The organism is Teredinibacter franksiae (genome assembly GCF_014218805.1).
GTDB classification, from domain to species: Bacteria; Pseudomonadota; Gammaproteobacteria; order Pseudomonadales; family Cellvibrionaceae; genus Teredinibacter; species Teredinibacter franksiae.
Genome location: NZ_JACJUV010000001.1, coordinates 1620172 through 1735514, shown reverse-complemented (window position 1 = coordinate 1735514; position 115343 = coordinate 1620172). Strand labels below are relative to the sequence as shown.

Below are 115343 nucleotides of genomic sequence, written 5' to 3'. Positions count from 1 at the left end.
CATGTGACATTTAGCCTTTTCTCGTTGTGTGATTTAAGGCCTGACCCCATGATTCGCTATTTCGATGTTTAAACGACTGACTGCGCTAATGCTTTCTCGATTATTCTTACATCGTCTAGGGCCCTATGTGCTCTGTATTTCCCACTTAGGCTGAGATCGTTCTTTATTATATGGAATTTAGCCTTCTGCTCATCCGACAATAGGTCGAATATTGAGGAAATCTTAGCAGGAGATTTTCTCCGGCAAGCATAAAATAATGTGGACAGCCAGTCTTCATCCCAGCGGTTAGCGTCGCTATAAATGACGCCGGAGGCATTGTTTAGTATCTCGCTGATCTCTTCAGCAACAACTGAAACCGACTGGCCTTCCTTAAAAAGAAGTGATCTTGAGATTCCGTGCACAGCTTCGGCTTTTTCGCACCAGTTGCTCCAATTTTCTTCTGGTTTGATTAGCCATGAGTGATACGTCCCGCCCACCAAGATAGCAATTTCGATTGGATAAGAGTCAAAATGAAGACCGCTCGCTTCAATATCTATGATATCAATGTTGCCTCGATGTTCGGAATTACTCAAATGCATCGGCCCATGTTCGGTCAAAACGTTTTTTATATGTATTGTCGTCGGTGTGAGGGGAAAAGTTTTTGTAGCGGATAGACTCTTTGAGTGCTTTTTCTTTGTCTTTATTTCCTATCTGACGAACGATATGGACAGCATCATTGAAATCGGCGTCGCGCCTCCAGGCACCGCTGAGTTTCATTCCAAGAAGCTCATACCAACTGGCAGTGAAGACAACAAGATTTGGGTGGTCAAAAACCTTCTTGTTGCTTCGTGTTTTTAAACCAAAAAATGATACCCCGTCATTTAGCCATGCATGATGGCCACTTGGTAAGCCTTGTTCTTTTGCCACAGTCTCAACAAGGTTGGCTATCAGAGCCTTATCTTTTTGGGGGATGATCACATCGATGTCACGTGTCATTTGGCGGCTTCCAAAAAGCATAACGCTAATAACGCCACCTGCTGCAACAAGTTCAACTCGCTTGTTTTGTTCGCTCAAAAGTTGAGCTAAACGCTTAAGCGCCTTTTCGATAACGAGACGGGAAAGCGATCCGTTGCCAATGTCGTAGTATTTTTTCATATTAAATCCCTTTAATGGTTAGATAAAAAACATAAAATTTTTCGCAACGAGAAAGCCTCTTTTCTCAAATGCTTTGCAGTAGTCTTCGTCTTCAAGCAAGCGATCACTCTGAAGCTTAAATGTCTCGTCAACGCCGAGAATAGAATTCGTCCAGCTTGGAGTCGACTGGTTGGCGTTGTGTGGCGGCATACCAAGCACTTCAACGAGTCGCTCTACAATACTGGCTTTAAGGGCCAGCTTTCTCGGGTCTGTATCCTTAGGTTTTGAAATTAAATTGCACTCGAATTCGGCTCTGTGCCAGTCTAGCACTAGGTCTGAAAATGCTATTTCATCGCGAGCTAGTAATAAGTTGGCCATCTCATCAAGTATTTCGCTCATTGCTTCTTTTGTCGTCTGAAGACTTTCGAAGCTTTCTTTGATGATTTCAGGATGTTTAATGGCTATTCGGATAAGTGCTTTCGCTGAACCTGAAGGCGAGCGTCGGCCTTGCTCCCATTCTTGGAGGGTTCTAGGGGATATCTGTAGTGCTTGAGCAAATTCGGTCTGGGACAATCCTGTCTCAGTCCGAGCCCTTAAAATCAGATTGTTCATTTGGCTTTTGTCCACCATACGTCATTGACGTATGGTATCAAAGAGAGTGGAGAATTGGAATCAAGAGTTTGTGTCTGACGTCAACTATCCTGTCCGGTCATCCTAATTGTCGCCGAACAGACTTAGCCACGCAATTGTTGGAGCATGAAGATGCGCAAACGAATACCAGCCAATCTGCTTAATCGCGTTGATAAATTAGAAGAGCAGCGCCGCACAGAAAAAGTCAGGCCAGTGATGATGGTTCCGCGACTTGTTCATGTTGATCAGTGGGGCGAGCTTGCGGCAAATATGCAAGCTATCTTGAAGGATAATGTGGTTAAAGGTTCCGCTCCAGATTATGGAGACTTGTCGAAGCTGGAGCTTGTGGCGACTCGATAACCTACCCCCCCCCTAGGGTGAGGCAGTGCTACAGGAAACCGACTCACATTAAACCATCGGGACCAGTTAGAGCGGGCTGTCCCTACTTTTCCAGCTCGTGATCTAACCCTAAACGCCTAGCTCACGCTAGGCGTTTTTGTTTGTGCTGTGCGGCGATAGCGGGCAGCATAGGCGACGATCGTAAACTCACTAATGTAAATGGTTGCTCGGTTCACACAGCTGCCAAGCTCGGCAATTTATCAGACTGCCTCAAAAGTTTACTATCTGGAACCGATGGGCCAAATAATAATTGGCAAAGCTCATCTACTGGTAGGCGCAATTCCTTTGAGAGGTGGTTGAGTGTTTTTCTCTCCTCTCTAAGAGAGTTTAATACAATTTCTAAAATTTTAGATTTTTCTCGCTCTGACATAGGGTCAGGTTCAACTTTGAAATACCCTCTCATCCCCATTTGCCTACTGAAATCGTGATAGTGCCAATCAGAAATTTTATTTAAATCGAAAAGCCGCCTAACCAATGCTGCGAGCGATACCTTCCAGTTGTGCTTAAACTGGATTAAATTTGGTAAATTGGTATTTCTAAAAGAATACTGATTTATAGAGTCCTCTGGCATCAGCAAAGCGGAAGCAAATCTATTAGCTTCCATTTCAGCCTCTCTGCCGCGAGGAGTCCCATCGCAATGCATTACAAGGTGCCCAAGTTCGTGGCAAGCATCAAAACGTTGGCATTCAGCAGATTTCTTGTTGTTGAGAAAAACAAACGGTACCCCATCCTTCCAGAAAGAATAGGCGTTAACGTTTAAATTGTTCTCCGACAGAGAAAACACGCGCACTCCGTTCTTCTCTAGAAGGTGAATAACATTAGAGATGCTTTTGTTGCCAATCGCCCAAACGCTTCTAACCACTGTAGCGGCTTTCTCGGCATCTTGAGAATTCTGAAGACCCAGTTGAGGAACATTTATCTTAGGAAGACTAAATTTATTTTCCATCCACTTGTTGAATTCATACGCGAGAGTTCCTGCTGCAATGGCGCTAAGCTTCTGGCTTGCTTTGGTGGATGAAAGCGAGCGAAAGCTGACGGACTCGAAATCAATAGGTTCGAGATCATCTCCGTAGAAGAATGCCAGCGGGTAATCCAATGCTTTGGCAAATTTCGAAAGTTCGTCTATAGATAGATTTTCAAAGCCATCCTTTTCATATTTTCTGAGGGTTCTATCTGCGATTCCCGAAATTTCTGCGAAAGCTTTTTTGGATAGCTGTCTTCTTAGTCTGGCAACTTCTAATCTCTGAGGATTAAATACCTGTTCCATAAAATCTCTATTTAAGACGTCTTTCTCGTTATATCAAAGTCGGAATCTTCGGTGAAGTCAGCCGTCGGTAAATCTGGCTCTCCGCCAACGGTACCGATAATAATCCGCTGCTCCCATTCGGAAACGTACTGCTTTTCTTTATTTGCAATTTTATCTTTGTCAGAGGGGCTGGGCAAAGACAGTTCACAGCGAGTTTCTTTCTTCGATTGATCATAATAGTAAAGAAGAACGTATGTGGGGCATTCACCAGCAGTCTTTTGCATTAGACTTTCAAGTGGAGCTTCCTTGTCGAATAGATCACGGGTATTGCCGCCAAAAAGCGATGAAAATTTAACCCCTTTCTTCTGAAGTGTTGATGGACTCATGCTCTCAAGCGCTGTCCCTGTCGCCATATCTCCACTAGATACAACGATTTGAAAAGCGCCGTTTGGATGCCGGAGTATCGGTATATTATCTACAACATCTCTTGACCAGCCCTCATCTATTAATCGCCGACTTAACCCGTAATTGGTATCTGACCAAGCATTGAAGCCAGGGGTCGTAGGAGGATGCAATTCATTGGCGTTGGATCTTGAGCCATGCCCGACTTTAACCGCCTCAAGCAAGACATCAATACTGAGGTTCATTTGGGATAGGTGGTCGGACGCCTCAGCGATTTTGATTAAGGCTTTAGTTAAAGTGTTCTGGGGCATTAGATTCTCCATGCCGGTTTTTAGATCTCATTTTAGGACTAAAAAGCGGCACGGTCAAGCGTGGCGGATCTATATGCCTGTAACACCCGTGTACTCACGTGTAATTGTAATTTCAAATATCGTTTGGATAAATAAAAAGCCCCGAAAACCTTATGGCTCGGGGCTTTGAGATGGTGGACCTTCCTTGAGTTGTCTCGCGCCGTCCCTAGCGCTCGGTCTTCGACCGCCGTCGCTTCGCTCTGGCGACCAAAATTGCTCCCGGCAATTTTGTGAACTGGCCAGAGCGAACAAGTCTGGCAAAACCCTCCGCGCATAAAAAAGGCCGCCAAATGGCGACCTTTTATATACGTGGTGGGCCTTCCCAGACTTGAACTGGGGGCCTGCCCATTCTCTGAGGTGGAGAGCGAGTCGGATAGTATCCGACGTATATTTCAGAGAACAATTTTATGTGGTGGGCCTTCCCAGACTTGAACTGGGGACCTGCCGATTATGAGTCGGATGCTCTAACCAACTGAGCTAAAGGCCCACAATGAAGGGCCGGTATTCTCTTAGAAAAGCGTTCTAATCTCAAGGGTTACAGTAATAATTTGAGCGTGTTTCTTGTTCTCGCTTGTAATTGTTCAGTTTAGAGCCAAATAGAGTAGTCAAACACACAAAATTTGACCGTGGGGGCGCTTGGTGACATTGGTTCAGCAGTGGTTTTCGTTTATTGGGGCAGGGCTGTTGGTTGCGCTGTTGGTATGGGGTTTTCGTCGTTGGCGATTTAATCGGGCGGTGAATCGGCCGTTTCCGGCTAATTGGAGCGAAATTCTGCAACGCAGGTTGGTGGTTTACGGCAAATTACCGATGCCACTGAGGCTGGAGTGGGAGAAGTTGATCTTACATTTTCTGCATACCAAGCATTTTGAAGGTTGTGGAGGCCTTGCGCTGACCGATGAAGTTCGTGTGGTTATTGCGGCCGAAGCCTGCCTGTTGATTCTAAACCGCCCCAGTACGCGGTATGCCGGTTTGCGTTGGATTTACGTGTACCCCTCCACCTTTATTGCCAAGCGTGAGCGGCAAGATGAATACGGGGTGGTATCGGGTGGCAAGACGCATCTTCTTGGCGAGTCTTGGAGTAGTGGTCGGGTAATTTTGGCGTGGGATAGTGTCGAGGAGGGGCACAGTGACTATACCGATGGCCGCAATGTGGTGCTGCACGAGTTTGCCCACCAGCTAGACCAAGAAGACGGTAGTGCCGATGGCGCGCCTTTACTGTACACGCGAGACAGCTATACGGTGTGGTCGAAGGTGTTTAGTGAAGAGTTTGAGGATTTACACCGCGACTTGGCCGAAGGGCGCCGCACGTTAATCGATAGCTATGGCGCCACTAACCCGGCCGAGTTTTTTGCCGTGGTTACGGAGGTGTTCTTTGAGCGGCCCCAAATCATGAAGCAAAAGCACCCAGAGCTTTACGAACAGATGCTCGATTATTATCGGCTGGACCCAATGCTTTGGGCCGTGAAATAGCACTGTGTGTGCTTTTGATCGCTTAACGGTATACCTCAGTGAGGTGAGATAGCGGACCTCCATTGCACCGCAACCCGACTGCAGTGCTCTAGTGGCTTGCCACTGGTTTGGCGCAGGCCCTATTCGCCGGAAACTTCGTTTGTTGTTAAAGCAGTTTCGGCTTTAAACCCGTGTTACACAGTATGTACTGGGTGGCTCCCCTGTCTCTTTTTCTATTGTTTGGGCTTGTGTCAGGTAAATTTTTCATTTCTCTCCATTTGATCGCTTTGTCTAGTATTTCTTCACATGTTTACATCTACCAATGATTTACTTTTGTGAGCTACGTCACTAAGATTTCACGTGTTTTATTGCATGTCACTTTAATAGAAAGGAAAGGACGTATTGAACATGAATTATTCAGGACACATTGGAAGGCTTAAATTGGGGGTTTTGGCGATTTTCTTTATTGGGCTGAGCGGTTGTTTAGAGGTTCAGGAGGATAATGCAGAGATCGTAGCGGAAATGCAGGAGCAAAACCGTTTGCTGTCGGAACGAAGCGTGCAGGAGCGTGAAATTTCGGAGATTGTTCTTTACGGACGAGTCACGGATCATCACACCGGTGTCGGTGTAGAAAACTTTACGGTACGTGTAAAGTTGGGGCCAGACTGGCAGGATACTCAATCGTTTACTGGCGGAGAATTCAGAATTGAAGGCATGGCTCCATCGTCAGATTTCGAGCTGCTTATTTCCAGCGCGTCGGGTGCTTTTATGGATCGTGTGGTCTACGGAGGAACGCGTTTTACTTTGAATAATGAAAGCTTCCAGGACCTGGGTGAAATTGAAGTTGCTGCGCCGGTTGAGCAAGTTGTCAGTATCAAAAATGTGGATACGGTTGAGCCTGTGACAGGGTTGGAGCTGGTTGCCTATTCCCATGTAGGGGCAGGGTCCACCGAAGAAGCATATGCGCATAGGGCTGTTTATGATGCGCAAGCCGGTGTTTATCGTATCGATATTCCTGCGGGTCTAGTTTCAGCACTCTTGCTAAATTTGGATTCTGATGGAGATGGTATTAGTGATTATGTTGTGGGCGATGAACAGCCGGGCTACGAGGAGTGGAACGACTATTTGTATGTTTTACCCATGCAGCAACGTTACGACAATATTGAATTGGAAATTAGCGGGCCGAGCGAGAGCGTGCAGGATGTTGTTGTAAATCTTACCATCCTTGATGGGCAGGGTGCGCTTGTGTCTGATGCGGAGCCGGTCATCGAGTTGGTAGGAGGTACGGATGTCGTTGGCGTTTTTTCCGCGGAAACAGAGCAATATACCTTTAGTGTAGCTATAGCTGGGGACATGAATATCATGGTACCAGCTTATTTTTCTGAGGATGCTCGTTATTTCGACAGCCGATATGTTTCAATAAGTTCTACTGGTGAATCGGGTCGTTTTTATATCGGTGGCAATTCATCCCTTACCAACTCTCGCTATTACGCCTATGCACAGGATGCGACTCTTGACCTAGTTATGCAGTTAAATGAAGAGAACGCATCGAGTGAGCTGGAGCTGGTTTTAAATACAATAAGAACTGATCGGGGACCTTTATCTGTAGATTTTTTCTATTCAGGTGGGATCGCGCTTAATGATGATTCGGTAAAGTTGTATCGTGAAGATGTTCTGCAAATTGTGAGAGGCAACGATTCGACGGATGATCTCGTCCTTCCAGGGGTAACCTATCTTGCATCGACGGACGTGGAGGAGGACGCGACGGCTTCACTGAGCTTGAATAATACACTGCTGTCAATCGTACCGAGTCAATCACTTGCTCCCGGTTATGAGTATCGTATCGAGATCGATACAATAACGGATATTCATTCGGCGTTGGATGTTAATTTGAGTGGTGACGAGAGTAATTTCAACAAGAGCTCGGTAGCTAATTTCAATATTGATAGCGTTGTTCTCGACAATAATAATTATTGGACGAATGGCCAGCGTATACGCGCTACGACCACTGCCGGTATTGCTTCGACTCGCTCTCAGTCAAGCAGTTCCTGCTATGTATTTCTCCCTGTTTCGATCGAGACTTTGGAAAACTTCACCCTGAATAAAAAAGTCGTGACTTCAAACGGAGTGTTAAGTAACGATTTTCGAAGTTTTACGCTGGTGGATGCGGGTAATGTTTCTCCATCGCTGTCTTATATGGTGAGTACCGCCTATGAGGAAGTTATAGAAACAGGTCGGAGGTCAATTGGGAGCTATCGTGGTACCACTCTGGCAGATGGTAGACAGTATGCCCTAAATGTCAGTGAGTATTTATCCGACACCACGGACGAGAGTGTTAACTCAATTTTATTTGAGTATGTTTACGAAACAACGGCTGGCGAGTTGTTTACTGGCGAAATTGAATTGTTTGTTCGGTAGTGCTTAATTACTTTAAGTAATGCCTGGCTCCAATGGGTCGGGCTTTTTTATTTTGCTATTGAGTTTTTTGCGGTTGTTACCAGGTGTTCTTCGAACGGCCCCAAATCATGAAGCAAAAGCACCCAGAGCTGTACGAACAGATGCTCGATTATTATCGGCTGGACCCAATGCTTTGGGCGCAATAGGGTTGGGGTGATGAACTAAAAAAGGCGTACCGAAGTACGCCTTTTTTAACAGCTAAAAATGTAACCGCTGTTTCTACTCGTCCAAAAATCCACGTAGGTGGTCTGAACGGCTGGGGTGGCGCAATTTGCGCAGCGCTTTGGCTTCGATCTGTCGAATACGCTCACGGGTAACATCGAACTGCTTACCCACTTCTTCCAGTGTGTGGTCGGTATTCATTTCAATACCGAAGCGCATACGTAGCACCTTGGCTTCTCTGGCGGTAAGGCCAGCGAGTACAGACTTGGTGGCTTCTTGCAGGCCTTGGCCGGTAGCGGCTTCTACTGGAGAGGTTATGGATATATCCTCAATAAAATCACCTAGGTGCGAATCTTCATCGTCGCCAATGGGCGTTTCCATGGAGATTGGCTCTTTGGCAATTTTCAGTACTTTACGCACTTTCTCTTCTGGCATTTCCATGCGTTCGCCCAGTTCTTCTGGGGTGGGTTCGCGGCCCATTTCCTGAAGCATTTGGCGGGAAATACGATTGAGCTTGTTGATGGTTTCTATCATATGCACCGGAATTCGAATGGTGCGAGCCTGGTCCGCAATGGAGCGGGTAATGGCCTGACGGATCCACCAGGTGGCGTAGGTAGAAAATTTGTAACCGCGACGGTATTCAAACTTGTCTACCGCTTTCATCAGGCCGATGTTGCCTTCCTGAATCAAGTCGAGGAACTGTAAACCGCGGTTGGTGTACTTTTTGGCAATAGAGATAACCAAACGGAGGTTGGCTTCTACCATTTCTTTTTTAGCGCGGCGGGCTCGGGCCTCGCCAATGCTCATGCGGCGGTTAATTTCTTTAATGGTAGCGAGGTCGAGACCGGACTCTACTTCCGTTTGCTTCAGCTTGCGCTGGGAGCGTTGAATATCGCTTTGAACCGGGCGCAGGCTTTCGGAGTAGTCGCGTTTTTTCCCAATGACGTCAGTAATCCATTCTTCGAAGATTTCGTTACCGGGAAACTCTTTAATGAAGGTTTTGCGTGGCATGCCAGCGTGGCGTACGCACAGGCGCATAACTTCGCGCTCTTCGGTGCGCACGCGCATAAGCATATCGCGCACGGTGTTGTATATGGGGTCGAACTGGCGTGGCGGTAGCTTGAAGAATTTGAAAACTTCGCCCAGGGCGTCTAGCTCTTTGCCGCCCTGTTTGCTCTCTCTGCCATGCTTTTCGATGGTTTTGTTGGTTTTTTCCAGTTGAGCTCGCAGCTCATCAAAACGCTCTTTGGCGTATTCTGGATCGATACCGGTATTCGCTTCTTCCTCATCGTCGTCGTCTTTCTTTTCTTTGGCGGCGTTGGGGTCGACGGGTGTGGCGGCGGTTACCTGGTCTGCTGGGTCTAGCCAGCCACTGATAACGTCACTTAAGCGGCGCTCTTCCTTGGCTACCATATCGTATTCGTCCATCAACCGCTGAACAGAATTGGGCCAGTAAGCGAGGGCGTGCATCAGTTCGCGCAGGCCTTCTTCTATGCGTTTGGCAATGACGATTTCGCCTTCGCGGGTGAGTAGCTCAACGGTACCCATTTCACGCATATACATGCGCACAGGGTCGGTTGTACGACCGGCTTCGGTTTCAACCGCTGCCAGTGCCGCCGCTGCCTCTGCTGCTGCAATGTCGTCTGGCGAGGCTTCGCCATCGGTCATTAATAGCTCGTCGGCGTCTGGTGCGACTTCGTATACGCGGATACCCATGTCATTGATCATCTGGATGATGTCTTCAACCTGATCGGGGTCGGAGATATCATCGGGCAGGTGATCATTAACTTCGTCGTAGGTTAGGTAGCCTTGCTCTCGGCCTCGGGTAATCAAATCTTTGATACGAGACTGCTTTTGGGCCTGTTCGCTCATTAAGGTTCCTGCGGTATATAACTAGAAATTTGGAGGGTCGCGATTATAGCGGTATATGGGGTTGCTAGCTAGAAAATCAACAGCAGGGAGTCTTATTACTCTTGATTTGGGCTAATCCCCTTCGGTTCTTCCAGCATAGTTCAGTTTGCCGGGGCTAGTTATTGTTTGATCAACTCCCGGAAGCGGTTTTTTTCGTCATCACTAAGATTGGATAAGCCCTTTGCTTTGAGTTCGGTCAATTCTCGGTCTCGCTCGGTGATCAGGAATTGTTTGCGGATCTTGTCGAAAGCATGTCGCAGTACTCGATGCGGCTGGTGGCTAGAGAGCGATACGTCGCTCGTTAATTCGTGTGTAGCCAGCATTTTTGCCAGCTCCTGTTGTGAGTCGATACCGTAGGCGCCGCCCCAAAAGCCCAGCAGCGTACTGAAGTTGGCTGTTGGCCGCTTTTTCAGGTAGTCGAGTAGGTTGAATAGGCGCAGTAGGGCAGGGTCCTTGGTGTCTTGTTGTTCAAGAATGCTGTCTGCGGACAGTTTTTGCAGCACCTGAGGGTTATCTAGCAGCAGCAGTGTGGCCGCTGTAATGGGGTTGAGCGTAACGCTAGAGCGTCGACGAGCCTCGGGAGCCGATGTTGGAGGCGCTATTTCTCCCTGAAATAGGCTGCCGTATTCGGCTTCGTAGTCAGGGGTGGGTTGCTCATCGGCGGTATCCATCACGTGTGGTGCGGCGTTAGCCGAGGGGTCGTAATGGTATTCGGAGGGTGGCGCTTCTGAAGGTGTAGGTTCAACTACAGGTTCTTCCTTCAGGTCGCTTAGCTCGGCTTTGGCGGCCGTTAGTTCCATAATGGCAGAGCTACTTAGGCCTGTGCGTTTTGCTAAGTTGGTGAACATTAACTCACGGTACACCCCTTTGGGTATCTGGTTTAGCAGCGGCGCGGCAATTTTACTGAACCTGGCGCGGCCATCCATAGTGTGAATATCTATGCCCTCGGCAGCTACATCGAAGAGGAAGTCTTCCAGTGGGATGCCCGCCTGTACCTGCTGTAGAAAACGTTCGTCGCCAATCTGGCGCACGAGGGAGTCGGGGTCTTGGCCTTCGGCTAAAAAGAGGAATTTGATCTGGCGGCCGTCTTCCATGGCCGGCAGCGAATTCAGCAGCGCGCGTTTGGCGGCTTTGCGACCGGCGTTATCACCATCGAAACAAAACACCACTTCCTGCACGTAACGAAAGGCTAATCGTAGGTGGTCTTCGCCACAGGCGGTGCCGAGTGTGGCGACAGCGTTACTAATACCGTATTGGGCCAGGGCAATCACGTCCATGTAGCCTTCCACTACCAGCAGCTGTTCTAAGTTGCGATTGGCCTGACGGGCTTCGTATAGGCCGTAAAGCTCGCGGCCTTTGTGAAACACATCGGTTTCGGGCGAGTTGAGGTATTTGGGTTTGCTGTCGTCCAGCACGCGTCCGCCAAACCCGATGGCGCGCCCACGGGTGTCGCGAATGGGGAACACAATACGGTGGCGGAAGCGGTCGTAGAGTTTGTTGTTGTCGTCGCGGCGAATCACGAGGCCGCTGTCTACCAGGAGGGCAATATCTTCTTCGGTTAGACCGTATTTAATTAGCAGGTTATCCCAGCCCGGCGGTGCGTAACCCATACCAAATTGTTTGGCTATGTGGCCGCTTAGCCCGCGGTTCTGTAAATAGCGTATGGCCTGGTCGCGCTTGGGGTTATCCTTGAGTTGTTGCTGGTAGTAAGTACTCGCTTTTTCGAGGGTGTCGAAGAGGTTTTTCTGGCGAAAATGCTGTTCCCGGTTTTCTTTTGTTTGTTCCTTTGGAACTTCTACTCCGGCGGTTTTGGCCAGGCTTTCTACCGCGTCGACAAAGCCCTGGCGCTCGTATTCCATTAAAAAGCCGACGGCATTACCCGAGGCGCCACAGCCAAAGCAGTAATAGAACTGTTTGTCGGGGCTTACCGAAAACGATGGCGTTTTTTCATCGTGAAAGGGGCAGCAGGCGCTGTAATTCTTACCGGTTTTTCTCAGCTTTACGCGGTGGTCTATCACCTCAACAATGTCGAGGCGATTGAGTAAGTCGTCAATAAAACCTTGGGGAATACGATTCATAGGCGAAGAGGTGGCGGGCCTTTTTTAGGTTTAAATCAGCTGTCTTTGGGCGCAGTGGCCAATACCCAGGGTTCTTCTTTGATGCTGGCGTACCAAGCGGCCAGTTCTGCGTTAAGGCTGCGCCAGTCGAAGTGCTTGGCGAGGCGAAAATCCAGATACCCTAGTGCGGCAACCATACTGATGGTGGCGATATTAACGTCTTCTGAGTTGCCCAGTACTTCAAGGTCTGTATGGGTTACAGCGGCCTCAAGTGCGGTTTTCCAGCGCCCAAGCCAATATGGGGAGTGTTCAGTTTCGCGTTTTAATTCAAATACGCTGTTTACCGCAGCGTCCAGTATGCCATTCGCTAGCGCATGGGCAGATTGCACTCTGTAGTAGTCTCCACGGCCGCAGTGAAACACACTGAGCTTTCCAGACTCCTCGAATTTTTCGTCGAGGTATTCACATATAAGGGGGCTATCGAACAGGCGTGTTTGCCCTGCTACCAGTGCTGGAATTTTACCGAGAGGGTTAAGCTCACGCAGCTCTTCGCTTTCGAAATTTGTCAGTACTAGCTCCGTTTGGTCAATTAGCCCAGTGTAGTTCAAAAGCATATTGACCTTACGGGCAAAAGGCGAGGTTGTGCTGTAAAACAATTTCATGCGCTGATTCCTGAGTGCTGGAAGACAATAGCCAAACGGGTGTGGATATTAGGGCCTGTGAACACTAATTTAAAGCGCCGTGTTTGGCGTGATGGGCCGCTTGCTTGCAGTTGGAGTGGTGTTGGCCGGGCCACCGGGTTGTTTTTAGGCGGCTAATTTGTCTTTAAGCTGAGTAAGTTGTGCAAGGGGTAGGTGCCTTAGTTGTCGAAACGGGTTGTTGACAATACTGTTTGCTGCACGGAAAAGCCGAGCCCCACCCGCCTAACATGGCTAGGTGGGAGTGGGTTCTATAGTTTTAGATAGGCTTCCATTTCAGGGTCTATGGGAATTTCTTCCAGCATTTGTTCTTTTTTGTGGGTATTGGGGCTTTCGCGATTGTAGTGGCTTACTTTTTCTTGGATGTGGCTTTGTACGAGCTGATCGCGGGCCTCTTTTTCGGGCGCCTCTAGCGAGCAGAGGCTGACTAGAGGTTCTGCGAGCTCCTGTTGTAGCCGCTCTTTAACGCTGGGTTCTAGCTCTAAGTCCACTAGCATTTCATCTATTTCGTCTATTGATTCGGTAGACGTGTTTTGAGTCGGTTCTTCTTCATCGGCCCATTGCGCCTGTTTGCCTGGGCGGCTGTGGGTATAGTCGTGAGTTGAGGACTGGCTGCACGGTCTTGGTTGGGCATAGTGCAAGCGGCTAGTATTTTTGCTGCGTAAGGAGCGGGTTAGTGAAAAGGCCAACAGCAGAGCCAGAGCGCTACCACTGAAAACCAAAGCCCCAAATTTCTCGTTAAGCTGGGGGTTATTCACGGGTGGCCGCAATGATTTTGCGGTCGCAAATAATGTGCTCGCCATCGCCTCGGAATGCGAGCTTCTATCAGCCGTCAGCAGCGCAGAAGCCCTAGCATTAATCTGAACTATAGCGGTTGACGGCTCAGTAACCTGCCCATGGTTTTGCGCAAGCTGGTTATGTCGTTGCTGTATAAGAGCCGTGTGTTGCTGGAGCAGGAGTTCAAGGCTTTGCAGTTGTAAAACTCGCTCGCGCAGCTGGTTGTTTTCGTCTATTAGCGCAGCTAGGTGCTGTTGTTTGGATGTTATCTGACGGGTAACTGATAGTGCGCGCTCAGGCGATTTGGCTGCATTCGCCCGCTTACCGGCGAGGGCTGCTGGGTCTAAAAAGAGGGTGTACTCTCGGTAGAGCTTGCCCTGCGGCCATATAACTTCAACTAAAAAGTTAATGTAGGGCTCACGGATGGGCTTGCGCGAATTGACCTGTACTTGGTACTGACTACTTTCGGGGTTGAAACTGAAATCTATTTGTTGCCAGTTGGCAATAATATCGACACCCAGGGTTTTGGCTTCTTCGCTGTGTAATTGCCGAATAAAAAGGCTGTCGGCGTCGAGGTGTGGGGGTAAGTTAACCAGATTAATCTGAGCTACCAGCGGCTCGCCGAGGTAACTTGATGTGCGTATTTCACCAAGACCCAGTGCAAACACTAGGCTGGGCAGCATGCACAGTGCGAGGGTGGTTAGGCTTAGGCGATTTTTGCTAAGCCTTTGAATTTTTTGGTATTGCTGGCGGTAGGGTGTAACTTTCAGCATATTTATTTACCTCGTTGCCAGGCGTGTGGCGGTAATTACTGAATGTGGCAATTATCCAGCTGAACGCTGGTGTTTAGAGGCTGTATGGCGGCACCTTTTTGATACGTTGTTGTGTTTTTTGGCGGTGGTATCTAGGGCTACTCATTTCAGCATAAACGTAAAAACTTAAGCCACATTGACATTACAGTGGAACTGGTTTGAATGACGCAAGATTGGCGCCAGCTAGTGCTCTTTATTCTTTTTTGCCTAAGAATTTTGTCCGTTCAATGTGAAGTGTATAAGCCGATTAGGCAACGGGGTGTGCAAGTACCACGGGCGAATAGGCTTTGCGTATACCGATTCAAATGCAGTGGTGGTTGAGTGGAGTTGCTTGAGTGGCAGCGAGCTGGGAATCACTTTGTGCTAAAATTCGGCGCCTTTAGGGGCTTCGAGCTATTGTTGTTGATTAAGGGGTTTATTAAACCCTATTCGGGAGTTTTTGTGCTGCGTTTGTCACCACTGTTTTTTGCTATCTGTTGCTGTGTGCTGGCGGGCTTGAGCCATGGCGCGCCGTTAGTGTCCACCGAGGAATTTCTTGCCAGTGCCTTTACTGAGGGCGCTCTAAGCAGCAGTGGTAACGCACCCAGTTTGAGTACGCTGTGGCTAACTGCCGACATTAAAACCAACGTGCAGCAGCAATTCGATTACACCTTACCGCAGCTGCGGCTACGCTATTGGCACCTGGGTAATCGCACTGCCTGGGTGCTCGATGAAATCGGTAAAGAGCGGCCCATTACTATCGGTGTAGTGGTGGCCAGCGGTGCAATAGCGCAGGTCGATATTCTGGAGTACCGAGAAACCCGTGGCGGCGAGGTACAACAGGCTTTTTTTACTGAGCAATTTGACAATGCGCAGCTACAGCGCAAGCGTGGAAAGCCGGTGTTGGATCGTCACATTAATGGCATTACTGGCGCAACGCTTTCGGTGCGGGCGGTTAAGAAGGTGGCGGCTGTTGCGTTGTTTTTGGATGGGCATATTCAGCAAAAAATAGCGGCATCTCAACCTGTAGCACATTAATGTATGGGCGAATTCAGCTCGAAGTGCACCACTTGGTCAGCGATGCTGTGTGTGAATAGGTGCGTTTTATGCAGCCGAAAGATTTACACCAAGCGTGCATAAACCAATAACATCTAAACCAAAAAAAGCCCGCATTTGCGGGCTTTTTTATTGGGTGCTTAGTAAGTTGTTAAGCATTGTACGTGGACGAAGCGGTATCGCCGCCTCGGCCAGTCCAGTTGGTGTGGAAAAATTCACCGCGTGGTTTATCTATACGTTCGTAGGTGTGTGCGCCGAAAAAGTCGCGCTGCGCTTGTAGAAGGTTTGCTGGCAGGCGAGCTGTGCGATAACCGTCAAAGTAGGATAGCGCCGAAGTTAGCGCGGGTGCAGGTATGCCATTTAGAGTGGCCGTGGCCACTACGTTACGCCAGCCCTGCTGAGCCGCTTCTACACGTTGCTGGAAGTACGGGTCGAGCAGTAGATTCGACAGTTCTGCGTTGTTGTCGAAGGCTTCTTTGATGTTGCCGAGGAAGGCCGAGCGAATAATACAGCCACCACGCCACATAAGAGCGATGCCACCGTTGTTTAGTTTCCATCCGTATTCTGCTGCGGCTTCGCGCATTAATACATAGCCCTGTGCGTAGGACACAATCTTGGATGCAAGCAAGGCGTTGCGCAGGTCTTCAATAAAGGCTTTTTTATCACCGTCAAATTGGGGTGTTGGGCCTGAAATAACTTTGGCCGCTTCCACGCGCTCTTCTTTTTGAGCCGACAGACAGCGGGCAAATACCGCTTCGCCAATAAGGGTGAGAGGTACGCCCATTTCCAATGCGGCAACACCCGTCCATTTGCCGGTACCTTTTTGGCCTGCCGTATCGAGAATTTTATCGATCAGCGGTGCGCCGTCTTCGTCTTTAACTTTGAGAATGTCGCGGGTAATTTCGGTGAGGTAGCTGTCTAGTTCGCCTTTGTTCCATTCGGCAAATACTGCGTGCATGTCGTCTGCGCTCATGCCGAGCAGGTCTTTCATGATTTGGTAGGCTTCACAGATTAACTGCATGTCGCCGTACTCAATACCGTTGTGTACCATTTTTACAAAGTGGCCGGCGCCGTTGTCGCCTACCCAGTCACAGCAGGGGGTGCCGTCGTCCACTTTGGCACAGATACTCTGAAAAATCGGTTTTACGGATTCCCAGGCGGCTTTGGCGCCGCCGGGCATAATGGAGGGGCCGGTTAAGGCGCCTTCTTCACCGCCGGATACACCGGCACCAACAAACAGAATGCCCTTGCTTGCACAGTACTCCACGCGGCGATTGGTGTCGGGGAAGTGGGTGTTGCCACCATCGATAATAATGTCGCCTTCTTCAAGGTGAGGCAGTATCTGCTCGATGAAAGCATCCACGGGCGGGCCCGCTTTTACCATGAGCATTACCTTGCGAGGGCGTTCCAGTGACTGCACCAACTCTTCTACGGAATGGGCACCCCGAATACTCTTGCCTGCAGCACGGTCAGCAAGAAAGGCATCAACTTTATGGGTTGTGCGGTTATAGGCGGTAACAGTGAAGCCTTTATTGGCCATGTTGAGAATCAGGTTTTCACCCATAACGGCGAGGCCAACCAGGCCAATGTCTGAGAGTTCTTTCATAGGTAGCGTCTGTATTGTTGCAGGTTGTGCGAAAGTGGCTTGGCAGCCGCCGTCATTCTAAACCACTGATTTCATAATGGGTTTGTTGTGTTTGTATCGGCGAACACCAACAAAATCGGGGTGTAACTTTACCATCCGGCCGGTGATTTTGCCATCACAGCGGGGCGAGCGGGTTAGCGGTATAGGGTGTCTACTCCCCAGCGTATTTCCATGGCCGTTCGGTCATTTTTTTTGAGGCCTTTTACGACCAATGTGTAGGAGTGGTCGATCATGCGTTCGATTTCGCCCTGTGGTACGGAGCCGTCCAATATCACTGAATTCCAGTGTTTTTTGTTCATGTGGTAGCCGGGTAGTACAGATGGAAAAATGTCGCGTAGCATTAGTGCTTGCTGGGGTTCACATTTGAGGTTTAGGCGGGCTATTGCAGCCTTTCCTTGCCATTCGCAGTGGGAGATCAGCCCAAACATTTTGTCGCGTACTTTAAATACTCGCGCCTCGGGGCCAAACGGAAAATCTTCCGTGGCCTCGGGCTTTAGAAGCGCATATTTAAGGGTAGCTTTTTCGTCCATGGTGATAGTCTCGGTTGGTTCGAGGATTTTCTAGCGGTCGGGTAATCTCAGCGGTATGGCATCCAGTGCCGCAAACTGTTCGCGCAACTCCAGAATATGTTCCGCCCAGTATCTTTCGCTGTTGAACCACGTAAAAGCCTGAGGAAAAGCCGGGTCGTGCCAGCGGCGCGCTAGCCAGGCGGCGTAGTGCATAAGCCTAAGGGTACGCAAGGTTTCAATTAAGGGTATTTCTCGGCGCTCGAATTCGCAAAATTCTTCGTAACCTTCAACCACTTCAGCTAACTGAATACATTGCTGCGAGTAATCCCCGGAGAGCAACATCCACAAGTCCTGTATGGCCGGGCCATTGCGTGCATCGTCTAGGTCTACCAGCCAGAGTGAATCCGGTCGCAGTAATATATTACCCGGATGGCAGTCGCCATGCAGTCGCTGCGGTTTGAAGGGGGTTGTCTCCAAAATGGTGGTCATTTTTTCAATCAGGTGCTGGCTAAGGGTGGTGTAAGCATCCAGCAGGCTGGGGGGAATAAAGTCGTTTTCTATCAAAAAGGTACGGCTATTAATGGCAAAGCTTTGCAGGCTGAGGGTTGGCCTATGGTCGAAGGTTTTGAGCTTGCCAATCGCGTGCAGGCGACCGAGTTGTTGACCGAGCCGGTAAAGGGTTTCGAGGTCGCTTAGGTCTGGAGCGTGGCCGCCGCGCCTTGGGTAAAGCGAAAAACGGTGTTCACCAAAGCTAAAAAGACTTTCTCCATCGCGTTGTAGGGGCGCAACGATAGGGATTTCCGCTTCTTCTAGCGCGAGCGAAAAACTGTGTTCTTCTCGAATTTGAGCCTCGCTCCAGCGCTGTGGGCGGTAGAACTTGGCGATGATGGGGTCGCCGCCTTCAATACCAAACTGGTAAACGCGGTTCTCATAGCTGTTGAGTGGAAATACGCGTAAATCGGAGAGGTAGCCTAGGCTTTCTATGGCGTCGATGACTCTGTCGGGGTTGAGATTTTCAAATGGCGTTTGTGTCAAGGTAGGTTCACTGAGAGGTGTGTGTAGCGTGAGACAATAGCAAATCTCGGCTCAGGAAAAAATGGTCACCTTGTCTTTACAAATTTCTCGGCTTTCGTGCACGGATTCCGATAGCTGCTGGATGGTCTGTTTGAGGTCGAAACCAACCTCGTTGGTCACAATCACCCCAATTGAACAAGTAACGTAAACATTTCGGCCTTCCATTTTAGTGGGTGATACTTTTACCGAGGTGCGCATGCGCTCTGCCATCAGCTCGGCTTCAGCGGGCGGGGTGTTGGCAGACACCATTACAAACTCGTCTGCTTGGTAGCGAAAAAGTTTATCGGTGGTGCGGAGGCGATGTTTCAGTGTGGTAGTGATTGTTTGTAACACTCGGTCGCCGAAGTCGCGAGAGTGACGTTTATTAATGAGCTTGAAGCTGTCGAGGTCGATAACCATCAGGCAGGTATAGCTGTCATCTTTGCGTGGTGTTTGGCTGGCAAACTTTTGGCTATAGCGTTCAAACTCTTCGTTGTTGGGCAGGCCGGTGAGTTTGTCTATGTGCTGGTGGCGTTTGAGTTCGGCCATTTCTGTTTCTAGGCCCCCGAGTTCACGGAATATGGCAACGGCAAACAGTTCTGTTGCTTTTTCTTGTTTGTGGTTTTTTTCGGTTTCGGTTTGGAATTGCTCTTGGGGTTGAGCGTGTAGCTCGATAATGTCGCCAGAGGCGGATATCTTTCTGCACTTGTGAAGTGAAATGGATAAGTGTTTTTCGTAACCCTGCCGAGTTAAACCGAGGGTTTTACCTTGGTCGTCGAAGCAGCGAGTGCGATCGTTAGACAGCAAAAAGTCGTGAAACATGCCAATGTCTTTTTTTCGGTAGCGCTCTGGCATCAGGGTTTCTAGCGGTTTGCCTAGTAGGTCTTCTAGCTGCCAGCCAAAGATACTACCGGCGCCTTCATTTACACGCATGATGCGTCTTCGTTCATCGACCAGAATGATGCCGTCGTCGCTGGCGGAAAAGATATCCAGTAATGCGTGTTCGTCGTTGTTTAAGCGGGCACTGCTGACTTTCTCCAGTGATATTTGTAGCTCCATCGCGCTCAGGTGTAAAAAGCCTAGTCCGAAAATGAAAAGTAATGAGAGCACAATAGTGGAGTGGAGAAATGCTGTCGCAACAAGCTGATGGTCTATTTGGTCTTGTATCAGCCAGTCGGTTATACCACCCAGCGCAATGGACATCAGAATGATGGTGAAGAATGTCCAGCGAAACATCCGGGCAATTTTCGATGTTCCGTTGAGCAGACCCAAGGCTCCATGCTGAGAGGCGCCAATTATGCCGACGAAGAACAGACTGAAGGCGACTGTAGTGGGTAGGCTGAAGGTGCTGAACAATGTTGATCTTGATAGCAATTCTATATCGGAAATATACGCGTTAATTATGACGAGTGGCTGTAGGGCAAATAAAAACAGCAGCAAGTTGTATAGGTGCGGGTGCCTAACCGATAAGTTGCCATGGGTGAGCAGCAGCGTAGCGGCAAACCCGAAGCTGATGGCAGTGGCAAGCGACATGCGCCCTGGCGCAGCTACTGACCAGTTGTCGTCGATAAACAAGTCGTTTACCCCCAGTACAATGCCGAAACGGTGCTCCACCAGTGCGCAGCCGGAAATCAGCAATACCGTAATGGCTGACAAAGCTATGGGTTGGCGATAGTTACGACCTAGGGCGAACAGGCCCATACCCAGCATAAGAAAACCGATGGCCGTGTTTACTTTCATTGTGGGCAGGGAGGAATCGATGGAGAACGATGTTAGCGGCTGAAACCCGCTAAGCCAGCCAGCGAGTACCAGTAGGCTAATAAAAACAAGGAAGGCTCCACAGACGTCAGTGAGTTCGGCCTCTTTTATAAAAGAGGGTAAGTTAGGGCGTTCGCTCATCAAGAGGCCTAGACGCAAGGTGGTTTCCTGAATTATTGACGTTAGTTAACGGATACGCAATTTGATTCGTTAAGTGATGCATAAAATAGTGGTTTTAACTGCCTGAAGTCAAACTTGGGAGCGCGTGTTCTGCTTTGGATGAATGATATTACGGCTTAGGTGTACGTGCTAAGGCATATACGCTTACTTTTTGTACACCGTTGCGTTTGAATATCGCGCTAAGTGTTTCCGCTGTGGCCCCGGTTGTCATTACATCATCCACAATGGCCAAATGGCTGTAGTCAACGGTATGCCTGAGGTTAAAGGCGTGTTGGTTGTTAACCATTCTTTGGCGACGGTTTAACTGCTGCTGATGGCGAGTGGCGGCAACTTTTCGGAGGGGGTGTATGAGCGGTATGTCCAGCCGTTTTGCCAGATACTTGGCAATAACCTCTGCTTGGTTGAAGCCACGCATTAGCTGATGTCGCCAATGCAGGGGTACGGCCACCAGCGCGTCGGGGCGATCTGCAGCGTGTATGCAGGTTTGCAGTAAATACTCGGACAATTGTTTTCCCGTTTGGATGTGTCCCCGGTGTTTAAAGCGGTTGATTAAGGTGGGCACCTGTCCGCTGTAGTTTAGAGGGCTATATACACGGTCAAAAGTAGGGTTTTTTTTCAGGCATTCGCCACACAGGTATTCGCTGCTGGCTACCATGGGTAACGCGCAGACCTTACAGGCGATGCCGATAGTCGGGAGCTCCTCGCTGCAGTCTTTACATAGGGGGAGGGAGCTGGGGTGGTCACATAAATAGCAATGGTTTGGCAGTAGCGTATCAAGCAGCCGGGTTAGCCGGGGTGAAGCGGTTGTTTTTTGATCCATCTGCTGGCCCTTTTTGTTTGTAAACTTTAAAATCGGTTTTAAGTTGACAACTATTGGTTGTCGTCTTTATTGTCCGCTCTTCTAAAACAACCTTCCATTCGTTGAGGATCGCCATGAACGCCGCTGTTGAGCCCATTCGACACAACTGGACCCGCGCTGAAGTACAGCAATTGTTTGACCTGCCATTTAACGATTTGTTGTTTCAAGCACAGTGGATGCATCGCCAGCATTTTAATCCCAACGAAGTGCAAGTGAGTACCCTGTGCTCGATTAAAACCGGTGCTTGCCCCGAAGATTGCGCCTACTGCCCCCAGAGCGCGCGCTACGATACGGGCCTGGAGCGCGAGAAGTTGATGGCGGTGGAAAAGGTTATAGAAGAAGCTAAAGCGGCGAAAGCCAGTGGAGCTACCCGTTTTTGTATGGGGGCTGCTTGGCGCTCGCCTAAAGCCAAAGACATGCAGTATGTGAAGTCGATGGTTGAAGGGGTAAAATCCATGGGCATGGAAACCTGTATGACGCTGGGTATGCTCAGTGTAGAGCAGGCTATAGAGTTGAAAGACGCTGGCCTAGACTATTACAACCACAACCTCGATACCTCGCCTGAATACTATAAGTGTATTGTTTCCACCCGCACTTACGAAGACCGCTTAAGCACCCTAGATAATGTTCGCTCTGCGGGGATGAAGGTGTGTTGCGGTGGTATTTTGGGTATGGGCGAAACCGAGAATGACCGCATTGGTTTATTGCTGCAATTGGCGAACCTGAACGATCACCCGGAATCGGTGCCGATCAATATGTTAGTGAAAGTGGCCGGTACGCCTTTGGCAGAGCAGGAAGATTTGGACCCCTTCGATTTTATTCGCTCTGTGGCTGTAGCGCGGATCATGATGCCTAAGTCCCATGTTCGGCTGTCGGCTGGTCGTGAAGATATGAACGACCAGATGCAGGCCATGGCGTTTTTTGCCGGTGCGAATTCAATTTTCTACGGTGAAAAACTGCTCACTACGCCAAACCCGAAAGCCAACAAAGATATGCAGTTGTTTCAGCGGTTGGGTATTAAGCCAGAGGCGCGTGAGGAGCGGGAAACAGACCTGGAGCAGTCTAAGGCCATTTCCGAGCAAGTGGCTAAGGCTGAGATGGACAAGTTTTTTTACGACGCGGCGAATTAATTGGGGTGCCCCTAAGCTTATCGGTCATTCCTGCCAGCATGAATACCTGGGGTAGCGTTTGAGCCTCATTACTACCCAACCGCTTGTCACTGGGGTGGTCGTTTCAAAAGTACATGAATACTCCCTGAGGTGCCTTTAATTCATCTGTGAATTAAAGGTTTTGAAACAACCACTCCAGCATCAAGCTCTTTCCCTGCCACTCTTCGGGCTTCCTAAGGTAGCATTTTGAGTTTTGAACAGTCGTTAAAATCACAGCTACACGAACGCCTTTCTAAGCATCGGTATCGGGTACGTAAAATCGTAGAATCCCCCCAATCGGTGATCATGCGCGAAGGTGGTCGTGATCTGGTTAATTTCTGCAGTAACGACTATTTGGGGCTCGCTAACCACCCGGATGTTATTTCTGCACTACAAGAGGGCGCGAGTCGCTTTGGAGTGGGCAGTGGTGCGTCACATTTGGTTAATGGACACTCGGCCGAACACCACAAACTGGAAGAAGAGCTTGCTGAATTTACCGGCCGCGAGCGCGCACTGCTGTTTTCTACCGGGTATATGGCCAACATGGGCGTAATTAATATGCTGGTTGGGAAGGGTGACTTGGTTTTGCAAGACAAAATCAATCACGCCTCGTTAATCGATGGTGCTTTACTATCGAATGCCGATTTTCAGCGTTATCGGCACAGCGATATGGCCCACCTAGAAAAACGCCTGCAGGCCAGTAACCACGGGCGTAAGCTGCTAGTGACTGACGGCGTTTTTAGCATGGATGGCGACCTCGCAAAACTCTCAGAAATGGCCGAGCTTGCCGAAACACATAGTGCATGGACAATGGTTGACGACGCTCATGGATTTGGCTGTCTTGGCGTCGGAGGCCGCGGAGTTGTCGACCTATTTGGGCTGAATCAACAACAAGTACCGGTATTGATTGGTACGCTCGGCAAGGCTTTTGGCACCTTTGGTGCTTTTGTAGCCGGAAGTGAGGTGTTCATCGAAAGCCTGATCCAGTTCTCACGTCCCTATATTTACACCACGGCTTTACCACCGGCGGTTGCTGCCGCCACCCGTGCCAGCCTTAAATTGCTGGTCGCCGCAGACGAAGGTCGCGAACATCTGCAGCAGTTAATAACGCAGTTTCGGGAAGGTTGTGTCGCCCAAGGGCTGGCACTGATGGAGTCGTCTTCACCGATACAGCCGGTGGTTGTGGGTTCGGATGCAGCGGCGCTGGCACTGTCGCAAGCGTTAGCCGAGCAGGGATTCTGGGTCAGTGCTATTCGGCCTCCAACAGTGCCGGAAGGTACCGCCCGTTTGCGGGTTACTCTGACTGCGCAGCATACGCAAACCCAGGTAGCCGAGCTTCTACAGGCGTTATCTTCTGCCAATACTCAGGGAGACACATAATTATGAGCCCAGCAGATGCAGCGATAGCCGTTCCATCCCAAAAAGGCCAGACGCTTAACAATAAGGTAAGTAATAAATTGCTAACTAAAAAAGAAGTGCACCCATCGAACCCTGTGGCCGATCGCTCAACATTGGTGTTTCTCCACGGTTGGGGCTGCGACAGCCGTATGTGGGACAATTTTTTGCCCACACTGTTAGAAGCCATTGGTGACGAGCGAGAAATGGTCTTTATTGACCTGCCCGGCTTTGGGTTTAACGCCGACGCGGGAATAGACGACCTAGAAACCTTGATTCTACAGGTCTCTCGTCAGTTGCCCGCCAACACGACCTTAATTGGATGGTCGCTTGGCGGTATGGTTGCTACCCAGTTAGCCAGTCGTCACCCAGAAAAAGTAGGGCGTTTGATCACCATTGCCAGCAACCCACTGTTTGTAAAAGAAGAGCTGGATATCAGCAGCTCGAAGAAGCCCTGGAAGTACGCCATGGAGCGTAGTGTGTTTGAGGACTTCCAGCAAAGCTTTAACGCCGATAGCGAAGCCACCATGCAAAAATTTATTGCGCTGCAAACTATGGGTGACAGTGAGCGCAAGCGGGTTACCGATGCGCTAAAGGAATACGGTGTAGACGGGCCAGTAGACAGCTGGTCGAAAGCGCTTGGCTACCTTGAACAACTGGATAACCGCATGCCACTGCGCAATCTTACACAGCCGGGGCTACACATATTTGGCCGCGGTGATGCATTAGTACCGGCGGGTGCCGCACGTATGGTTCAGCGTTTGGCGTCAAGCCACTGGGTAGAAGTCATCAACAGCGCCGGTCACGCTCCGCATATTAGCCACTCTATCCAGACGGCCGCTGCGATTAACTCTTTTTTACAGCACCAGCCTTCACGTTTGAGCCAGCGTAAAAAGCGCATTGCTAACTCCTTTAGCAGCGCGGCGAAAAATTACGACACACTCGCGCGCTTACAAAAGCGGGTGGTAGATTCACTGGTAGAGTTCAGTGTGGGTACCGATGATTCGGTAGGCCAGACGCTGCTCGATCTGGGGTGTGGAACAGGCTATTGCATCGAGCGTTTAGTGAAACAATTTCCTTCCATTACTCAGCCAGAGGGGCGTTTACACGCACTCGATATTGCTGAAGGTATGCTCGAAGAAGCCCAGCAGAAATTTGAAGAAATTGGTGTGGCCGAAGAAATTCAGTGGCACCTAGGGGATATGGAGTCGCTGCCGTTTGTAGACGAGAGTTTTGATGGTTGTGTGTCCAGCCTGACCGTGCAGTGGAGCGAAAATCCGCAGCAATTGTTTTCCGAAATGCACAGAGCTTTGAAGCCCGGTGGCTGGTTTGCGTTTACCACCTTAGGCCCAGAAACCCTGTTTGAGTTGCGATCAGCCTGGCAGCAGGTGGATGAATTTGCCCATGTGAACCAATTTATGCCGCTGGATGTAATTAAAACCATTGCCGAAGAAGCGGGTTTTACCATCATGGCGTACAAGTCTGAAACACCGGTACTTTACTATCACGATGTGATTCATCTGATGCGCGAACTGAAGGGCATAGGAGCACACACCATCAATGAAGGGCGACAACAGGGGTTAATGGGCCGCCGTACTTTCTCCCGTTTACAAGAAGCATACAATGCTTGGCTGGACCCCGATCGTGGTTTGCCTGCGCGTTATGAAGTGTATTACCTCTACCTGAAGAAATCCTAATGACCCAAACGTTCTTTGTTACCGGCACCGATACCGATGCTGGTAAAACCCTTGTATCGGCGGCGCTATTAACGCTCGCTGCCGGTAAAAAGCTGCATACGCTGGGGTTAAAACCACTGGCTGCAGGTGGCCTGCAAACCGAGCAGGGTTTGTGTAACGAAGACGCGTTGTTACTCCAGCAGGTCGCAACCTTAGCGCTTGATTACCAGCAGGTGAACCCGGTTATTCTGGCGGAGGCGATGGCGCCCCATATAGCGGCCATGCATGAAGGAAAGCGGCTGTCTGTAGCGCAGTTGGTGGGCTACACCCGCGGTGCTCTTATGTCTCGCCCCGGTGGCGTAAAACCCGATTTTTGTGTGATTGAGGGGGCTGGGGGTTGGCGGGTTCCGCTGACATCGACCCAGACCACCGCAGACTTAGCCAAAGAGCTAAAATGCCCGGTGATATTGGTAGTGGGCATGAAGCTTGGATGCCTTAATCACGCCTTGTTAACGGCCGAAGCCATTACCCGTGACGGCGTTAAAATTGCCGGTTGGGTTGCCTCCCAAGTAGATCCGAAAATGTACGCCGTAGAAGAAAACCTCGACACCCTTAAACACTTGCTGTCATTCCCGCACCTAGGCTTCGTCCCTTGGCTGAAAAATGCCACGCCAGAAGCCGCAGCCGAACACCTCAGCATAGAGCCGCTGCAGCTATAACGGCAGCGCTGGTTTCGCCCCAGCAGCCGAAGGCGCTCCGTCGCGAAGCGACTAACCCCCCTCCATATAAACAAAACCCTTAATTACATGCTCTATTGCGCCCAATCGGTCTTATTTTGGGGAGAAAAGCGTAGCGGTGCGTCTATTTTTTGAGCGTGTCTTTGCTTAAACTGAGAGAGTAGATACGACTTTTATGTTTATACGGTTAATACCGGGAAGTAATTGAATCATGATTAATTCAGTAATGAGCGAAGGCTTGCGCGGTATGCAGCACAGTCAGCGGGAAATGCTGAAGTCCGCCGACGAAATCGCCAAGGCCAATATCCGTGAAAACCCGGAAACCCAAGCCGTTGACCGCAGGCCTGAGCCTGTCAATGAGCCTATGGCTCCGGTACAGCGCTCAGTGGAATCCGACTCCGGTGGTGATATTGTTGAGCCGCTGATCGAACTGCGTCGGCAGGAGCAGATCTTTAATGCTTCGGCAAAACTGGTTTCTGTGGCAGATGATGCCCTTGGGAGTTTAATTGATGTTAAGTCCTGATGTTGTTCGGGGTTTTATTTGCTGGCTGCTCGGTATTCAAGAGCCGCCGCGAGCTATTTTAATACCTGTAGATGAGACCGAAGCTAGGGCTCGTAGGCGTCGACCCGAGTAGTCCACACCTGCTGCTCCCCTTTTACACAGTAGCGAGAAGCGTGTGATCAGCAGTAACTTGCCGTCCAATTTGGCGAATCTAGTCGCCCCCTTCAACCCCGTTGGCCGCGAGCCTGTTGGGCATGAAGATCCGTCGGCAAAAATTTCCCCTATCAAGCCTGTTGAGCAATCCGCCGCAAACGTGCGGCAGCAGTTGTATACCCGTGAGAATAACGATGCGGGAGTGGGTGTTGCTTCAGCGCCAGACGAAACGCTAGGTGAAACCCCGAATGCCGGTGACGTTCAAGCGGAGGGCTCCACACCGCCTTCAGATAGGCAGCAGCGGGCCGAGCAGGCTGCAGAGCGTCAACAACAGGAACAGGAGCAGCGGCAGATTGAGCAGCTCTCTGCTCGTGATCGTGAGGTTCGTCAGCATGAGCGTGCTCACGCAGCCGTTGGCGGGCAATACGCCGGTGCAGCTGAATATCAGTATGAGCGCGGCCCCAATGGTGTGCTATACGCGGTTTCTGGCGAAGTCCCTATTGATGTTGGTCGTGAGGCAACACCTCTGGCCACCCTTCAAAAAGCCGAAACCGTAAAGCGTGCGGCTCTGGCCCCTGCCGAACCGTCTCCTCAAGATCGCCGTGTAGCCGCAGAGGCAACTCGGCTGGGGGCAGAAGCCCGGCGTGAGCTTAGCGTTGCGAATACCGAAGAAACCACTGCTGAGGATGACAGTGACGTTTCACCTGTAGAGGACACTAACGATATTCCCTTGGTCAGTTCGTCCACTTCCAGCGATAGCGAAAGTAATACTGAAAGTAATAGCGCAGCCCGCGAGGTCGGTATCGACGCTATTCGCAGTGGTAATGCTATTTTAACCACACGCTTAAACCAGGGCATTGCCAATGCCAGCCTTAGCTCCAGCCCGCCGGGTTCTATCCTTGATCAAATCGTTTGAATAAGTGTTTAACCTCCCGCCCGTTAATGTGAGCTAGGCAGACGCTAATTGTTCTGGAACGCTCACGATTAAACACCTACCTTTAGAGCATGTGCTTTTTTACTAGAGGATAGACATATGGCTGAATATCGGGCTCCCCTGAATGATATTCGCTTTGTGCTGAAGTACCAGCTCAACACTGATTCTTTGTGGCAACAGTTACCCGCCTTCGCAGACGTTGATCTGGAAACGGCCGACGCCATTCTGGAGGAAGCTGCCAAGCTCATGCAGGAGGTCGTAGCGCCGTTAAATCGGGAAGCCGACGAGCAGGGCTGCCGCTTTGATGGCGGTGAAGTTAAAAGCCCGCAGGGCTTTAAACAGGCCTATCAGCTGTTTTCTCAGGGTGGTTGGGGTGGCTTAAGTGGCAACCCAGAATTCGGCGCTATGGGCATGCCGAAAAGCTTAGTGTCGGCGGTGGAAGAAATGCTCCAGGGTAGTAGCGTGTCGTTCGGTCTGTTGCCGATGTTAACGGCCGGGGCCTGTCTGGCCCTTGATGCCCACGCCAGCGACACACTAAAGCAGCTGTACTTGCCGAAAATGTATGCCGGTGAGTGGGCGGGCGCCATGGACTTGACCGAGCCCCACGCCGGTACCGACTTGGGTTTAATAAGAACCAGCGCCGAACCAGTGGGTGATGGCCAGTATTGCATTACCGGCACCAAGATTTTTATTACCTGGGGCGAGCACGATATCGCTGAGAATATTGTGCATTTGGTGCTGGCAAAACTACCGGATGCACCGGAGGGTTCCCGTGGCATATCCATGTTTTTGGTACCCAAGTTTTTACCGACTGTGCAAGGCGAGTTGGGGGACCGCAATGCCGTGCACTGCGGTTCTATCGAGAAAAAAATGGGCATTAAAGCCTCGGCCACCTGTGTTATGAATTTTGATGGAGCAACAGGCTGGTTGGTTGGTGAGGCCAACAAAGGCCTTGCGGCTATGTTCACCATGATGAACTACGAACGTTTGGTGGTGGGTATACAAGCGCTGGGTGCCGCTGAAGCGTCTTATCAAAATGCGGTTAGCTATGCGCGTGAACGGTTGCAATGTCGAAGCGCTGCGGGAGCAGCAGAGCCGGCTAAAGCCGCCGATCCTATAATTGTCCACGCCGATGTGCGCCGCATGTTAATGACTATGCGGGCGCTTACAGAGGCCGGTCGCGCGTTTTATATCTATGTGGCCCAGTGGTTAGACACGGCAAAATACAGTGCAGACGAAGCTGTCAGGGCCAAAGCCGGCAAAATGGTGGCGTTGCTGACTCCGGTTGTAAAAGCGTTTTTAACCGACCGGGCTTTTGACTCGGCGGTAATGGGGCAGCAGGTTTTAGGGGGCCATGGTTATATTCGCGAGTGGGGGCAGGAGCAGCTCGTGCGGGACATTCGTATTACGCAAATATATGAAGGCACTAACGGCATCCAGGCAATGGACCTTGTGGACAGAAAAGTACTGGCTTCTCAGGGGGAATTGTTTGAATTGTTAGTCGCCGATATCGATCAATTTATTGCGCATGCAGGCTCTGTTGCACCGCTGAAACCGCTGTTGCCGTTGATGCAATCCGCTATAGCCTGTGCACGTGCGTCGACCCAGCAGATTATGTTCCAAGCGAAATCTAGCCCGTTGGCCGCAGGGTCGGCTGCGGTCGACTACCTTAACCTTATTGGCTACCTCTGCTATGGCTATATGTGGTTGCGGGCGGCCGCCGTAGCATCGGACTGCGACAACAGTGACGTGGGTGAAGCCAAAATCATTACCGCGCGGTTTTATTTCGAGCGCCTGTTGCCGGAGGTAGAGATGCTAGCCGGACGTATCGCAGCGGGGCCTGATGCAACCATGGCATTACCAGCAGAGCTTTTTTAAGGGAGTCAGTGGTAAAATCATAGGATGTCGAACAGACCAATGGTGGGCCAATGCCAGAGTTATACCCTGAAGATCAGCAAAAAGTAGATGAATTTCTTGAGAGTAACGTCAATGTAGTGGAGCGAAAAGCGTTTAAACCGCTGAAGCTGTTAGCGGTTATTTTTGTAGCGCTGGGGCTTATTACGTGGTTGAGCTATTGGGTTGCCATCAATCATGGTGTTATTTAGCGGGTATTTACCCCAGGCCGAATTTGACTACAGCTTTGTACTCGGCAGCGGTAACGGGCTGAATCGATAGTCGCCCTTGTTTTACCAAAACCATGTCGTTTAAGACGTTGGTTTTTTTGATTGCCTCAAGCGTTACCGGCGTTATAAATTTATTCATGAACTGAATATCGACACACAACCAGCGTGGGTTATCCGCAGGCGACTTTGCATCATAATAGGGCGAGGTGTGGTCAAACTGAGCTGGGTCTGGGTAGGCCGAGCGTACTACCTTGGCCAAACCCACGACTGCCGTTGGGGTGCAACGGCTGTGGTACAGCAAAATTTCATCCGCCACTTCCATTTGGTCACGTATAAAATTACGTGCCTGATAATTCCGTATACCGTCCCAAGTGCAGGTTTGGTTTGCTTCACGCATCAAGTCTTCAACGCTGTACGTTGAGGGTTCTGTTTTAAATAGCCAGTGATTCATCAATAGCCCTTTAGGCTGCTTAGTCTACGGTTCCTTAGCGCCCCTGCTAGGTGTCCACCCAGACCCAGCGCAGCGGCTCACCAAAATCGTCGGTAATGAGCTTTTTACGCGGGCGTTTAGTGTGTTTAGTCGTTGCAGCAGACGTCGCTTTTTTTCGTTCTTCAATCTGTTGGATGGCCTCTGTTACGGGCGTTCTGTCTTGCTTAGGCTGAAAGCTGGCCGAGGAAGAGAATAGGTTGGTATTTTGAATGTTGCCGCTAATGCCAGAATCTACGCGGTTAACCGCGCCCCCAGAGGCCAGGTATTGGTTAATCTGCTGATCGATTTCGGCTCGAATTTGGGACTTAGTTTTCAGAGGTTTCATGTAGGGTTCACTGGTCACAACCGGCATAATGCCATAGCTCCCACCAATTAAAGCATAACTTGTGCCTGTTGGCTTTGATTTCCCTGCGGTACTGCCATTCGGTGTATTGTGTGGCTATTGGGATACAAGGCGCATAAATCACACCCATAAAAGTACCGGGGCAGTTACGTAACATGTTAATGACTGTGTGTGGGTATTTCCCACAGTATTTTTAATGCCATGGTTTGGGTAGGAGTTTAGGTTTAATTTTAGCTTGTGAAAGGAGTTATTTAGTCATGCATGAAGGGGGCGGTGACTGCTACCAAAGTAGGGTTTTTGCTCTGGCGCCATAATTAATGCAAAAAACTTTGCCACACACCCTCCCCATCGCCAAAAACCGAGTGTTACAATTCGTGCCGATTTTGTTATAGAGATCTCTCCAAACGTTGAGCTCAGGGATTTTTAGGGTTCAGTTACATTTAATAATAAAAGAACTGTCTATGAGCGAACAACAAGAAGCGCAGGAGTTGGGGCTTTCCCGTGTCGAAAGCGCCTACCGCCAATTAAAGCAATCCATTCTGTCGAATAAATTCCCGCCCGGCTATCAAGCCCTAGAGCCAGAACTTGCTCGCACACTCGGTGTGAGCCGCACACCGGTACGAGAAGCGCTAATCCGTTTGGAGGCCGAAAAGTTGATTGAGCTTATTCCAAGGAGAGGGATGCGGGTTTTACCACTGGTTCCCGTGGATATTATTGAGATCAGCCAGGTGCTGACTGCACTGGAAGGGACATCGGTAGAGCTGCTGGCAAAGCAGGATTTAGGGCGCGACGCCCTTCAACCGATGACCGATGCAGTGGCCGAAATGGTTGATGCCCTGCGGATCGATGATATTGGCGTATGGTCCGAAGCAGAAGAAAAATTCCAACGTTTACTAGCGACGTTAGCGGGTAATCATCGGCTTGCCGTGTTGGTGGAAACGGTGCGGGCGCAGGCGTATCGGGCACGTAAAATAACGCTCAAACTACGCCCAAAGCCATACAGCACTACAGATGCGTACGGTGAAATCCTTGAGGCGGTTGCCGTAGGTGATTGGCAGTTGGCGAAGGAGCGGCATTTTAAATTGCGGTTAGAAATTACAGAAATTCTACGCGAAATCCTCGATCGATATCAGTTACCCCATCTTTAGGGTGCAATAGCGCCTATTCTTTTCGGCGGTGGCGCGGATGTGTGCCACTGCTTTTTTCGTTCTGATCCCGCTGGTGTAGAATAGGCGCATTTAATGCGGCAATTATTCATTTACTCATGAAAGATCGAAAAAAACTCAACAAAGGTTCTGCAGGACAAAATCGTAAAACCAGCGAAACCTTTATCGCCAAGCATTCCCAGCAGGAAGGCGTGTATAGCACCGCAACGGGGTTGTTGTACCGTGTACTCGAGGTCGCTCAGGGGATTCAGCCAACAGAGCAAGATACGGTAGTGGTTAATCAACGTATTCTTAACGCCGATGGTAGTGTAATAGCGGACACCTATAAAACCGGCATGCCGGACAAGTTCGCAATGACAGAGGCCATACCGGGTTTGCGAGAGGGTTTGATGATGATGTCGCCCGGCGCTCGTTATGAGTTTGTTGTTCCCCCTGAACTAGGCTGGGGCAAGCGTGGCGCTAGTAACAAAATTGGTCCAAACGCCGTACTGATTTTTGATGTTCGATTATTGGAGGTTGTTTTCTGATGAGAGATTTCACGCACAGGCTAACGCTTAAAGTTCGTGACTACGAGTGTGATATTCAGGGCGTGGTAAATAATAGTGTCTACCAGCAGTATCTTGAGCATGCTCGACATGAATTTTTACGGGTAAAGGGTGTGGATTTTGCTGAGCTCGCCCGCAAAAAAATTCATTTGGTGGTGGTGCGGGCTGAGTTGGATTACAAAAAATCATTACTGCCCGGTGATGAGTTTTGGGTGGAAACCTGCATCGAGCGCTCTTCAAAGATACGCTTTGTTTTTTTACAGGGTATTTATCGCTCCGGAGATGACGCATTAGTTTTACAGGCAAAAATTACTGGTACTTCACTTAATGAGCGTGGAAGGCCATTCATCTCGCCTGATATGTTAAAACTTTTTGAATTGAGCTAATTTTCAAATAACGCGAGCGTGCAGTATTGTTCACTCGCGCTGTAATGCCCTGCAGAGGTTAAGATCAATAAATACAGGGGAGACTTGTTAAGGGCACCTTCTCTTTATCGTTCAAAACGTTCGCGTAGTTTACGCGCAATGGGTTTTTCAACAGCATAAGTGCTGATAATAGCGAAAACTGCCAGCCCTAGCGGCGCAGCCCAAACCTGTTGAAACCCCGCGCCAGCAATATTTTCGGCTGTTATCCAGCAGATCACCATGGCCATGTTCTGCCAAATAAAAAGCGAAAACGCGGTTTCCCCCAAAAAACCTGTTCCGGGCAGCGAAAACAGGCGGGCGGCAACACCGTTACCTTTGGCAAAGTCTAGAATTATAATGGCGTACAGGGGCATCATTAGCCCGTGTCGGACAAAAAACTTCAGTGGCTCTAGAATGTTGGGGATACACGCCACGGTAATAACAGCGATTAATGCTAGGTCACCCCAGGCCAACATTCTATTGCCGCCTTCGCGCCAGTGGAGGTTAAAGCGCGAAATGCCAAATGCGCGGCTCAGCACCATGCCGAAAACAAATTGCGCAACCCAGAATACCGGCGTAGAGCCAATAAATATTTGCCAATTTTGCTGTGGTTCGCTGCCTGCTGGAAAATAAACGGCATACACAACTGTAGGAAGCAGTGCAATAACGGGTAACGCCAGCAATAATATTTTCAACTGCGTCTTGGAAAGGCTGGATAGTTTAGCGATTAACCAAGGCATAATTAAATAAAGAAAAAGCAGTGCGGAGATTGTCCAAGCGGGCCAGTTCCAGTCGGGTACAAAAGGCGGATACCAAGCTTGTACTAAAAGCAGGGTAGCAAATGCACTAGGAATAATTTCACTCAGGGGGCTAAAAGACAATAAATAAGGGCCGACGACAACGAGCGTGATAAGCAGGCAAATGACGTGGATGGGGTAGAGTCGCGCTAGGCGACGAAACCAAAAGCGTCGAGCACCGCCGACAATTTTACCGTCCTCCCCCCAATACAAATAGCTGAGAATAAAACCTGACAAAATAAAAAAGAAGCTTGTCGACATCCAGCCGTTAGAAAAAACGTTAACAACGAATTCAGGTAAGCGAGAGAAGCCGCTGACGAGTTCACTGTATTGCGCGGGCTTATCCATATCGTATAACACCCAAAGGTGAAACATGAAAATGTGGAGCACGGCAAAAAAACGAACGCCGGTAAGCGCGGGTATGTGAGTGTTGTTTGCTATTGTTGCTGTTGCTGTTGCTGTTGTTGCTGTTGCTGTTGTTGTTGCGGGGTTGGCGGCAGCGCTATCGCCGAGCGAAGTATCCATTTTTTATCTTCCTTACTTAAATGGTGCGCTGCCACTTTATCGCTACTTAGGTGAAAGTAATGGTGATACAAATTGCCGGAGAAAACTAACTCTCTCTCGCTTCACCTCCAAGTGCCTGAAGAAGATCGTTGAGCAGTTGGTGAAGCTCTGTTGCCATTACCGCAAAGTCGGCATCAAATTGTTCTGCTGCTGATTCGGCTTGGCGATCATTTGCTTGGTCGAGCAGTTTATCCTCAAACTTTACGCGCTTGATGGCTAACTGGTCGTCCAGAATAAAGTGGACAGCGTCGTTCCAGGTGAGCGCCAGTTTGCATACAACCATACCCGAGTGAATATGGTTGAGTACCTCCTCTGCCGTTAAATCCTGATTTTTACAGCGGATAATTCTGCCGTCTTTAGGCGCCTGTAGTTCGCATTCCTCTCCTAACGTGAAGGGTGAAGGTGCTGCACTGTTGCGCAACCAGTCTGTCATAGCGGCAACGGGTGGGTTGTGACTACCGAGGGGTACGGCAGGGAAAGATCCAAGCGCCTCGCGCAGACCACTGGTGATGTCTTCCCCGCGTTTGGCCGACGAGGCGTTGGCAATTACCCAGTGTTGTTGAGGGGCTATGTAGGCAAAATCCAGGCTGGATTTTGCCAAAGCTCTTGGCATGAGTGAAAAGATCACTTCATCTTTGAGAGCTTCGCGTTCTTTGCGGCTTACGCTGCGCCCCTCTTCGGAAGAAATGGTCTCGATTTTGTCTTCAAGTACTTCTTTTATAACGGCGGCCGGCAGAATTTTTTCCTGTCGTTTGGCGCACACCATAATATTGCCGCTGCAGGCATGAACAAGCTCTGTGCCTTGTCGACCAAGTGGTGCGACCCAGCCGTAACGGGCTGGATCGAGTTTTCCACAGGGTTGAAAAACAAAAGGTTCCAATGCCTCTGCGAGCTGTTCGGGCGAAGACTCAAACGTTTTACCCAGACGATATATACGCAGGTTTTTAAACCACATGAAATTTACCTTAGCCTTAGGAGATGATTTCTAGGAGTTCTACTTCAAATACCAGGGCGGCGTAGGGGGCGATGGAACCACCCGCACCGCGGGGGCCATAAGCGAGGTCGTAGGGAATATACAGCTTCCACTTGGCGCCAACAGGCATTAATTGCAGCGCTTCAGTCCAACCGGCGATTACACCGTTAACAGGGAATTCCGCTGGTTCGCCTCGGCTCACTGAGCTGTCAAAAACGGTGCCGTCGATGAGTGTTCCGTGGTAATGCGTGCGTACCGTGGAGGATGCTGTGGGCTTATCGCCGTCTCCGCTTGCTAGGATTTCATATTGCAGGCCGCTTTCGGTAACGGTAATACCGGGTTTTTTAGCGTTTTCTGCGAGAAAGGCTTCGCCATCGGCGGCCTTGGTTGTGGCTTGCTCTGCTTCAGCGGCCTCCATTCGGCCACGGATTTCAGCAAAGGCAGCGTTAAGGTCTGCGTCGGATACCTCTGGGGTATTGCCCTCTAGTGCATCCACAACGCCTTTAGCGACAGCGTTGTAGTTCATGCCTTCGAAGGTGTTTTCAGACAATTGCTTGCCAACCTGCAAGCCAATGCCGTAGGAAACACGGCTTTCGTTGGAGGATAGCTCAATATCGGAGGGGGTGGTGTCAGTCATGGGTGCCTCAATCTCGTCAAGATAAAAGGCGCGATTTTACACGAATAGAACGATTTTGGGCCGCTTTACCTAATATAAAAGCCCCACTCCGTAAGAACTATTGCAGACTCACTCCGTTACCGGCGGGCACAGGCCATTTGCACACTATGCCGTTTTAGGTAGAGATTTGTTGCCTTTGCCTAGAAAACCCAACAAAGAGCCAAAAGTGCCCTGAATGGGCTCGCCATTACCCTGTCCCTGAGAATGACCTGGCTGTACGCCTACATGTTGAGCATAGCTTTCTGCAATGGCAATGGCCGCGCAATTGATAATGTCGAGGTTGCCGGCGTGGCTGGGTATCCAATCACCCTGGCCGCGCACACTCACGAGGATCTCTATAGCGCCATCACGGTAAGTGGGGGTGCCAACAATATGGTAACCAGGAACCTGCTTGCGCACCTCCAGCACACGGCTCATCAGTGGCTCGTAGAGCTTTTCAACGTCGTTGTCGTTGGTATAGGCGCGAATGATGGTGAGCATATCGGGTTTCCATGCGCTTTGTTCAACCTGGAGTTTAACCGACACATTTTGAATACAGGTATAGGCAGAAATGGCTGAAGCGGTTGTGGAATAGTACTCGTCTATATTCGCGAGTGTTGCCGGGCCAACGGAGTCGGCAGCGAGGTGAGATTCCACCTCCAGATGGGAAATGTTTGGGTATACCTTCGACAGAGTATGTACCACTGGGATCGACGCTTGCCCGCCACAGGTCACCATATTGATATTGGCTTCATGTGTAACGGCTTCTGCATCAATTGAGGGGATGCAAAACCGACCCACCTTGGCGGGTGTTAAGTCTATCGCTTTTATGCCTGCCTCAAGAAAATATTGCGCGTGTTGTTTATGATCGCTTGCAGAGGTTGCATCAAACACCAGATCGAGTGGCGAGCTGTGTTCTCGAAAAGCATCGAGACTTTTCGTGGATATATTTACTCCCATGGATCGAGCGGCTTGTATACCAGGGGATTCTGAATCTCTTCCGACGAATAAATCGCAGTGAAGAAAATGCGAGCGTTGGATCTTGATCAGCAAATCCGTGCCGATTTTTCCGGAGCCAATTATACCTACATTCAATTTATTTGACTTAGCCATGTACTACAAACTCCTCATACGCATTCAAAATAGTGAATTATTCGGAAATCTATCCGATAGAGTATTTACGCTCCTTCAAATATGAGTTGCTACCTGCTGGCAACAATCGAACTGTCGTTTAATTTTACATAAGGTGAATCTAAACGGGTGAAAGTTCGAGGCGCCATGGAAAGACCGTGCGCGCCAAGAATGGTAATTGGTTCACATGTTTTGTAATAAGTGGGTAGCCTGAAAGGTTATCGAGTAATAAATACATTATTGCATGTGTGGTGTTGGCGCGTAATTTTGCACACCAAAAAATGAATTAAACGAAGCGGTTGTTAGGCAATTGTCTGTTTTTATGTGATGATTTAGGTACATAAAAAATTAATTATTTAGACGGAATCAAATAAGTCTGTGTTATCCATGTCCAATACCAAACTATTAGATTGACAATAACTTATACTTTCTGGTTCTATTCACCGCCATGGGACGGAACACCATTTAACATTTTTGTTGAAATTAAAATGTTAGGGCTACAAAAAAAATTTAACTGCTACAGTTATAGAGTTAATTGCAGCGTGGTTTGCTGGACGCATTTTACGTCACGTCTGTGCTAACAATTAGGAGTACAGGATGGAACGAAATGATCTTCGCGGCCTGGAGCATGCTCTAGGTATTCAGTCACCGTGGCTTATTAAATCTGCAAATATTGATGAGGTTGCGAAAAAGTTTGATGTTGTTTTGGAGTTGCCCGAGACAAAACGATCATTCGGGCTATTCAATGCCGGGAGGAAAAGTGTAGAAGAAGAGTTTATTCCAGGTACTTGGCGGTACATGAATGTCGGTCGCTATAGCTGTATTATCCATGCGCAGGTACCGAAATCTGCTATCGATAACACCTCTTTTATTGGTCGTGAGTTGATTTTTCAGCAAGCGTTTTTGGGACACCCCTCTAGGCATTACTCAAATTTCATACGCCAGCAAGTCGCGCTTGCCCATGTTAAGGGCGTCGATTTTGGTGTGATATCAGATCTTTATGGTCTAAATGAAATCACACTTAAGGCAATAAGCGACGATTTGGAGAAAACACCCGCCAATATTAAAGCGCTTACACACCTTCCCACTGAAATGGATCCAGTATGGGATCGTATATTGAGTGACCAGCTTATACTTCGCACCAATATATTGCCGTTAAAATTTCTACTGAGTAAAATTAAATTGGCGGCGGCTAAAATTGAATCTGCCGAAAATTTATTGGCTTTGAAGCTTGAGCTTCGGTCGTTCTTTATTGAAAATATTGGCCAGCTAGAAAATGAAATCGAGCAGCTGTGCGGTATTACCTCCGCCAGATTAAAGCAGCGTGCACGGGCTGTTAGCAGTAAACAGAAATTAGTTTTGCCTGCTTTGAAAAGTCCGGTTTGGTTGGATTTGCTTAGCGGTAAACTAACCCTAAATTCACAAAGCGTTCCCTTGAATCTGTTAGTATCCCGTCAGCGTACGGCTTTTGTTCAAGGGCACACCAAGGAAGCAAAAATTCAAGCGATAGAAACTTTACGTGACTATTTTCGTAAAAATTACCGCACACTCAAACCTGAATTGGTGCTTCTGAACAGGGCGATGCAAATTCGTCAAAAATCTAGCTTGTCGTTACCCGATGCTGAACATCGTATCTGGCAAAGAATCCTTGAAGACGATAGCTTTGTTCCTAGTAATCATGTGGCTTACAGGTTGTTGCTGGCAAAGCTGCGAGCACAGGTTAGCAGTAAACCCGAGCCCGTGGTGAAGTTGGAGGCGGCGCGACGTATTCGCGATTTCCTCAAACATAACCAGAGAGCAATGCGTCAGGAAGTGGGTGTCTTGTTAAAACAAGTCGCAGCCGTTTAATAATTTGTATTTGGAGTAAGCCATGTCTGCAGCAGGGTCCGTATCATTTGTAAGTTCGACTGTGAGTCGAGACGAAGTCGTGAATATGATTTCCCGAGGAGATTACATGATTATCTCCGGTGACGAGCGTGTACTGGCGTCTCTTCCTTCTGGGAACTGGATTGCGGGAACAATTCCCTATTTCATGACTGAAGAGGGTGGTAAGGTCGATCAGGATTCACTCTTTGTTAATACCATTAGCGGGTTGCCAAGTAATAACTTACCGCGTCTGACTTTGTACGATGCGAATACAATTTCTCGCATTGCAGAAGAAGCACCGGAGCACGGGTTTACTTTTTTGATTTTACCTGCCGGCTCTGATGTGCATCTCAGTTATGCGCAAAATGCGCCCGATTTCCCCAAAATGTTTTTTTCACCCATCATTGGTTGGATTGCGGGTGTGCATCTAGATGAGCTGGCTAGTCGGTCTGCCAAAGTAGGCTTTGGGCCAGCCGGTGGTTTACTTTCCGATACGCAGGCTGCCGCCATTCATGTGCCTTTACCTGATAGTCAGGTAGCTCAGATTAAAACCATTAACCTATTCAACCCAGGGGAAGGCGCTGCTATTCAGTTTCCTGAAAATGGTTTTTCAGTTGGCAGCTGTAAAGTCGACGGCGCCGATTGGCGCTTATCTGATTACATTAAAGAGCACAATATTGATACGCGTTTACCCTTAGTGGCCAATTATTCAGGCATGATGGTCAACGTTAGTATTCAGGAAGTGGGTGATGGTGAAGTTAATTTATATGCACCGGTATTTCCCGGTGTAGAGTATCGTTTTGCTAGCCCGGTTAGCGATTATGTGACTGAGTTTAACCAAGCTTTGCCAGCCTCAGACAGCAAAACAATTGCATTTTCCTGTAATTGTATTCTTAACTTCCTGTACTCGGAGCTAGAGGGTAAGAAAATTGGTCAGTTAACCGGCCCGGTTACTTTTGGGGAGGTTGCTTACCAATTACTTAACCAGACTCTGGTGTATTTAACGCTCGAAGATATATAAATAGTGACTCTCCCGGGTGGCTTTTTCGGCCACCCGCATTTTCCCTGCAACGGATATTTTAATTTCTTCTGCGGTTTTATTAGCCGCATCCACCTCCGGCCGGCGCTCGCTTTATTTCAAGCTTAACTTTTGTATTTGTAAGTTCGGGGTAAGCGGCTAAATTGGGGCTAGCCATTGGGTAGCGGCTGCCCATTGCCCGCTCGAATGTAAATCGTAGTGGCTCTCCGGCCGGTGTGAGTAAACTATGTGATTGTAGCTGGCCGGGAGGCGCAAAGGTTTGCAGCCATCCGTTAACACCGCCTTCCAAGACATACAGGCTAGGTACCCCAGCGGCCCTAAGTTGTTTCCACGTTTCGGTTGCGGCAATTTCATCATTGCCGGTAATAATATTAACGGTGTTAGGAGGCTGCCCTATGAGTGCTTGCGCGAGTTGTTCAACATTGCTGGTGCTGGTATGTTCAGCATCGCGAATATGAAATCTATTGAAATCCGACTCAAGGCGAATGTCGAGAATACGCACTTTTAGCTTGCGATCTTTTTGCAGCGTTGCAACTTCTAGTGGTGATGCGTAAATTTCACGCGCATCGATTCTCGGCTGTGCAATGGCTGCAATTCTCTGCCAGCGATCCTCTAGCGTTGGTTGCCCTAACATAAGTGTTGCAATAGCCAGTGCTACAATTGCAGCCGCAGCTGGCATGCGCCATTGTGGGGGTTTAGGAAAGTGTGAAAAAGTATGTTCAATCCAATCGGCGCCCCAAAACATGAGGAGAGCAAGAAGAACTATGAGCAGTACCGTAACGCCATAGCTTATGCCAAGAATATCGGGGAGGGTAATGCGGTCGTAAAAACTGCCATGAAAAAAGGTCGAGTAAAAATCGACTGTGTCACCGAATATTAGGATACCAAAAAGTGCACCGAAGACAAAAAAAAGGCCATCCAACTTTAACGTTGCCGCTGCGACCAATGAGGTTCCGGGGCAAAATCCGCCTACAATAAAACCAACACCCATGATAAAACCACCCGCAATACCGGGCCATAGATAGGTTGGGTTAACCCATAGTAATTGGTAGTCGAGTAGGCCAATGGCACTGCAGAAAAAAATTAGCACCATGGCAACCACAATGGCGGTGAACATCACTTTAAAAACGGTAAGTTCTTTAAAGTAGAACTGTGCAGCCAGTTTTCGAGAATTACCGAAGCCGGCACTCTCCAAAACAAAACCAAAAAACAGTCCAATAAGTGCGTAAATAAAGTACCCCATACTCGGGCCAAATTCTGAGACTATATTCATCGGGAAATCTGTCATGGCGGCTATTTCCTAGTTCCAGGTTTTTCTAAAGGTCCAGGCCAGCACGTAGGCGCCAGCGAAAACCGCTAGCATAAAAACCCAACTGCCTACCGAGAGCGTGGCTCCACCGCTGAGTGCTTGGCCCGAAGTGCAGCCGCGCGCCAGTCTTGCGCCATAGCCCATAAGTGCGCCACCGATAAAGGCCAATACCCAGCGAGTGCGGGTACTAATCTGTGGGCCTTTGTTCGTTTCGAGTTTTACCCGGCCGCGTAGCCAGCCGGAAATAAAACCACCGACAAGCGCCCCCAAAACCATAAATACGATCCAGCTTTCTAGCGGGTTGGTATCGCCCCCTGCCATCGCTAAGAGGAATGGCGTTGTGTCTACGTGCTGCGAGAAGAATAGGTCTTGTACGTAGACTACAAAGCGATTTAATCCGCCAGAAGCGCCTAGACCGTTGCCGGTAATAAGGAAAGCTAGAAACAATAAAATGCCCAGAACGATCCCCGCGATATAGGGGTTCCAATAGGGTTTACCGCTACTGGGAGATATGGGGTATTGATTCGTGTTCATGGTGATTGCTCTTTTTTTTCGGATATTTCAATGTCTTCCCAGCCATCGATCATGGCTTTAATGCCCGAATGAATTTTGGGGCCGGAGGTTGTGGTTAAGTAAATGTGCATTATCAGAAAGGCCACAAACGCCCAAGCGAGAAAGCTGTGTAGTGGCCCAAGCAGATTAAGGCCGCCGATGGTGTTAGAAAACTCAGGCCAATTTTGTGCGCCCCACATGAGTAGCCCGGTTAGCATTTGTGCCGGGAGTAAAACATTGAGTAGTCCAAAGTAGGCGACTTTTTGTAGTGGATTAAGTTTGTATTCAGGATGCTTTGCAAACGGATGGGGGGCGTTTTGAAAAATGCCTTTGGCATAAAATTGAATTTGCTCAAAGCTACGCACGAATAAATCCGCTGGCATGGGAATAAACTGCTTAATCTCACCGCTTGCCAAGTGGTAAAAAAGCGCAAGCGCTGCATTGGTAAATAACACGAAACCCAAGATGTTATGTATTTCAACCATGTAAGCAAAGCTTAACCAGCTAAAGAGCCAGGGTTTGTGAATAGCCGCTCCGGTTGCAAGCAGCAAAAGAATGGCAGTAGCCTGAAGCCAATGCCATAGGCGTTGATAATAGCTATACATGTATACGCGTTTACGCGGAATTTTGTGCGCGCCGAGCTTACGCCGGGCGAGGTAGCGGGCAACGCCGTGGCCCGTTACACCTGTAATTGTAAGAAGCAACAGGGCAATACCTAACCAGTCCACCAATGGCACGGTATCGCCACCTAAAATGTAGATGCCCACGGCGGCCAAGTTAGGGGCTGAATTTTGAATATAATTTTCAGGTAGTGAAATATTAATGGGGGCCGAGCTAATGTTTGGTTTAAGCACCGAATCTTTATTATGGCAAGTCAGGCAGTTTTGCGTGGCGCGTGCGCTTTGAATGTTGTGATGTATAGCTTTTGCTAGCGTGTATTGTTCGCCGTTGCGGCTAACTTCAATAACATTGTAGGGCGCAATCTTGCCGTTACCATTAGGTAGCAGTTGCGGTGAGTAGCCTTGAATTAGCTCGTTTTCGAGGCCTCGCCATTGATATGTTACGTTATTGATTTTTAAGTTTTTGTCGGGGTTGTTATCTAGCTTAACGCTTTTGGCCGCGGGCGCCGCTATCCAATTGCTATGGCAGCTCTCACAACTAAGTTTGGAAAAATGTTGGGCCTGATAGGGCAGCCAAGTATGCGAATTATCTATTTCGTGGCAACTTGTGCAGGCGTATGCCTTGGTGAAGTTGTGGTCGGGTTGCTTTAAATAGTCGTGCGGCGAAAGCGTACGCGGGTCAAATTTTAAATGTTGTAGGCTATTCTGTGTGGGCGGGCGAACGGGGTTATTTTCCGAGCTGTGGCAATCTGTGCAGGAAACGACGCGTTCGGCGTGGGCATCGAAGCTAAAATTTAACTGGTTTTTGTTGGCGATATTGAGCGCCGACTGACTGATAAGCTGCCCCGAAAATATTTCCCCTGTTAGACCAAACATTGATTGCTGCAAATGCACTGTACTAAATTCAACAGGGTTGGGGCCGGTATTGACTAGCCCGTGGCAGCTGCCGCAGGCTTCGCTTGTGGGGCTGGTAAGCGTGAGTTTATCTGCAGTGATGATACCGGTGTCGTTGGCTATCTCGGTGAGTGATATTGTCTGACCGTTAGCATGGCAGTCCAAACACTGAATTTGGGTATCGAGAGGTGCAGCCGGCTGCTGAGTTAATAGACTGACTGCGCGAGCAGTATCATCGGGGAGAAATTGATGGTGCTTATCCAGTGATTGATGAATAAAGTCGCTGTTATGGCACTGTCCGCAGGTATGTGACTGGGAAACCTCCGCTCCGGTTTGCCAGATTTCGCCATCGGTTGTACGCAGTAAAAAATCCGGGTGAAACGGGTTCGCAGAAGTAAAATTCACCAGCATTAAAAGTGGAATAACTAAAAAATAGCGTTTCATTTTTCAGTCTCCAATTTGCGTGATCCCCAGCGAATGGGGTCACCAAAATAGCCAAGTGCTTGCCAATCTAAGCGGCCAGCGGCATCGTTGGCCGACTCATTGTGGCAGTCGCGACATTGCAGTGCATTTCGAGCGGCCTGTACCATATGGGTTTGTGGCCAATACATACGGGTTTCGGTAAAACCGTATTCGCCGCTGTAGGCTAGGCCAATGGCTTCCGAGCCTTGTCGAACGGCATTGTCCCAATCAAATGTTTGCCAGTAGCCCGTTTCGCCGTAGGTTTTAGGTTGTAGTAGGTGTTGCAAATTCAGGTCGTAAATTTGTTTTGCACGGTGTACTTTAAACGGAAAAATTTTCGCCTTATTGTCGGAAATATCACCCGTAGGGAAATTTAAGTCCGTAGCGCCTTGGCTATTAATTTTGTCGCCGTACAAATAGCGTTGGCTCAGTCCGTTATACCAAAAGTAGTTTGGCGCAAGGTTTTCGGTGTAACTAAATTCACCCTTCTTTTTCTGATAGGTGGTACCTTCTGTTCTGCTCGCATCACCCGCCTGGCTCCAGTCCCAGTGGGTTTTGGTGGCTATACGCGTTGCTACTTCAGGTATGTGGCAGGTTTGGCATGCTACGGCAGCGGAGTGTTGGTTGATTCGCTGGTCTTTATGTTGGTTGCTGGCATGGCAATCGGTACAGGCGATTTGATTGCTGTTATCGAGGCTAACGCTTAGTGATCGCCCGCTAATATTGTGGTTTTCGGTGCGGTGGCAATCGGTGCAGACCATATTGTGTTTTCCCATATGCACATCAACGTCATCACTGGGGAAATACAAACTGGAGTCTAGGTCTCCGTGTTTTACTGCGTCACCACCTCCACCGCCAAAATGGCAGCTTCCGCAGTTGCTTCGAGAGGGGGAGGCTACGCTTTGAGCGACGGCGGTAAGGTCTACCGCCTCCACTGGAATACCGGCTTTACCCTTCACATAGGTGCCGGTTTGCTCGTGGCAAACCACGCAGTCGATGTTATTGCGCTTGGAAAAATCGAAGTTATTGTCTTTCCAACCGTAGCCCGCATGGCAGCTAGAGCAACCTTCCCAGTTACCACCAATGCCAATACAGAAATTATTAATAACATTTTTCTTGCCGCCTTTAACAGGCTCTGCCCTTCCCTCTATCGGCACGGCCTCGTGCTCCCAAGTCCAGTGGGAGGAATGCAGCACTTGGTCACCGGCTTGCTGGTGGCACTCCAAGCAGCGTTCTGTAACCGCTTGTGGCGAACTGTACGGGCCTGGCATTAGCGCGCTGTGGTCAACGTGGGCTGCGCGCTGGGGGAGAAAACTCGCGGGGTCGGCGGTTGGCAAGGGGTGGTCAGGAAGAAATAAAACCAATGGCGCCGCTAGCAGTATTACGATACCGGCTGGTAACCAGAGCATGGTGAGAAGCTTTTTCATGGAGTAACCAAAATATTCGAAACCTATTAATTAGAATACTCTAATATTTTTGGGTTGGCTTGATTTTAATCAACCTCAGTTGGGGGCGGGTGTTGTGCTATTACCGCAGTAACAGGCTATGGGTGCTGGCGTACCGGTAGATATCAGCCTTCTACATGTCCGAGTCTAGTATGGCTGCCAGTATGTGCAACAGGATCTATCGATAAACGTTTTGAGGAAGACAGTATGCTTAATGGTTAGCGGGTATTAGGTTTGAGTGATATGCATAAGTTAGACGTTGACACGTGTATGGGGCTAATTTTAGGTTATATTCGAGGTGTTTAAATCAATAAATAATGTAAGCGAGCGTGAGTCGTGATGAACCCTCCACAGCGGTATTGGGCGATTTTTTTGGTGCTTTTTATTGCTGGCTTCACCCAAGCGAATGCAATGCCCGAACTGGACGCGTTCGGGAATACGCCTTACTACGATTATAGTCTTACGCGCACGTATTTGGCGTACAACACCGACAATCGTGTGGTTTTACTTGGCAATCCATTTCAGCAGCCTGCACGCGGCATGGGTGTTACGCTGTATGCCATACTTTTAAAATATGCGGATCGTTACGAGGATCTTGTTTTTCCTGTCGACCAGCCTAGCTTTCATGTTGTGTTGTTTGGTAAAGGGCAAGTTAGACATATTTATGTAGGAGAGTTTTGGCTGCAGTATGCCGACAAAATTGCGTTTATGAATAATGAAGACAACAAACGCGTGCAATTTATTTTGTCTAAACGTTTTGCTAATGGCGAAATCTACAGTGAGGACATGGCACTGCAGCGCATTAACCGTAAGCTGTCACAAGAGCCGCTCAGGCGTCTGGATGAAGCTGCATCATTAGCGAAGGCCAGATCGGTTATTTCTAATCGCTTGCGAATAGATAGAGAGGGTGACGGAGACTATGTATCCAAGCGATTGCCGAATGATCTGGCCCCACTGAGTAAAGGCGCACTAGACGCTGTTGACAGTCTAGAGGCTGACAATATCTCCACACGCGAGAATGGTGAAAGCGTAGAGCCATTTAACAGTCAGACGACAGACACTGTCGGCGACAGTCAAGAGGCTGCGCAAGTAGATGAAGTAATCGGTGGCCTGCTCAAACCAAAAGATCAGCATGAGCCTTTAGAGGAGACGCTTGTTTTGAATGGAGGCGCGCAGCGAAGCGGTTCGCCATACGCAAACGGCACTCAGGTTTCCGGTGCTCACATTTCTGGTGCTCACAGCTCCGGTAATAGGGCCTCCGACAGCGCCCTAGAAGCCATTGCTTCTGCCGAATCGATGGGCGGCGATGGAGTCGCTATGGGTTTTACCGCAACAGGAATACAAAAATTTATTTTCGCCATTTTTATACTGCTGTCACTCCTTGTTATTGGCTCTATTGTCCTCAAAAAAAGACTACGCGGTAAAGTTGCCGTGCGTTAACGTGTGAAGATAAAGGGCAACCAACGTTGCTACAGATTTCAGTAATCGAAAGTTCAATCCCGGTATTCGTTGTAGTTTTATTGCACTATCGAAAGTGGTGCTGCTGGGAAAGCTGCCGGTAGTGCCTATGCGTGGTCGTAATTCCGGTGTATTCCATGGGTGTGATAGAATTCAAGGCGCTTTTGAACCAATAAAATATTCTAAGTGTGGGGATGGTAAATGAAAAAAGTGGGCTTTAACTTTTTGTTATTGGTTTTGGGGTTTGGCGTAAGTACATGCTTTGCCCAGAACCCGCTGAATTTTGGCAGTAATATTCGAACAGCCGATCCCTCTGCCCACGTATGGCAGGACGGAAAGATGTATCTCTATACCTCACACGATGAAGAATGCCAGGAGGATTTCCACATGAAAAACTGGCACACCTTCTCTTCCACAGATTTGGTGAGCTGGGTTGATCACGGCCCTAGTTTATCGGTAGACGATCTCTCTTGGGCTGATAATTATGCCTGGGCCCCCGATGCCGCCTATAAAAACGGGAAATACTATTTGGTTTTTCCTGCCGGTAGCGGCTTTAAAGATAGAAAAAACCCGGAGCGCAGTACTAAGTGGATGGGTATTGGCATTGCGGTTAGCGATTCGCCAACGGGACCTTTTAAAGATGCCATCGGCGGCCCGCTATGGCGTGAGCCCTATGCCAACGATCCCAGCTTATTCATAGATGACGACGGAAAAGCTTATTTATACTTTCATGGAAAAAATGCAGATTACTATGTAGCAGAAATGGCCGATGATTTACTGAGTATAAAGGGCGAGTTCCGTAAAATGGATATGGGTGGCTACGAACCTAAAATGGAAGGTCCTTGGGTGTTTAAGCGCAACGATAATTACTATTTTACAATGCCCGAGAATAATCGAATGTTGGCCTATTATATGGCTAAATCACCTAAAGGCCCCTGGACCTATAAAGGGAGTTTTATGGATGAAGAAAGCAATAGTAATAATCACCACTCTATTGTTGAATATAAAGGGCAGTGGCTTCTATTTTATCATCGCTGGCTAGCAACGACCGACACAGGCTGTAAGAAAAAGCAGCGTCATAGCGCCGCAGAATATCTCTACTTTAATGGTGACGGTACAATTCAGAAGGTTCGGCGAACAGACAAAGGCGTGGCAGGTTTCTCAACTAATGTGAAGCCACTTTCCGAAAAATAGGTTTTTAATGGTGTAACGGCGGGGTAATGTCCCGCCGTTACACCGTTTTACTGAAAGTCACTGAACGAAACACCCTTCAAGTGCGGAACAAAATTACAGGGCCCTTGGCGGCTATCAATTTGTTTGCTAATGATGTCTTTCCAGGCGGTTTTACAGGCGTTAGTACTGCCGGGCATACAAAAAACAACCGTGCGATTCACCAAGCCCGCAAGTGCGCGAGATTGAATAGTGGATGTCGCTATTTGGTCGAAAGAGATTTGACGAAAGAGCTCACCGAAACCTTCTACTATTTTATCCAATAACGGTATTACCGCCTCTGGCGTACTGTCTCGCGAGGTAAAACCGGTGCCGCCGGTAATCAGAATAACTTGTGTACTATCATCGGCTATCCAATTGGATACTGCGGCGCGTATGGTGTAAACATCGTCTTTAACTATAATTTTTTCCACCAGGGTATGACCGTACTCCGTTAGCCCATCGACAAGGCTTTGGCCCGATGTATCGGTTGTTGTATCGCGCGTATCGGATACGGTAAGAACAGCGATATTGAGCGATATTAATTCTTGAGTAACCAGTTTTCCCATAGTATTTTCCTACTACACTTACCCGCCTATCATAGCGAGGTGTTGGGTTGAGCCGCTGTTGCCTTGTTGTAGGCTGTGGGCGGCACCTTTATGTTGCAACAGTTCGCGAATACGCTTGGCGAGCTGTTCTGTATCTTCATTTATTAGGTGAGGGCGAAGTTTGTGGTGCTCTTCTGCAAACAAGCACAAGTGCATGTTGCCGTGGCTGGATATGCGTAATCGGTTGCAGCTCGCACAGAAATTTTTACTGTAAGGCATGATCAAGCCAATAGTACCTGCATAATTCGGGTGTGTATATTCAATTGCAGGGCCTGCGTTGGCTTCGCGTAAAATCGCCAGCCAGCCGTTATCTTCGAGCATGGTTTGAATGCTGTAACCGCTAACATGTTGCTGTTTGAAAAATGCTTGGTTATCACCGGTTTGCATTAATTCAATGAAGCGCAACGATACGGGGCGATCCTTTACGAAATTGAGAAAGCTCTGCATTTCGTTATTATTGTATTCGCGCATTAACACCGAGTTTATTTTTACTTTTTTTAGTCCAAGGCTTATGGCTTGTTCTACCGCCATGAGGACTTCTGTCAACTTATTGTGGCCGGTAATAAGGCGAAAGGTTTCGGGCACTAAACTATCAATACTAAGGTTAAGCTGGTCTAGGCCGGCGTCTACATAGTGCTTTAATTGCTTGTTAATACGGTAACCATTGGAGGTCAGTGCCAGTGTTTCTATACCGGTGGTCGATTTACACAGGGCCATAATCTCGGCGAGATCTTTACGCAGTGTAGGTTCGCCGCCGGTTAATCGAATTTTGCGAATGCCGTTTAAGGCAAAGGCAGAAACAACGGATTGTATTTCTTCCAGTGAGAGATAAGGTTCGCTATTGGTAGGGCAATAGCCATCGGGGAGGCAATAATTGCAGCGGAAATTACACGCATCGGTTACCGATAGGCGCAAGTAAGTAAACTGTCGTTGATAGCTGTCGGTCAGCTGGGTATTCTGCATGGGGCTGCCTTTCCAAACGGGAGATCACGCAGTTTCTCGCGTAACCCTTCAACAATCTAAAGCGGCTTACTAAAGGCGGCTTAGCATGTTAGCGGTTCGAGAGCCCTATCATTGTGACGTAGGCTGGCGAACTTCGGCGAAGTTGATTTTGAGGGGGATTCGCTAAAATTTCAATATACCTTTAGGGGTAGCCTCTGCCGTTAGCGAGTGCGGCAGAGGCTGGGGTGCCGAATTTTCAGATTAGAGTGAAACCTGAAGCATCAGCCACACTTTTTGGGTGTCTGTTAGGCTTGTTTCCTCAAGATTATCTTGCGCGCTGTAATTTGCGTATTTAAATAAGGCTTTTACCTTTTTGTTGATGGGGTAAATAGCCACGGCATCCAGTTCAGTACCCAAGTCCACGCTGCCTACATCACTGCTAAAGGTGTGGTAGGTTGCGCTGAGTTTAACTTTGCCGATGTTAGTTCCCGCACCAAAATAGATATCCTGTAAACCGGCACTGGGCGTGTTCAGAAATTTATCGGCCCAACCTTGCCACTTGTGCAGGGTTGCCAGCGGGGTAGCAAAGGCTTTGTTGCCGTCATCGCTGCCAAGGTTTTCATAGCCAATATTCCAGCTAAAGTTGCTTAGCTTACCGTTAGCGCCAGCCTGCAGAAAACTTGCAGTATAGGCCGTAGGGTTGTCGCCTGTTTCAGACTGCGTGGCGTAGCTGGCGGTCAGTTTCACAACATCCAAATCACCGGCATAGCGCACGCCGAGGGTATTGCTGGAAATGGCGGCGGCATTGTCGAAATCCATTAAGTAGGCAAAGCCGGTTAGCTTGTGTGCGTCACTAACACTGAAGGTGGCATTGGCTAGGTGTACGGCACCACGAAGATCAGCGTTGGGGCCTGTAGGGCCAAAAATACGGTTTACATTATTGATGAAGCTGTAGCTGCCTTTTACCGCGCCGGATGAGTATGCAAGAGAAAGCCCATCATAAGTCTGCTCGTTTTGTCGCCAGCCAACACCGCCAACAAATCGTTGATCGTCCAATAATATTCGCTGGCGACCGGCTGTAGCGCCGAAGCTACCGTTTTTATAGGCAACAAAAGCCTGGTTAAAATCAGTGCCCGTGGGGTCGGCGACTACAGGGTATTCGCCGCGACCGTTTACTGTACTGTTGTATTGTTCACCACCGAGAGCAGAGACATTGTCCATTTCCAGTTTAAACGATACATTGTTTACGCTGCCCGAATTGAATGTTACACGCGAGCGTAGAGTATTGGCCGCTGCGGTTTCAGCGATACCCTCTTGGTCGACACCTTCGTAACGGTAACGGAAATCCACATTGGTTTTGCTGTCGGTCATTAGCGTTTCCAGCGCTGAATCAGCCACAACGGGTGCAGAGCAGAGCGTTGCTGCAACGGCTGAGGCTAGAAGTTTTGTCGAGAGTTTCATGTGTTTTTCCTTGTTAATGGTCAAAAATTTTAATTAGTCGTCTAAAAAGTTGTGGTTTTGAGCCCACTGTACTCGGCGCTTGAAGCGGTCTGTTTTATTGGCAATAAACATGGTGATCATGCAGATGGCTAATACGCCATAAAGCAACATAAAGCAGGCGCTGTAGATACCCACCGCATCAACCACTAGGCCAAATGCAATAGGTAAGGTGCAGCCCCCAAGTGCACCCATGGCGGCAACGAACCCACCAACGGCGCCCATTTGCCTTGGGTAATAGTCGTTTAGTGTTTTGTACACACTGGCGCGGCCGAAGCCCTGCGCAATCCCAATAACAAAAATCAGTGCAGTAAAAACCCAGACATTGATTTCGATGGTGATATGTACATCGCTATCCACGCCGTGAATGGTCATGCTGGTGGGTGGGTAACTGAGGAAAAAAAGGCAGACCAGACAAATCCAGAACACCGTCCAATTAACCGCACGGCCGCCGTAACGGTCGGCGAACCAACCCCCTAAGGCGCGCACCATACTGGAGGTGGCGGCGAAAAATAGCGTGAACGCCATGGCCTGTTTTATTGACAGGTTGTACGCATTTACGTAGTACTGCGGTAGCCATAAAATTAAGGCGAGAAAACTGCCAAACACAAAGTAGTAGTAGAGGCTAAAGCGCCAAATTTGCAGTGTGCCAACAATTTCCTTCAGGCTTATGCTTATTTTTTCGAAGCGGGCGTTTTCCGCCTGCCGTGGGCGGCTGGGTGCAAGCCAGAGAAACACCAAGGCAACCATTAGCAGCCCAACCGCATAGATAGGGCCAATATTTTCCCAACCCCATTTGTCAACAATATAGGGTGCTGCTGCCAAGGTAATGGCGGCGCCGGCGTTACCCGCGCCGAATATGCCCATGGCGGTACCTTGCTGGTTGCGTTCAAACCAGTCGGTGACATAACTGATGCCAAAGGTGAAGGATGTGCCGCTGATACCAATCCATAAACCCAGCAACATGTGATCCACTAGCGACGACATGTACGGCAGTGCTAAAAGCGAAGGCACTACAATTAGCATTTGCGCGCCGTAGAGGTATTTGGGGTTAAAGCGGTCGGCTAAGAAGCCTGCCGGTATGCGCAACAGGGCGCCTGTGAGCATGGGGGCTGCGAACAGCAGGCCAAGATCCAGCGCGGTAAGCGAAAGGCGATGTTGTAATTCCAAGGCGAGCACAGCATAAAGTACCCATACCGAAAAGTTAGCACCGAAGGCAATGGTGGCTAAGGTTAAGGCGCGGCTGGAACCACGGAAAAGTAAATTATTTTTCATTTTTCTCAATTAACCAAAGTTGCTGGTGGCAATGTAACAAATCGTTGTACGCCGGGCTGTGTTATGCCACTTAGAAGTTAGTCGGAGTAGGTGGTAGCGGTTTCTTGTACTCCTTTGTGGGTAGGGCGTGTGGCGTTGTCGGGGCTGTATTCGGTTTCAAGAAATCTTGTAGAGGTAGGTGAATATTAAAGCCCTAGTTCTGGGGAATGATACCCTTAAGGGTGGTTGATACAGGTCAAACGAAGCCCAGCCTGTGGGCGCCAAACTCGCTGCACACCTTTCTATATGTACGGAGGCAGCTATGTCTGCTGATGCGAAAATTAATTTATTGGATTTTTCTGATCCAAAAATAAAAACGCTCCATGTCACGTGGTTTGCGTTTTTCCTTACCTTTGTTGTTTGGTTTAATCATGCGCCGATGCTGGTGTTTATGAAAGAAGCCTTCGGCATGACCTCACAGCAAGTAAAAGCGCTAATGATTCTTAACGTTGCGCTCACGATTCCGGCACGCATTGTTATTGGAATTTTGGTAGATAAATTCGGCCCAAGAAGGGTTTACAGTGTGTTGTTGGTGATATCGTCGTTTATATGTGTGGCCTTTGCCTTTGCCCAGACCTACGAACAGCTAGCGTTACTGCGTTTCCTAATGGGTTTTGTAGGGGCGGGTTTTGTTATTGGTATTCGAATGGTTGGCGAGTGGTTTCCGCATAAAAGTGTGGGTGTAGCCGAGGGGATCTACGGAGGCTGGGGTAATTTTGGGTCTGCCGCTGCAGCCATGAGCCTACCAACGCTTGCACTTATTTACGGCGGCGAAAACGGTTGGCGTTACGCGATAGCGACTACCGGTATTATCGCGGGTATCTATGGCGTGTTCTATTATATGGTTGCACGCAATACCCCCAAGGGTTCTACTTATTTCAAACCGAAAAGGTCGGGAGGGCTGGAGGTAACCAGCTGGGGTGATTTTTACCTGTACTTGCTGATGAATATCCCCATGTATTTGGCGCTTGCTGTACTGGCCTGGAAATTGTCACCCACCGGTGTGGGGCTATTGACCGAAAATGCCATGTACATTATTTGGGGTGTGCTTGTTCTACTGATGATATTTCAGATTTCACAAATCTGGAAGGTTAACAAAGAGAGCCTAACCCACGGCGTACAGGAGCACGACAAATTTAAATTTAAGCAGGTAGCAATATTAGACTGGGCCTACTTCGTTACTTTTGGCTCTGAGTTGGCTGTTGTGTCTATGTTACCGTTGTTTTTTCTCGAAACCTTTTCGGGCTTAGACCCCGTAACGGCTGGCTTACTTGGCTCCGGGTTTGCCTTTATGAATTTGGTGGCACGGCCAACGGGTGGCTGGTTGTCGGACAAAGTTGGTCGACGAAAAGCATTAATGGTTTTGATTGGCGGTTTGGCTGCGGGCTATTTTGTACTGGGTCAAATCACCTCCACGTGGTGGATACCTATGGCCGTTATTGCCACAATGTGTTGTTCCTTCTTTGTGCAGGCCGGTGAAGGTGCGGTGTTTGCGATAGTGCCGTTGATCAAGCGTCGAATGACAGGGCAAATTGCCGGTATGGCGGGAGCCTACGGTAATGTGGGCGCGGTAACCTACTTAACCGTTCTTAGCTTTGTGGATTACAGTACATTCTTTATTGTGATTGGTTGTTCGGCTCTGGTTGTATTTTTTATCGCCATGATGCTAGACGAACCCAAAGGTCAGATCTCCGAAGTGATGCCAGACGGCACAGTACAAATGATTGATGTTGGCTAGCGCCTATCAGATTTTGGAATAACCCAAATATGAGTGCAACTTTAAAAATAGAGACGGCCTACCAATGTGTGGCGGGCCGTAAATCGTTAAATGAGGACAGTGCTGGCGCGTTGCATCCAGCCGAAGATTTTTTGTTGCAAAATAAAGGCGTGGCGCTAGTTGTCGCTGACGGTGTATCCTCTGCGGAAGCGGGTCAGGAGGCCAGCCGCACAGCCGTTGCACGTTTTATCGAGGACTATTACAAAACCCCGGAGACCTGGTCGGTAGGCCATGCCGGGGAAAAAATTCTGACCACCCTCAACCTACATTTGTATCGCAAAAGCCACGAGTTTGTCACCGAGGGTAAGGGTTACCTGTGCACGTTTAGTGCTGCAATTATCAAAAGCCGAACGGCGCATTTTTTTCATGTAGGTGACAGCCGTATTTACCACCTGCAGAAAACGGAAAGTGGTGAGTGGCAGATAAATCAATTAACCCAGGACCACACGGCCTTTATCGAGCGCAATCACGCCATACTGGCTCGCGCAGTGGGCATGGATAGCCGTTTAAATATCGACTATGGTCGCCAGCCTGTTGCTGAAGGTGATCGTCTGCTGCTGACCAGCGACGGTGTCCATGATTTTCTTACAATGGAAGACCTTCGCGTATTACTCGCTGGCGAAGGCAGTGCAGAAGCCATTGCCGAAAAAATAAAAGACAGCGCATACGAAAAAGGCAGCGACGATAACATTAGCGCGCTGGTTGCTAAAATCGAAACGCTCCCGGAAGAAAGCCTAGACGACTACAGCATCAAATTAACCCGTTTACCATTTCCACCCGAAATGTCGGTAGGAATGAAAATTGATGGATTTGAAGTTAAAGAGATTTTGTTTGCCTCCGCCAGAAGCCAGTTGTACCTAGTTGAAGACAAAGAAACCGGGGCCACTTACGCGATGAAAACGCCTTCGCGCAACTATGAAGACGACATCAGCTACATCGACCGTTTTATTCAAGAAGAGTGGATTGGCAGCCGTATTGATAATGATTACGTTGTAAAGGTCATTAAGACCAAACGTAAAAAATCGTGCCTGTACTATTTAATGGAGTATGTGGATGGCCGTGGGCTAGATACATGGATTGAAGAAAATCAGCCGCCGAGCCCAAAGCGCGCCATTGCCATTGTTAAACAAATTGCTTTGGGGCTGCAGGCTTTTCACCAGAACGAAGCAATTCATCAGGATCTACGTCCGGCCAACGTACTGATAACGAAAGATGAAAAAGCCGTGATTGTGGATTTTGGCTCAGTCTATGTGGCCGGGCTTGCCGAGCTGCAAAGGCCGCTGGAGCATTTGGGCGCTCTGGGCACCGCCAGCTATTCGGACCCTCTGTATTTAATGGGCCGAAACCCTGGCATAAAAGGTGACGTTTATGCGTTGGCCACCATTACCTACGAAATCTTTACCGGCAACCTACCTTACGGTAGTGAAGTGGAAGAGTGCCGTACCGCGTTTGACTACGATCGCCTGCGCTATCGTGAAGCGTCACGTTTTAATCCTGTTATTCCACTTTGGTTCGACGGCGCTATGAAAAAAGGCGTGGCGTTTGATTTGGAAGAGCGCTACGGCTCTATTGCCTCGCTCATAAAAGACCTTAGCCAGCCGAACCCTGGTTTTCTTAAAATTGATCCGGTGGAAGAAAAGCAGGCGAGCAGCCTCATGTTCTGGAAACTGCTCTCTGGCTTTTGGTTTTTCACGTTTTTTCTGCTGATGTATTTGTTTAGCCAGGCTAAGTAAATTACCAAGTAAGCTTGAAAGGCGCATCCCAAGAGGAATCGACAAAAACAAGTTTGCCAGAAGATGTTTTCCCTGAGAATACCCATTGTGCGTCGAGTGTAACCTGCTCGGTATCTTTTGTTTGTTCAAGCTTCAACGAGCCGTTACAGCTGGCATCTTCTGTTGCTGTCCAGTTGGAGTCTACCGAGGCGTAGCTGATCGTTTCGGTGCCGTTGCTAGTACGGGAAAAAGTGCGAGTAACGGCTTGTACGCCGTTTTCGTAATAGCGGTGCTTGCCATTGCCTAAATCGTCAAGAAATCCTTCCGCCACCATTACGGTTTGCCAATCTTCGCCCTCATTCGGTTGCGACATTATGGTAGAGGTAAAACCCTTGGGTGGATGAAATTCGGTTTGCACCTGTAGAGGGTATTCGAAAAAGAAAGAATCGGATAAATCCCAGTTGCACCGGTTTAAATCGAAGTGCTCGCGATTACAGATAAGCGTGGATAATAGCGTGGAAAATGCATCTGCAAATGTTGGCATAGCGAATGTGGTCACCGCGAAGGCGGCAAGCATTTGGTCTTCTTCAGCCAGCTTCGTGTAATCGATATCTTCTGGAGCCGCACTCATACTTTCAATCAAAATTGTATCTTCGGCAGTATTAATATCGAGGCGCGGGTGAATTGTGTCGTCATCGGCCTCTGAGTCGAAAGCGCAGACGTGATGGGTGACCCCAGAAGGTGGCGGGCTGGTATCCATACCGCTAATATCCACATCGTTGTTATCGCACGCCGAAACAAGCCCGAAAACGAGTACCAGTATCCATACGTTTTTCATTTTTTAGTCCCTGTACAAAAGAGCCGTGGATTTTCGCGTAGAGCGTAAGGCTTTAGTAGGCGCAGAGCCGTGTTTTGTGTGGTGTGTCGCAGTTTGCTACAGCTAGGGTATTGCGGTGTTATCACATGCTGGTGAATTCAGACGCTAGTGAATTCAGGTGCTGTAGCTTTCGATAGGGCTAGGCCAAGCAAGGCGATGCTTGAGGCCAGAAGGTAAAATAGGCTAAAAAGACCCTAGGAAAAATACCGATCAAACGGCAGCACATCGACTAACTCGCCGCTCTCAACATTGCCGCGTTCTTGCTCCAGCTTGATGTAGCAGTTTGCTGCAACCATGGAGGATAAAGCGCCGGAGCTTTGTGCGCCGGTAGATTCAACACACACACTGCCATTGGCTGAGCGGAATATACGTCCGCGTTGAAAGTCGGCGCGACCAGAACGTTTTTTTAAGGCGTTTATGGTGGGGAGTTTCACCATCAGTGGCTCTACGCCCTGTTCGCCCGCCATTGCCGATAGCGCTGGAATCGCGAGTTGGTGAAGGGTAACGGCGGCAGAAACGGGGTTGCCGGGTAAACCAAAAAAATGCGCTGTATTTTCGCCGGTGTTAAGCGTGCCGAAAGCGAAGGGTTTGCCGGGTTTCATCGCCAGTTTGTAGAATGTGATATCGCCGAGCTTATGCAGAATGTCACGGGTAAAGTCAGCTTCGCCTACAGATACACCGCCAGAAGAAATAATGGCATCACAGGTATTTGATGCGTCGATAAAGGTTTTTTCAATAAGGTCGGGGTTGTCGGCTAATACACCATAGTCCTTAATGTCGACGTTCAGGCGCGTGAGTGCGGCCGTAATTAAGTAACGGTTACTGTCGTAAATAAAACCGTCTTTTAATGGCGCGCCCAGCGGTGTTATTTCGTCGCCGGTAGAAAAAAGTGCAACACGAATTTTGTTGAATACTTCAACCCTTGCAATGCCCAGTGAGGCCAGCATGCCAATATCGATTGCGTCAATACGTTTGCCTTTATCCAGTACAAGGCTGTTCAGTGTTACGTCATTACCGGCTAGGCGAACATTTTCTCCTGCGGTAACTTTTTGGGTAACAGTGAGGTGGTTTTCGGTTACCTGGGTGTTTTCCTGCATGACCACACAGTCACAGTCGGCCGGCAGTTTGGCACCGGTCATAATACGAATGCATTCCCCTGCTTTAACGCTGCCCTCGAAGGCTGCGCCCGCAAAGGATTTACCTATCATGGTTAGAGGTTGGCTAGCATCGTGGGTTACGCTATTAAAAGCATATCCGTCCATGGCTGAATTATCATAATTGGGAATATTGTGCGGTGAACGTACTTCGACAGCCAGTACGCGGTCTAAAGCTTTTTCAAGACCCACTGTTTCTGTTTTGGTTGTTGCGCTAACGGCATTATTTAAGAGTTTAAGCGCCTGCTCCAGAGGTAACAGGCCGGGGGCATCACAACAGCTCATTTCAGCACACCTTTATTCATTGCTTTTAAACTCTGCGGGCGCGGGCTTGCATTAGTGCAAGGTAGCGCCGCGCAGTGAAAGGCCGGTTGGCTTTCTAAGTATATTTCTAATTTAATGCGGCAATAAGGTTTTACCGCTCGTGCCTTTACGTATCACCTTTGGTTAACCATCCAAACCGCCGCTTCTACGCGCGACCGCAAGTTAAGCTTTTTCAGAATATGTTTTACGTGAACCTTTACGGTTCCGTCGGAAATATCCAGTTCGCGGGCAATGAGTTTATTGCTCAGGCCCTTGGCAATGTATTTTAATATTTCGTGTTCGCGGCTAGTAAGCTTTGCCAATAGGTTGGGGCGATCACTGCCTTCTCCACGAATGGCACCGGCCAGAATATGAGTAAGTTTTTGGCTTATCACCATTTTACCCAGGGCGGCTTCCTTTAAGTTTTCTAGAATTTGTTCTGGGTCCATATCTTTTAGCAAGTAACCATCGGCACCGTGGGTAATGGCACTTACAACGTCTTCGTCGTTGTCTGATACGGTCAGCATTATAATACGAGAGCTTACCTCGGCTTCGCGCAACGCGCGTAGTGTTTCTAAACCGTCCATACCCTGCATGTTTAAATCTAACACAATAAGATCTGGGTCGGTATTGCAGGCAATTTGAATGGCGTCTTTGCCGTTGCTGGCTTCGCCGATTACCTCGAGTTCATCCTCAAATTCAATCAATTGCATAAGTCCCTTGCGTAGCAGGGGATGATCGTCTACGAGGAGCACTGTGGCAGTAGTTTCAGACATGTGTTTAGCCTTATTTTTATCGTATAGCGTGGCAGTAGTGGAGTATAACGAAAATACACAGGGCCCTGTTATTACTAATTAAAAGGTTTTTCTGTACGGCGTATAGCGACGCTGGCTCGGTATGGCTATGGCAGGGGTAATTTGATTTAAATCATCTTCTATCGCAGTGCTTTTGTGGCATTGGTCGGTGCTTCTACCACTAGCAAGCGCCCGCCGGTCTTGCGTAAGCCCATGGTTGTAAGTACCTGTACCCATTAGGGAGTAGCTCCTTTATAGAAAACAAAAAATTATTACTACCCCTTGCTGACGGTTGTTTGCCTGTGGCGTTTTTTTCATAGTGTACCGGCACATTTTTATTCGCCGATTAAGCGGTATGGGAGACATACAATGGCTCACGAAGCATCAGATGGAGCACCCGGCTCCTCGCCAGAAAAACCGGGAACAAAAATAAAGGGTGCCGATATCCATAAATGGGACCCGGAAAATGCTGAATTTTGGGAATCAACGGGTAAAAAAATAGCTACGCGTAACCTGTGGATCTCGATACCAAGCTTGTTGTGCGGCTTTGCTGTTTGGCTTTACTGGGGCATTATTACCGTACAAATGCTGAACCTTGGCTTCCCGTTTGCCAAATCTGAATTGTTTACGCTTATGGCTATTGCCGGTTTAACCGGTGCAACGCTACGGATTCCCAGTAGTTTCTTTATTCGAATGGCCGGTGGCCGCAATACCATATTCTTTACCACAACATTGTTAATTATACCGGCCGTAGGTGCGGGTTTAGCGCTGCGCGATGCGAGTACACCGCTTTGGGTTTTTCAGTTGCTCGCTTTACTTTCTGGTTTTGGTGGCGGTAATTTTGCATCTTCAATGTCGAATATCAGCTTCTTCTTTCCCAAAAAGCAGCAAGGTCTTGCCTTAGGTTTGAATGCTGGTTTGGGTAATTTTGGCGTGACTACCATGCAGATCCTGGTTCCACTAGCGATGACCTTCGGTCTCTTTGGTGCGCTGGGCGGCGATTCTATGGTACTGCAAAATACCTCCGGGACATTAATCGGTAAAATTCCGGCTGGGTCTGAAACCTGGATTCAGAACGCAGGTTTTATTTGGCTGCTCTTCCTTGTTCCGCTGGCGTTTGCTGGCTGGTTTGGAATGAACAACCTACGCACAAAAGAGGTGTCGCCCGATATTCCCAATGCCGTTCTTAGTTTTGGTTTGCTAAGCGGTATGCTGCTGGTGGGCTTTCTAACGGCGGCGTTTGGTTTGTGGTTGTTGCTACCTGAATCGGCGAATGGTTCAGGTTTTGGTGTACCAAAAGAAATTGTTTTGGTTTTAGTCATTGCTTCCACAGTGTTCTTACTGAAACAAATCCCCGGCCAAATTAAATCTACACTGTCTCGCCAATACCAAATATTTAATAACAAACACACCTGGGTAATGAGTGTTATTTATACCATGACCTTCGGTTCGTTTATTGGCTTTTCGGCGTCTTTCCCGCTGGCCATTAAAGTTATATTTGGCTATCAGCATGTGATGGTAGACGGGGTTATGACCCACGACATTACCAACGCCAACGGGCCTAGTGCGTTAATGTATGCGTGGATGGGGCCGTTTATTGGTGCGCTTATTCGCCCAGTAGGGGGTTGGATTTCCGATAAAGTTGGCGGTGCACTGGTTACCCAGATTTGCTCTGTCGTTATGGTGGCCAGTTCTATAGGGGTGGCATACTACATGAAAGCCGCTTATGGCTCTGCCACACCGGAAGAATACTTTGTGGGCTTTTTTGTGCTATTTCTGGTGCTGTTTGCGGCTACCGGTATTGGCAACGGGTCTACCTTTCGCACCATTGCCATGGTCTTTCCAAAAGAACAAGCTGGCCCCGTATTGGGTTGGACTTCAGCGGTGGCCGCTTACGGCGCTTTCTATATTCCCAAAGTGCTGGGTGAGCAAATTAAGGCGACAACACCAGAAGTGGCGCTGTTTGGATTCGCAGCCTTCTATGCCGTTTGCGTGTTTGTAAACTGGTGGTTTTACTTACGTAAAGATGGCGAGTTCTACAACCCATAGGTTACATACTAGCGGGCCACTAAAAAACAATACATTTCATTTGAAACCTGTATAATTGAAGTCATGAAAAATGACGCAAGAAAACTTAGTACAGAAGAGCAGCATTTAGTTCGCAAGATAGCCGTGCAGCGAGTGCATGATGGTGAAAGTGCGGCCGAAGTGACACGCAGTTTTGGTCTTGGAAGCCGAACAATTTTCACTTGGTTGCGTTTAGCGCGTGAAAAAGGAATTGAAGCTCTGGCTCCCAAGGCGCGCACTGGACGCAATCGAACACTATCCGATCTTGAAGAGCAAGAAATAAAGAGGTGGATAATCGGCGGAGATCCTAGGCAGCATGGGTTTGATTTTGGTTTGTGGACACGCCAAATTGTTGCTGATTTAATTCTTGAACGGTTTGGCGTTACCCTAAGCATTTCCGGTGTCGGTAAAATTCTGCATCGCTTGGGCTTGACGCCACAAAAACCGCTACGTAGAGCTTATGAGCGGGACGAGAAAGCGGTGCAAGAATGGGTTGACGACGTCTACCCTAAAGTTAGGGCATACGCTAAAAAGAAAGGGGCTGAGATATTTTGGTTGGATGAAGCCACTATTCGTTCTGATGATCCTTTACAGCGTACCTGGGGTGAAAAAGGAAAGACACCTGTCGTCAGAACAAGCGGTCAAAGACAGGCCATTAATGCGATCTCAGCGTTATCAAATAAGGGGGGCTTTTGGTATCACGTTTTTGACGGAAAATTTAATGCGGATAAATGTATTGAATGCTTAAAAAGTTTCCAAAAAGGCCGTAACCACCCCGTCATACTTATCGTTGATGGGCATCCCGTACATAAATCAAATAAGGTCACGGACTATATTGAAACACTTGAAGGAAAAATTGAAATGGTGTTTCTACCACCGTACGCACCGGATTTAAACCCAGACGAGCTTGTGTGGAATCAGGTGAGAAATATCGGCACATCAAAAAAGCCACTCAAGAAGGGGGAATCACTAAAGAATCGTGCCGTTTTAGATTTGGAAAGTATCAAACGGGATAAGGCCCTGATTAAATCGTTTTTTCAAGAGGCAACTGTATCGTTTGCTGCTGCCTAGGTAGTAACGTCGATTATGGTTTAATTTCAAGGCCCGCTTAATGCGGGCCTTATCTATTATGGGGTGTTATTTATAGAGGCAAAGTTGTAGCGGTAAGGGGAGGCGGGCGGTTAGGCTTTAAATGGCTGGCCGAATAAAATATCGTCTTCCAAGTGTATGTGCTCTTTAAGCTCCGTGATAAAGCGATAGAGCTCGAAGTACAGTGTTTTCCAGTTGGTACAGGCCTCTTCCGGACACTGTAAATTATTGGTGAGGCTTAATAATTTATTAATGGCAACGTCATGTTCACCATGTTTGAACTGCAGAGCGGATAGCCGCGAATTCAATTGTGTTTGATCGCCCGCTGTAAGCAGCGGAAATAGATCGAGCTCCTCATTGATCATATGTTGCTCTAGATCTTCTTCCAAATTACGGAGCATTTGGGTTATGCCTATTGGGCAGGCCTTATTGCTACTGTGTGAAGCTTCCAGGCATTTTGCTAAGCGAATTAATTCAGGTAGTTGTTGACGATGGCCAAGGTGATAGCGGTCGAGAATATAGTTAATCAATTCGGATGATGGCGCGTCGTGCCAGTTTTTGTTTTCCCAGCTGGGTTCTCTTAATTTTTGTAATGCGGCTATTACTTCGTGGTTGTTCAAGCGATTGGCCGTAATGGCTTCCGAGAGCGAGAGTTCACCCATTGTGCATAGGTCAATTTGGTAATAGTAAAAGACCTTCGACGCCCCCGGAATGGCGCAAGCGATCTGTTTTAAGGGTAAATCGAGTAGTTTCATAAGCTCATATTTTGGCGTGGGGTATTTCGAATATTTATGCCTTAGGCGAGTTAGCGCTAGTTGGCGTTATATAGCAAAATTATATAGCGCCCCGGCTTGGCATACAGGGAATAATTTGATCTGGATCGGATTATGGGTGTTAAGAGTGGCTACATCGACGGTGGCTGACAGTACATGCCCGGTTGGCCATACCAATAACCGTTGCAATCACTTTCGTGAAGCGCAAGGTCCAATAGTGGTACGGTTTGATTGTTGGTACCATTAACCGTGTGAAAAAAGCTTTCAATGACCTTTACCGTCTCTTCTCCCTGTGGGCTAATACGCATAATGTCTACGCCTATTGACTGCATTCGTTGCCATTCGGCTAACAGGTTATAGCGCGAGGCGGACTGGGTTTGAACCCCATTAATTGTGAATAGCTGCAAGGTCTCCTGAGACTGGAGCTGGATACCCTCGGGGTATTCGAGGCACGCGAGTTGGCATTTGTCCTTGGGGCGATTTTCGGCACGGGCGGTAAAGCAGCGCGCAGAATAAGCTAAGGGTATTTTGCCAAAGCTGAACACCTCTGTTTCCAGTGTTTCGCTCATGCCTTGTTCTTCTACCTCGAAGAGCATTTGCGTTAGTGTTTCTGCGCTCAGTTCCACCGGCATTACCCAGCGCTTCATACCTTTGCGTTGCATCAGTGAAAGGCTTTGTCTGTTGTAAAGGTTGATGCTTGTACCACACACAAAAGGCAGCTTGTTTTCGGCGAGTAAGCTAACAGCGGCCATATCGTTCGCTTCTACAAGTAGTTGGCGTTGGGCACATATTTTTTTTAAGGTTTGCACTTCTGAGCGTGCGGTAATGAGGGCAAGGGTGGTGAGTACCACCTCTTTGCCTGCTTGGGAAAGTTGCGCGGCAATGTCTAGCCAGTCGCTATTGCTCAGCTCTTTGCGTTTAGAGCAAACGGCCTCGCCTAGGTAAACAATATCGACTGGGCTCTGTGCAATTGCGGAGTAGAAGTCGAACACTTTTTGTTTGGGCCAGTAATAGAGTATGGGGCCTAAGGATAGCTTCATAGTAAACAATTCATCTTATTGCCATGGCCTGGAGTAGGGGCCGAGGCTGGTTTGGGAACCCTCGGATACTTTGTCGAGCTGCTCTACCCACTGTGATGCCACGGTAAATGCAGAGCCCTTCTGTTTGTAAGAATCCAGTGCATCGCGCCAAACGCGTACAACCTGTTCCACATAAGCCGGGCTGCGTTGGCGACCTTCAAGTTTAATGGCCTTAATGCCCATTTCCGACAGCTGGGGAATGAGCGCTAGGGTGCTGAGGCTGGTGGGCTGTTCTAGCGCGTGATAGAGGTTGCCCTCAACGTTAAAGCGACCCTTACACAGGGTTGGGTAGCTGGCGTGTTCGTCGGGCTGGTATTGGTCTATTAGCACATTGTTTAACCTAGAGCGGCGAACGTCGCCAACTTCTTCCCAGCGCACAGATTTTGCGGGGGAGCAAACACCACAGGTGTTGGGGGATTCGCCGGTAATATAGCTTGAAAGTACGCAGCGCCCCTCAACCATAATGCACAGGCTGCCGAAGCCAAATACTTCCAAGTCTACCGGGCTGTTTATGCACAGCTGCTCAACTTGTTTAATGGATAAAACGCGGGGCAGTACGGCACGGGCAATATCGAATTCGGTTTTATAAAATCTCAGTGACTCAACATTCGTTGAAGACCCTTGAACCGACAGGTGCAGGGTTTGTTGTGGGTATTTATTGCGGGCGTAATCCATTAAGCCCATATCGGCGATAATAATGGCGTCTGCACCCAAGGCAACCGCGTTATCCACGGCAGATTGCCAGCGTTGCCAGCCAGCCGGTTGCGGGTAGGTGTTAATGGCTACGTAAAGTTTTACGCCGTTACTGCGTGCTAGCGACAGAGCCTTTTGTGCCTGCCTATCGTTAAAGTTTAGGCCGGTAAAATGGCGCGCGTTGGTATCGTCTTTAAAGCCAACATAAATGGCATCGGCACCTTCTTCTACGGCGGCTTTAAAGGCAGGTAAACTGCCAGCGGGACACACAAGCTCCATAGTTAGCGAATTCCCCCTGAGTTAGGCAAGCGATAAATGTGATTGGCGACGGCGAGGCCGTTACGCATACTGCGTGGAAGCTCTTCCATATCAACGGCGTCTACTATATTTTTAACGGCAAGCCCCATTTCCGTATCACCTTCAATAGTAATGCGGCGCTGAAAAAACAGGGTGTCTGGGTCTTCCTTTCGCAGCGCAAGCGTAACAAAGTCGTTTAGTTTACCGCTAATGCGTAATTGTGCTGTGGCAGCTTTAGGCAAGATCTTGAGTTCGCCGTCAAAGCTAATGTACACATATTCATCCAAATCAATAATATGCAGCGCGACTATTTTCTCGGCCAGAAAATCAAAATCGCCGTCCTCAATGGCTTCAACAAAAACGGCGTTTAACGCTTTTTGAATCAAAGATTTCTTAAGCCCAAATGGAACGCGACGCAGCAACCTAGCGGCAGCAGGAACAGCAAAGGAATGATGAATTTTATGAAGCCGGGGGCGCAACAGGTCGGCGATTGGCATATGCATGTATTTCGGTGCCACAGCGGTGCATTGTTTAGTATCGCTAGACAATACCCTCGAAGAGTTTGCTGTGATTTGATCTAGCACATGAAACGGCCTTTGCTGGCTCTCCGGCGTGCTGGGGTACCGATTTTATGGCTTAGGCGCTACCCATAATGGCTGGCGCCACGTTTTACTCTAGCGAGCCGAAGAGGTGAACCATAACCGCCGACTATTGCAATAAAGCTAATACATTCAAAGGGTTACAGGTATTGCCCATTCCCTGTGTATATCGGCCCTAAAGGCCGACTATTTCGGCTGGGGTAGGCAGATCGGTGCTTTTACTAGCAAAGATGGGTACTTAGGGAGAGGTTCGCGTATACCGGTTGGGAATATACGTGGTTGTGACGTACTATTGGGATATATGTGTCTTGGGGACGCATATTCAACTGTTAACTGTAAATCATAAATATGAGTAATCAGGAAAATTTGGAGCAATTCTTTGGATGTTATTTTCATCAGGATTTTCGTGACGATTATAGAACTCCAGTAGGAGCTTTGGAGGCTTTCATAGAAGAGCAGCCGGAAGGCATTAACGATATTCTAGTAGCACTGAATGAACTACTTGATATGAACCTTGGCGAAGAGACAATGAGAGAGAAACTAATATCGTATGACTCCAACTATGGACCATGGATAGTAAATGAGCACACAGCAATCGAATGGATATTTATAATTCATGGTAAGCTCAGTGCAGCCAATCACAGTTAACAAGGCCAGCAAATCTGACCTCCGCAAGCTGTCTTCTTTTTTGCAAAAACACGCAAAAAAGCAGCCATCTTGCTACGGCAGTTTCTGGCGGCGTTAGAAATCACCGAGGTCAAAGATATGAGCGATAGATTTATACGGTGGCAGGGATACGCAATTAGTCAGCTTACCTTTACTTTAAATATGTTCTTTGGTCTGGCAGTAGGTGGTTTAGCTTTTTCTATTTCAATTTTGCGTGATAAAGAGTTCGTTCTTACCGGATGCCCAAAAAATATTTTCTTGGTGTCGCTTATGTCACTCTCCGTTTGTGTTTTGGTGAGCTGTGCTGCAATAGTATCTCGGCTGTTTGATTTTCGGTATACGGCCAGTAAAATTCGAAGTGATGATAAAGCAGAAACAGAGCAGTCCGGGCTATATAAACATAAGTCTAGTTTGTTGGGGCGAATTACATGGCGTTTATTTTGGGCGCAAGTGATCACTCTTTCTATAGGTCTTGTGTGTATGGTTGTCGGTGTACTTTCAGGTTACGGTGCGAAAATATGGTAAAAATTTCTAACAAGGCAATCTACCCTCGCCAGCAAGCTGGCTGGACCTCCACTGCGTTGTTTGTTTTGTGCTTTTCAGCTACGCTGGCACAAAACAAACAACTACGTTCCGGCCGGTAATTGCGGCGTTACAAGTTAGTGGCAGTTGTGCTGTAAAAATAGGATTGTGTGGATTAATTAGTGTCGTTGATACAGTTGCTATTTCTTGGCAATATCTTACACGCTTCATTAGAAACCATGTGGTATTTCACTTTTAAGCGTAAAACAATCAAGTTGCAATTTTATGTTTCATAATCTTCGCCCTAGAGAGCAAGGCGGTCGTACCGCTTTAGAAAGATTTGACTGCCAAATAAAGTCAGGTGTAATTGCCTGCCTAGAGATCCTCAATGAGGATGAAGTGCAGAAAGTGTATTGCGAATTTCACGATGACATTGTTGTTCAACGGAAGCTAAATAGTGAATCAACATATGACTTTATTCAGGTTAAGACCCAAGAGGATATTCGAGAACCTTTTGGACTCAATAAACTATTTGGAATTAACACGCAGAAAGGAGGATCTTTAACTACAAAAAATCTGCATGACAGCTTCGCTGGTAAACTGCTACAGCATGTCATACAGTTTGGTAAAGAATGCAATTCTGTGGTTTTTCAAACGAATATTGTTGTCGATAAGAAGGTCGAAGAGTTAAGAGCAAGCCTTGACAAAGGAGAGGTTGATAATAAATGGGTTCAGCTATTGTTTAGTAAATATAACGGAGCATTTTCGGGTGATGGCAGCGAATTCACTCAGAAAGAGATTATTGAGCACTTTAATAAGCTGCATATTCAGGAGGACGTTCCTTACCTGAAACTTGGAAATAGTACTTACCACAGCGAAGCGCACTCAAGAATCTACGAGTATAGTGAGATCGATTTACGTTATATAGAAGCCAGAGAAATCATTATAAAGTTAGAAGATTTGGTGTTTAGAAAGTCTAAGGGACCATTAAAAGAGTTTTCGTACAAAGAAATTGAAGAGAAAACATCGATTGGAATTACCGATTTGCTAAATGTGTTAGCAATTTCACGCGATGCTTATTTGGCTTTAAAGAGCGGTGGAGATGCGAAGGCGATACGTAACGCTTCCATAATTCAAAGAACTCTAGAATCTGCGGGTGTTTCCCAAGATTCGATTACATATTGTTCGCAATGCAAAATTGAATGGGATGTTTGGGTTCGAGAAAGTTGTCTGGATTTCTTAGACGTTGAAGGCATTGCGGGGATTGTAGAAATAGAACTAAACAAAATAATAACTATAGACCATAAGTTAAAATTAATGGATTTAAGAAAAGCCGTTAAATTGTCGATGATAGAATTAGAGAAAGAGAAAATACTTTTTGATCTAAACAAAGATCAAGTGTTAGGCGCTTTTTTTTCACAAATAGTTAAGTTGAAATCATGACTTTTGAAAATTTTTTTATCGAGGTTGAGAAAAGAGAGAGTGGTATTATCTTACCCTCTGATACAGAGGGTGGGGCACGTTTTTTAGACAACGAATCGCTGTTTCAGCTCCCTTTAATTAGCTTAATTGTACTGATTATGGCTTCTGGACAGAGAAAACCTATTGTCAGTGAATTAGGGCAATTGGTTGGCGAGACTATTGAGTCGGTTTTTACGGGGTTTAAAGGTAGCGCTAGGCACTTAGGTTGGTCAGCCCTTTTGCGAATTAGAACAGTTAAGTCTGTTAGTTTTCTAGAGCTAAGCGGATTTATTGAAATTCGAAATAAAGACAGCCGATTAGCCGTGACAAAGAAAGGTCAAAAGTTGCTAAAAAGTGTACTCTCAAAAAATAGTGAATTAGCCAGTAATTTGCTAGAAGTAAAAGATGCATTTGCTATTCTACATAAGGATGCGCAATACGAGGCGAAGCTGATATGAATCTAAAAAGTATCCAAGTTTTTCCTAAAGGGAAAGACGGTTGGAGCTCGGGTGAGATTGTTTTCTCTGAACACATAACTCAATTCTTTGGCCAGAATGGTACGGGTAAATCGCCTCTGCTGCAGAGTATAATCCATTGTTTGGGGTTAAGCACCAAGTTTAGAAAAGACATTTATGAGAACTGCTCTAAAGCAAAGCTAACTCTAGAGTCAGATGGAAAGTTGGTGTCTTTAGAGCGCACGTATTCAAAAGAATTTTATATCAGTATTGTCGAACGAATTGACGATTCAGAATTGAAGCATGAGTTATATTCAGAAGGCCAAGTGTCTGACTATCTATTCACACTTCTTGGTTTCAAGAATAGAAATTTGGTAACTAATTCTAAGTCCCAAACACCAATATATCTATCAACAATAATTCCATTTTATTACGCGGATCAAAATAGTGGCTATACAAGCATTTATGCGACTGATAAGCGATTTGTAAAAGACCAGTTTTCAGAGATGGTCAGGTTTTTATTTAGGCTGCCTGAAAAAAATTCCTTTGATAAGAAAAAGTCAAAGCTAAAAGCCGAAAGAGACCTAGAGCATTGGGATGGTGTTACTGTAGACCGAAAATTAGAATTAGCAATTGTAAAAGATTGTATTACAGGTGAGGTTCGTTCAGTAAAAGAGTTGAACGATGTTATCGAGAAAATAACTTTTGAGTTAGATCTTGCTAAAAATAATGCTATGGACGACTCCGAAGTAGATCAGTCGTTTGATTTCTTGATTAGTAGTATGTCCAAGCAGGTTAGAGGTATAGATCGGGAGATGCTATCAATAGAACAGAAGTTAGCTGGTGTAGATTTAATTGTTGCAGAGATTGACGATGAAATTAGCACCCTAAATCTTAATGAAGAAGCTAGAAGAGAGTTTTTGGATTTTGGTGAAATATGCGCTAATTCTGACAATGGCTGCGGTTTATTCTCAAAGTCTAATGAGGCATATGCAAAGAGTTTGTTGTACTTAAGGGATCAAATAAAAGATCTTAAACGCAATAAAATCTTAGATAATGATAGGAGAGAGTCTTTGTTAAACTCAAAGATATCTATTAAAAAAGAGATTGATAGCGTAATTAAAAATCGTAATGATGATCTTAGAAAATCTGGAAGTAGTCCTTCAATTGCATTGCTAAATGAATTGGAAAAGAAGTTGTTTGAAGCAAAATCCAGATTGTCAGACGCTCTTAAGATTGAAGAGTATGAGAAAAGATATATCGCTGCACTGAATAGTCAAGAAGCAGCTCAAGTGAAAGTAAATAGTTTTGGGAGAGATAATGAGAAGTTAACCGACTTGGTCAAAATCCGATTTCTACTCACTGAAAAGTTGGTCAAATGGCTATCTGTTCTTCAAACGAGGAATGTAAGTTTTGACATTGAGTATGTCAATGATTTTGAGCCAATCTTTGATGGTGAATCAATTCAGAGCTTGTCGGGCAGCACAAAAATTAGGGTGTTGCTTGCTTATCACGCAGCGTTGCTTGAATCTGTTTTATCTAAGAATGGCGTTAGCCTTCCTTTCTTGATCTTCGATACTCCTAAGCAACACGAGATAGATAGCGAGGATTTAGATGCTTTCTTTAAAGAGTTGAAGGAACTCTGCAGGAAATTTGGGATTCAGGTGGTATTTTCGACGTCTGAATATCATTATCTTGGTGATGATAAAGATCGTGAATACCTTCCTCCGTATGAAGGTCAAAACCAAAAAATGTATCTCAAAGATCCACGATTTAACTAATAGGTGGCTCAAATCCCCCCCCTTTTGTGAAATCAAATGGGGGTTGTGTGCAGCATAGCGGGTTAAATAGTCGGGACAAATAAGACAGCCATATTAAGTAAAAATACAGCCGAATAGTTAGTGGGTTTGTAGGCTAGTACGTTGTTATTTGTCCCCGTTACCTGTGTGCTACATATAGGCGAAAAATGGCCAAAATAGCCAGATTTCGAACGAGTTTAATCCTCTCTTGGGGAGAAAGTGGGGCGGGCTTAATATCGGTTGGGAGTGTTAGTGGAGTATCGCTTCACAATTGGCGTAAGCCGGTCTTCTTTGCAGCCCTAATGCCTTTGCTGCAAGCATTAGCTTCTCCTTACAGCCAACCAAACTTTTGAATTTAGATTCAAACTGGGTGGTCAGTACAAGCCATTCATGGCTGGAGATATTGAGGCGCTCTAGAATGGGGGGTAAGTTATTGTTGATAAAGCCACGCTTGTCTTCACGAATAGCCCTTCCGGTAATATCTACAAGCTGCACGTAATCTTGTAGATGAAAGGGTAGGCCTTGGGGCATGGGTTCTCTTGGGTTACCCACAAATTCGGCGAGCTTTAACGGTTGTGGGTTATTAGTCTCTTGGTTTTCAATACGGCGTTTTATTGAGGTGTGGTCAGAGCTTTCTGGTGTCTTGGCCATTCTGGCTCGAATGGGGTTCAAATCCACATAGGCCATACAGGCGGCTAAGGCTTTTTCATCGAGCAACGCTTGTGATTTAAACCGACTTTCCCAAAAGCGTCCTGTACATTGATCTTCGGCGTTGGCCATACGGGCAATGGGTTCGTTTAAGGCCCACATCCAGCGGCTGATATTGGCCAGCTCAAGGCGCCAGTGGTCCAGTTTTTCTTTAACGGCAAGCCATTGGGCTTCGTCGAGTAGCTCACCCTTTAAAAATTTCTGTGTTAAGAGGGTGCCCTTGTAAAGCTTGTGCCAGCGTTCGCATACTTCTAGGTCCGTCAGGCTTTGGGCTTCAGCCATATTGATGTGTAGCACCACATGGTGGTGGTTACTCATAACGGCATAGGCGCATACGTCAATACAGAATACCTCACCGAGGAATAGAATACGGTCTTCAACCCATTGACGGCGGTACTCGTAATCTTTGCCTGTTAGAGAATCAAGCCCACAGAGGAATGCACGGCGTACGCAGCGGGAGGTGCAGTGGTAGTAAGGTGTGGCTTCTAGGGAGATTTGTTGCTTCCTTGGGCGGGGCACGGCTCGTTCCTTGAGTTTCTTTTTGCTGTTGTAATGTACAGTGGTTAATCCCTGGATTCAAGTGTTAATGTGGGTGTCCAAAAGTGTTTTTCTACGAGCAGTTTAAAACTGAGTTGGTAAAGCGAGTAAATGGTTAGCCAGCGGGTCAATCTGGCGCTGTATGCTCCGCAGTTTTTTGTGCATTACGCTTCGCTTTATTCTTGCACAAAAATCAGCTCCATATGTATCGTAGGCTACCTTAGCTTTATGCATATGGAGAATTCTCGTGCTTACGAATAGTTTGAAAAAAATCGGTGCATTATTGCGTGGGGGTTTAAGTGAATTTAATGAGCCTGAAAAACGGCTATTAGAGGTAACCATGAATGCCTTACCAAAAGAAGAAGCTGCAATCTTTGCCAAACAAATTGAAGCAGTATCACTAATTCAGCACCAACACCCAGGGAGACTTGTATCGGCATATTACTCTAAAGGAATAAATGTGCCTCAGTTACCGTTTTTTGGGTATGAATACTGCGTTTCAAAAGTAATATATAGAGTAAATGGAAAAAATAGAACGGCATCCCTTGTATTACACGAAGGTCGGTTCATGACATTCGAAGGAAGCGTTCCTTTAAAGGGGGACAAAGTTGAATCTATAGTCAAGGTAGTGCTCCACCCAGCTGGTTATAAGCCAGTTGCCGAGGAAATTGATGCAGGAGAACATGACAAAAATGCATAGCAATACGCTCATGCCGAGCACAGGGCGCGCAAATTAAACACGCAAACTAGACAGTCATTGTAAAGAAAAGAAGCATTCCTGATGGGTGTTTAAGTGTTGAGATAGTCTATTTTCGATGCGAGGCGACAAATAAGACAGCCATATTAAGATAGTTGGCTGGCAATGACCTTAATGCTAGGAGGTAACACGTAAAGCCTTAGTGTAGCTCAGGGCGAAAAGTTACCGCTCGTTGGAACTGTTTACGATTCATTATGGTGGTTAGAAAATGAAAATAAAATGCTCGAATATTTTACCCGTAGTTATTGGTCTAACCCTTATCTATTTTACTACTGCCTATGCGCAAGTAGAGCCTAAGAATAGTGTAGAAGAAAACCCGTCATGGCGGCAGTATAACGAATTGGGCGTTCAATCTTATAAGCTTAAAAAGTATGAGGAAGCTATAGACTATTACGAACAAGCGTTAAAGCTAACGCCGGATAATACCCGCGTGCTCAACAACTATGCCTTGGTGTTGTATCAATTAGCTCGCTTCAGCGATGTAATAGCCGTTTCCAATCAAGCTGTCGAACATACCGATAATGTAAAGGCTCAGGCCAACGCCTACTTCAATAAAGGCCGGGCGTTAGAGCGTTTGGAGCGCAATAAAGACGCACTCTCGGCCTACGAGCAAGCGCAGAGCTTAGCGGCCACAAGCGCACGTAAAGAGGCTGTGGAGCGGTTGCGTGTCTTACTGGCTGCTAACGCGGGCAGCTCAGAAAGTCGCAATAATTTCGTCAGTCAAGAAAACTCTTCCGATAAGTCAGCCGCTTCCGGTGACTACCGAATTAAAATAACCAAAGGGAGCAACTACGCACTTTGCCGGGATATCAAGGGCTACTTTGAAAAACACAAGGGAGAGGTGTGCGATATTAAAAGTGACCCGGAATTTCCATTGCTTCGGGGGGCAGGGTATCGGGCTATTGATATTAATGATTATGCTGAGGTGTATATGGAGGCGTTTTTATATGGATTGCCCAAGAAATATGTTAGTGAGAGCAAAAAGAGAATGCAAGGGTACATGCAGGCAGGAAAAGTTAACGCCTGGTATGTACGGGCAGATGGTGACTACGATGGTGTTAAAGAAGAGTTGATTACTTACACCCGAAGCCACTGCCCGGTAGAGGCTTCGAGAACGTTTGTCATAAAAAGTGGTGAGTTCTCCGCCAAATATCGTCGGGGGTTGGGTGGGGGGCTGTTTTTTTATGACGGTAAACCGTTTTATATTAAAACTTCAGGTAAATTATTGTTTGTTGGCGAAGTAACGGCTGACGTTTCCCAATATCCCGGGGGGGGAATACAGAATGGTGAAGTATGGATTTGGGATGTATGCCATATCAAGATAGAGGGTCAATAGAATGAGTATAGGTTTAAGTGAGCTTTCTGACGAAGACTACAAAAAGTTACGTTACGAGATTATTGCAAACGTTGAGGGTGAAAAACAGATTGCCTATATCGATTCCAAAGGGTATGCGACGATTGGCACCGGTTTTAACATGCATTCATCACAAGTTCGCGATCTTGTGTTATCTGATCTTTTCGGAATTACGGAAGGCGATCACGGGGAAATACACGAACAGCTAAGTGCAATATTTTCCCAGCAATACCAAGTAGACGCAAAAGGAAACCCCCTCCCCAGTGAAACCGAGCGTCTTAATAACGCCCTAAATGCGGTTATGGAATCCTGGGCACAAGGCGGAGAAAACCGGCCGTCAACATTTGTGATTGGAGGTGCTGAGGGTCAGACATGGCAGCAGCGTGTTCGAGAATTTTTTGAGAATAATTTCGCTCAGGTGTATGAAGATAAAGTTACTAGCTTTATTGAAGATCACCCCGTGATGTTGGAAGAAGTGACTGCTTTGGTGTTACCGAATTCGAAAGAGAGGGCGGCTTTGTTTTCACTGGCTTACAACCAGGTGGATGTTCATCAAAGCGCCGATAATGCCAAATTGAGCACAGAAGATTTAGTGTTACTTGGCCAGGAATCCTGCACGTCAAACCAGTACGCTAAAGCAGAAGAATACTGTCTTGTTGCGCTAAAAAATGATCAGGATAATGTGTTGATGATCAGTCAGTATTCTTTTGTGCTGTCGGCGCTGAATAAACGGGAGGGTGCAGTTGGCTGGCAATGACCTTAATGCTAGGAGGTAACACGTAAAGCCTTAGTGTAGCTCAGGGCGAAAAGTTACCGCTCGTTGGAACTGTTTACGATTCATTATGGTGGTTAGAAAATGAAAATAAAATGCTCGAATATTTTACCCGTAGTTATTGGTCTAACCCTTATCTATTTTACTACTGCCTATGCGCAAGTAGAGCCTAAGAATAGTGTAGAAGAAAACCCGTCATGGCGGCAGTATAACGAATTGGGCGTTCAATCTTATAAGCTTAAAAAGTATGAGGAAGCTATAGACTATTACGAACAAGCGTTAAAGCTAACGCCGGATAATACCCGCGTGCTCAACAACTATGCCTTGGTGTTGCATCAATTAGCTCGCTTCAGCGATGTAATAGCCGTTTCCAATCAAGCTGTCGAACATACCGATAACGTAAAGGCTCAGGCCAACGCCTACTTCAATAAAGGCCGGGCGTTAGAGCGTTTGGAGCGCAATAAAGACGCACTCTCGGCCTACGAGCAAGCGCAGGGCTTAGCGGCCACAAACGCACGTAAAGAGGCTGTGGAGCGGTTGCGTGTCTTACTGGCTGCTAACGCGGGCAGCTCAGAAAGGCGCAATAATTTCGTCCGTCAAGAAAACTCTTCCGATAAGTCAGCCGCTTCCGGTGACTACCGACTTAAAATAACCAAAGGGAGCAACTACGCACTTTGCCGGGATATCAAGGGCTACTTTGAAAAACACAAGGGAGAGGTGTGCGATATTAAAAGTGACCCGGAATTTCCATTGCTTCGGGGGGCAGGGTATCGGGCTATTGATATTAATGATTATGCTGAGGCGTACATGGAATCGATTATATATGGGAAGCCCAAAAAATATATTAGTGAGAGCAAAAAGAGAATGCAAGGGTACATGCAGGCAGGAAAAATTAACGCCTGGTATGTACGGGCAGATGGTGACTACGATGGTGTTAAAGAAGAGTTGATTACTATTACCCGAAGCCACTGCCCGGTAGAGCTTTCGAGAACGTTTGTCATAAAAAGTGGTGAGTTCTCCGCTAAATATCGAAGCGGGTTGGGTGGGGGGCTGTTTTTTTATGACGGTAAACCGTTTTATATCAGCGTTTCCGATAAATCGCTATATGTTAGCGAAGTAACGGCTGACGTTTCCCTATATCCCGGGGGGGGAATACAGATTGGTGAAGTATGGATTTGGGATGTATGCCATATCAAGATAGAGGGTCAATAGAATGAGTATAGGTTTAAGTGAGCTTTCAGACGAAGACTACAAAAAGTTACGTTACGAGATTATTGCAAACGTTGAGGGTGAAAAACAGATTGCCTATATCGATTCCAAAGGGTATGTGACGATTGGCACCGGTTTTAATCTTTATGAACCAGGTGTTCGCGATCTTGTGTTATCTGAGCTTTTCGGAATTAGGGAAGATGAACACGGGGAAATACACCAGCAGCTAAGTGCAATATTTGACCAGTAATACGAAGTAGACGCAAAAGGAATCCCCCTCCCCAGTGAAACCGAGCGTCTTAATAACGCCCTAAATGCGGTTATGGAAACCTGGGCACAAGGCGGAGAAAACCGGCCGTCAACGTTTGTGATTGGAGGTGCTGAGGGTCAGACATGGCAGCAGCGTGTTCGAGAATTTTTTGAGAATAATTTCGTGCAGGGGTATGAAGATAAAGTTACCTTTATTGAAGATCACCCCGTGATGTTGGAAGAAGTGACTGCTTTGGTGTTACCGAATTCGAAAGAGAGGGCGGCTTTGTTTTCACTGGCTTACAACCAGGTGGATGTTCATCAAAGCGCCGATAATGCCAAATTGAGCACAGAAGATTTAGTGTTACTTGGCCAGGAATCCTGCACGTCAAACCAGTACGCTAAAGCAGAAGAATACTGTCTTGTTGCGCTAAAAAATGATCAGGATAATGTGTTGATGATCAGTCAGTATTCTTTTGTGCTGTCGGCGCTGAATAAACGGGAGGGTGCAGTTGGCTGGCAATGACCTTAATGCTAGGAGGTAACAAGTAAAGCCTTAGTGTAGCTCAGGGCGAAAAGTTACCGCTCGTTGGAACTGTTTACGATTCATTATGGTGGTTAGAAAATGAAAATAAAATGCTCGAATATTTTACCCGTAGTTATTGGTCTAACCCTTATCTATTTTACTACTGCCTATGCGCAAGTAGAGCCTAAGAATAGTGTAGAAGAAAACCCGTCATGGCGGCAGTATAACGAATTGGGCGTTCAATCTTATAAGCTTAAAAAGTATGAGGAAGCTATAGACTATTACGAACAAGCGTTAAAGCTAACGCCGGATAATACCCGCGTGCTCAACAACTATGCCTTGGTGTTGTATCAATTAGCTCGCTTCAGCGATGTAATAGCCGTTTCCAATCAAGCTGTCGAACATACCGATAACGTAAAGGCTCAGGCCAACGCCTACTTCAATAAAGGCCGGGCGTTAGAGCGTTTGGAGCGCAATAAAGACGCACTCTCGGCCTACGAGCAAGCGCAGGGCTTAGCGGCCACAAACGCACGTAAAGAGGCTGTGGAGCGGTTGCGTGTCTTACTGGCTGCTAACGCGGGCAGCTCAGAAAGGCGCAATAATTTCGTCCGTCAAGAAAACTCTTCCGATAAGTCAGCCGCTTCCGGTGACTACCGACTTAAAATAACCAAAGGGAGCAACTACGCACTTTGCCGGGATATCAAGGGCTACTTTGAAAAACACAAGGGAGAAGTGTGCGATATTAAAAGTGACCCGGAATTTCCATTGCTTCGGGGGGCAGGGTATCGGGCTATTGATATAAATGATTATGCTGAGGCGTATATGGAGGCGTTTTTATATGGATTGCCCAAGAAATATGTTAGTGAGAACAAAAAGAAAATGCAAGGGTACATGCAGGCAGGAAAAGTTAACGCCTGGTATGTACGGGCAGATGGTGACTACGATGGTGTTAAAGAAGAGTTGATTACTTACACACGAAGCCACTGCCCGGTAGATGTTTCGAGAACGTTTGTCATAAAAAGTGGTGAGTTCTCCGCTAAATATCGGCGGGGGTTGGGTGGGGGGCTGTTTTTTTATGATGGCAAACCGTTTTATATCAGCGTTTCCGATAAATCGCTATATGTTATCGAAGTAACGGCTGACGTTTCCCAATATCCCGGGGGGGAATACAGAATGGTGAAGTATGGATTTGGGATGTATGCCATATCAAGATAGAGGGTTAATAGAATGAGTATAGGTTTAAAAGACAAATAAGACAGCCATATTAAGATAAAGTACAGGCAATAGTTTCCCAGAAGCGTCCTGTACATTGGTCTTCGGCGTTCGCCATACGGGCAATGGGTTCGTTTAAGGCCCACATCCAGCGGCTGATATTGGCCAGCTCAAGGCGCCAGTGGTCCAGTTTTTCTTTAACGGCGAGCATCTGGGCTTCGTCGAGTAGTTCACCCTTAAAAAATTTTTGAGTTAAGAGGGTGCCTTTGTAGAGCTTGTGCCAGCGTTCACATACTTCTAGGTCCGTCAGGCTTTGGGCATCAGCCATATTGATGTGTAGCACCACATGGTGGTGGTTGCTCATTACGGCGTAGGCACATACGTCAATGCAGAAAACCTCACCTAGAAATAGAATACGGTCTTCAACCCATTGACGGCGGTATTCGTAATCTTTACCGGTTAGCGCATCAAGGCCACAGAGAAAGGCTCTGCGTACACAGCGAGAGGTACAATGGTAGTAGGGTGTGGCTTCTAGGGAGATTTGTTGCTTCCTTGGGCGGGGCATGGCTCACTCCTTGAGCTTCTTTTTGCTGTTGTAATGTACAGTGGTTTGAGCCGGGGTTCAAGTGTTAGTGTGGGTGTCCGAAAGTGTTTCCCCAGCATTGCTTTGGCTGGCGATGTCGTGGATGATTATTGTCATTTGAAACGATCGGGTAATGTTTGCGTCGTTTTTAAGTCGCGCTGGTTGTTCAGTAATCTTTACGGCGTTCTGGCGGCTATCGTGTAGGGGGCTTCGAGCCTATATACAATCTTTGTTTCCATAATTTACGTTGGCGACAAGTTAAATCGGTAGATAGATTCACGCAGTTTTTTTGCGGTTGATATTATACCTGCTTTAAAGTGTGTCGTCGGCTCACAAATCTCGCCTGAGGGAGTGCTGAGGTTTAATTAGATGTGCTAGGGCTGAGGTTTTGGTGAAGAGCGGCTGGCGCAGAGGCCCTGAAAGACATGGAAGCGAAGAAATTGAATTGGTAAATTAACTGTTTTAGTGGTTAGTACTAGAGCACAATAAAAACTAAATGCGAATTAATTAGGAACTCTACTATGACATTGTTATTTATATATCTGACCATTGCGATAGGCGTGTCATTTTTGTGCTCTATTCTTGAAGCGGTGTTGCTGTCTATAACACCCGGTTTTGTACAAAATGTTTCTTCTAAGTCACCGGGTAGTGGCAAAGTCCTTGTTAGAGTTAAAGAGCGCCTGGACGAATCCATTTCCAGTATTCTGATACTGAATACGTTTGCCCATACAATGGGAGCGGCTGGTGTAGGGTCTCAGGCGGCTCAAGTATTTGGTGCGAAGTGGGAAACGTTGATTGCGGTACTGTTAACGCTGGTAATTTTGTATTTCTCAGAAATTATTCCCAAGACGTTAGGAGCTACATTTTGGCGACAATTAGCAACCCCTTCAGCACATGTCATTGTCTGGCTGGTTAAGTTGGTGTATCCACTTGTTTGGCTTTCAGGGCTTATAACGCGGTTATTCAGTAATAACGCTGAGAGTAATGTGAGCCGAGATGAAATCATCGCTTTAGCCTCTCTCGGCCACAAGTTAGGTAGCCTAGGTAGGAATGAAAATAGGTATCTGGCTAATGCATTAGGTTTAGGGGAAATTAAAACACAGCAAATTGCTACTCCTCAGAGTGTGGTTCACTCTCTAAGTGCAGTGACAACGGTAAAAAATGCTTTGGACAATGAAAAAACCCGCCAGTTTTCCAGAATACCTATCTACGATGAAAGTGGTACCTGTGAGCATATGGTTTTGAATCGTGATCTCTATGAGGCAGAGCGTCAGGGTCAAGGTGATCTGCCCATCAAAGAATTTTCAAAAGCTATTCGTCGCGTTTCGGAAGACCTGACTGTTCAGCAATTGTTGCAGCGTTTCCTTAGCCACCGTGAGCACATTTTTATTGTTGAAGATTCATATGGCCAGGATGAGGGCGTTGTTAGCCTTGAAGATGCAATTGAAACATTGCTTGGAACTGAAATTGTAGATGAAAGTGATACCGTCGAAGATCTGCAGGAATTTGTAAAAGATAAATACCGGAATAGAGTAGGTACTGAGAAAAGTTAGCTTATTAAAGCTAGAGGGTGCCAGTTTAGGGTAGTGAATGCATTAAGAAATGCGCGGTTAGTTTTGGCGCAGTTTCGCTGCCAAAATATGCGAGCGGTATCCATATTATGGAGTATGAAATATGAGTGGAAAGTTCAGTAATGAAGAACTAAAAATGGCCCTGAATGAGCTTGATGATCAGCAGTCTATAAAAGGCGTTATCATCGGCTCCCTGATTGGATTAATACCTGCCGGTGGGCTGTTCTATTTATTTGGGGAAATGGGTGGAATATTAGTTTGGTTACTGTTCTCACCAGCAGCAATAGTCGGTTGGCAGGCAGCCTATTTGGGAAGAGCATATAAGTTTAAATATAGGATAGTTCCCGGTATTTTTGCACTAGTTCTTCATTTGGGGGTTACATTTTTTGTATTCGAAATGAATCCAATAATGCTACTTACTGCTCCTCTAAGTTTTGGCGTGGCAGCATATTTTGGTAAAAGAAAACTGACATCTATATATGAAACAGCCATATGGAAAATGAGCTTGGTAAATTGTCATAACGCGTCACTGCTTACAGCCGACGGTTAAAAACAATGATCGACAGTGGTGAAACTATAATAATCCGCCAGTTAACCAATAATCGTATACTCCTCGGCTTTTAGCGGCGGCTAATCCACGTTAACTGCTCGTACAGGTTTTTCTCTAGGGTAGCTGTATTTATGAATATTGAATTATTGCTTTTTTTGATGTTTTTTCTTTTGATTGTTGTAATTGTAGGGAAAACTGTATTTATGGTTCAGGAAAATCAGCGGTTGGTTGTGTTGCGGTTTGGCAAGTTGTTTAAAACCATCGGCCCCGGAATTTGCATGGTTGTTCCTTTTACTGATTTGGCTGTACTGGTGGAGCTAAATCAATATGTTCCTGGATGGCAGAAAATGACTGAAGAAGACCTTTGTATAAAGGTGGCTGGGTTGGTAAAAGAAAACCCAGACCCTAAAGCTTTCAAGTAGCAGTACAAAACTATAAGTTTATTGTGCTCGGTAAGGGTTTTAGGGTTTATTAAAAATGAAAGTGCCAGCTGAATTTTCAGGGTATCGGGGGTTAATCGAGATGATTAGTTTGAGTTTGAAACTTTATGGAATTAAATGAGCAAAACATAGGTTGTCCTTATTGTGGCGAGACCATTTCAGTATTAATCGATAGGCAGGAAGCTGGTACGCAGTATATAGAAGATTGTCAGGTCTGCTGTCGTCCTATTGTGTTTCAAATATCAGAGGATATGTCGAGTAATCTGGTAGTTACAGTGTGTTGTGAGGACGATGTTGTGTAATGATTTAAGCGGTTTTTCGAATTAACGCCCCAAAAAAATCTCCATAACCTCGGTGTCATGAATAATTATGAGTCAATCTAAATTTAGTTGCCCAAGCTGTGGGCGAGGGGTTTCAAAATTAAAGTCTGTTTGTTTGACAAACTTTTCGACGATACAGTGTGAAGGTTGCGATGCGAAAATTAGGCCCGATAAAAAATCACTTTCCCGTATAGGAGTGTTCGGCGGTATGCTCGGTAGTATCGCTGGTGGTGGAATTGGCTTCTACACTTTGCATTCAAAAAACTGGTTATTTGGCGGGGTAGCATTTTCAATCTTAGTGTTGACTACTGTTCTAGCGGTCGGCTTTTTTACGGTCAAATATACACATTTTAGCTTAGAAGATGAAAATACCTTGTAAGGTCTGCGAGCCTGACTCAAAGTACTTCTTGGGTAAGTCGAAAAACGATGAGTAAAGGTGATGATAGCTGCGCTGCGAGAGCGAGTACAATCGAAGAGTCGGATGTGGGAGAATCGTAGGTATGGGGCTGTAATGTTGTCCATAAGATAACTAGCTACTATCGCTGGCCTACTGATAAAGCATTACACCGTCAACATAGAACGTAAAAATGGTGTTTATATCGTATGAGTAATGAGCAACCGAATAACCCTTTACATGGCCTTACGCTTGAGATGGTTGTAACGCGCTTGATGGATCACTATGGTTGGGATGGCCTGGCCCAGAGAATTGACATTAACTGCTTTAAAAGTGACCCATCGGTTAAATCGTCGTTGAAGTTTTTACGCAAGACCCAGTGGGCCCGAGACAAAGTGGAGGGCTTGTATGTCGCTACATTTTCGACTCAATCCCCGTGGGGTAACGGGCAGTAGTTTGGTGTACAACTGAAGCGGATGTTCGGCGTTTTCAGTAAAAACAGGAATCGTTTGTGTAACTAATGTATATGCTTTTTGCTTTTTTATCTTTTCAATGGATGCAACGGTAAACCGTCAATCAGCTGATGTTAATGACTCTGTTTGTGTGGTGCTGGGAGTAAATACAAAGCTGACTTGTGTGCCGCCTGTAGGCCGCGAGGTAATGTCGATTTCCCCCCCTAGGTTGCGGCTGCGTTCATTCATAATGGCTAGCCCATAGTGGTTTAGTTTTTCCGGTGTGTTCGGTATGCCGACGCCATCATCCGTTACGATAAGTTCTACGCTTTTATCGGGCTTCTGTTCTAACCGAATTAACACGTTTTGACCTCTTGAATGGTGAATGGCATTTTGGCCTGCTTCACGCACGATTTGCAGTAAATGAATTTCTTCGCTGGCGTCTAGGGGGAGGTTTACCAGTTGGTAATCCAAAACAATAGCCATATCGCTCCGCGCGCGAAGTTGCTCTACGGTGCTTTCAAGCGCTGTTTTTAGCCCTCCTTCATCCATTTTTAGGCGGAATGTGGTTAACAGCTCCCTTAGTTGACGGTAGGCCGACGATAAGCCTTCGCGAAGTTCGTCGATGATCGGCTGTTGTAGCTCGTAGCTTCCTCTATCTTTCGATTTTTGTAGGCGTGTCACTTGTATTTGTAGGTATGACAAGGCTTGGGCTAGGGAGTCGTGTAGCTCTCGAGCGATTACCGTGCGTTCGCTTAACATCGCAAAACGGTGGTCGCGGTCTTTTTGTTCGCCCATGGATAAGGCTACTGCAAATTGGTTTGCTACTGATTGGATAAGGTTTTGCTGCCAATCGGGTAATTTGTTAGAACCATTAATGTGTAAATCGATAATGCCAAAATGACGTTCGCCCATACTGATGGAGAAGCGTTGTTGGCCCTCCAGCAATAAGGGTTTCGATTTCTGATGAATATTGCGGCAATTGTTACAATCGGTTTTTTCGCAGGGGTTATCTGTGCGGTTGTGGGCGACCAATTGTAAGTATGGGCGCTGGCCTTGCTCGGTAAATAAACAAAGCTCAAGTTTATGGTCTCCAAGAATGTCGGAAAGATCGCTGATGGTATCGGAAAAGCTAAATTTTCCGTCGTGAGATTCTAAAATGTTACGTGCGGTGGTGATGAGGAATTCCAATGCGATATTGTTTTGCTGAAGCGCACGCGTTCTTTCTTCTACTCGTTCTTCCAGTACGTTGTATGAGTCGGCAATGGATTTGCTCATTCGATTAAATGTTTCGGCGAGTAACGAGAGTTCGTCGCTACCCTCTACGTCTACTCTTTGATTGAAATCCCCTTCGCTAATTCTCTCCGCGGTTTCCGTGAGTTGTGATAAAGGTTTTTCTACCCTGTTTTTTAGCAGATAGAAAATAAGGCTTCCCACCAATACCGTTATGAATAGTGCGGCCAGTTGAAATGTGCGTAGGTTTACAATTTTTCGTTCTGCGTCTTTTTGGAATTGGTTTACCAGTGTGTCGGTGAGTAATACTTGGTTTTCCAGTAGCAGGTTAAAGTTTGGGGTGTTGGTTGGTGCGCGGTTAGCCGTTGCTTGTAAAGCGGGTTTGGTATTGCTCAGCCAGTTGAAATAAGCGATGGCGAAGTATTGGGTGAGCTTCGAATGTTCTTCTTCGGGGTCTTTGAGCAGCGAATGTTGCTGGGCGAAAATGGAATGATTCCAGGTTTTGTGTAGCTCTTCAATATTTTGCGTTGCCGCTTCAAATTCTCCTCGCTCTAGGGCAAGCCCTATGCGGTAGGTTTGCATACGCATAGAGCCAGAAAGGTTAATGGCCTGGGCGTCTTTGTCCGCAAGTTCGGTAACCCAAAACGATACAAAAATACTGATAAGCGTGATTGCGATAATTGTAGCGAGGGAGACAGTGATGTAGCTCATTACCGAGCCAAATAGCCCTTGCTGGTAGTTGTCTGTGTTCAAAGTTGTCCCCGGTCGATTTACGTATTGGTTTCACCCAGTGTCTGCGAATGTTACCCCGACAGCAATAGTGGCGGGCTAAATAGCTATTTTTGGATGTGCGCTCTTAAGCGACTGGTTGTAATGGTCTCTATTAGTCTAGAACCGCCAAGGTTAATAGTGCCCCATTTTGAGGCTGTTTACGTGCTCCGGTGCGGATTGGCGAGTGAAATTGTAAGTCAACGGACATTGGTCTTACACCGGCATACCTCTTTGTGGGTACCCAAATATAAAGGAGTAGTTAGGCCAAAATTGGCTTTGATCTGGGTCAATTGTAGTCGCTCTAAGCTTTCTATAGTGGCGGTATCTCCGTAAATGTGTGTGCATTGCGCCGTACCCACACCCTAGGGCAGCCGAGGAAAATAATCATGAGTCACTTTTTAGATAAGCTGCGGTTTTTCAATGTGAAAAAATCCAGCTTCGCCGATGGTCACGGTGTTACTACCAATGAAGATCGCGGATGGGAAGACGGGTACCGAAAACGCTGGCAGCACGACAAGATAGTGCGTTCCACTCATGGTGTGAATTGTACGGGGTCCTGCAGTTGGAAAATTTACGTAAAAGATGGCCTAGTAACCTGGGAAACCCAGCAAACCGATTATCCGCGTACGCGACCTGATCTGCCTAATCATGAACCCCGAGGCTGCCCGCGCGGTGCGAGCTTCAGCTGGTATATCTACAGTGCCAACCGGCTCAAGTACCCTAAAATTCGTAAACACCTGCTAAAGCTGTGGCGTGAAGCGAAAGCTATCCATAGCGACCCTGTTGCAGCCTGGGAATCGATTGTTTCCGACCCTGCCAAGGCAACGAGCTATAAGAGCAAGCGTGGCCTCGGTGGTTTGGTTCGCTCAGGCTGGGAAGAAGTGAATGAAATTATTGCGGCGTCCAATGTGTACACCGCTAAAACCTACGGCCCTGACCGCGTGACTGGCTTCTCTCCGATTCCCGCGATGAGCATGGTGAGTTATGCCGCAGGTTCACGTTACCTGTCTTTAATTGGTGGTAACTGCCTGAGTTTTTACGACTGGTACTGTGACCTGCCCCCTGCATCTCCTCAGGTTTGGGGTGAGCAAACCGACGTGCCGGAATCGGCCGACTGGTATAACTCTGGCTACATCATTGCCTGGGGTTCAAACGTTCCACAAACCCGTACACCCGATGCTCACTTCTTTACTGAAGTTCGTTACAAGGGTACAAAAACTGTTTCGGTAACACCGGATTATTCCGAGGTGGCGAAACTTACCGACGAGTGGGTGGCTGCCAAGCAGGGTACTGATGCGGCTGTTGCCATGGCCATGGGCCATGTAGTGCTGAAAGAATTTCATGCCGACGGTAAAAGCGACTATTTTAAGCAATACGTTAAAACCACGACTGACTTCCCGTACTTAGTAAAACTACTGCCTTCCGAGCAGGGTTTACAGCAGGGTCCGTTCCTGCGTGCTAGCGATTTGAAGAAAAATCTTGGCCAGGAGAATAACCCCGAGTGGAAAACTATTGGGCTTAATTCAAATGGCAAATTGGTTTCACCCACGGGCTCTATTGGCTATCGCTGGGGTGAAAGTGGCAAGTGGAATATTGACCAGCTCGATGGCGGTTCGGGTGTAGAAATTGACCTTACAACATCGTTGAAAGATGTCGCTGATGAAGTAGTAGAAGTTGCATTCCCTTACTTTGGGGGTCAGGAGCACGAGTTTAACTACTTCGACAGCACCGATCACGCCGACGTGCAGCTACGTAAAGTGCCGGTGAAGAAAATTAAACTGGCTGATGGCAGCGAAGCGCTAGTAGCCACAGTTTATGATCTAACACTAGCAAATTACGGTGTGGATAACGGACTAGACTGCCCGAACACGGCCAATTCGTTTGACGATGATGCACCCTATACGCCAGCCTGGCAGGAAAAAATTACCGGTGTACCCCGTGAACAAATTATTCGCATCGCGCGTGAATTTGCCGACAATGCCGATAAAACCCATGGCCGATCGATGATTATTATCGGTGCTGCTATGAACCATTGGTACAACATGGACATGAACTACCGTGGCGTTATTAACCTGTTAATGATGTGCGGTTGTATTGGTCAGAGTGGTGGTGGTTGGGCACATTATGTAGGCCAGGAAAAACTACGCCCACAGTGTGGTTGGTTGCCGCTGGCCTTTGGTTTGGATTGGCAGCGTCCACCACGTCAAATGAACGGCACCTCGTTCTTCTATAACCACTCCAGCCAGTGGCGCTACGAAAAATTAGAGATGACTGAAGTGGTATCGCCGCTGGCGGACAAGTCAAAATGGGGTGCGTCTATTATTGACTACAACACCCGCGCCGAGCGTATGGGCTGGTTGCCGTCGGCACCGCAGCTGAATATGAACCCGCTGGAGCTATGTAAAAAAGCAGCGAAACTAAACATGGACCCAAAAGATTACGCGGTGAAGTTACTGAAATCCGGTGATCTTAAATTTGCCTGTGAAGACCCCGACAACCCCAAGAACTACCCGCGTAGTATGTTTATCTGGCGTTCTAATTTGTTGGGTTCTTCGGGTAAAGGCCACGAATACATGCTGCGTCATTTACTCGGCACCAAGCACGGCCTAATGGGCAAAGACCTGGGTGAAAGTGGTGAAAAGAAACCTGAAGATATTGTATGGAATGACGAAGCGCCAGAGGGCAAAGTAGACCTGCTGGTAACGCTCGACTTCCGTATGTCCACTACCTGCCTGTATTCCGATATTGTATTGCCAACGGCTACTTGGTACGAAAAAGACGATATGAATACCTCGGATATGCATCCGTTTATTCACCCGTTAAGTAAGGCTGTAGACCCTGTTTGGGAATCGCGATCAGATTGGGATATTTTTAAAGGCATTGCCAAAAAGTTCTCCGAGCTGTCGGTTGGTCATCTTGGTGTGGAAAAAGATCTGGTTACCCTGCCACTACAACACGACACCCCGGGAGAGCTGGCACAGCCCGATGGCGTGAAGAGCTGGTGGAAAGGCGAGTGCGATTTAATTCCCGGCAAAACCGCACCCAACATGATTGTGGTGGAACGTGATTTCCCCAATACCTATAAGCGTTTTACGTCGCTCGGCCCGCTATTGGAAAAACTGGGGAACGGCGGTAAAGGTATTAATTGGAATACCGAAGATGAAGTTGAATTTCTTGGCAAGCTGAACCGTGTTCACACGGAGGAAGGCGCGCATCAGGGGCGACCCAAGATTGAAACCGCCATTGACGCCGCTGAGGTAATTTTAAGCCTTGCACCAGAAACCAATGGCCAAGTGGCGGTTAAAGCCTGGGAAGCGCTGTCAAAAATAACCGGCCGTGATCACACCCACTTGGCGTTACCTAAAGAAGATGAAAAGATTCGTTTCCACGATATTGTTGCGCAGCCGCGCAAGATTATTAGTTCGCCGACCTGGAGCGGGCTGGAAGATGAGCATGTAAGTTATAACGCAGGCTATACCAACGTACATGAGTGTATTCCCTGGAGAACCGTTACCGGTCGCCAGCAGTTCTATCAGGACCACGAGTGGATGCGTGACTTTGGCGAAACCCAATGTTTGTACAAGCCGCCGGTAAACCTGAAAAGCGTTAAGCCTTTGCTGGGTAAAATGCCCAATGGCAACGAAGAGCTGGTACTTAACTGGATTACTCCTCATCAAAAATGGGGCATTCACTCCACCTATTCCGATAACCTGTTAATGCTCACGCTATCTCGTGGCGGCCCTATTGTGTGGCTCAGTGAAGTAGACGCAAAGAAAGGCGGAATTGAGGATAACGACTGGATCGAAATATTTAACGTGAACGGTGCTATTGCCTGTAGAGCTGTTGTTTCTCAGCGGGTGCCGGAAGGCATGAGCATGATGTATCACGCGCAGGAACGTATCGTAAATACACCGGGTGCCGAAACAACTAAAACACGCGGTGGTATCCACAATTCGGTAACGCGGGCGGTAATGAAACCAACGCATATGATTGGTGGTTACGCACAGCAGTCTTATGGCTTTAACTACTACGGTACTGTGGGTTGTAACCGAGATGAATTCGTTATTGTCCGCAAAATGGACAAAGTCGATTGGCTCGATGAAGAGTCTGCACAGGAGGAGAAATAACATGAAAATACGTGCGCAAATCGGCATGGTCTTGAACCTGGATAAATGTATTGGCTGCCATACGTGTTCCATTACGTGTAAGAACGTTTGGACAAGTCGCGACGGTATGGAATACGCATGGTTTAACAACGTTGAATCTAAGCCCGGCGTTGGTTTCCCGAAGGAATGGGAAAATCAAGAAAAATGGAACGGTGGTTGGGTACGCAAAAACAATGGCAAGCTTGAGCCCAAACAGGGTGGCAAATTGCGCATTCTGTCCAATATATTTGCTAATCCCGATCTGCCCGAAATAGACGATTACTACGAGCCATTCGACTTCGATTACGAGCATTTACACAATGCTGCCGACAGTAAACATCAGCCCGTAGCGCGTCCGCGCTCGCTGATAACCGGCAAGCGAATGGAAAAAATAAACTGGGGGCCAAACTGGGAAGAAATTCTTGGCACCGAGTTTGAAAAACGCAAAAAAGATGTCTGCTTTGACGAAGTCGCGCAAAAAGAAATTTACGGCGAATTTGAAAAAACTTTCATGATGTACTTGCCCCGCCTGTGTGAGCATTGCCTTAACCCAACGTGTGTCGCCAGCTGCCCAAGTGGTGCTATTTATAAGCGTGAAGAAGATGGCATTGTACTTATCGATCAAGATAAGTGTCGCGGGTGGCGTATGTGTGTTTCCGGTTGTCCGTATAAAAAGATCTACTACAACTGGAATACTGGAAAATCGGAAAAATGTATTTTCTGCTACCCGCGTATTGAAGCCGGTCAGCCAACGGTATGTTCTGAAACCTGTGTGGGGCGTATTCGCTATTTAGGTGTTTTGCTTTACGACGCCGATAAAATTGAAGAGGCGGCAAGTGCAGAAAGCGACAAAGACCTGTACCAGGCACAGTTGGATTTATTTCTCGATCCAAATGACCCGGCGGTGCAAGAAGCTGCACGTAAAGAAGGTATTCCCGAAGCGTGGTTAGACGCAGCGCAGAACTCACCTGTATATAAAATGGTGATGGACTGGAAAGTGGCTCTGCCACTGCACCCGGAATATCGCACCTTACCTATGGTGTGGTATATCCCGCCGCTGTCACCCATTCAGAATGCCGCTGAATCAGGCAGAATTGGTAAGAACGGCGTTATTCCGGACCTAAAGTCTTTGCGTATTCCTATTCGTTACCTTGCTAACCTATTAACGGCTGGCGACGAAGCACCGGTAATAAATGCGCTTGAACGTATGTTGGCCATGCGTGCCTATAAGCGTTCACAGCAGGTGGATGGTGAGGAAGATTTAGAGGTATTGCAGGCGGCGGGTATTACCGTCGATCAGGTTGAAGAAATGTACCGTTATATGGCCATTGCGAATTATGAAGATCGTTTCGTTATTCCCGCTAGTCATAAATCCTATGCCGAAGATGCTTACAGCATGAAGAGTAGTTGTGGATTTAGCTTTGGCAACGGCTGTAGTGATGGTGATAGTGGTGTGAATTTATTTGGTGGTAAGAAGCAAACTAACCGCAATATTATTGCCGTATCCCAGGGAGACGATTAATGGAAATATTATTGGTGATCTCTCGGTTATTGGATTATCCCGAAGAGTGGCTGCATGAAGGCGAGGTAGAGCTGTGTGATGCTATTTGGCGTTCACCACTTAGCCGTGAAACAAAGGAGCGTATGCAATCGTTCGTTTGGAAACAGTTAGATCGCGATATTCTCGATATTCAGTCGGAATACGACGGATTATTTGAACGCGGACGCTCGTTGGGGTTGTGGTTGTTCGAACATGTTCACGGCGAAAGCCGTGATCGTGGGCAGGCAATGGTAGATTTAATGAACCAGTACCGCGAAGCAGGTTTAGAAATTTCGCAGCACGAGCTGCCGGATTACATTCCGTTGTTTCTCGAGTTTATTTCCACCCAAGGTGAAGCCAACGCTCTCAGTTGGTTACAGGAAGTAGAGCACATATTGGCACTGCTGCAGGCACGCTTGGAAAAGCGCGAAAGTCACTACAGCGTATTGCTTGAAGCATTATTGGAGTTAGCCGGTAGTGAAGTTAACCTCAGCGAGTTGCGTGAAAAGGTCAGTACCGAAAAACGCGATGACAGTAAGGAAGCGCTGGATAAAGAGTGGGAAGAGGAAGAAGTTAAATTCGGTGCAGAATCCACGGAAGGTTGTACCAATACTAATAAGCCCAGCGAGAGCCAGAGAGCGGATTTAGACATACCTGTTCACTGGGTCGATTTTAACAACCAAAACGCAAGTGATCCTGCGCAGACCGGCGAGAGGGAATCGTAATGAATGATTTAAACCATTTACTCTTTGGCATTTACCCCTATATTGCCTTTACTGTATTTCTTGTAGGGTCTCTAATTCGCTATGACCGAGAGCAATACACCTGGAAAACAAGCTCTAGTCAGCTACTGGAAAAAAAATGGCTGCGCCGTGGCAGCTTGCCTTTTCATATAGGGGTGCTGGCGATTTTTGGCGGTCATTTTGTCGGGTTACTAACACCGCACGAAGTTTGGCATGTGCTGGGTGTCTCGGCACCGCATAAGCAAATAGTGGCTATGGCAGCGGGTGGCATTTTTGGCCTCCTATGCCTATACGGAATGACCATTCTGCTTGTTCGACGCCTTACCAACGAACGTGTACGTGCCACAACGGCAAAAATGGATATCGTGATTCTGCTCATGCTCTACTCTCAGTTATTACTTGGGCTTACGTCTATCTTTGTGTCAGCGGGGCATATGGATGGCACAGAAATGCTAAAGCTTATGTCATGGACACAAAACATCGTAACGCTTAATGGATCTGTGGCGTCGGGCTATATTGCCGACGTTCATATAATCTATAAGTTACATGTTTTTCTAGGCATGAGTTTATTCCTAGTATTTCCATTTTCACGTCTAGTCCATATATGGAGTGTACCGGTGAAATATGTAAGCCGTAGCTATCAGGTGGTTCGTGCTCGTTAATACACAGCATCCGCCCCGGGGTGAGGGGCGGAATGCATCTGGTGAAAAAAAACCCATGTATAAAGTTAATAGCAAAGTCATTACTGAAGACGATATTGGCAGGGAATTACAGTATCACCCTGCGGATACCCAAGAAGCAGCTACGGCTTTGGCCATCGAAGCGCTGATTATTGCCGAACTGCTCAAGCAGCGTGCAGAGCAGCTAGATATTAACGTTGATGAGAAAGAAGTATTTGTTGATCAGTTAATTGCGCGTGAAGTGGAATACCCCGAAGCCAGCCAAAGCGATTGTGAACATTACTTTAGCAAAAACCAGCAAAAATTTCGTTCGTCGCCGTTGCTAGAAGTGAAGCACATTTTGCTTGCCTCTGCGCCTGATGATGTAACGGGTCGTTCAGAATCCAATGAGTTGGCCAATACTATTATTGCGCAATTACAGCAAGCGCCAGAATCGTTTGCGCAGTTAGCAAAAGTTCATTCTCGTTGTCCCTCGGCAGAAGTGGGTGGCCAATTGGGGCAAATAAGTTGTGGGCAAACAGTGCCTGAGTTTGAGCGGCAACTCTTTAACTGTAGTGTAGGTTTGGTAGAAAAACCGTTAGAGAGCCGCTATGGCGTTCACGTGATTTACATTCATCGTCGTGAAGAGGCGCGTCAGCTTCCCTATGAACAGGTGGCCGACAAAATTACCGATTATCTAAACACCAAGGTGCGTAACACCGCAATCGCGCAATATATTGCGACCTTGATTGATGCTGCCACAATAGAAGGTTTTGAATTCGATACTGAAAACCGGCAGTTTTTCCATTAGGTCTAAGTGCTTAGTATATGAAGCCACGTACACGGGAGGCAATGCAAGCTCTGCTGTATTCGATTGAGCAGAACCTTCCGTTGTACGCACCAGAATCGAGCATTTGCCAGAATAAGTGCCTTGGTTGCCCCAAAAAAATGATGCAATTTTTAGAGGGGGAGTACGAGTACTGGCAGCAAATGCTGGCCGACGAGGAAACGCCAACGCTGGGTGATATACAAAATTTGGCTCGCAGCACAAAAAAAATTCATAAAGTACTGCGTAGCAATGGAATTATTTAAAAATAATTGATATAAGTGATTCAGGCGAAAGCAAACGCTATACTTTAGTCATCACTATTAATCGAATGTGAAACTGGATTATCTTGGGGCTGCGCCCCAGTACACGTAGAGGTACATTATGGGAGCACATATTATGACCGGGTCTTCATTTCAGGAAGCTCTCTTGGGTTTAGCAATAGCTGATTTAATGTCGCCCAAAGTATTAACGGTCTATGAGGGGTGGTCGGTTAAGCGGCTCGCAGGTTTTTTTGTTAAACACGGTATTTCTGGCGCACCGGTTATTGCGGCCGACGATGAACTGGTTGGCGTTGTTACTCAGTCTGACGTTGTAAGGTTCGAAACCCGGACCCTTACCGATGACGAGCTGGAAAAGCTTTCTCAGTTTTATTGCGGGCCCTTTGGGGGGAAGTTGGGCGACAAAGATATTCGCCACTTGCGTGAGAGGGCCAACGAAAACTGTACGGCAAACGCCATAATGACTCCCGAGGTTTTCTCGCTAGACGTGAATGCTCCGGTTTCAGATGCCTGCGAATTAATTGTTAATAAACATATTCATCGTTTGTTTATTACCGACAATGGTCAGTTGGTTGGTGTTGTTACCGCGCGTGACATATTGCATAAGCTGATATAACGCGGGTAGCGCACGTTCACTTCTTTTCGTACTCTGTATGAATTCGAATTGGCCCCCATGCTGTTGCACGGGGCTTTTTTATTGGGGGTAGGGTACTTCATTTTATGTTCGGTTTTGCGAACTATCTGCTGCTGATTGTTGGTTTTTTCTGTGTATGCGTCCATGCGCACGGACAGTTTTTTCAGCGTAATTGCTGGGTAAGTTCTGGTGATTACTGACTATTTTACGTTAGTGGGGTTCCCTCTCCAGAACCTGTTGTTTATCCATCGTTGATGGCACGTTGAGTTAGTACTCTAGCGGTGGTCGAGGCGTGTACTCGGTATATGGACAAAATGAAAAATATCTGCATTTACGGCGAGCGGTGCTCACGGTTGAGTACCGCTGCCTAGGTAAAAGCGTAAACTCTTATGCGTCTCCTATTAAGCCTTTTCCGCAACGCCGCAATCTAGTGTTGTCGGGCGGCTTGCCATACGCGCGTTTGCGCACTGTTCGGGAAATCGTACGCCGTAATAACCATGTATACGCCAATTTTTAAAGCCACGCTTGTCAGAGCAGTATTACACAACCACAATGCTAGCAGCCTTTAAGGCACCTTTAATAACAATAAAAGGATTTGCTATGAACAAGATTATGTTGTGTATGGCAGTATTATTGGCGGGGGTAAGTGGGTGTTCACAGAGCGATAGTGAACTACCGCCACCACAGAAAAAAACAAAAAATGAAGCGACTAAAGTTAGCGTTAACCAACAGGTTTCAAAGATAAATATAATTGATTCCTCCCTGTGTATTTTCCCTGAATCCCCCCCTTCTGCTAAAGCGTCTACTAGCGATTTTGCCGTTTACGCATGGCAGCAGTTCGTAGCGCTTAACTGGCCAGCACAAACGGGCCAACGGGGCGTAGCAAACTGCTCTATGAACTTGGGCTCGCCAGGACAAACCGTGTGGGAGAGTTTTAAAACAACCGATGAAATATTTCTACCCGGTGCAATAGATCCAGGCCCTTGGCGCGACGGCACCGGGCAGTCGGTATTACGCTATGCCGCAAAAGCGAATGCAGGCCTACCGGTGGAAGAGAGTATTGCGCAGGCCGTTGGTGGTTGGTTGATAGATCAAAACAACAACCCCACCTACTATTCAATTGCGGTGAATAAAACGTCGTACAATTATGTTCGTAGCCATCAATTTTATAATGAGCAGGTTGTTAGTCAGGCCGAAAACGTAAGCTTTCCCAACGATGCTCTGGAAATTAAGGCGGCGTGGAAAATTATACAGAGCGATGACGATGCGAGTCGATTCTTAACCATGTCCGTGCAGGTAGAGGTGTTCGATGATACGGGTAAGCCCACGGGCACTACACGTGCAGCGACGGTGGGTTTGGTGGGTTTTCATATTATTTACAAACCGGCGGGTTTTCCTCAATGGGTTTGGGCCACGTTCGAGCAGGTAGATAACGTAAACACCTCTACTGGGCATGCCTCTTATTACAGTGCCAATTGTTCTGGCGAGTATTGTGACCCCAATATTTCGCCGAAAAAATCGGGCCAACCGTTTACTAAACCCAATCAAATTACCCGTGTAACCCCACTGCAGGATGCGGTAAAAACCGTTAATGCCGAATGGCAATCTAATGTGGCTGGCACGCCGTTTGAGTACTACCAGCTGATATCGCCGCAGTGGCCGGTAGACCCTCTAAACCCCGGTAACCCTCAAGGTACGCCTACACCCGGTGTGGTGGCTAATGTAACCATGGAGAGTTATATCCAGCCAACGAGTAGCTGTATGGATTGCCATTCAACTGCACGGGTACCTGGGGACAAGGTTAAGTCGAATTACAGCTTTATTTTTCTGTTTGCTCAATCACCAGTATCAGGAGGTGCAAAATGAGTTATTTAGACGGACCACGTATTAATTTTTGGGGCGGTGGAAGCACAAACGTAGATACCGCCAATAACGAACAGTATTCTCCGGAAATAGTTGATCTTGCCGAGGCAAAAGTTACAAGCTCTGACACCGACGAGCAAATCATTGAATACTTGCGCGCGCCGAATGGCGATTATTATGCCAATGGTGGCTGGAACTATTACGGCGACCATCAAGTACAGCTGATGGACAATAAAGTGTCTTCTACGGGCAACCCCGGCGGCATGACTACGCATGGTGATTTAATTGGGGAAGGTGTTTACTTGCTGGGCGGAGTAGACCCGAAAACAGGCGATGGTCCCTATGGCGGGCCGGTAATGGTGGATGTCGACCCCACCAGTAGTATCACTACACAAATTTACGCAGGTGGCTTGCAAATTGGTTACCCTAACCCGGTGCTTTTAGTAAAAGGCAATTCGGTAAGTTACTCGCGCTTTCTCGGCTTGCGCTACGATAAAAGTAAAACCCAGCCACCTTATGGAACTCCCGGTTCTGCCTACGCCAGTGGTACTTTTCAGTTAGCGTTTAATAAAGACGATATTGTTAGCTACGACAACAGTATTGGTATTCTCAATGACATTATTAATGCACCCGGAGCGCAGGGCATTGTCGTGCGTTTTTCTATGTTTCAGTTTTATCCGGGTTTATCCAGTGAGGTGATGCAAGAAAATTATGCCCAGAACCGCAACGACGCTAATCCGTCTTTGGGGCGAATTATAGGCTCCATAGGCCCATGGTATACCGGTGAAACCGCTACGGTGTCGCCGGGGCGCTTACTGCAAAATCAGAATTTGGGTGGCGCACAGGGTTTGGCTCATTTGGATGTCGATAAAAAGCTACTCAGCTTAGATTTAGTGAGTGCTTTGGAAGGTTCGGCTATTCGCCAAAAGGGTCAGGACAATACAGGGCCTATTGAACCCAATGTGGATTACGGTAATCTGGAAATTGGCACAGCGGCGGGTACATTGTTGGAAACTGCTTCACTGCCAAACGACTATTACCTCTATGGTGGGCTTTACGATATTCCTTTAGATAGCAATGACGTAACCGAATTGGTGAATAACCCGATTGTTATAAAAAGTACCGAGAATAATTTGAGTATTGTTGAGGCGCCTATCCGTATCTATAGCGATTGCCGGAATACCTACGTAAACCAAACCGGAGAGTATTTTTCGAAAGTAGGCTTGCAGGTGCGCGAGTTGGGTGGCGAATTGAAATCGTCGATTACCGTTGACGTAACCAGTTCAGCTCCGGGCACATTACCCAATAACCACTTTTTTGAATTTCCGGGCCAATTGAGTGTGCCCGCTGGGGCTACTGAAATTGATTTTGAATTGACGCATATTATTGGCCGTGACGGCTTTATGTCGCTGAACTATTCCATGAACAGTAATCAGCTCTATTTTAATTCCTTCCGAAAATACCCAGAAGGCAATATTGAGGCACTTTTACAAAGCGATACCGTGACCTGGGAAGATGTTTACGAGCACTGCCTTCGGTTTTTCTATGTGCTGTTTCCGGCTATGTCTAAACGTATACCGCTGAATGATGAAGCAACGATTAATGCGATTGGCGGCGAACTATTAAAGAGAATTTCAGCAGAGTATCGTGATACTACTTTGTATATGCCTCTTACACGCAGTTTGTCACCTGATAAAATAGCTTTATTGAAAAAATATTTGGAGCAGTAAGAAACGGCTGGTCGCATGCGATCAGCCGAAGTTTCGGTCCTTGGCGTATGTCTCGTGAGGTCCTAACTAAAAGCGCATTCTGAATGTAATGGCTGGCTGTAAGCCGATTGAAGCTTCGTCTACGGTGATAACTTCATCCTCAATGCTGTTAACCTTCTGATAATCCAAAGAGCGATCGGAAATATTCTTATGATTGAGCGCGTTAATAATATCGATAATCAACTCTGAATCTTTGCCGAAGGTTGTTGTTTCCCAGGAAAAGCGAATATCTAAGCGGTTGTAGTAGGGCAGTCTTTCAGAAAAGGCTTCACCGTAAACGGGTAGCACGCTGTCTTCAAACCAGGGGTTTTGTTGTATGCCATCGATGGGCGTATAGGTTTGCCCGCTGCGAATCGACCAGCGCCAGCCGATATTCATATTGGGCCTGAATTGGTAGTTCATAACCCAGTTGGCAATAAAGGGCGTGTCGAGATAGTACTCGCGCGTTTCACCTGTGCTTATATCTGTTCGCTCACTGTTACCGTAGCTGAGAGCGAACCAACCCCACCATTGATCGGTGCGATTTTTATTGATCATTAGGTCGATGCCACGGGCTTTTCCTTCTATGCCATTTACGTAGTGTAATGCTGAATTGGGCTCGTCGGCGGCAATCGCTTTGGGTAGTTTGTCCAACGTTTTGTAATAGCCTTCTAATGAAACGCTCCAGCCATTTTCAATTACTTGCGCTACGCCTAAGGTAAAGTGATTGGCCGTGGGGGATGCGATATCAGGGTTGCCCGTTTCCGGCATTACGGTGCCCAAATCGGGGAACCGATTGTACTGGCCAGCCTTAGCTGTCAAGGTGGTTTGTGGCGCTACCTGCCACGCTGCCGCTAAACGGGGGAGGTAGAATGTTTCATCGGTATAGTCGTTTGCTTGGTATTGCACTCCGAAGTCAAACCGCCAGTCATCAGATGGAGTCCAAATGGTGTTGATGTAATGACTGATTTCTTGCCGCTTGTTGTTCCTGCGCACGAGTAATCGCTCCTCTGTACGCTTGTCATCGCAGGCGGGGTCAAACTCCGTACAAACGAAAAGTACGGAATCCAATAAATAGTCGAGGTTAATATCCGCGAGCTGGCTACCTATATCAAAGCTGAGTGTTTTACCCGCTGGGAGACTGAAGCGAGACTTGATCGTGGATTGTTTGGTGTTTACTTCCTCTGCGTAACTGTCGCCCCAGTAAGCGAGGCTGTTGTCGTTCAGTAATCCGTAACCTAAGGTGAATTCGGTGCCAGCTCCGTTTGTGTATTCCCACACAATATTTTGGCCTGTGTACTTTTCTTCAATTTTTGCATCACCGGCGAAATCGGGGTTGCTGGCTACAAAGTCGATGTTTTCGTTGAGTTCGGCCTCGGCATTATCGGAGGCGCCGTTGGCTGATAGTGATAGCCGGTGATACTCGTTCACATCCCAGCTATATTTGAACTGGTAATCGTTGTCTGAGGGTACCTTGGTAAACTTAATGCCCTCGTCCTCGTCGGAAAGCGCGTCTGCATCCACAAACAGGTCTATTAGGCTTTGCCTATACGACAAATAGAAGGATGAAGAGTCTGTTACGCCACCTTCAAGAAAAACACCTGAGCGTAGCATGGAAAAATCAACAACGGCCGAAAGCGGCTCGTTTTTGGGCTGCCTTAGTCGAACATCAAATACTGCACCGGTCGCATTGCTATATTCTGGCCCAAAGCCAGCGGAGTACATTTGAAAGTCGTGCAAAATGAATTCGCTGAATATGGAAACCCCAAACGCGTGGAAAATGTAGCTTGCGGGCATAAAATCGACCACGAACTGGTTATCGTTAGGGCTAGAGCCTCTAACAGCGGGTTCCTGTCCATCAGCGTAGACGACGCCGGGCAGCGCAAATACAGCGGCCAAGGGGTCGCCCATTGCGCCGGCCGTTTCCACTAATTTTTCCGTATTTTGAGTAATGATTGTGTAGTCTCCCTGACGCTTTGAGCCTATAACCATCATTTCCTCAACTTTTGGCTCACCACTAGAGGTGTCGTCGCTATTGGCGAATAGGGATGGGCTTAGTGAAAAACACGACAATAATAGGCTTAACGTTACGGCGCTATTCTTCATGACTTCGATCCTTTGAGTACATTGAATGCGGACATTTTCGTGGCAATAGTACTTATTTGCTGTATCTGTTTGTTCACCACGGTTACGTAGTGTTACAAACAGACGTTCTGTGGCTGAAGGTAGAAACATTCTGTTACACGTTTTTACAACGAACCAATTAGAATACTGTGGTCTAACTCCATTTTGAATATTCAAATTATGAAACATTACCTGCATTCTATTCTGTTGTGTATTGTACTGCTGTATACATTGCCGTTATTCGCGGCGGATATTGCAAGTGATGTCCGTACCACTGGCGAGCGAGAATCGCAAAACGAAGATGGTGGCTTTTTCGAAGTAGGCCTTGTAGTGGGTCATATACACAGCCCGCTAGAATCTAACCAAGTGGACGGTGAGGCTGGATTTGGTATCGATATTGACTTCTTTGGTGAGTACCGAAAACACGGTTTCTTTATTGAAGCAACCCAAGGAACCCAAGATGGATTAAATCTTGGCTACACTTTTTGGCAAAACCCTACGTGGCAGGTCGATTTCCTTGCGGGTAGCATGAATGGATTCTACGAGCCGGATATGGATTTAACTATTCACGAAGATGATAGCGATGAAGAAAAAAATCGAAAGCTGTATGAACGGAATACGTTTTACATGGGTACTGGGCTGCGCGTAACGCATTATGTCGATGACTACGTTGTTCAGTATCGATTACTGGCCGACACCCTTGAAGGTAACGGCGTGACGAGTTCTTTACGGGTGGGCCGCGGCTGGCAATATCGGAACTGGAATTTTTTTGGTATTGCCAGTGCGATGTATAACTCCGCTAAAACCAATCATATGTGGTTTGGAGTGGAGGAGCATGAGGCGACGAATCTTTACCCGGCCTACTCACCTGGCAGTACGGCTTCTCTTAGTTTGCAACTAGGTTTTATTCGGCCCCTGTCGGAGAAGTGGGTGTTACGGGGTTACATTGGGTTTGATCAGTACCCTGACGAGGCTCGTAAAAGCCCGCTTATGAGTGATAGCAATGGCAATTATGCCCTGATTAGTTTTAACCGAGTATTTTAGGCGAGGTTTCAGGGCGATATGACTATACAGAGAAACGGGTTTCTTTTAGCTGCGATGTATGTTGTTTGTTCACAGGCATTAGCAGAGAGGCCTTTGCAGGAGCTTCCCCTAAGCGCACAGCCAAACCGCTGTATTGCCTTGCACGAAGGGCAGTACTGTTATCAAAAAGTGCATTTTGAATGGCTAACGCTAGGGAAAAATCGCTATTGCTTGTACATGGGCGACGTTGCGGGGCCACTTGCGTGTTGGGACGGTGAAAAATTGCAAAGTTTTAGCTTTGAATTTAAATCCAAGGCCAGTGAACGTTTCTATATTCAGGATGAATCTAGAATGCAGATAGTGTACGAAGTGAAGGTGGATGTAGCCTGGGTGTACAAAAATCGTAGAAAAGTGTCGACCGGTTGGAGGCTGTTTTAACAGTTATCGAATATGCAGAAAAATATATTGGTCGTTGAAGACGATGCTTCCCTTGCCGATTGGATTTGCGACTACCTGAGCGAGCACGATTTCCAGGTTACCCAAGCTAACCGTGGAGATATCGCCGTAGAACTTATTCGATCAGATAATCCAGATCTTGTATTGCTGGATATAATGCTTCCGCAAAAGGATGGATTTGAAGTGTGTCGGGAAGTTCGCGAATTCTATAGTAATCCAATATTGATGATGACCGCTTGCAGTGAGGAGGCGGATGAAGTCTTGGGTTTAGAGTTAGGCGCGAATGATTATGTTAATAAACCGGTAAAGCCAAGAATCTTACTTGCTCGAATTAAGGCATTATTGCGACGCATGGATACCACCGCACCAACGAGTTCCTTGCGTGTATTTGGGGATTTAAAGCTTGATGCTAGGTCGAAAAGCGTATTTCTTAAGGGGGATGCCATTACCTTCAGTTCAAACGAATTCGAGGTGCTTTGGTTGCTCGCCTTAGGTGCAGGAAAAGTGATTAGCCGAACTCAGCTGGTCAGTCAGCTTCGAGGTATTGAGTACGATGGTTTCGATAGGTCGGTAGACGTAAGTATCAGCCGTATTCGAAAAAAACTACAGGATGACCCCAGTAACCCTCGAAAAATAAAGACCATACGCAGTAAAGGCTATTTATTTGCAGAGGATGCCTGGGGCGATGCGTAAATTAAGTATCTCCCTTATTGCGGTTGTTATTGTATCAATTGTCGGCTTGGGCTGGATTTTAAACCAAATTTATTTTGCTGCGGAACAGCAGAATATCGATTCCGAAACCAATTCTTCGTTAATGTATTCGGGAGATATACTCGCTCTTTATATGGCCAGTGAACACCAATTCGATTTTGTTCGTAACTGGAATGCAAGTAGCCACTTTCAACTGGCGATTATTCCCTTGGAGAATTTCCCCGTTCCACAATCACTTCACTCTCAGTTTTTACAGGGTGAACCTCTATTACTGGAATCAGACGAGGGTATAACTGCGCATTATGCCCTACCCGAGTCTGAACAGGTTTTAGCCGTGGCGCTCCCACTGATGGAATCCGAAACTGAAAGTCAACTGGAGCTTGCTTTAACGCTGAGTTTCTATGCCGGTGTAATCGCCATTATTTTGATATGGATCTGGCCGCTAATTTATCGGCTTATCGCACTACGAGATACTGCCAAAGTGCTGGGTAAAGGGGATTTGACCTCACGTGTAAAACTCAATCGATTTTCTTATATTCAGGATATTGAACTCGAGTTTAATCGTATGGCCGAGCGTATTCAGTCACTTATTGAAGACAATAAATTGCTGAGCCGCGCGGTATCCCATGACCTAAAAACACCTCTTGCACGCCTACGTTTTGGTTTGGATGCCATTGCCGATACCGACGATAAAATACAAAGAGATAAATACGCAAAACGCGTTAATCGTGACATGGAAGAGATGGAGTCACTAATCGAAACGCTGTTGCAATACGCAAGATTGGACGAAAATCGTATTCAGAAAAAAGAAGAAAGTATTGACTTGGAGTCTTTCATTGAGGCGGCTATATGTAATTTTGACATTGAAGACATTCACATCGATTTTCGATGCGAAACGAACAGGGCAAGCCTCTGTGCCGATAAACGCTACCTAGCTATGCTAGTGAATAACTTACTCGGTAACGCCGTGCGCTATGCAAAGTCCAAGGTGTTGGTATCCCTGCAGCGCGGAAACGCCACCTTATTTCTCTCTATTGAAGATGACGGCAAAGGTATACCGCAAAATGAACGCGAGCATGTAGTTAAACCCTTCTGGCGAGGAAAAACTGGGGAGAGTAAGCGCGGCCACGGTATGGGGCTGGCCATTGCCTCGCGAATCGCGCAATGGCACGGCGCTGAATTGAGTATTGGTGACTCTAAAGCGTTGGGTGGGGCTAGGGTTCTGCTGAGCTTTGGATGAAGGCGTGAGGGAATATTTGCAACGCATAATAAAAGGCTGATCAACTGATTGGCCTTTTTTGAATATGGTGACCAATGAAGTATTTGAATCTCCTAGAGATCATTGGAGTTTAGTCGAGTATTTAGGCGCTGCTGTAAAGGCTCTGTATGGAAATTGGGTGTAGCGTGTACTGCTAGGCCAATTGAAGGCGTTTTTACAATTGGTTCCAAGCATTTTCCGCTCTTTCGAATAAATATACCCTTGGAGTAACATGTATAGAATTAATGTTTTGGCTATCCAGTTGGCATTACTAGCGCTATCTCGTATAACTTTATTGGTTCGTCAAAGGCCTTATGCATCAGCTATTATGGACAGCACTACTACCGCTATTACCCAGTCTTCACTATGCATTATTTAGTTTGCGCCATTATTGAACACCTACAGCGTGAGCTTAGCACGGCTGTCGCCGCCGGCAAGCAGGCGCACGACAGTGCTACCCATGCTGAAAATATTGCCGACAATAAGTATGACACCCTCGCCGTAGAGGCAGCCTATTTGGCCCACGGACAATCCATGCGTATTGCCGAATTACAGCAATCCATCGCGGTCTACCAGCATTTCCAGCGTCCTCTGTTTAATGCAGACGCCACTATTCAGTTGGGCGCACTGATTTGCATAGCGGATGATCAACAGCAGCAGCGGCGCTTATTTATAGGGCCGGCGGCTGGAGGCTTGGGTATTGATAGTGAGCTGGGGCGCATACAGGTTATTACGCCGGCTACCCCTTTGGGGCAGGTGTTAATGGGGAAATGCGTTGGCGATGATGTGGTCTGGCAGATTAACCAGCGCAGGGAGTCTTTCAGTGTTGTGGCTATTGAGTAATTCAAAAGGGCCTTGTAGCGGCCCTTAGGTAACGCCTAGGGGAATTAGATTTCGTAAAAAGCATCCACCAGAGGCCCCACCACCACATCGGAAACGATAGTGGAGGCCGTTAATGTTTTCTCTATTGCTTTGCGGTCATCTTCGCTGGCAGATCCGTAGCGCTCACCCGAGGTAACAAAACCTTCAAAGTGGTTGTTTTGGCCATCAATGCTCAGAAATAAATCTCGCTCTTCCATTTGGTCGGCTAAGGCGTTAAAAAAAGCATCGTATTCTTGCTCTGATACTTCTACGATTTTACACGTGAATTCAAAGCCCAAAATGGCAAATTCGTCCAAGTATAGTTTTTTACGGAGACGACGGCTTCTGACTATTTCGTTGCTCATGGTGATTTGGCCTTTAAAAAGTTAATTCGATTGCCCGTGGCGCGCGCATGCTAGCAGTTTTTGAAGGGGCGAGGAAGTATAGGGTTACCGCGGGCTATCGACTCAAAAAGCCATTAATAGGGGTACCCTATAGCTCTTTGCGGGCAAAAGCTTATGGAGGCGTGGGCGCCTCGGTGGCTAGCGTAAGCCTCCTCTTGGTTGAAGTTTATGATAGCGCCTCAGTGCCAGTACGGATGTGGGTACCAATTGGGTCAATGTTATTTCACATTCTGATTAGTTTTACTGGCGTAATATTTACGGGGGTGTCTGGTATTGCGGAGTTTCGTATTATGAATAAATACATGTTGCTACTGGTTCTATTGTTTTCGACTATTACATTCGCAAGTGACATTAAGCGCTATGGTCATGATGAGTGGCAGACGAAGATAGGCTACTCGCAAGCGGTTGCGGTAAACGATACGTTGTATTTGTCGGGTATTATTGGCGAAGCGGAGACTATGGGTGGTGCGCTGGATTCGGCTGTTACGCAGTTGCATTTAATTCTTGATTCATTTGGTTTGACGGCAGAGCATGTCATTAAAGAAAAGATCTACAGCAATGACCTACCAGCCTTACGCCGTAATACCCACATTCGAAAACGCTACTACGGTAAAAATCTGCCCGCTGCCGTGTGGATAGAGGTTCAGCACACTGGAAATAAAGCCTGGCTGGAATTGGAGGTGGTTGCGCATATACCAAATGGACACTCAATGCCAAAACCTATCGAATAGCCTGGCCTATAGAATCAGCGGGAAAAATGTACTTATGGAGTGTTGGCTCCACCCGTAATAGATGCAGCTATACGTGTAAATAATACGGCTTCGGTGCGCTATTGAAAATTGTGGTTTGGGCGCCCTAAGGATTGACCAATAACGCTTTGAGTGAAAATTGCTTATCCATGGCAATTTCCAGTGGCGTGGCGTCGGCGTTCATAAGTAATTGGTCGGCAATATTTTGTACGCTTGCCATGCTTGCGCGCATGAAAAATGGGCCAACGCTAACACGATCAACGGCGGCTGCCTGTAGTTGTTGCAGGGTGGTCATGGTTGGGATGTGTATCAGGTTGAGGGGTAGCTTGATGCTTGTTCGTAATTGTTGAATTATAGGTAAATCGTGAACGCCTACGGGGAAAACACCATTGCAACCGGCTTTTTCATAGGCTTTTGCCCGTAAGAGGGTATCAGTAATTGCCTCCGCCTGTGGAATTCCCTTTTGTAAAAAGCAATCTATGCGAGCGTTTATAAACAGGTTTACTCCAAGTTTTTTGGCTGTTTCGCGTACGGTTTCTATACGTAAAGCTTGATCGGAAGGCTTTCGTAATTCACCGCCTTCTACAAGGCTATCTTCAATATTAATGCCACAAACGCCCATGTCTATCAGGCGTTCAATGGTGTCTTGCAGGGCGCTCTTTGTCTCGCCGTAGCCGCGCTCTATATCGACGGTTAGCGGTAATGTGACTACTCGCGCTATACGCGCTATTGCACCGAGCATTTCGTCTTTAGGTATTTGCTCTCCGTCAGGGTAGCCCAGTGCTTCTGCCATGGCAGCGCTCGCTGTAGCAATGGCTTTTGCCCCGGCTTTGGCGACAATTAGCGCACTAATGGGGTCCCAAATATTTGCCAGAACAAGCATATCTTGATTGTGGTGAAGTGCGTGAAATATCTGCGCTTTTTGGTTGAGTGGTGTCATGACCGCTTGCCGGGAGAGTGAATGAATTTCTTAGGGTGTGCTGTGGCCCGAGGTGTTGGGTGTTTGCTTGCTCCATGTTACCCCCTAGGGCGTCAAAGTATTTTCAATATCGGCATATGCTTGGTGGTTTGTGGGAAATGGAGTCTCCGCCGACTGTGCACGTTAACCGAAATATGGTGGGATAATAGAGGCGCCTTTTAGAAAATAGTCGGTCGTCTCTTGGTAAGTAACACTATGGAAAACGGAATGAAAGGTTGGGTGTAAGTGAAGCTCTTAGGCTGAATATATTGAAGTTATTATTTGTGCCTCAACCGTTTCCCGGATGAATGGAGTTTGACCTACGTATGGCCGATACTACGGGTTTTCTACAAAGTTTGAATGTTAGTTTGTTCAGCTGTTTTATGGGTAATTGTCTCGATCTAATTGGGCGCGGTGTTATGAAATTATTTGGTGTAGCTGGGGTGATGTTGGGGATTTTGGCTGGGGGGGTGGGGTGCAGCAGCCAGATGAAAATGCCGAAAAATACGGGTGAAGCTTCAAGGTCGGGGTTAACTATTACTTATATCGGTTCATCGGGGTATTTAATTGAAACTGAAAACAAGAAAATTATGGTGGATGCTGCCTTCGACAATTTTGTTGAGACGTTTGAAGTGACTGTTCCCTCTGAAGAAGTGCGTGCGCGCATTGCGAAGGGTGAGGCACCGTACAACCGTATCGATTTGTTCCTTGTTACTCACTCCCATAGGGGGCATTTCGATCCTGTGTTGCTGTTAAGCGCGATAGAAAACAACCCTCATGCTCAGGTAGTCACTAACCAAACAGTTTACGGCGCTCTAATGGCTCTCTCGTCTGAATTTACCCCCGCTCTTGAGCGAGTTTTTTTCCCGGCGATTAAACCGGGCGAGCAGCAAACAAAGCAATTTAATGGAATCTCGGTACATATGGCCATGACTGATCATTGGGGTGGTTTGCGCCAGTTAAATTTTGAGTTTTGTGTCGATAGCTATAATGTTCTCTTTGCCCTAGAGCCCGATGGGTATGTCCAGCAAGGCGACATTGATTTGCAGTTTACCAGTAGCTTTGAGAGTGACATGGAGTCTGAATTGGCACCTAAATCGGAATCTAATTTGGAAGTTAAATACAGGGTTCTTACTCATCAAAGCGGTAATGACAAAAAGGTGCGTAGGCGTGCAGAGGCGGATGAAATGGCGAATGCTGGTTTTCTCATGCATTCGGGAGAGCAGCTAGAATTGTTTAGAGTGGGTGATGATATGCGCGTGCAGTAGCGCTGCCGGTATTGTGTAGCGACTAAAGCGTAGTTTTAGTAAGGGTAGAAATAAAAAAGGCCGATCAGCGATGATCGGCCTTTTTAAAATTTGGTGCCCAGAAGAGAACTTTTAATTCTTTGTTATCTATTTGATTACATTGGTTTTTTTAAAGATCTAATTTTAAGGGTGTTACTTTCAGTGTTACATGAATAGAATTGCTCTTCAGTCTTGTGAGGGTCGATAAGGTAGTTTTGGTTCAAAACTTAACAATTCTTTTTTTCGCAAAAAAAGCCGCATTTATTATGAGCTATACACATATGTTTGCATATTTTAATAATATAGACACATTGTCTTGACGTGTCGATGCTGTCGACATAAGCTCATAACATGTCGACAAAAGTAGAATTTGCAAACATATGAGCCGGCACCCCGAAAAGCCGTATAACGATCTTCCCCTATTGCCCCCAGCCATCGAGCTGGAAACCAGGGCGGTCTTAAAATGCTGCATTGAAGCCAGAGCCGCATTGGCAGAGCTTAAGCAAGCAGCTGAATTAATTCCCAATCAGGCGATGTTGATCAACACTTTGCCATTATTAGAGGCCAAAGATAGCTCTGAAATAGAGAATATCGTCACGACCACAGATAAACTTTTTCAATTTGCCGATGGCGATGATGCCCACGCAGATTTAGCGACTAAGGAGGCCTTGCGCTATCGCAGAGCCTTATATGAAGGCTGGCAGGCGTTATCAAAGCGCCCCATCAATACCAATATGGCAGAGTCCATCTGCAGCCAGATTAAAGGTATCGATATGAGCGTGGGCAAAGTCCCTGGCACTGTACTTGTAAACAAAGAGCTGGCGAATGATAAAACTGGCGAGATCATTTATACACCTCCTGAAGGTGAAAAAGTGCTTCGTGACCTGCTAAGCAACTGGGAGAAATTGCTCTATGAACACCCGGAGCTAGACCCTCTCATACGTATGGCAGTGATGCACTATCAGTTTGAGGCAATTCATCCCTTCACCGATGGTAATGGTCGCACCGGGAGAATTTTGAATATCCTGTACCTAGTGCAGGAAAGATTGCTTAACCTGCCGATTTTGTACTTAAGCCGTTACATCATCGCTAACAAAAGCCAGTACTATAGCAATCTACTCACAGTGACTCGCGAGCAGGCATGGGAACCTTGGCTGCTCTATATGCTGCAAGCGGTAGAAAGCACAGCGCAATGGACAACACAGAAAATTATTAGTATTCGTAAGCTGGCAGACCACACCGCCGATTATGTGCGGGAGCAGTTACCTAAAATATATAGCCGTGAGCTGATTGATACGATTTTTGAGCAACCCTATTGCCGCATCAATAACTTGGTAGATGCCAATATTGCCAAGCGACAGACGGCTTCGGAATATCTGAAAAAACTGGTCAGTATTGGTGTGTTGATAGAACAACAACTTGGTAGAGAACGGCTGTTTGTTCATCCTAAGTTGATTCAGTTAATTACCGCAGACAGTAACGAATTTGAGCGGTATGAATTAATGGATTCTTAGTGTTCCGTTAACGTGAAATAGCGGTAGCTAGGTTTATTTGAAACCATCTACATATTGGCTAATGGGCTAACCCTAAATATCGATAAGGGGCCTTTGATGAGCGCACATGCTTCCACTTGCGTAATCACCAACCAGCTCCCCAAATCCGAGCCTAAGATTGTTTCTGACATAAGAAAACTACTATGTCGAAAAGTAACGTCTAATTTGACATAAGGTTGACTAAGGCATACATTTCGACATTGAAGCGACCTAATGTCGAAAACAAACACGGAAAATGACATAAGAATGGATGTTAACGACTACAACGCTGGGAATTATAAGCAGCAATACCAATACAAGAGCTTTGCCCCTGAGCCCATTAATCATGCGTGGGTCTTTTCCGATGGCGACATTCAGCAGCTACTGAGTGAGGCTGACCGGATGTTGGGGGAGTTAAATGCCTTCTCGCAACTCATACCCGATGTAGACTTCTTTATTCGTATGCACATCACCAAAGAAGCCACGCAGTCCAGCCGAATAGAAGGTACCCGCACCACAATAGAAGACGCCCTGCTCGACAAGCAGGATATTGATCCGGAAAAGCGTGATGATTGGGAAGAGGTACAAAATTATATTTCGGCTATTAATCACGCTATAAAGCAATTGGAAACCGTGCCGTTATCGAATCGTTTACTCAAATATACCCATAAAATACTAATGACCGGAGTAAGAGGCGAGGGTAAGCACCCCGGTGAATTTCGCAATAGCCAAAACTGGATTGGCGTTAGTTTGAAAAACGCCATTTTTGTCCCTCCGCATCAAAATGAAGTCGTTGATCTTATGAGCGACCTGGAGAAGTTTTTCCACAATGAAGAGCTTAAAACCCCTCATTTGATCAAAATTGCAATAGCGCACTATCAATTTGAGACCATACACCCCTTTTTAGATGGTAATGGCCGTTTGGGTCGGTTGATGATTACGCTCTACTTGGCAAGCTTTGGTTTATTAAATAAACCTGCCCTGTATTTGTCAGATTATTTTGAGCGTAATAAAACGCAGTATGTGGATTGCCTGATGGCCGTTCGTGAATCCGGTCAGTTAAAGCAGTGGTTGATATTCTTTTTGCATGGTGTCGTTGAAACGGCGGCAAACTCCATTCAGGTGTTTAAAGACATTTTGGCGTTGAAGCTGCGAGTGGAACAAGAGGTCTTGCTACGTTTTAGTGCCCGCCGACAAGAGAATGTGCAGTCGTTGATACGTCACCTTTATCAAGACCCCGTGGTCTCAATTAAAGAGGTAGCTGCGCTGCTGAATACTAAGACAAATACTGCGGCTGCTTTAGTGAGTGATTTTGTAAAGTATGGCGTGTTGACCGAATTGACTGGAGGGCGGCGTAACCGACAGTTCTATTTCACCGAATATCTCGCTTTATTTGGTCGACGATAAAAGAGTAGGGTTTGTGGGTAGTTAATAATAAAGCTGTCCCTTTAAATGCATATCATTGCCAAGCGGAAGACGGCCTCGGAATACCTTAAAAAACTGGTTAGTATTGACGTGTTAGTCGAGCAGTAGGAGGGAAGGGAGAGGTTTATTCACCCTAGGTTGAATTTTTAATTGTGGTGGATAGTAGCAAGTCCGGACGGTATGAATTAGTGAATTCTTAGAAAGAGAATAACGTGAAAGAACAAGATTTAATAGAAACCATCCACGAAGACCATTTTCTACGAAGGAGCTTCGGGCGTGAACATCAATGTTGGTGGTTGACATCAAGTAAAATTGTTTATTGGAATCAGTCATGGGCTTGCTAGATTACGAGTACAGGTTTTCTAGCTTGGCACTCAGCTCAGTGAACTATGAAGAAGAAACTTTTGAAAAAGTAGCCATGCTATTGGCGGTTATTGATCTTATCGAGTGCGGTTTAATTTCTGAAAACCGTATAGCTTATGACCATGCGCTTAACGCAGCCTTTAATCGTCACTTTAATGCCTTGACCGGACACGGTAAGTACAGCAATCCATACGTGCCTTTCTTTTATTTGCGAAACAATGGCTTTTGGCACCACCATATCAAACCGGGTAAGGCTGACGCTTACAGCAGTCTCAGTATGAGCGATCTTTCGTCCACTATCATTGAATGTATTTCTTTTTCGTACCTGGATGACGAATTGTTTGAGCTGTTGACTAATGGTGTAGTCAGAGAATTATTTAAAATATCCTTGAATAAAAAAATCGATAATCAAATGCGTGCTGAACTGCTTAAAGTGGGTAGTGGTTGGGATTGGTTGGAATGTGAAGCTATTGTGCAAGATTATTTCGTGATGTTAAGTAAAGAGATCGGTGGCATAAAATATAATAAGGCAGAGCATCGCAGAAGGTTAATGCGCAGGCTCAATAAGCGTAGTGAAGGTTCTATTGAGTTCAAACATCAAAATATTAGTGCAGTATTAATTGACATGGGGCAACCGTATATCCAAGGCTATAAACCTGCATTCAACTACCAGCAGCAGCTTAAATCGGTTGTGTTGGCGCATATAGCTGCCCATGAGTCTGACATTGAGCATATTGCACAGATAGCTGATGTATTAATCCCAGAGTTTCCCGCCCAGATTGATTGGGCTACAGTATTGGATCCAGAGCTGCCTGAGCGTATTTGTAACATTCAAGAGCCCAAGCGCCAATACTTAGCTAGAAAAATTAATTACACCGAGCGTGAATGTAACAATCGTAAATTAGGTAAGCGGGGCGAGGCATTCGTGATTGAATATGAGCGCTACAGATTGGAACAGGCTGGTCGTAAAGATCTCGCAAGAGAAGTAGAGTGGAGCAGTAACGAGCAGGGTGATGGTTTGGGCTATGATGTTCGTTCTTTTAACCATGAGTGTGACGAAGAGTTATTTATTGAGGTAAAAACTACTAACAGCGGCAAATACCAACCCTTTTTTATCAGTGAAAATGAAGTTGCTTTTTCCAAAGAAAGGGAAAGATCTTACAGCCTCTATCGAGTGTATGACTTCAGGCAACAGGCGAGAATATATCAGTTAAACGGTGCAGTGGATCGGTATGTCAATCTACAGCCACAAAGTTATAGAGCCAGTTTTTCGGGATAAACGTATGGCGGGAAGAATACGAAGTTTGAGATGTTAATCCGCAAAGGTTTGCATGAGAAGAGGCTTTAGGTATCGACTGCATAAACCAGATTTACGGGGTAAGCCCGATTTGGTATTCCCCAAATATAAAGCGATCATTCTGGTTAATGGTTGTTTTTGGCATCAACATGACGGTCACTTGTTTAAGTGTATCGCGGGTTAATTGCCCCTAGTTATTCACAAACTTTATTCGCCCTTGACAGCTTGGCGTCCAATGTTTTTAAGGTGGATTTACAGGGCAGGAGCAGACTAGGTTTCAATAGCCGTAAACAAGGCTGCTAGAGCGTTTTTATTGTGGGCACCACATGGGCACAATTTGGGCGCACAACCAAAGACGCCGAAATCACGTGAGTAATTTCGGCGTCTTAGAATTCAATTATCGCTAGCAAAAACAACAATTTATAGTTGGTGCCCAGAAGAGGACTTGAACCTCCACGCCCTTGCGAGCACTAGCACCTGAAGCTAGCGTGTCTACCAATTTCACCATCTGGGCTTTTAAAACAGCTTGTTGTGTTGCCTGTCTACCTGTACTTTCACTTGAAAAGACCTAGTATGGCGGCATTTCAACCAGCATCAAATACAGGGCGCGCACTATAAATTTGTTGGCTTCTGTTGTCAATTGGTCGAGTTCAATTGCCTACTGCTTATGTGGTTCGTGTTAATTTGCTATATTGCCTTTATATACCCCCTTCCCTTCATGGACACCTCTCTTGAGCAAACGAAAGCGAACGTCGAACAAAGACCCTCACGCAGCGCGCGAAGCAGCCAATTATGAAAAGCCGATTCCCAGCCGGGAATATATTCTCGAGCTGCTAGACCAGTCGCCTGGGCCAATGAGCCGTAAAGCGTTGGGTGCAGCGATGTCGGTCGGTGATGACGATCAGAAGGAGGCGCTGCGCCGCCGCTTAATTGCCATGGAAAGAGATGGCCAGATCATGTCGAACCGAAAGGGTGCCTACGGACGTGTCGACAAGATGGCACTGATTAGGGGGCGCGTGCAGGGCCACAGAGATGGCTTTGGCTTTGTTATACCGGTTGATGGCTCCCAGGATATCTATTTAACTAACCGCCAGATGCGCAAGGTTTTCGACGGCGATGAAGTGTTAGTACGGCCAGGGCCCGAAGGGCACCGCGGGCGTATTGAAGGCAGTATTGTTGAGGTGTTGGTGCGCAATACCCAGCAGATTGTCGGCAAGTTTGTTCACGAGCAGGGTATTCATTATGTGCGGCCAGACAACCCCCGTATAGGTCGTGATGTATTGGTTCCACCAGACAAGACCGCAGGAGCAGCTCCCGGTCAAATTGTGGTGGTCGATGTGGTGGTTCAGCCAGACCGACATCAAATGCCTACGGGGCATGTGGCCGAGGTGTTGGGTGATCATCTGGCGCCCGGAATGGAAATTGATGTGGCTATTCGTTCCCATGGTATTCCTCATATTTGGCCTGGGGGTGTTGATTCCGAAGCTAAAGGTATTTCACCAGAGGTGGCTGAAGCCGATAAAGCTAATCGTATAGACCTGCGGGAGTTGCCGTTCGTTACAATTGATGGTGAGGATGCGCGCGACTTTGATGACGCCGTTTATTGCGAGGCAAAGCGCAGCGGCGGCTGGCGTTTGTTTGTCGCCATAGCCGATGTTTCTCACTATGTTCAGCCTGGCTCAGCGCTTGATCGCGAAGCGCAGGTGCGCGGCAATTCGGTGTATTTTCCCGATTTTGTCGTACCGATGTTACCCGAGGTACTCTCCAACGGCTTGTGTTCCCTAAATCCGCACGTTGATCGTTTGTGTATGGTTTGTGAGATGACCATTAGTGCTACGGGAAAGATCAGTGGCTACAAGTTTTTTGAAGGTGTAATGCATTCCCATGCGCGACTTACCTATACGCAGGTGGGGCAGGCGCTGGCCGAGCAGGGGCAAAAGCAAAGTGCCATTCGCCAGGAGCTTCGGGAATGCCTGGTGCAGCTGGATGAGCTCTACGCCCTGTACAAAGTGTTGCGCGCAGCCAGAGATGTACGTGGCGCAATCGATTTTGAAACACGGGAAACGCGTATTCTTTTTGACAGCGATCGAAAGATCGATCGCATTGTGCCCACCGATAGGAATGATGCACACAAAGTTATTGAAGAGTGCATGTTAGCGGCTAACGTTTGTAGTGCGCGTTTTCTTGAAGCACTGAAGTTACCGGGGTTGTATCGTGTTCATGAGCCGCCGAAGGCAGAGAAAATCGAACGGGTACACGCGTTTCTGGCTGAGCTTGGCATTCAGGTGCCCTGGACGGAGGAGGTAACGCCACAGGAGTATCAAGTGGTGATGGCCGCCATTGAAGGCCGCCCAGACCAACAAATTATTCAGACGGTTTTGTTACGCAGTATGAACCAGGCGGTTTACCAGCCACAGAATGCTGGGCATTTTGGTCTTGCCTACCCGGCCTATACCCATTTTACCTCGCCCATTCGTCGCTACCCAGATTTGCTGGTTCACCGTGCTATTCGCAAGGTGGTGCGCTCTAATGTTGAAACCTCACGCGTTACTCGTCACCCGGATGCTACACCGCTATCGGCAGAAGTTATTTACCCCTACACCTTGGGCGACATGGCTGTTTTTGGTGAGCAGTGTTCGTTAACTGAGCGACGAGCCGACGACGCAACGCGGGATGTGGTGAGTTGGCTGAAGTGTGAATTTTTGAAGGACCACGTGGGTGAGGAATACGAGGGGGTGGTTAGCGCCGTAACAGGGTTCGGCCTGTTTGTGGAGCTAAAGGATATCTATATTGAAGGTTTGGTGCACATAACGGGCTTGCCTCAGGATTACTACCAGCACGACGTTACCCACCACCGCTTGGTAGGTGAGCGAACACGTCAGGTGTTCCGTTTGGGTGATGAGCTGAAAGTGCAAGTTGTTCGTGTTGACCTGGATGAACGCAAAATTGATTTTGAATTAACAGGCGTTAAAGCAAGCAAAAAGAAAAAAATCAAAATGCCGGTTAAAGGCAAAGAGCGGGCAGGCAAAGATGATCGCGGCGCGGGTGGCAGAGTGCCGCGTAAGCGCACGGCGGTGAAAGCAGACACGGAAACACTTGGAAAAAGCGAACGCAAGTCGCCTGGCACACAGGCAAAAACGGCCGCTGGGAATACGCCTAAGGCTAAATCTAAGTCAAGTGCAAAACCCAAAGCCAAAGCCAAAGCCAAAGCCAAAGCCAAACCAAAAAAGAAAAGCGTGAACAATAAACATGAAAAGCGCGTAAACAAAACATCGGCTAGTAAGGCAACAGTAAAAAAGGCACCGGCAAAGAAAGCGCCAGTTAAAAAAGCCTCTAAGCAAAAAACAAAATAAGCAGTAAGGTAAATATGAAAACTGAGACCGTCTTTGGTATTCACGCCGTGCAGTCAATATTAAAATCGGCTCCACAACGTGTTTGTGAGTTGATTGTTGCCCGCGATAGGCAAGATCAGCGCGTTAAGAGCTTGCTTGCGACTGCGCAACAACACAAAATAAAGCCGCGCTTAGTTGAGCGCAAAGAGTTGGATGCATTGTGCAGTGGTGGCAATCATCAGGGCGTTATTGTGCTGGCGAAGCCCGGAGAAAAGTTTGATGAACTATCGCTGCTGGAATTGATAGACGAGGCCGATAGCCCTTTTATTCTGGTGCTAGACGGCGTAACCGACCCGCACAATCTAGGTGCGTGTATGCGCTCTGCTGATGCCGCTGGTGTAGATGCGGTGGTCATAGCCAAAGATAATTCTGCAAGCTTAAATGAAGTTGCTCGCAAGGTAGCCTGTGGTGCTGCCGAGACGGTACCTTTGGTGGTGGTGACGAATTTGGTTCGTACCATTAAAAAGATGCAGGATAAAGGTGTTTGGGTTGCCGGTGCGGCAGGTGAAGCCTTGGTCGATATCTATGAAGCGAACCTAACCGGTTCCCGCGCGATTGTTATGGGCGCCGAAGGTGATGGTATGCGTCGATTAACTAAAGAGACCTGTGACGATCTGATAAAAATACCTATGCAGGGCAGTGTTTCCAGTTTGAATGTGTCCGTTGCTACAGGCGTGGTGCTCTTCGAGGTTTTGCGCCAGCGGCAGGCCCACGCGTAAGGCCGCCGTTTCTGTGTGATGAATACCACGTGTGGGTGGCGTGTTGTAGCTGAGGTGTGGCGTAGGCGTAGCTGAGGTGTAGCTGAGGTGTAGCTGAGCTACTCTTGCTCTACAGTGGCGCTATTATTCCCTTCACTT

At 47.3% G+C, this 115343-nt stretch carries 107 protein-coding genes, 2 tRNA genes, 1 pseudogene and 1 riboswitch (1 of these 111 running past the window's edge); of the genes and pseudogenes, 65 read left to right on the top strand and 45 right to left on the bottom strand.

Annotated features, from left to right (window positions below):
* Positions 1-68 precede the first annotated feature (68 nt).
* The 3 genes from H5336_RS07075 to H5336_RS23755 are packed head-to-tail and all read right to left on the bottom strand — an operon-like array spanning position 69 to position 1725.
* Entirely contained in the window at positions 69-572 is a 504-nt protein-coding gene (locus tag H5336_RS07075; RefSeq protein WP_185232750.1) for a 3'-5' exonuclease, read from the bottom strand.
* A complete protein-coding gene (locus tag H5336_RS07070; protein ID WP_185232748.1) occupies positions 565-1134 on the bottom strand; it encodes a DUF6036 family nucleotidyltransferase in 570 nt (189 codons plus the stop codon). Before H5336_RS07070 ends, H5336_RS07075 begins: the two co-directional genes overlap by 8 nt.
* Positions 1135-1152: 18 nt before the next feature.
* On the bottom strand, positions 1153-1725 hold the full coding sequence (locus H5336_RS23755) for a helix-turn-helix domain-containing protein (protein ID WP_376766527.1): 573 nt from the start codon (positions 1723-1725) through the stop codon (positions 1153-1155).
* A gap of 150 nt (positions 1726-1875) precedes the next feature.
* On the opposite strand from H5336_RS23755, the gene H5336_RS07060 reads away from it, so the two are divergent.
* Positions 1876-2103, top strand: coding sequence for a hypothetical protein (locus H5336_RS07060; RefSeq protein WP_185232744.1), 228 nt, complete (start codon positions 1876-1878; stop codon positions 2101-2103).
* 211 nt (positions 2104-2314) lie between these two features.
* On the opposite strand, the gene H5336_RS07055 is transcribed toward H5336_RS07060, so the two are convergent.
* The 3 genes from H5336_RS07055 to H5336_RS07045 form a co-directional block, all read right to left on the bottom strand.
* Positions 2315-3409: a helix-turn-helix domain-containing protein gene (locus tag H5336_RS07055; RefSeq protein ID WP_185232742.1), complete on the bottom strand. Its 1095-nt coding sequence runs from the start codon at positions 3407-3409 to the stop codon at positions 2315-2317.
* Positions 3410-3420: 11 nt separating this feature from the next.
* Positions 3421-4101: a hypothetical protein gene (locus H5336_RS07050; RefSeq protein ID WP_185232740.1), complete on the bottom strand. Its 681-nt coding sequence runs from the start codon at positions 4099-4101 to the stop codon at positions 3421-3423.
* Between the two features lie 449 nt (positions 4102-4550).
* Positions 4551-4627: transfer RNA gene (locus tag H5336_RS07045), tRNA-Ile, on the bottom strand.
* 152 nt (positions 4628-4779) lie between these two features.
* On the opposite strand from H5336_RS07045, the gene H5336_RS07040 reads away from it, so the two are divergent.
* From H5336_RS07040 to H5336_RS23750, 3 genes are all read left to right on the top strand, one after another.
* Positions 4780-5610: a M90 family metallopeptidase gene (locus tag H5336_RS07040; protein ID WP_221627998.1), complete on the top strand. Its 831-nt coding sequence runs from the start codon at positions 4780-4782 to the stop codon at positions 5608-5610.
* A 387-nt stretch (positions 5611-5997) separates the two neighbouring features.
* Positions 5998-8007, top strand: coding sequence for a hypothetical protein (locus tag H5336_RS07035; RefSeq protein ID WP_185232738.1), 2010 nt, complete (start codon positions 5998-6000; stop codon positions 8005-8007).
* Positions 8008-8090: 83 nt separating this feature from the next.
* Positions 8091-8192 carry a hypothetical protein gene (locus tag H5336_RS23750; protein ID WP_376766526.1) on the top strand — a complete coding sequence of 34 codons (102 nt, stop codon included), beginning with the start codon at positions 8091-8093 and terminating at the stop codon, positions 8190-8192.
* Positions 8193-8265: 73 nt separating this feature from the next.
* On the opposite strand, the gene rpoD is transcribed toward H5336_RS23750, so the two are convergent.
* The 4 genes from rpoD to H5336_RS07010 all read right to left on the bottom strand — a co-directional run bounded on the left by rpoD (position 8266) and on the right by H5336_RS07010 (position 14424).
* The gene (gene rpoD / locus H5336_RS07025) at positions 8266-10080 is read right to left on the bottom strand and encodes an RNA polymerase sigma factor RpoD (RefSeq protein WP_185232736.1); all 1815 of its coding nucleotides are present in this window, start codon (positions 10078-10080) and stop codon (positions 8266-8268) included.
* 158 nt (positions 10081-10238) lie between these two features.
* Complete coding sequence (dnaG, locus tag H5336_RS07020) at positions 10239-12197, bottom strand: DNA primase (protein ID WP_185232734.1); 1959 nt, start codon at positions 12195-12197, stop codon at positions 10239-10241.
* Between the two features lie 35 nt (positions 12198-12232).
* Positions 12233-12838: a glutathione S-transferase family protein gene (locus H5336_RS07015; RefSeq protein ID WP_185232732.1), complete on the bottom strand. Its 606-nt coding sequence runs from the start codon at positions 12836-12838 to the stop codon at positions 12233-12235.
* 287 nt (positions 12839-13125) lie between these two features.
* Positions 13126-14424, bottom strand: a complete 1299-nt coding sequence (locus H5336_RS07010) for a type IV pilus assembly protein FimV (RefSeq protein WP_185232730.1) — start codon at positions 14422-14424, stop codon at positions 13126-13128.
* A 399-nt stretch (positions 14425-14823) separates the two neighbouring features.
* Between H5336_RS07010 and H5336_RS07005 the strand changes: the two genes are divergently transcribed.
* Complete coding sequence (locus H5336_RS07005) at positions 14824-15480, top strand: FMN-binding protein (RefSeq protein ID WP_185232728.1); 657 nt, start codon at positions 14824-14826, stop codon at positions 15478-15480.
* Between the two features lie 169 nt (positions 15481-15649).
* Here H5336_RS07005 and gnd read toward each other — a convergent pair whose 3' ends face one another.
* The 5 genes from gnd to H5336_RS06980 all read right to left on the bottom strand — a co-directional run bounded on the left by gnd (position 15650) and on the right by H5336_RS06980 (position 21463).
* On the bottom strand, positions 15650-17104 hold the full coding sequence (gnd, locus tag H5336_RS07000) for a decarboxylating NADP(+)-dependent phosphogluconate dehydrogenase (protein ID WP_185232726.1): 1455 nt from the start codon (positions 17102-17104) through the stop codon (positions 15650-15652).
* A 173-nt stretch (positions 17105-17277) separates the two neighbouring features.
* Positions 17278-17673, bottom strand: a complete 396-nt coding sequence (locus H5336_RS06995; protein ID WP_185232724.1) for an MmcQ/YjbR family DNA-binding protein — start codon at positions 17671-17673, stop codon at positions 17278-17280.
* Between the two features lie 30 nt (positions 17674-17703).
* Positions 17704-18687, bottom strand: a complete 984-nt coding sequence (locus tag H5336_RS06990) for an SrkA family protein kinase (RefSeq protein WP_185232722.1) — start codon at positions 18685-18687, stop codon at positions 17704-17706.
* A 51-nt stretch (positions 18688-18738) separates the two neighbouring features.
* Positions 18739-20604, bottom strand: a complete 1866-nt coding sequence (locus H5336_RS06985) for a sensor domain-containing diguanylate cyclase (RefSeq protein ID WP_185232712.1) — start codon at positions 20602-20604, stop codon at positions 18739-18741.
* Positions 20605-20752: 148 nt separating this feature from the next.
* Positions 20753-21463, bottom strand: coding sequence for a ComFC family protein (locus H5336_RS06980; protein ID WP_185232703.1), 711 nt, complete (start codon positions 21461-21463; stop codon positions 20753-20755).
* A 113-nt stretch (positions 21464-21576) separates the two neighbouring features.
* Between H5336_RS06980 and bioB the strand changes: the two genes are divergently transcribed.
* The 8 genes from bioB (at position 21577) to H5336_RS06940 (ending at position 30152) form a co-directional block, all read left to right on the top strand.
* Positions 21577-22632, top strand: a complete 1056-nt coding sequence (gene bioB, locus H5336_RS06975; RefSeq protein WP_185232701.1) for a biotin synthase BioB — start codon at positions 21577-21579, stop codon at positions 22630-22632.
* A 225-nt stretch (positions 22633-22857) separates the two neighbouring features.
* Positions 22858-24030, top strand: a complete 1173-nt coding sequence (gene bioF, locus H5336_RS06970) for an 8-amino-7-oxononanoate synthase (protein ID WP_185232699.1) — start codon at positions 22858-22860, stop codon at positions 24028-24030.
* 2 nt (positions 24031-24032) lie between these two features.
* A complete protein-coding gene (bioC, locus tag H5336_RS06965; protein WP_185232698.1) occupies positions 24033-25742 on the top strand; it encodes a malonyl-ACP O-methyltransferase BioC in 1710 nt (569 codons plus the stop codon).
* The gene (gene bioD, locus H5336_RS06960) at positions 25742-26440 is read left to right on the top strand and encodes a dethiobiotin synthase (protein WP_185232696.1); all 699 of its coding nucleotides are present in this window, start codon (positions 25742-25744) and stop codon (positions 26438-26440) included. Before bioC ends, bioD begins: the two co-directional genes overlap by 1 nt.
* 229 nt (positions 26441-26669) lie before the next feature.
* Positions 26670-26981, top strand: a complete 312-nt coding sequence (locus tag H5336_RS06955) for a hypothetical protein (RefSeq protein ID WP_185232694.1) — start codon at positions 26670-26672, stop codon at positions 26979-26981.
* Between the two features lie 154 nt (positions 26982-27135).
* Positions 27136-28029 carry a putative metalloprotease CJM1_0395 family protein gene (locus H5336_RS06950; protein WP_313556465.1) on the top strand — a complete coding sequence of 298 codons (894 nt, stop codon included), beginning with the start codon at positions 27136-27138 and terminating at the stop codon, positions 28027-28029.
* A gap of 117 nt (positions 28030-28146) precedes the next feature.
* Complete coding sequence (locus tag H5336_RS06945) at positions 28147-29925, top strand: acyl-CoA dehydrogenase C-terminal domain-containing protein (RefSeq protein WP_185232692.1); 1779 nt, start codon at positions 28147-28149, stop codon at positions 29923-29925.
* A gap of 50 nt (positions 29926-29975) precedes the next feature.
* Positions 29976-30152, top strand: coding sequence for a DUF3094 family protein (locus H5336_RS06940; RefSeq protein ID WP_185232690.1), 177 nt, complete (start codon positions 29976-29978; stop codon positions 30150-30152).
* A 7-nt stretch (positions 30153-30159) separates the two neighbouring features.
* On the opposite strand, the gene H5336_RS06935 is transcribed toward H5336_RS06940, so the two are convergent.
* Together H5336_RS06935 and H5336_RS06930 are read right to left on the bottom strand one after the other, a co-directional pair.
* Entirely contained in the window at positions 30160-30621 is a 462-nt protein-coding gene (locus tag H5336_RS06935; RefSeq protein ID WP_185232688.1) for an EVE domain-containing protein, read from the bottom strand.
* Between the two features lie 46 nt (positions 30622-30667).
* The gene (locus tag H5336_RS06930; protein ID WP_185232686.1) at positions 30668-30985 is read right to left on the bottom strand and encodes a hypothetical protein; all 318 of its coding nucleotides are present in this window, start codon (positions 30983-30985) and stop codon (positions 30668-30670) included.
* A gap of 479 nt (positions 30986-31464) precedes the next feature.
* Here H5336_RS06930 and H5336_RS06925 point away from each other — a divergent pair, with 479 nt between their 5' ends.
* From H5336_RS06925 to H5336_RS06915, 3 genes are all read left to right on the top strand, one after another.
* Positions 31465-32151 (top strand): GntR family transcriptional regulator, encoded by a 687-nt coding sequence (locus H5336_RS06925; RefSeq protein WP_185232684.1) that lies wholly within the window; start codon positions 31465-31467, stop codon positions 32149-32151.
* 116 nt (positions 32152-32267) lie between these two features.
* Positions 32268-32696 carry an FKBP-type peptidyl-prolyl cis-trans isomerase gene (locus H5336_RS06920; protein ID WP_185232682.1) on the top strand — a complete coding sequence of 143 codons (429 nt, stop codon included), beginning with the start codon at positions 32268-32270 and terminating at the stop codon, positions 32694-32696.
* Positions 32696-33100, top strand: coding sequence for an acyl-CoA thioesterase (locus H5336_RS06915; protein WP_185232680.1), 405 nt, complete (start codon positions 32696-32698; stop codon positions 33098-33100). The genes H5336_RS06920 and H5336_RS06915 overlap by 1 nt, the downstream gene beginning before the upstream one ends.
* A gap of 104 nt (positions 33101-33204) precedes the next feature.
* Here the strand turns inward: H5336_RS06915 and H5336_RS06910 are convergent, their stop codons facing one another.
* The 4 genes from H5336_RS06910 to H5336_RS06895 all read right to left on the bottom strand — a co-directional run bounded on the left by H5336_RS06910 (position 33205) and on the right by H5336_RS06895 (position 37220).
* Positions 33205-34440: an acyltransferase family protein gene (locus tag H5336_RS06910; protein WP_185232678.1), complete on the bottom strand. Its 1236-nt coding sequence runs from the start codon at positions 34438-34440 to the stop codon at positions 33205-33207.
* Positions 34441-34525: 85 nt separating this feature from the next.
* Positions 34526-35434, bottom strand: a complete 909-nt coding sequence (gene rdgC / locus H5336_RS06905) for a recombination-associated protein RdgC (RefSeq protein WP_185232676.1) — start codon at positions 35432-35434, stop codon at positions 34526-34528.
* 16 nt (positions 35435-35450) lie between these two features.
* Positions 35451-36089, bottom strand: a complete 639-nt coding sequence (gene bamJ, locus H5336_RS06900; protein ID WP_185232674.1) for a BamJ family beta-barrel-assembly machinery protein — start codon at positions 36087-36089, stop codon at positions 35451-35453.
* 144 nt (positions 36090-36233) lie between these two features.
* Complete coding sequence (locus tag H5336_RS06895) at positions 36234-37220, bottom strand: acetylating acetaldehyde dehydrogenase (protein WP_185232672.1); 987 nt, start codon at positions 37218-37220, stop codon at positions 36234-36236.
* 615 nt (positions 37221-37835) lie between these two features.
* On the opposite strand from H5336_RS06895, the gene H5336_RS06890 reads away from it, so the two are divergent.
* Entirely contained in the window at positions 37836-39086 is a 1251-nt protein-coding gene (locus H5336_RS06890) for a hypothetical protein (protein ID WP_185232670.1), read from the top strand.
* Positions 39087-39108: 22 nt separating this feature from the next.
* The gene (locus tag H5336_RS06885) at positions 39109-40125 is read left to right on the top strand and encodes a DUF6976 family protein (RefSeq protein WP_185232668.1); all 1017 of its coding nucleotides are present in this window, start codon (positions 39109-39111) and stop codon (positions 40123-40125) included.
* Between the two features lie 79 nt (positions 40126-40204).
* Here the strand turns inward: H5336_RS06885 and H5336_RS06880 are convergent, their stop codons facing one another.
* The 4 genes from H5336_RS06880 to H5336_RS06865 are packed head-to-tail and all read right to left on the bottom strand — an operon-like array spanning position 40205 to position 45407.
* Complete coding sequence (locus tag H5336_RS06880) at positions 40205-41431, bottom strand: YeeE/YedE thiosulfate transporter family protein (RefSeq protein ID WP_185232666.1); 1227 nt, start codon at positions 41429-41431, stop codon at positions 40205-40207.
* A 12-nt stretch (positions 41432-41443) separates the two neighbouring features.
* Positions 41444-41986 (bottom strand): YeeE/YedE thiosulfate transporter family protein, encoded by a 543-nt coding sequence (locus H5336_RS06875; protein ID WP_185232664.1) that lies wholly within the window; start codon positions 41984-41986, stop codon positions 41444-41446.
* Positions 41983-43962 carry a cytochrome b/b6 domain-containing protein gene (locus H5336_RS06870; RefSeq protein ID WP_185232662.1) on the bottom strand — a complete coding sequence of 660 codons (1980 nt, stop codon included), beginning with the start codon at positions 43960-43962 and terminating at the stop codon, positions 41983-41985. Before H5336_RS06870 ends, H5336_RS06875 begins: the two co-directional genes overlap by 4 nt.
* Entirely contained in the window at positions 43959-45407 is a 1449-nt protein-coding gene (locus tag H5336_RS06865; protein WP_221627997.1) for a tetrathionate reductase family octaheme c-type cytochrome, read from the bottom strand. Before H5336_RS06865 ends, H5336_RS06870 begins: the two co-directional genes overlap by 4 nt.
* 429 nt (positions 45408-45836) lie before the next feature.
* Between H5336_RS06865 and H5336_RS06860 the strand changes: the two genes are divergently transcribed.
* A complete protein-coding gene (locus H5336_RS06860) occupies positions 45837-46865 on the top strand; it encodes a hypothetical protein (protein WP_185232660.1) in 1029 nt (342 codons plus the stop codon).
* A gap of 219 nt (positions 46866-47084) precedes the next feature.
* Entirely contained in the window at positions 47085-48077 is a 993-nt protein-coding gene (locus tag H5336_RS06855) for a family 43 glycosylhydrolase (RefSeq protein WP_185232658.1), read from the top strand.
* Positions 48078-48124: 47 nt separating this feature from the next.
* On the opposite strand, the gene moaB is transcribed toward H5336_RS06855, so the two are convergent.
* The 4 genes from moaB to H5336_RS06835 form a co-directional block, all read right to left on the bottom strand.
* Positions 48125-48661 (bottom strand): molybdenum cofactor biosynthesis protein B, encoded by a 537-nt coding sequence (moaB, locus tag H5336_RS06850; protein ID WP_185232656.1) that lies wholly within the window; start codon positions 48659-48661, stop codon positions 48125-48127.
* 18 nt (positions 48662-48679) lie between these two features.
* Positions 48680-49663: a GTP 3',8-cyclase MoaA gene (moaA, locus tag H5336_RS06845; protein ID WP_185232654.1), complete on the bottom strand. Its 984-nt coding sequence runs from the start codon at positions 49661-49663 to the stop codon at positions 48680-48682.
* A riboswitch (molybdenum cofactor riboswitch) is annotated at positions 49653-49814 on the bottom strand. Its footprint overlaps the gene before it by 11 nt.
* Positions 49815-49903: 89 nt before the next feature.
* Positions 49904-51103 carry an alginate export family protein gene (locus H5336_RS06840; protein ID WP_185232652.1) on the bottom strand — a complete coding sequence of 400 codons (1200 nt, stop codon included), beginning with the start codon at positions 51101-51103 and terminating at the stop codon, positions 49904-49906.
* Between the two features lie 33 nt (positions 51104-51136).
* Complete coding sequence (locus H5336_RS06835) at positions 51137-52414, bottom strand: MFS transporter (RefSeq protein ID WP_185232650.1); 1278 nt, start codon at positions 52412-52414, stop codon at positions 51137-51139.
* Between the two features lie 301 nt (positions 52415-52715).
* Here H5336_RS06835 and H5336_RS06830 point away from each other — a divergent pair, with 301 nt between their 5' ends.
* Positions 52716-54191 (top strand): NarK family nitrate/nitrite MFS transporter, encoded by a 1476-nt coding sequence (locus tag H5336_RS06830; protein ID WP_185232648.1) that lies wholly within the window; start codon positions 52716-52718, stop codon positions 54189-54191.
* A gap of 29 nt (positions 54192-54220) precedes the next feature.
* Complete coding sequence (locus tag H5336_RS06825) at positions 54221-55963, top strand: bifunctional protein-serine/threonine kinase/phosphatase (RefSeq protein ID WP_185232646.1); 1743 nt, start codon at positions 54221-54223, stop codon at positions 55961-55963.
* Between the two features lies 1 nt (position 55964).
* Here the strand turns inward: H5336_RS06825 and H5336_RS06820 are convergent, their stop codons facing one another.
* From H5336_RS06820 to H5336_RS06805, 4 genes are all read right to left on the bottom strand, one after another.
* Positions 55965-56780, bottom strand: coding sequence for a hypothetical protein (locus H5336_RS06820; RefSeq protein ID WP_185232644.1), 816 nt, complete (start codon positions 56778-56780; stop codon positions 55965-55967).
* Positions 56781-57013: 233 nt separating this feature from the next.
* Entirely contained in the window at positions 57014-58258 is a 1245-nt protein-coding gene (gene moeA, locus H5336_RS06815; RefSeq protein WP_185232642.1) for a molybdopterin molybdotransferase MoeA, read from the bottom strand.
* 152 nt (positions 58259-58410) lie between these two features.
* Complete coding sequence (narL, locus tag H5336_RS06810; protein WP_185232640.1) at positions 58411-59052, bottom strand: two-component system response regulator NarL; 642 nt, start codon at positions 59050-59052, stop codon at positions 58411-58413.
* Between the two features lie 78 nt (positions 59053-59130).
* Positions 59131-59307, bottom strand: a complete 177-nt coding sequence (locus H5336_RS06805; RefSeq protein ID WP_185232638.1) for a hypothetical protein — start codon at positions 59305-59307, stop codon at positions 59131-59133.
* A gap of 132 nt (positions 59308-59439) precedes the next feature.
* Between H5336_RS06805 and H5336_RS06800 the strand changes: the two genes are divergently transcribed.
* Positions 59440-61119 carry an MFS transporter gene (locus H5336_RS06800; RefSeq protein ID WP_185232636.1) on the top strand — a complete coding sequence of 560 codons (1680 nt, stop codon included), beginning with the start codon at positions 59440-59442 and terminating at the stop codon, positions 61117-61119.
* Positions 61120-61182: 63 nt separating this feature from the next.
* Positions 61183-62208 (top strand): IS630 family transposase, encoded by a 1026-nt coding sequence (locus H5336_RS06795; RefSeq protein WP_185230377.1) that lies wholly within the window; start codon positions 61183-61185, stop codon positions 62206-62208.
* Between the two features lie 110 nt (positions 62209-62318).
* Here the strand turns inward: H5336_RS06795 and H5336_RS06790 are convergent, their stop codons facing one another.
* From H5336_RS06790 to ubiT, 4 genes are all read right to left on the bottom strand, one after another.
* Positions 62319-62981 (bottom strand): DUF542 domain-containing protein, encoded by a 663-nt coding sequence (locus tag H5336_RS06790; protein WP_185232634.1) that lies wholly within the window; start codon positions 62979-62981, stop codon positions 62319-62321.
* 149 nt (positions 62982-63130) lie between these two features.
* Complete coding sequence (locus H5336_RS06785) at positions 63131-64039, bottom strand: U32 family peptidase (RefSeq protein ID WP_185232632.1); 909 nt, start codon at positions 64037-64039, stop codon at positions 63131-63133.
* 15 nt (positions 64040-64054) lie between these two features.
* Positions 64055-65050 (bottom strand): ubiquinone anaerobic biosynthesis protein UbiU, encoded by a 996-nt coding sequence (gene ubiU, locus H5336_RS06780; RefSeq protein WP_185232630.1) that lies wholly within the window; start codon positions 65048-65050, stop codon positions 64055-64057.
* Positions 65051-65052: 2 nt separating this feature from the next.
* Entirely contained in the window at positions 65053-65652 is a 600-nt protein-coding gene (gene ubiT, locus H5336_RS06775) for a ubiquinone anaerobic biosynthesis accessory factor UbiT (protein ID WP_185232628.1), read from the bottom strand.
* Between the two features lie 363 nt (positions 65653-66015).
* Between ubiT and H5336_RS06770 the strand changes: the two genes are divergently transcribed.
* The 5 genes from H5336_RS06770 to H5336_RS06750 all read left to right on the top strand — a co-directional run bounded on the left by H5336_RS06770 (position 66016) and on the right by H5336_RS06750 (position 70552).
* Positions 66016-66315 carry a contact-dependent growth inhibition system immunity protein gene (locus H5336_RS06770; RefSeq protein ID WP_185232626.1) on the top strand — a complete coding sequence of 100 codons (300 nt, stop codon included), beginning with the start codon at positions 66016-66018 and terminating at the stop codon, positions 66313-66315.
* 117 nt (positions 66316-66432) lie between these two features.
* The gene (locus tag H5336_RS06765; protein ID WP_185232624.1) at positions 66433-66858 is read left to right on the top strand and encodes a hypothetical protein; all 426 of its coding nucleotides are present in this window, start codon (positions 66433-66435) and stop codon (positions 66856-66858) included.
* 282 nt (positions 66859-67140) lie between these two features.
* Positions 67141-68298, top strand: coding sequence for a dsDNA nuclease domain-containing protein (locus H5336_RS06760; RefSeq protein ID WP_185232622.1), 1158 nt, complete (start codon positions 67141-67143; stop codon positions 68296-68298).
* On the top strand, positions 68295-68774 hold the full coding sequence (locus tag H5336_RS06755) for a hypothetical protein (protein WP_185232620.1): 480 nt from the start codon (positions 68295-68297) through the stop codon (positions 68772-68774). Before H5336_RS06760 ends, H5336_RS06755 begins: the two co-directional genes overlap by 4 nt.
* Positions 68771-70552 carry a hypothetical protein gene (locus H5336_RS06750; protein ID WP_185232618.1) on the top strand — a complete coding sequence of 594 codons (1782 nt, stop codon included), beginning with the start codon at positions 68771-68773 and terminating at the stop codon, positions 70550-70552. The genes H5336_RS06755 and H5336_RS06750 overlap by 4 nt, the downstream gene beginning before the upstream one ends.
* 267 nt (positions 70553-70819) lie before the next feature.
* On the opposite strand, the gene H5336_RS06745 is transcribed toward H5336_RS06750, so the two are convergent.
* Positions 70820-71797, bottom strand: a complete 978-nt coding sequence (locus tag H5336_RS06745) for a hypothetical protein (RefSeq protein WP_185232615.1) — start codon at positions 71795-71797, stop codon at positions 70820-70822.
* Positions 71798-72062: 265 nt separating this feature from the next.
* On the opposite strand from H5336_RS06745, the gene H5336_RS06740 reads away from it, so the two are divergent.
* The 7 genes from H5336_RS06740 (at position 72063) to H5336_RS06710 (ending at position 77897) form a co-directional block, all read left to right on the top strand.
* Complete coding sequence (locus H5336_RS06740; RefSeq protein ID WP_185232613.1) at positions 72063-72515, top strand: hypothetical protein; 453 nt, start codon at positions 72063-72065, stop codon at positions 72513-72515.
* Positions 72516-72780: 265 nt separating this feature from the next.
* On the top strand, positions 72781-73908 hold the full coding sequence (locus H5336_RS06735) for a tetratricopeptide repeat protein (RefSeq protein WP_185232611.1): 1128 nt from the start codon (positions 72781-72783) through the stop codon (positions 73906-73908).
* A gap of 1 nt (position 73909) precedes the next feature.
* Positions 73910-74683, top strand: a complete 774-nt coding sequence (locus H5336_RS06730) for a hypothetical protein (RefSeq protein ID WP_246439049.1) — start codon at positions 73910-73912, stop codon at positions 74681-74683.
* 99 nt (positions 74684-74782) lie between these two features.
* Positions 74783-75910 (top strand): tetratricopeptide repeat protein, encoded by a 1128-nt coding sequence (locus tag H5336_RS06725; protein ID WP_185232609.1) that lies wholly within the window; start codon positions 74783-74785, stop codon positions 75908-75910.
* A 1-nt stretch (position 75911) separates the two neighbouring features.
* Entirely contained in the window at positions 75912-76157 is a 246-nt protein-coding gene (locus tag H5336_RS06720) for a hypothetical protein (protein WP_185232607.1), read from the top strand.
* A gap of 72 nt (positions 76158-76229) precedes the next feature.
* On the top strand, positions 76230-76682 hold the full coding sequence (locus tag H5336_RS06715) for a hypothetical protein (protein WP_185232605.1): 453 nt from the start codon (positions 76230-76232) through the stop codon (positions 76680-76682).
* A 99-nt stretch (positions 76683-76781) separates the two neighbouring features.
* Complete coding sequence (locus H5336_RS06710) at positions 76782-77897, top strand: tetratricopeptide repeat protein (RefSeq protein ID WP_246439048.1); 1116 nt, start codon at positions 76782-76784, stop codon at positions 77895-77897.
* Between the two features lie 70 nt (positions 77898-77967).
* On the opposite strand, the pseudogene H5336_RS06705 reads toward H5336_RS06710, so the two are convergent.
* Positions 77968-78459 (bottom strand): annotated as a pseudogene (locus H5336_RS06705) (hypothetical protein); the annotation flags it as partial.
* 539 nt (positions 78460-78998) lie between these two features.
* On the opposite strand from H5336_RS06705, the gene H5336_RS06700 reads away from it, so the two are divergent.
* The 6 genes from H5336_RS06700 to H5336_RS06675 all read left to right on the top strand — a co-directional run bounded on the left by H5336_RS06700 (position 78999) and on the right by H5336_RS06675 (position 82207).
* The gene (locus H5336_RS06700; RefSeq protein ID WP_185232603.1) at positions 78999-80030 is read left to right on the top strand and encodes a CNNM domain-containing protein; all 1032 of its coding nucleotides are present in this window, start codon (positions 78999-79001) and stop codon (positions 80028-80030) included.
* A 121-nt stretch (positions 80031-80151) separates the two neighbouring features.
* Complete coding sequence (locus H5336_RS06695) at positions 80152-80598, top strand: hypothetical protein (RefSeq protein WP_185232601.1); 447 nt, start codon at positions 80152-80154, stop codon at positions 80596-80598.
* A 131-nt stretch (positions 80599-80729) separates the two neighbouring features.
* Entirely contained in the window at positions 80730-81020 is a 291-nt protein-coding gene (locus H5336_RS06690; protein WP_185232599.1) for an SPFH domain-containing protein, read from the top strand.
* A 125-nt stretch (positions 81021-81145) separates the two neighbouring features.
* Entirely contained in the window at positions 81146-81340 is a 195-nt protein-coding gene (locus tag H5336_RS06685; protein ID WP_185232597.1) for a CPXCG motif-containing cysteine-rich protein, read from the top strand.
* A gap of 67 nt (positions 81341-81407) precedes the next feature.
* On the top strand, positions 81408-81737 hold the full coding sequence (locus H5336_RS06680; protein WP_185232595.1) for a hypothetical protein: 330 nt from the start codon (positions 81408-81410) through the stop codon (positions 81735-81737).
* Positions 81738-81961: 224 nt separating this feature from the next.
* Positions 81962-82207: a VF530 family protein gene (locus tag H5336_RS06675; protein WP_185232593.1), complete on the top strand. Its 246-nt coding sequence runs from the start codon at positions 81962-81964 to the stop codon at positions 82205-82207.
* A 117-nt stretch (positions 82208-82324) separates the two neighbouring features.
* On the opposite strand, the gene H5336_RS06670 is transcribed toward H5336_RS06675, so the two are convergent.
* Entirely contained in the window at positions 82325-84190 is a 1866-nt protein-coding gene (locus H5336_RS06670) for an ATP-binding protein (RefSeq protein WP_185232591.1), read from the bottom strand.
* Positions 84191-84594: 404 nt separating this feature from the next.
* Between H5336_RS06670 and H5336_RS06665 the strand changes: the two genes are divergently transcribed.
* The 9 genes from H5336_RS06665 (at position 84595) to H5336_RS06625 (ending at position 96629) form a co-directional block, all read left to right on the top strand.
* Positions 84595-88335, top strand: coding sequence for a nitrate reductase subunit alpha (locus H5336_RS06665; protein ID WP_185232589.1), 3741 nt, complete (start codon positions 84595-84597; stop codon positions 88333-88335).
* 1 nt (position 88336) lies between these two features.
* Entirely contained in the window at positions 88337-89875 is a 1539-nt protein-coding gene (gene narH / locus H5336_RS06660; protein ID WP_185232586.1) for a nitrate reductase subunit beta, read from the top strand.
* Complete coding sequence (narJ, locus tag H5336_RS06655; RefSeq protein ID WP_185232584.1) at positions 89875-90618, top strand: nitrate reductase molybdenum cofactor assembly chaperone; 744 nt, start codon at positions 89875-89877, stop codon at positions 90616-90618. The genes narH and narJ overlap by 1 nt, the downstream gene beginning before the upstream one ends.
* Complete coding sequence (gene narI / locus H5336_RS06650) at positions 90618-91298, top strand: respiratory nitrate reductase subunit gamma (RefSeq protein ID WP_185232582.1); 681 nt, start codon at positions 90618-90620, stop codon at positions 91296-91298. Before narJ ends, narI begins: the two co-directional genes overlap by 1 nt.
* A 55-nt stretch (positions 91299-91353) precedes the next feature.
* Positions 91354-92106 (top strand): peptidylprolyl isomerase, encoded by a 753-nt coding sequence (locus H5336_RS06645; RefSeq protein ID WP_185232580.1) that lies wholly within the window; start codon positions 91354-91356, stop codon positions 92104-92106.
* A gap of 17 nt (positions 92107-92123) precedes the next feature.
* Positions 92124-92387, top strand: a complete 264-nt coding sequence (locus tag H5336_RS06640) for a hypothetical protein (protein WP_185232578.1) — start codon at positions 92124-92126, stop codon at positions 92385-92387.
* A 133-nt stretch (positions 92388-92520) separates the two neighbouring features.
* On the top strand, positions 92521-93018 hold the full coding sequence (locus H5336_RS06635; RefSeq protein WP_185232576.1) for a CBS domain-containing protein: 498 nt from the start codon (positions 92521-92523) through the stop codon (positions 93016-93018).
* Between the two features lie 618 nt (positions 93019-93636).
* Complete coding sequence (locus tag H5336_RS06630) at positions 93637-94902, top strand: hypothetical protein (RefSeq protein WP_185232574.1); 1266 nt, start codon at positions 93637-93639, stop codon at positions 94900-94902.
* On the top strand, positions 94899-96629 hold the full coding sequence (locus H5336_RS06625) for a hypothetical protein (RefSeq protein ID WP_185232572.1): 1731 nt from the start codon (positions 94899-94901) through the stop codon (positions 96627-96629). The genes H5336_RS06630 and H5336_RS06625 overlap by 4 nt, the downstream gene beginning before the upstream one ends.
* Positions 96630-96695: 66 nt before the next feature.
* Here the strand turns inward: H5336_RS06625 and H5336_RS06620 are convergent, their stop codons facing one another.
* Positions 96696-98753 (bottom strand): TonB-dependent receptor plug domain-containing protein, encoded by a 2058-nt coding sequence (locus tag H5336_RS06620; protein ID WP_185232570.1) that lies wholly within the window; start codon positions 98751-98753, stop codon positions 96696-96698.
* Positions 98754-98936: 183 nt separating this feature from the next.
* Between H5336_RS06620 and H5336_RS06615 the strand changes: the two genes are divergently transcribed.
* From H5336_RS06615 to H5336_RS06595, 5 genes are all read left to right on the top strand, one after another.
* On the top strand, positions 98937-99815 hold the full coding sequence (locus tag H5336_RS06615; protein ID WP_246439047.1) for a MipA/OmpV family protein: 879 nt from the start codon (positions 98937-98939) through the stop codon (positions 99813-99815).
* Between the two features lie 18 nt (positions 99816-99833).
* Positions 99834-100232: a DUF3019 domain-containing protein gene (locus tag H5336_RS06610; protein WP_246439046.1), complete on the top strand. Its 399-nt coding sequence runs from the start codon at positions 99834-99836 to the stop codon at positions 100230-100232.
* Positions 100233-100244: 12 nt separating this feature from the next.
* Positions 100245-100943: a response regulator gene (locus H5336_RS06605; protein WP_185232568.1), complete on the top strand. Its 699-nt coding sequence runs from the start codon at positions 100245-100247 to the stop codon at positions 100941-100943.
* Positions 100936-102201: an ATP-binding protein gene (locus H5336_RS06600; RefSeq protein ID WP_185232566.1), complete on the top strand. Its 1266-nt coding sequence runs from the start codon at positions 100936-100938 to the stop codon at positions 102199-102201. Before H5336_RS06605 ends, H5336_RS06600 begins: the two co-directional genes overlap by 8 nt.
* A gap of 384 nt (positions 102202-102585) precedes the next feature.
* Positions 102586-103062, top strand: coding sequence for a GreA/GreB family elongation factor (locus H5336_RS06595; protein WP_185232563.1), 477 nt, complete (start codon positions 102586-102588; stop codon positions 103060-103062).
* A 44-nt stretch (positions 103063-103106) separates the two neighbouring features.
* On the opposite strand, the gene H5336_RS06590 is transcribed toward H5336_RS06595, so the two are convergent.
* Positions 103107-103445 carry a YggL 50S ribosome-binding family protein gene (locus H5336_RS06590; RefSeq protein WP_185232561.1) on the bottom strand — a complete coding sequence of 113 codons (339 nt, stop codon included), beginning with the start codon at positions 103443-103445 and terminating at the stop codon, positions 103107-103109.
* Between the two features lie 329 nt (positions 103446-103774).
* Here H5336_RS06590 and H5336_RS06585 point away from each other — a divergent pair, with 329 nt between their 5' ends.
* The gene (locus H5336_RS06585; protein ID WP_185232559.1) at positions 103775-104215 is read left to right on the top strand and encodes a RidA family protein; all 441 of its coding nucleotides are present in this window, start codon (positions 103775-103777) and stop codon (positions 104213-104215) included.
* Positions 104216-104339: 124 nt separating this feature from the next.
* On the opposite strand, the gene H5336_RS06580 is transcribed toward H5336_RS06585, so the two are convergent.
* The gene (locus tag H5336_RS06580; protein WP_185232557.1) at positions 104340-105173 is read right to left on the bottom strand and encodes an isocitrate lyase/PEP mutase family protein; all 834 of its coding nucleotides are present in this window, start codon (positions 105171-105173) and stop codon (positions 104340-104342) included.
* 344 nt (positions 105174-105517) lie between these two features.
* Between H5336_RS06580 and H5336_RS06575 the strand changes: the two genes are divergently transcribed.
* The 6 genes from H5336_RS06575 (at position 105518) to H5336_RS23740 (ending at position 111278) form a co-directional block, all read left to right on the top strand.
* Positions 105518-106459 (top strand): MBL fold metallo-hydrolase, encoded by a 942-nt coding sequence (locus H5336_RS06575; protein WP_185232555.1) that lies wholly within the window; start codon positions 105518-105520, stop codon positions 106457-106459.
* A gap of 398 nt (positions 106460-106857) precedes the next feature.
* A complete protein-coding gene (fic, locus tag H5336_RS06570) occupies positions 106858-107991 on the top strand; it encodes a protein adenylyltransferase Fic (protein WP_185232553.1) in 1134 nt (377 codons plus the stop codon).
* 252 nt (positions 107992-108243) lie between these two features.
* The gene (locus H5336_RS06565; RefSeq protein WP_246439045.1) at positions 108244-109416 is read left to right on the top strand and encodes a Fic family protein; all 1173 of its coding nucleotides are present in this window, start codon (positions 108244-108246) and stop codon (positions 109414-109416) included.
* A 45-nt stretch (positions 109417-109461) separates the two neighbouring features.
* Positions 109462-109542, top strand: coding sequence for a hypothetical protein (locus H5336_RS23745; protein WP_376766540.1), 81 nt, complete (start codon positions 109462-109464; stop codon positions 109540-109542).
* 274 nt (positions 109543-109816) lie between these two features.
* Positions 109817-111076, top strand: a complete 1260-nt coding sequence (locus tag H5336_RS23605; protein ID WP_221627996.1) for a protein NO VEIN domain-containing protein — start codon at positions 109817-109819, stop codon at positions 111074-111076.
* Positions 111077-111128: 52 nt separating this feature from the next.
* Positions 111129-111278, top strand: a complete 150-nt coding sequence (locus tag H5336_RS23740; RefSeq protein ID WP_221627995.1) for a hypothetical protein — start codon at positions 111129-111131, stop codon at positions 111276-111278.
* A 243-nt stretch (positions 111279-111521) separates the two neighbouring features.
* Here the strand turns inward: H5336_RS23740 and H5336_RS06550 are convergent.
* A tRNA-Leu gene (locus H5336_RS06550) sits at positions 111522-111608 on the bottom strand.
* A gap of 217 nt (positions 111609-111825) precedes the next feature.
* On the opposite strand from H5336_RS06550, the gene rnr reads away from it, so the two are divergent.
* Positions 111826-114447 (top strand): ribonuclease R, encoded by a 2622-nt coding sequence (gene rnr, locus H5336_RS06545; RefSeq protein WP_185232549.1) that lies wholly within the window; start codon positions 111826-111828, stop codon positions 114445-114447.
* A gap of 14 nt (positions 114448-114461) precedes the next feature.
* Positions 114462-115205, top strand: coding sequence for a 23S rRNA (guanosine(2251)-2'-O)-methyltransferase RlmB (gene rlmB / locus H5336_RS06540; protein ID WP_185232547.1), 744 nt, complete (start codon positions 114462-114464; stop codon positions 115203-115205).
* A gap of 109 nt (positions 115206-115314) precedes the next feature.
* Here rlmB and H5336_RS06535 read toward each other — a convergent pair whose 3' ends face one another.
* Positions 115315-115343, bottom strand: the end of a protein-coding gene (locus tag H5336_RS06535; protein ID WP_185232545.1) for a hypothetical protein. The gene runs 649 nt beyond the window's last position; only the last 29 of its 678 coding nucleotides appear in the window; the start codon falls outside the window, past its right edge; the stop codon is at positions 115315-115317.

Coding starts and splice junctions, on each gene's coding strand:
- H5336_RS07070 (WP_185232748.1), bottom strand. CDS start 1,134: ATGAAAAAATACTACGACATTGGCAACGGATCGCTTTCCCGTCTCGTT.
- H5336_RS23755 (WP_376766527.1), bottom strand. CDS start 1,725: ATGAACAATCTGATTTTAAGGGCTCGGACTGAGACAGGATTGTCCCAG.
- H5336_RS07060 (WP_185232744.1), top strand. CDS start 1,876: ATGCGCAAACGAATACCAGCCAATCTGCTTAATCGCGTTGATAAATTA.
- H5336_RS07055 (WP_185232742.1), bottom strand. CDS start 3,409: ATGGAACAGGTATTTAATCCTCAGAGATTAGAAGTTGCCAGACTAAGA.
- H5336_RS07050 (WP_185232740.1), bottom strand. CDS start 4,101: ATGCCCCAGAACACTTTAACTAAAGCCTTAATCAAAATCGCTGAGGCG.
- H5336_RS07035 (WP_185232738.1), top strand. CDS start 5,998: ATGAATTATTCAGGACACATTGGAAGGCTTAAATTGGGGGTTTTGGCG.
- rpoD (WP_185232736.1), bottom strand. CDS start 10,080: ATGAGCGAACAGGCCCAAAAGCAGTCTCGTATCAAAGATTTGATTACC.
- dnaG (WP_185232734.1), bottom strand. CDS start 12,197: ATGAATCGTATTCCCCAAGGTTTTATTGACGACTTACTCAATCGCCTC.
- H5336_RS07015 (WP_185232732.1), bottom strand. CDS start 12,838: ATGAAATTGTTTTACAGCACAACCTCGCCTTTTGCCCGTAAGGTCAAT.
- H5336_RS07010 (WP_185232730.1), bottom strand. CDS start 14,424: ATGCTGAAAGTTACACCCTACCGCCAGCAATACCAAAAAATTCAAAGG.
- gnd (WP_185232726.1), bottom strand. CDS start 17,104: ATGAAAGAACTCTCAGACATTGGCCTGGTTGGCCTCGCCGTTATGGGT.
- H5336_RS06995 (WP_185232724.1), bottom strand. CDS start 17,673: ATGGACGAAAAAGCTACCCTTAAATATGCGCTTCTAAAGCCCGAGGCC.
- H5336_RS06985 (WP_185232712.1), bottom strand. CDS start 20,604: ATGAGCGAACGCCCTAACTTACCCTCTTTTATAAAAGAGGCCGAACTC.
- H5336_RS06980 (WP_185232703.1), bottom strand. CDS start 21,463: ATGGATCAAAAAACAACCGCTTCACCCCGGCTAACCCGGCTGCTTGAT.
- bioB (WP_185232701.1), top strand. CDS start 21,577: ATGAACGCCGCTGTTGAGCCCATTCGACACAACTGGACCCGCGCTGAA.
- bioC (WP_185232698.1), top strand. CDS start 24,033: ATGAGCCCAGCAGATGCAGCGATAGCCGTTCCATCCCAAAAAGGCCAG.
- bioD (WP_185232696.1), top strand. CDS start 25,742: ATGACCCAAACGTTCTTTGTTACCGGCACCGATACCGATGCTGGTAAA.
- H5336_RS06955 (WP_185232694.1), top strand. CDS start 26,670: ATGATTAATTCAGTAATGAGCGAAGGCTTGCGCGGTATGCAGCACAGT.
- H5336_RS06945 (WP_185232692.1), top strand. CDS start 28,147: ATGGCTGAATATCGGGCTCCCCTGAATGATATTCGCTTTGTGCTGAAG.
- H5336_RS06940 (WP_185232690.1), top strand. CDS start 29,976: ATGCCAGAGTTATACCCTGAAGATCAGCAAAAAGTAGATGAATTTCTT.
- H5336_RS06935 (WP_185232688.1), bottom strand. CDS start 30,621: ATGAATCACTGGCTATTTAAAACAGAACCCTCAACGTACAGCGTTGAA.
- H5336_RS06930 (WP_185232686.1), bottom strand. CDS start 30,985: ATGAAACCTCTGAAAACTAAGTCCCAAATTCGAGCCGAAATCGATCAG.
- H5336_RS06925 (WP_185232684.1), top strand. CDS start 31,465: ATGAGCGAACAACAAGAAGCGCAGGAGTTGGGGCTTTCCCGTGTCGAA.
- H5336_RS06920 (WP_185232682.1), top strand. CDS start 32,268: ATGAAAGATCGAAAAAAACTCAACAAAGGTTCTGCAGGACAAAATCGT.
- H5336_RS06915 (WP_185232680.1), top strand. CDS start 32,696: ATGAGAGATTTCACGCACAGGCTAACGCTTAAAGTTCGTGACTACGAG.
- H5336_RS06910 (WP_185232678.1), bottom strand. CDS start 34,440: ATGGATACTTCGCTCGGCGATAGCGCTGCCGCCAACCCCGCAACAACA.
- rdgC (WP_185232676.1), bottom strand. CDS start 35,434: ATGTGGTTTAAAAACCTGCGTATATATCGTCTGGGTAAAACGTTTGAG.
- bamJ (WP_185232674.1), bottom strand. CDS start 36,089: ATGACTGACACCACCCCCTCCGATATTGAGCTATCCTCCAACGAAAGC.
- H5336_RS06895 (WP_185232672.1), bottom strand. CDS start 37,220: ATGGCTAAGTCAAATAAATTGAATGTAGGTATAATTGGCTCCGGAAAA.
- H5336_RS06890 (WP_185232670.1), top strand. CDS start 37,836: ATGGAACGAAATGATCTTCGCGGCCTGGAGCATGCTCTAGGTATTCAG.
- H5336_RS06885 (WP_185232668.1), top strand. CDS start 39,109: ATGTCTGCAGCAGGGTCCGTATCATTTGTAAGTTCGACTGTGAGTCGA.
- H5336_RS06880 (WP_185232666.1), bottom strand. CDS start 41,431: ATGACAGATTTCCCGATGAATATAGTCTCAGAATTTGGCCCGAGTATG.
- H5336_RS06875 (WP_185232664.1), bottom strand. CDS start 41,986: ATGAACACGAATCAATACCCCATATCTCCCAGTAGCGGTAAACCCTAT.
- H5336_RS06870 (WP_185232662.1), bottom strand. CDS start 43,962: ATGAAACGCTATTTTTTAGTTATTCCACTTTTAATGCTGGTGAATTTT.
- H5336_RS06865 (WP_221627997.1), bottom strand. CDS start 45,407: ATGAAAAAGCTTCTCACCATGCTCTGGTTACCAGCCGGTATCGTAATA.
- H5336_RS06860 (WP_185232660.1), top strand. CDS start 45,837: ATGCCCGAACTGGACGCGTTCGGGAATACGCCTTACTACGATTATAGT.
- H5336_RS06855 (WP_185232658.1), top strand. CDS start 47,085: ATGAAAAAAGTGGGCTTTAACTTTTTGTTATTGGTTTTGGGGTTTGGC.
- moaB (WP_185232656.1), bottom strand. CDS start 48,661: ATGGGAAAACTGGTTACTCAAGAATTAATATCGCTCAATATCGCTGTT.
- moaA (WP_185232654.1), bottom strand. CDS start 49,663: ATGCAGAATACCCAGCTGACCGACAGCTATCAACGACAGTTTACTTAC.
- H5336_RS06840 (WP_185232652.1), bottom strand. CDS start 51,103: ATGAAACTCTCGACAAAACTTCTAGCCTCAGCCGTTGCAGCAACGCTC.
- H5336_RS06835 (WP_185232650.1), bottom strand. CDS start 52,414: ATGAAAAATAATTTACTTTTCCGTGGTTCCAGCCGCGCCTTAACCTTA.
- H5336_RS06830 (WP_185232648.1), top strand. CDS start 52,716: ATGTCTGCTGATGCGAAAATTAATTTATTGGATTTTTCTGATCCAAAA.
- H5336_RS06825 (WP_185232646.1), top strand. CDS start 54,221: ATGAGTGCAACTTTAAAAATAGAGACGGCCTACCAATGTGTGGCGGGC.
- H5336_RS06820 (WP_185232644.1), bottom strand. CDS start 56,780: ATGAAAAACGTATGGATACTGGTACTCGTTTTCGGGCTTGTTTCGGCG.
- moeA (WP_185232642.1), bottom strand. CDS start 58,258: ATGAGCTGTTGTGATGCCCCCGGCCTGTTACCTCTGGAGCAGGCGCTT.
- narL (WP_185232640.1), bottom strand. CDS start 59,052: ATGTCTGAAACTACTGCCACAGTGCTCCTCGTAGACGATCATCCCCTG.
- H5336_RS06805 (WP_185232638.1), bottom strand. CDS start 59,307: ATGGGTACAGGTACTTACAACCATGGGCTTACGCAAGACCGGCGGGCG.
- H5336_RS06800 (WP_185232636.1), top strand. CDS start 59,440: ATGGCTCACGAAGCATCAGATGGAGCACCCGGCTCCTCGCCAGAAAAA.
- H5336_RS06795 (WP_185230377.1), top strand. CDS start 61,183: ATGAAAAATGACGCAAGAAAACTTAGTACAGAAGAGCAGCATTTAGTT.
- H5336_RS06790 (WP_185232634.1), bottom strand. CDS start 62,981: ATGAAACTACTCGATTTACCCTTAAAACAGATCGCTTGCGCCATTCCG.
- H5336_RS06785 (WP_185232632.1), bottom strand. CDS start 64,039: ATGAAGCTATCCTTAGGCCCCATACTCTATTACTGGCCCAAACAAAAA.
- ubiU (WP_185232630.1), bottom strand. CDS start 65,050: ATGGAGCTTGTGTGTCCCGCTGGCAGTTTACCTGCCTTTAAAGCCGCC.
- H5336_RS06770 (WP_185232626.1), top strand. CDS start 66,016: ATGAGTAATCAGGAAAATTTGGAGCAATTCTTTGGATGTTATTTTCAT.
- H5336_RS06765 (WP_185232624.1), top strand. CDS start 66,433: ATGAGCGATAGATTTATACGGTGGCAGGGATACGCAATTAGTCAGCTT.
- H5336_RS06760 (WP_185232622.1), top strand. CDS start 67,141: ATGTTTCATAATCTTCGCCCTAGAGAGCAAGGCGGTCGTACCGCTTTA.
- H5336_RS06755 (WP_185232620.1), top strand. CDS start 68,295: ATGACTTTTGAAAATTTTTTTATCGAGGTTGAGAAAAGAGAGAGTGGT.
- H5336_RS06750 (WP_185232618.1), top strand. CDS start 68,771: ATGAATCTAAAAAGTATCCAAGTTTTTCCTAAAGGGAAAGACGGTTGG.
- H5336_RS06735 (WP_185232611.1), top strand. CDS start 72,781: ATGAAAATAAAATGCTCGAATATTTTACCCGTAGTTATTGGTCTAACC.
- H5336_RS06730 (WP_246439049.1), top strand. CDS start 73,910: ATGAGTATAGGTTTAAGTGAGCTTTCTGACGAAGACTACAAAAAGTTA.
- H5336_RS06725 (WP_185232609.1), top strand. CDS start 74,783: ATGAAAATAAAATGCTCGAATATTTTACCCGTAGTTATTGGTCTAACC.
- H5336_RS06720 (WP_185232607.1), top strand. CDS start 75,912: ATGAGTATAGGTTTAAGTGAGCTTTCAGACGAAGACTACAAAAAGTTA.
- H5336_RS06715 (WP_185232605.1), top strand. CDS start 76,230: ATGGAAACCTGGGCACAAGGCGGAGAAAACCGGCCGTCAACGTTTGTG.
- H5336_RS06710 (WP_246439048.1), top strand. CDS start 76,782: ATGAAAATAAAATGCTCGAATATTTTACCCGTAGTTATTGGTCTAACC.
- H5336_RS06700 (WP_185232603.1), top strand. CDS start 78,999: ATGACATTGTTATTTATATATCTGACCATTGCGATAGGCGTGTCATTT.
- H5336_RS06695 (WP_185232601.1), top strand. CDS start 80,152: ATGAGTGGAAAGTTCAGTAATGAAGAACTAAAAATGGCCCTGAATGAG.
- H5336_RS06690 (WP_185232599.1), top strand. CDS start 80,730: ATGAATATTGAATTATTGCTTTTTTTGATGTTTTTTCTTTTGATTGTT.
- H5336_RS06685 (WP_185232597.1), top strand. CDS start 81,146: ATGGAATTAAATGAGCAAAACATAGGTTGTCCTTATTGTGGCGAGACC.
- H5336_RS06680 (WP_185232595.1), top strand. CDS start 81,408: ATGAGTCAATCTAAATTTAGTTGCCCAAGCTGTGGGCGAGGGGTTTCA.
- H5336_RS06675 (WP_185232593.1), top strand. CDS start 81,962: ATGAGTAATGAGCAACCGAATAACCCTTTACATGGCCTTACGCTTGAG.
- H5336_RS06665 (WP_185232589.1), top strand. CDS start 84,595: ATGAGTCACTTTTTAGATAAGCTGCGGTTTTTCAATGTGAAAAAATCC.
- narH (WP_185232586.1), top strand. CDS start 88,337: ATGAAAATACGTGCGCAAATCGGCATGGTCTTGAACCTGGATAAATGT.
- narJ (WP_185232584.1), top strand. CDS start 89,875: ATGGAAATATTATTGGTGATCTCTCGGTTATTGGATTATCCCGAAGAG.
- narI (WP_185232582.1), top strand. CDS start 90,618: ATGAATGATTTAAACCATTTACTCTTTGGCATTTACCCCTATATTGCC.
- H5336_RS06645 (WP_185232580.1), top strand. CDS start 91,354: ATGTATAAAGTTAATAGCAAAGTCATTACTGAAGACGATATTGGCAGG.
- H5336_RS06640 (WP_185232578.1), top strand. CDS start 92,124: ATGAAGCCACGTACACGGGAGGCAATGCAAGCTCTGCTGTATTCGATT.
- H5336_RS06635 (WP_185232576.1), top strand. CDS start 92,521: ATGACCGGGTCTTCATTTCAGGAAGCTCTCTTGGGTTTAGCAATAGCT.
- H5336_RS06630 (WP_185232574.1), top strand. CDS start 93,637: ATGAACAAGATTATGTTGTGTATGGCAGTATTATTGGCGGGGGTAAGT.
- H5336_RS06625 (WP_185232572.1), top strand. CDS start 94,899: ATGAGTTATTTAGACGGACCACGTATTAATTTTTGGGGCGGTGGAAGC.
- H5336_RS06620 (WP_185232570.1), bottom strand. CDS start 98,753: ATGAAGAATAGCGCCGTAACGTTAAGCCTATTATTGTCGTGTTTTTCA.
- H5336_RS06610 (WP_246439046.1), top strand. CDS start 99,834: ATGACTATACAGAGAAACGGGTTTCTTTTAGCTGCGATGTATGTTGTT.
- H5336_RS06605 (WP_185232568.1), top strand. CDS start 100,245: ATGCAGAAAAATATATTGGTCGTTGAAGACGATGCTTCCCTTGCCGAT.
- H5336_RS06600 (WP_185232566.1), top strand. CDS start 100,936: ATGCGTAAATTAAGTATCTCCCTTATTGCGGTTGTTATTGTATCAATT.
- H5336_RS06595 (WP_185232563.1), top strand. CDS start 102,586: ATGCATTATTTAGTTTGCGCCATTATTGAACACCTACAGCGTGAGCTT.
- H5336_RS06590 (WP_185232561.1), bottom strand. CDS start 103,445: ATGAGCAACGAAATAGTCAGAAGCCGTCGTCTCCGTAAAAAACTATAC.
- H5336_RS06585 (WP_185232559.1), top strand. CDS start 103,775: ATGAATAAATACATGTTGCTACTGGTTCTATTGTTTTCGACTATTACA.
- H5336_RS06580 (WP_185232557.1), bottom strand. CDS start 105,173: ATGACACCACTCAACCAAAAAGCGCAGATATTTCACGCACTTCACCAC.
- H5336_RS06575 (WP_185232555.1), top strand. CDS start 105,518: ATGGCCGATACTACGGGTTTTCTACAAAGTTTGAATGTTAGTTTGTTC.
- fic (WP_185232553.1), top strand. CDS start 106,858: ATGAGCCGGCACCCCGAAAAGCCGTATAACGATCTTCCCCTATTGCCC.
- H5336_RS06565 (WP_246439045.1), top strand. CDS start 108,244: ATGTCGAAAACAAACACGGAAAATGACATAAGAATGGATGTTAACGAC.
- H5336_RS23745 (WP_376766540.1), top strand. CDS start 109,462: ATGCATATCATTGCCAAGCGGAAGACGGCCTCGGAATACCTTAAAAAA.
- H5336_RS23740 (WP_221627995.1), top strand. CDS start 111,129: ATGAGAAGAGGCTTTAGGTATCGACTGCATAAACCAGATTTACGGGGT.
- rlmB (WP_185232547.1), top strand. CDS start 114,462: ATGAAAACTGAGACCGTCTTTGGTATTCACGCCGTGCAGTCAATATTA.